This window comes from Comamonas sp. DB36, from assembly GCF_057914905.1.
Window position 1 is genome coordinate 3,714,572 of sequence record NZ_CP196631.1, and the last position, 112,722, is coordinate 3,827,293.

Below are 112,722 nucleotides of genomic sequence, written 5' to 3' on the forward strand. Positions count from 1 at the left end.
TGGTCAGCAGCTGGATAGACGACGGCACGGTGGTGCGGCTGGAAGGCGAGAAGCGCCAGGATGCGCGCGCGCGCCAGCGGCTCGCCACGGAAGTGCTCGGGCCGCTGCCGCGCGTGGGCCACCCCGGCTCGTATTTCGTCTGGCTGCCGCTGGCCGAGGAAGTGCGCGCCGACCGCGTGGCCGTGGCGCTGATGCGCGAGCAGGTATCGGTATCGACGGCGCAGCCGTTCGCGACATCGACCCATGTGCCGCATGCGATCCGGCTCGCGCTGGGCTCGGTCGCGCCCGACGCGCTGCGGCTGGCGCTGGCCAAGGTGCGCCGCGCCATCGAGCAGCACACCGACTGTTGAACGCCGGCGCGGGGCCATTGCTGCCAAGGTGCACGCACTGCCGGCTGCAGCCCGCACAATGCCCGCTGTCGCCCGCGGCATCCCCCCCGTTCTTCCCTGTTGCCTGACCATGCGCCTGTTTGCCGCCTTTCCCGCCTTTTTCCGCGACAACTATCCATCCGCCGAACGCCTGGGCGTGCCCGTGGCGCGCTGGCGCGCCAGCCTTTACCGCACGGTGTTCGAGACCAACACGCAGATGGGCAGGTCGTTCGAGCGCTATCTGACGCTGGCCATCGTGCTGAGCCTGGGCGTAGTGATCGCGCACAGCATTCCCGAGATCTCCCAGGGCTGGCGGCTGACGGCGCTGCGCGCGCTCGAGTGGCTGTTCACGCTGGCGTTCACCGTGGAATACGCGCTGCGGCTGATCTCGGTGCGCAAGCCCTGGCGCTACGCGCTGAGCTTCTACGGCATCGTCGATCTGCTGGCCATCGTTCCAGCCTATCTCGCGATCTTCTTTCCCGACGCGCAATTCCTTGCCGTGGTGCGCGCTCTGCGTCTGGTGCGAACCTTCCACATCTTTCCCGTGCTGCGCGGCTTTCTCGACGAATACCTGATGCTGGGCCGGGCGCTGCAGGCCAGCGCGCGCAAGATCTTCGTGTTCCTCAGCGTGGTCGCGGTGCTGGTGTTCATCACGGGTACCTTGATGTTCGTGATCGAAGGGCCCGAACATGGCTTCACCAGCGTGCCCATGGGCATCTACTGGGCGATCTCCACCGTGACCACCGTGGGCTATGGCGACGTCACGCCAGCAACCTCGCTGGGCAGGTTCTTCGCTTCGGTGATGATGTTGCTGGGCTGGGGCATCCTGGCCGTGCCCACGGGCATTGTCGGCGCCGAGATCGCACGCAGTCCGCGCGCCAGCGGAACGCGCGCGCGCATGAAAGGCGTCGAATGCCAGGCCTGCGGCGAGAACCGGCATGAGGAAGATGCGCGCTTTTGCCGCCGCTGCGGCACGCGGCTGCAGCCTGCCATGGCACCCGCAGGGCAGGCGCAACCGGCTCCTCACGGCCACGCGCCAGCGACTGCCGAAGCGGACAGCACCTGCAGGCTGTAGGCCCGGCGCGCAAGCCCAAGCCGGCAGCCTGCGACATGGACCCGCGCCCCGTTGACAGGGGCCGGTGGCAGCCCACTACAATCGCTTCACTGCGCGTTTGCGCACGCCACCATTTCACCAATGCAGAGGGAGTTTTGACATGTCCAGCAATTCCGACGACGACAGCCAACAGCGGTTCGCGCTGGGCCTTGTGTTTGCCCTGATCGCCCTGATCGTCTCGACCGTGATCGGCACCGTGGTCTACCAGCGCGTGCTCAAGGCCCCTTCCGCGGCAAGCGGCGCGGTCGTACCAGCCGTGCTGGTCGTCGAAGAAGCGCTGGTGCGCGTCGACAACGGCGTGGTCAAGTTCTACTTCGCCACGGGCAAGGCCGATGTCGCCATCGGTGGCAATGTCGCGCTGGCCGACGTGGTGCGCGGCGTGACGAACGGCAAGCGCGCGCGCATTTCGGGCTTCCATGATGCGACCGGCGATGCCGCCGTGAATGCCGAACTGGCCAAGCAGCGCGCCCTCGCCGTGCAGGCTACGCTGCTCACGCTGGGCGTGGACCAGAACATGATCGAGCTGAGCAAGCCCGAAGAGACCCTGGCCGGCGGCAGCAATGCCGAGGCGCGCCGCGTTGAAGTGATTCTGATCGACTGACCGGTCTCTTCCACCCAGCAGCCAACCGGCAGCCTGCAAGGGCTTGCCGGTTTTTTTGTGCCCGCAGCAGGACCGGGAAAGCCCTGCGATGGCGGCGATGGAACTGCGTGCAGGTGCCAGTTACCAATGGACGCAAAGCTAGGAATTCACACAACGCAACGCCTATAGGCAACCCAGGAGCAAGACTCATGAGCAGTGTTTCAGGTGGGCCGCTTCCGACTCTGGTCGATCTTTCACCCGCATCCACGGCGTCCTTCAAGCCCTTCAGTGCATTGGCCAAAGTGGCCGAGAAAATCGCGCACGGTCTAGGCAGCATTTTCAAACGCATGGGCTCGCAGCCGGCATCGTTTGGCCCGCAGTTCGGCGTGCGTTTTGCCAGCCAGGCGGCGCCAGGCACGACGCTCAACGGATACCGCGTGCTCGGCGACAAGGCCAAGGGCGTCGAGCCCGGATTCACCGCGCTCAAGGACTGGCAAGCCGACGATGATGCCCACCTAAGACAGCCCGGCCATGCGCTGCATGGCGCCGCCAGGCAGTGGGTCGTGGAGCAGATGCGCGCCGGCGTGGGCCCCCATTGCCCGGCTCTGGCACAGACAGTGCACGCGGCGGTGGAGCTGCTCGCGCACGAAGGCGCTGGGGATGCCGCGCGCGCTGACATGCTCAAGACCATGCAGGACCCGCAAAAAGGCAGGCTCCACTTCATCATGTGCACCGACCGCCAGCTGGTCAACGAGATCGCCGAGCACGCGCTCACGCTGCTGGTGGAGAACGACAGTCCCATCGAAACAGCGCATGTGCATGACGCGCTCAAGCAGCACCTGATGGAAACACAGCCGAAGTTCACCGAAAAGCACTACATCAAGCTGGACTACTACGAGGCCAACAAATCGCTGACCGGCAACTACACCATCCCCTACGCCAAGACCAAGACAATCGGGTACTTCCCCGTCGTGAGCAACCTGCTGCACAAGCTGGGCAAATCCATTTCGCCGCGTGAAATCAATCAAGGCGCGGTCAACGAGAAGCTGGCAAACGACCTGATGGGCGTGCTGGGCATGAAGACCCAGACGCTGGATCTGGTCAAGGCCACCTATGCCGACGGCACTCCCAAGCTGATGCTCGACAGCACGCACATCCAGGGCTTCAACGATTTCGACGGCAAAAAGGATGCCGCCAAGGGCAGCATCTACATCAAGGACGGGGTACTGGTGAAGAACAGCCGGCTGCCCACGGATTCGCCCGGCGAGTTCAACGGCCCGCCGCAGCTGCATACCGGCATCGAGGAACTGGGCGACAAGAAAGTGATGATGCTGCTGCTTGCCGATCGCGACGCCCTGGGCAGCAATGGCGGCAACAAGGGGTATGTGGCCAACCAGTTCTTCGCCATAGACCCCGGCCATGCGCTTGAAGAAAAGTTGCTGAGCAAGCGTGGCGATGTCAAGAGCGATCTGTCCTTTGACCCGGCCTCGGCAGCGGGACCCAGGGACTACAAGAACTTCAGCATCTTCGACCAGTCGACCTTTGCCCAGAAGATGGAAGGCGTGCGCAAGCTGCAGCAACTCCAGGGGCGCGACAGCGCATTGTTTGACGAATACGCCAAGCAATACGGCCCGGAGAACGGCAGCGAGGCGCTGGACTTTCGTGACCAGTTGCTCGCGACCCAGGCGCAGTACATTGGCCGCAGAAACGACATACTGCAGACCTTCTCCAGCCGCCTGGCGGTCGACAACTACGCGTTTGGCGCGCAGGTCGACAACGACCCCGCGCTCAAGCGCAACTACCGCGACCAGACGCTCAACCTGCTTGACGGCCTGGAGAAGCTCACGTCGACCACCGTGGGCCGCGCCGACGGCAAGAAGGACGGCGTTCGCCTGAACATCCCGCAGGTGCGCAAGCCCGCAGACCGCAAGGCATGGGATGTGCGCCAAAACGGCGACAACATCGTCTTCAGCTTCCATGGAAAGCCTGCGGAAGCCAGGAAGATGCTGGAGACGCTCAGGGATTTCTGCCGCCAGACCAGCGTCCAGTCGTTGCCGGACTTCGCGACCGACGGCGCCGGCGCCATCACGCTGAGCGTGCCCAGGGACCAGATACTGCAGGCGCAGTCAGCCCTGGACTACAGCCGGATCATGCAATACAAGCACGGCTGATCGCCGCCCTTCACTTTCTCATTGGAAGCCTTCATGAACGCCGTCGCATCCTCGCAGCCCTACTCGCCCCAACAGGTCCTGGCCCAGGCCTTCGACCTGGAGCCGGCGCTGCTTTTCAGTGAAACCGGCCAGGGCCAGATACAGCTCGACGGCGCCTTGCTGCATCTGCAGCTCTATCAGGAAAATGCCAACGTGCTGCTGCTGATGGCCGACCTGGGACAGCTGCCGGCCAACGACCGGCGCGTCATTTACCAGCAGATGCTGGTCGCCAACAGCGGCTGGAGCGCGCTGGCCGGCGGTGCGCTATGCACCAATGAGAGCGGCGAGCGCGCGCTGCTGCGGCTGCGGCTCGATCTGAACACGCTTGACAGCGAAAAGCTGACCCATTGGCTCACGGCCTTTGTGACCGCGGCCGAGCATTGGGCCGCGCAACTGGGGGCTGCCTCGCCGGTCCCCGATCAGCACGCAGGCGCCATCACGGCGTCGCCGCAGAGCGTCGCCTTCCTCCACCCCATCCATCTGGCCTGAGCCGCGCAAGAACATGCCCACTCTCGATTTTCCAGGATTGGTACAACGCTACTGTCAGTCCGTGCGCCTGCCTTCGCCTGTGCTCGACAATGGCGCACTGTGCGTGATCGAGCCCGAAGACAGCAGCGCCGTGATTCTTGCCTGGGACGAGGAGCGCGACGATGTCGTGATCATCGTCCCGCTGGACACCCGGTCCGCCGAACTCGACAGGCAACAAGCCCATGACATTCTTTGTGCGGCTTTCGTCGGGCAGAACCTGCGCGGCGCGGCCGTGGGCATAGACCCGACGACGGGCGTGCTGACGCTGTGGCGCCGGCTGGCTGGCGAAGCCGCGAGCCTGTCGCGGCTGACGCTGGATATCCGCAACACCGTCGAAGTGGCGCAGGAACTGCGGCGCTGAAAGCGCTGCGCTCAGAGCTGGAAGCCGACGGTGCGCACCATGCCTTCGAAGATATCGCGCGGCCACGACGGCCGGCGCAGCACATAGGGATCGGCGCCGGCGAGCAGCGCCTCGTGCCAATCCTGCAGCCACTGCACTTCGGCCCGGCCGTAAAACGCGGTCATGGCCTCGTAGTTGAGGAACAGGCTGCGCGCGTCGAGGTTGAGCGAGCCGCTGAGCGCCCATTCGCCATCGACCAGCACGCATTTGGCGTGCAGCATGCCGGGCAGCAGATGGATTTCGGCGCCGGCCTGAGCAAGCTGGCGCAAGGCGCGCTCGCGCGCCCAGTCGGCGAGGCGGTGGTTGGAACGCCGCGGCAGCAGCAGACGCAGGCGCACGCCGCGCCGGCAGGCCAGCGTCCAGGCAGCGAGCAACGCATCATCGGGAACGAAATACGGCGTCACCGCGACGATGCTTTCGCGCGCCTGGAACGCCGCGGACAGCAGCAGCGCGTGCAGCGTGTCGTCGGCATGATCGGGGCCGCTGGGAATCCACTGCGTCCAGGACTGGCCCGGCGCGGGCGCGAGCGCCGCGGGCCGCACCACCGCGGGCGCGCGGTGCTTCTTGCGGTGGATGCGCCCCGGCGCGGCGCGCCAGTCGGCGTCGAACTGCGCCAGCGCCTGGGCCGCAAGCGGGCCTTCGACGACAAAGCCCAGGTCTATCCAGGGCGGCGCGCCGTTCTTGCCGATGAAGTATTCGTCGGCAAGATTGCGCCCGCCGCTCCACAGCAGCCGGGCATCGGCAACCACGAGCTTGCGGTGGTTGCGCAGATTGAGCCGGCCGTAGAGCGGGTTGTGCAGCAGCGGCATGAAGCGCCGCACGGCAATGCCCATGCCGCGCCAGTCGCGCAGCAGCGTGCGCGGCGTCTGCAGGCTGCCGATGGCGTCGATCAGCACGCGCACCCGCACGCCGCGCGCGACGCAGCGCTGCAGGGCCTGGGCCACCTGCTCGCCCGTGGTGTCGGCGGCCAGCACATAGGTGCTGAGCACCAGTTGATCCTGTGCGCTGTCTATCGTCGCGAGCAAGGCCGCGAGCGCCTCTTCGCCGCTCGACTGGAACTGCACACGCGTGTTGCGCATGGCTTCGGGCAGGTCGAGCGCACGCAGCAGGCGGGCCACCCATTCGGGCGGCGCCGTGCCCGCGTCTTCCACGCCATCGCCCAGATAGCCCTGGTCGCCCCAGGTCTGCGGCGCCGGCAGCGCCGCCGGTTGGCGCTGGACGGGGCGCAGGAACTTGCGGCTGCCTATCAGCAGGAACAGCGGCAGCGCGCCGTAGGGAAAGGCGATCATGGCCACGACCCAGGCCAGCGCGGCCGAAGGGTGGCGGCGCTGCTGGCCTATGCGCGTGGCCACCATGTAGACCAGCAGGCTCGCGATGACCACGATGCTGTGGCCCAGGCCCGAAAGCAGCGCCAGCGTGGTCAGGTGAAAGGTCAGCAGGTTCATGCCCCCAGCATAGCGGCTGTCGCCTTGCGGGCGCTGCGTGCCGGCCCTACGGCGGCCCCGCCGCGGCGTGGGCCAGCGCGAACGGGCCCAGCCAGGGCTGCCGTGCATCGACCACGGTGGCGGGCCGCGCGGCCCTGGCCAGCAGCCACCAGCGGGTCTCGTTATGCGGGCCCTGCTCTATGCCGTCCTGCAGCACCGCGAGCCCGTGCAGCGTGGCCGCGAGCGCCGGCCCCAGGCAGGCCAGCGCCTGATCGTGCGCCGCCGCGACGGCCTGGGCCGCGGCGCCGGCCGAGGTGCTAGGCTGCAGGGCCAGATGCGGCAGATGCTGGCGCAACCAGGGAGCGGCCTCCTGCAAGGCCACGGGGTGGGCGCAGACCGCCTGCAGCTGTGCCAGCGCGACACCGGGGCGCGCCATCAGGCTGTAGCCCAGCTGCAGCCGGCATTCGCCCACGACCTGCAGCACGGGGCCAGGCAGCTGGCGCCAGGTCTCTTCAAGCAGCGCCAGCACTAGCGGCAGATAAGGCGTGGCGCCGACCAGGCGCGTGCTCACGGGCAGGCAGACCGCATCGACCGAGCCGCGCGCCAGCGCCTGCAGGGCTTGGTCTGCAGCCATGGCCTGCATTGCGGGTCCGGGCTGCAACTGCGCAGTATCGCGCCACTGCAGACAGGCCTGATGGGTCCAGGTACCGGCCGGCCCAAGATAGGCCAGGCGCCGGCCGGGCGCGCGCAGCGCATCGGGCCAGCGCGAGTAGACGCCGGGCGCGCAGCCCGGTTTCATGCGGGCAGCAGCGCCAGCACTTTCTCGGGCGGACGGCACAGCGCCGCGCCGCGCGGCGTGACGACGATGGGCCGGTTGAGCAGCACCGGGTGGGCGGCAACCGCGGCAATCAACTGGGCATCGGTGACCGCGGGTGCCTCGAGCTGCAGTTCGGCGTGGACCGTCTCCTTGCTGCGCAGCAGATCGCGCACCGGCATCTGCAGTTGCGCGATCAGCGCCGTCAGCGCGGCGGCATCGAGCGGCTGGGCGATGTAGTCGACGATGGTCGGCTCTATGCCGCGCTCGCGTAGCAGCGCCAGCGCACCGCGCGAATTGCTGCAGCGGCTGTTGTGGTAGATCGTGACCGGGAAATCCGTGGCGGGGGAAGAAGGGTTCTGGCTCATGGCACCAGTTTACCCAGCGCCCGTCACTTCGAACGCAGCGTGCGGCTCAGCATGATCACCGGCACCAGCCCCACGGCGACCAGCGCCAGCGAGGGCAGCGCGGCTTCGCCCAGGCGCTCGTCGCGCGCGAGCTGGTAGGCGACCACGGCCAGGGTGTCGCTGTTGAACGGCCGCAGCACCATGGTCGCGGGCAGCTCCTTCATCACGTCGACAAACACCAGCAGCGCCGCCGCGGCCGTGGAGCGCTTGAGCAGCGGCCAGTGCACGCGCGCCATCAGGCCCCAGCTGCCCGTGCCCAGCATGCGCGCCGAATCATCGAAGCTCACGGGAATGCGCGCATAGCCGCTTTGCATGGACTGCAGCGCGACCGCGCAAAAGCGCACCAGATACGCCCAGACAATGCCCGTGGCCGTAGCCGTGATCAGCGATGCCAGGCCCCAGTCGGGCGCGGCCGCCTGCAGCCAGCCCACGGGCAGCAGCAGGCCGACGACAATCACCGCGCCGGGCACGGCATAGCCCAGGCTGGCAAGCTGCACCACGCCACGCGTGAGCGCGTCGGGGCGGCGGCGCACGGCAAAGGCCAGCGCCAGCGCGATCGCCACGGCCAGCACCGCGGTGATGCCGCCCAGGCGCACGCTGTTCCAGGCCCAATCGAGAAAACGCGACCAGGGCAGCACCGACCAGTCGGCCGCCAGCGGGCGCAGCATGAAGAACACCGGCGCGACAAAGCCCATCAGCACCGGCAGCAGGCAGACCAGCCAGGCGATGGCGGCATGCGTGCCGCGCAGGCGCATAGGCTGGGCTTCGGCCGAGCCCGCGCGGCCCACGCCGTTGGTCACGAAACGCATGCGCCGCTGGGCGCGCACTTCGACCTGCAGCAGCACAACCACCAGCACCAGCAGGAAGGTGGCGAGCTGGGCCGCGGCAATGCGGTTGTCCATCGACAGCCAGGCCTTGTAGATGCCGGTGGTGAAGGTCTGAATGCCGAAATAGCTCGCGACGCCGAAATCGGCCAGGGTTTCCATCAGCACCAGCGCCACGCCTGCGGCCACGGCCGGACGCGCCAGCGGCAGCGCCACCGTGAGAATGCGCCGGCGCAGCGGCGCGCCCAGCAGGCGCGCGGCTTCCATCAGGTGCGCGGCGCGCTCGCCCAGCGCGGTGCGCGCCAGCAGATAGACATAGGGATAGAGCGAGAAGATGAACACCCAGACCGCGCCGCCCAGGCTGCGCACTTCGGGCAGCAGCCGGCCTTCGAGGCCGTAGGTTTCGCGCAACCAGACCTGCAGCGGGCCGCTGAACTGCAGGAAATCGGTATAGGCATAGGCAGTGACGTAGGCCGGCATGGCCAGCGGCAGCAGCAGCAGCCATTCGAGCGTGCGCCGGCCGCGGAAATCAAACAGCGTGACCATGGCCGCGGCCACGGTGCCGACCACGGCCGCGCCCAGCGCCACCATCAGGCCCAGCCAGACCGTGGTCCAGACATAGCCGGGCAGCACGGTGGACGCCATTTCGCGCAGGATGGGACCGGCCTGGGTGTCGGTGCCGCCCCAGGGCAGCCAGGCGGCGAACACCGCGAGCACGGGTAAGGTGAGCAGCAGCGCCAGCAGGATCAGGGGCAGGGAGCGGAAGGCAAGAGTGATGCGGCGCAAGATATAGCTCGGCTGGGGGAGGGAGGCACGGGAGCTGCGGCGTCGGCCAGGGCCTTTCGCGCAAATGCGAATTCTAAGCATTTGCACCGCCCTACAATCAAGGAATGTTTCTCAAGGTCTCCCAACTCGGGGTGCGCTATGCCGGCCGCCCGCAGGCCGCCGTCCAAGGCGTTTCATTGAACCTGAACGCCGGTGACATCGGCGTGCTGATCGGCCCCTCGGGCTGCGGCAAGACCACCTTGCTGCGCGCCGTGGCCGGGCTCGAGCCCGTGAGCAGCGGTGAAATCCGCCTGCAGGACCAGATCGTCAGCAGCGCCACGGTCTCGCTGCCGCCCGAACAGCGGCGCATAGGCATGGTGTTCCAGGACTACGCGCTGTTCCCCCATCTGAGCGTGGGCGCGAACGTGGCCTTTGGCATCCACACGCTGCGCAAGAGCGAGCAGGCGCAGCGCGTTGCCGAAGTGCTGACGCTGGTGGGCCTAGAAGGCAGCGCCGCGCGCTTTCCCCACGAGCTGTCGGGCGGACAGCAGCAGCGCGTCGCGCTGGCGCGCGCGCTCGCGCCGCGCCCGCAGCTGATGCTGCTCGACGAACCGTTTTCCAACCTCGATGTCGACCTGCGCGAACGCCTGGCGCACGAAGTGCGCGCCATTCTGAAAGCTGCGGGCGCGACCGCGCTGTTCGTGACCCACGACCAGCTCGAGGCCTTTGCCATCGGCGACGTGATCGGCGTGATGAACCACGGCGAGCTGCACCAATGGGACGACGCCTATACGCTGTACCACCGGCCCGCGACGCGCTTTGTCGCCGATTTCATAGGCCACGGCGTGTTTCTGCCAGCGCGCCTGGTGATGCGCGAGAACGGCGTGGTCGCCCAGACCCCGCTGGGCGAACTCAGCGACATGGCCGAATGCCCGCTTCCCGCAAGCTACCCCGATGGCGAATGCGACGTGCTGCTGCGCGCCGACGACGTGGTGCATGTCGACGACGCCCCGGTCAAGGCGCAGATCGTGCGCAAGTCATTCCGCGGCTCGGAATTCCTCTACACCATGCGCCTGGCCAGCGGCCAGACCGTGATGGCCCATGTTCCCAGCCACCACAACCATGAGATCGGCGAATGGGTGGGAATGGCGCTGGCGATGGAACATGTGGTGGCGTTCCCCAGGGAAAAGTAGCGCCTGTCTGAGGGCAGGCCGTTCATCCTTCGACAGGCTCAGGACGAACGGGAGACCATCCCGTTCGCCCTGAGCTTCTATGGTTTTCGTCAAGCGTTTACCGCCATCCGTGAACCATCGAAGCAGCTTTTCTGCTTGAACAGCGCGAACGCTACACGCAGCAGTTTTCGAGCAAGCACGATCAGCGCAGCTGTCGTGCTCAATCCCTTTTTGCGCTGAGCCTCATACAACCCGCTCCAAGTCTTGGTTCGCGCAGCTGACATCGCGGCTGCAAACAGCAGGCGCCGGATCTCCGGCCAACCCCGCTTGGACAGCCGCCTTTGGCCCATCTTCTTGCCCGAATCATTCGGGCGTGGGTCCAGTCCGGTGAATGCAACCACTGCATCCGAACTACGTTCTTGCATACGCCCGAACAGCATCACAAGCAGCGATCCGCAGACCAGACCCAGTCCTGGTACAGAGGTAATGTGTTCGAATGCCTGTTGGCTGGGTGGGTCCATCTTGATGGCCGCAGCAAGTTTCGCATCGACGCGCTCGATGGCTTGCTTCAACGCCTGAAGCACCGGGGCATCCAAGCTCTTGAGCATCTTGCTGTGGCTGCCCGCTTGCGTCAGCGCGCTGCGCTGACGCACCAAGGTTGCGCGGTGGCCAATGAGTTCACGCACTTCTTCTTGGGTCTGTGTGGGCGGCTGCCATTGGCGCAGTTGCTCATGCTCACGGCAAACGTAGCGCGCCAGCATAAGGGCATCAATGCGGTCGGTCTTGCCGCGCTGGCCCACAGACTGCGCATAGCGGCGCGCGTCCAGCGGGTTGAGCACATAAACGCTCAGGCCTGCTGCATGTGCAGCCTGTGCCAGCGCCTGGTGATAGCGGCCTGTCGATTCAAGCCCTATCGCGCATCCACAAGGCAGTGCGCGCAGCAACTGGGCTATACCTTTGGCGGTGTTGTCGAATCGCTGCACACGAGTCTGTCCCTGAATGGCGACGTCCAAATGCGCGCTTGCCACATCCACACCAACAAAATTAGTAGCTTGTTGGATCTTCATCGCTCAAAATACGAGTGCCGGGGTGGACCCTGCTGTCGGCGTGAGCTTGCAAGAATTGGCGATCGAGACTGCAAATGCAGGTGACGTCGCCAGGTTCCTTATCGACGCTCGGCGCAGGGATGGGGTAATGACTCAAGAAGTCGGTCCGTTGGGTCTAAAGCAACGGCCGATGCCTGTCGATGTCCCTCCATCCCGGCTCCTCGCCCTTTCTTGAAGTTTGGTTGATGGAGACCAAACCATACAAGCTTGTCGAAGGGCAAAACGGAGAACCCCATGGGCTTCTGGGTCTACATCCTGCGCTGCCACGACGGCAGTTATTACACCGGGCATACCGATGCGCTGGAGCGGCGGATTGCGGAGCACGCTTCCGGCGCTTTCACTGGTTGCTACACCTTCCAACGACGGCCCGTAGAGTTGGTCTTTGCGCAGGAAGTTGCCACGCGGGAAGAAGCGCTTGCGGCCGAACTGCAGATCAAGGGCTGGAGCCGTCGCAAGAAGGAAGCGATGATCCGGGGAGATTGGGCCGAGGTTTCGAGGCTGGGACGTTCATCCTTCGATCCTTCGGCAGGCTCAGGACTCAGGACGAACGAGGATTGAACACCCTGCTCTATTTAAGATTTTCAACCTTCTCCACCCCGTTCGCCCTGAGCCTGTCGAAGGGCGTTTCAGGGCGCAGCCTGCTACAGGCAAACCCTGAACAAGACCTACTTCCGCCCCAGCAACTTATCCAGAAACTGCTGAGCCCGCTCGCTCTGCGGATTGGAAAAGAACGCATCCGGCTGCGCCTGCTCGATGATCTGCCCCTGGTCCATGAACACCACGCGGTCGGCGACCGAGCGCGCGAATTCCATTTCGTGGGTCACGCAGACCATGGTGATACCCTGGCCCGCGAGTTCGACCATGACGTCCAGCACCTCGTGCACCATCTCCGGGTCCAGCGCCGAGGTGGGCTCGTCGAACAGCAGGATCTGCGGCGCAAGGCACAGCGCGCGCGCTATCGCCACGCGCTGCTGCTGGCCGCCCGAGAGCTGCTGCGGAAACTTGTGCGCCTGCTCGGCAATGTGCACGCGCTCGAGCTGGGCCAGCGCCTGGGCTTCGGCCTCGGCGCGCGGCAGCTTGCCGACATTGCGCGGCGCCAGCGTCAAATTGTCGAGCACGCTCAGGTGCGGGAACAGATTGAACTGCTGGAACACCATGCCCACGCTGCGGCGCACCTGCTGCACTGCGCGCAGGTCTTCGCGGCCCTCGACGGCCAGCGCCACGCCGCCCACCGACAGGCTGCCTTCCTGGAAAGGCTCGAGCGCGTTGATGCAGCGAATCAGCGTCGACTTGCCCGAGCCCGAAGGGCCGCAGACCACGAGGCGCTCGCCGCGCGCGATCTCCAGATCGATGTCGCGCAGCACATGGAAGTCGCGCCCGAACCATTTGTTCAGGCGCTCGAAGCGGACCATGGGAGTGTCTGGCATGCAGCTTTTCTTTCAACGGGCCAGGCCGCGTGCATGCCGCTGCTCGACCCAGAGGCTGTAGCGTGACATGGCCGCGCAGACCACAAAATAGATGGCGGTGATGAACAGGTAGCCCTCCACCATGAACGGGCGCCACTCGGGGTCGCCGCTGAGCGCCAGGCCCAGCGATCCGGTCAGCTCGTAGAGGCTCACGATGGTGATCAGCGAGCTGTCCTTGAAGATAGAGATGAAGCTGTTCATCAGCCCCGGCACCACGGCGCCCAGCGCCTGGGGCAGCACCACCAGGCGCTGCGTCTGCCACCACGACAGGCCTATGCTGTTCGCAGCCTCAAGCTGGCCCAGGGGAACCGACTGAAGACCGGCGCGCACGGTCTCGGCCAGATACGCCGCGGCAAACAGCGCTATGCCCAGCAGCACGCGCACCAGCACGTCGGGCGTAGCGCCCACGGGTAGGAACAGCGGGAACAGAAAGCTCGCCATGAACAGCACCGAGATCAGCGGCACGCCGCGCACCAGCTCGATGAACAGCGCGCACAGGCCGCGTATCGCGGGCATGCGCGAGCGCCGGCCCAGAGCCAGCAGCACCGCGAGCGGACAGGCCAGCACGATGGACAGCGTGGTCAGCATCAGCGTCAGCGGCAGACCGCCCCAGCGCTCGGTGGGCACTTCGGCCAGGCCGGCGACGCCGCCGCGCATCAGCGCGAAGAACACTGCCCAGACCAGCACCCAGGCCAGCACCAGCCAGCGCGTCCAGAAACGCCGCATGCCGCTGGCAATCACCAGCGCCAGCAGCAGGCCGGTGGCCAGCACCGGGCGCCATTGCTCTTCGAGCGGGTAGCGGCCCAGCAGGATCAGTCGGTGCTTCTCGGTGATCACGCCCCAGCAGGCGCCCATGCCGCGCGCGGCCTGGCAGGCGTCGGCATCGGCCTGCCAGACGGCGCGCCACAGCAGCCAGTCGAGCGCGCCGGGCAGCGCCCACAGCGCCCAGGCGAGCAGCGCCAGCGTGGTCAGCGTGCTGACCCAGCTGCCGAACAGTTCGCGCCGCACCCAGGCGCGCAAGCCGCCTGAACGGGGAGGAGCGGGCCGGGCAGGAATCGTTTCGCGGGGCTGCATGCTCATGGCTCCTGGCGCGCGAGATCGCGCTGGTCGAGCCGTCCCATCAGCAGCGCGGTGGCCAGCGACAGCGTGAGGTAGACCAGCATCACGATGGCAATGCACTCGAGCGCGCGGCCGGTCTGGTTGAGGCTGGTGTTGGCAATCGACACCAGATCGGGGTAGCCCACGGCCACGGCCAGCGAGGAATTCTTTGTCAGGTTCAGATACTGGTTGGTCAGCGGCGGCGCCATCACGCGCAGCGCCTGCGGGCCGGTGACCAGGCGCAGCGTCTGCCAGCGGCTCAGTGCAATGCTTTGCGCGGCTTCGATCTGGCCGCGCGGCACGGCGGCAATGCCGGCGCGCACCACTTCGGCAATGAAGGCCGCGGTGTAGAACGTCAGGCCCGCGAGCACCGCGAGAAATTCGGGCGACAGCGCCGCGCCGCCGTCGATGGCAAAGCCGTCGATGACGGGAACGCTCCAGTGCCAGCCATCCGCGCCGTGCACGGGAAAAGGCAGCACCAGCCCCGACTTGCTGAGGAACACCGATTGGCCCCAGGTCCAGGCTTCGGTGGTGTCGGGCAGGTATTCGACCAGCAGCAGATACCACACCAGCAGCTGCACCAGCAGCGGAACGTTGCGAAACAGCTCGACATAGCCGCGGCACAGCGCGCGCACCGGCAGGTTGCGCGAGAAGCGCCCCACCCCGACCAGCGCGCCCAGCAGCGTGCTGAGCACGATGCCCGCGAGCGCCACGCGCAGCGTGTTGAGCAGGCCGACGACAAACGCGCGCAGGTAGGTGTCGGTGGACTCGAACGCAATCGGCTGTTCGCCTATGTCGAAGCCCGCGGTCTGGCGCAGAAAATCCCAGCCGCTGCGTATGCCGCGCGCGGCCATGTTGGCCTGGGTGTTGTAGACCAGCCAGCCGAGCAGCGCCACGACGCCCAGCAGCGCCAGCAGCTGCCAGACCCGCGCGCGCGTCGCGGGGTGGTGCCAGGACCAGCCCGGGCGCGCGCGCGCCGGCGCGCGCCGCGCGGGAATCAAGGCTGCCGGGCGCGGTTCGCTCATCGCACCGGCAGGGCGTACATCAGGCCGCCGTCGGTCCAGAGCTTGTTCTTGCCCCGGGCCAGGCCGACCGGCGTCTTCTCGCCGACGTTGCGCTCATAGATCTCGCCGTAGTTGCCCACGGCCTTGATCGCGCGCACCAGCCATTCCTTGTCCAGGCCCAGCAGCTTGCCCGTGTCCTCGGTCTTGCCCAGCAGGCGGCCAATGGTCGGGTCGGTGGTATCAAGCTTGAGCTTGTCGACGTTCGCCTGGGTGATGCCGTTTTCCTCGGCCTCGACCAGACCGTGCACGACCCAGCGCACCACGGCCAGCCACTCGTCGTCGCCGCGGCGCACCAGCGGGCCCAGCGGCTCCTTGGAGATCAGGTCGGTGAGGATCACATGCTCTTTCGAGTCCTTGGCTTCCTTGGCGCGCACCGAGGCCAGGCCCGAGGCATCGGTCGTATAGGCCTGGCAGCGGCCCGCGAAATAGGCGGCGTTGGCGGCGTCGAACTTGTCGAACACCACGGGCTTGAGGTTGAGCTTGTGGATGCGCGAGAAGTCGGTCATGTTCTTCTCGGAGGTGGTTCCGGCCTGCACGCAGACCGTAGCGCCCTTGAGCTGCTTGGCGCTTGTTACCTTGGTCTTGGCCGGCACCATGAAGCCCTGGCCGTCGTAGAACACCACGGCGGTGAACGCCAGGCCCATGGATGCGTCGCGCGTCAGCGTGACCGAGGTGTTGCGCGACAGCACATCGACTTCACCCGACTGCAGTGCGGTGAAGCGCTGCTGCGAGACCAGCGGCACCCACTTGACCTTGCCCGCATCGCCCAGCAGCGCCGCGGCGATCGCCTTGCCCACGTCCACGTCGAGACCGCTCCACTGGCCCTTGCTGTCGGCGGCCGAGAAGCCCGGCACGCCGCTGCTGATGCCAATGCTGATCTGGTCGCGCTGCTTGATGGTGTCTAGCGTCTTGCCCGCATGGGCCGTGGTCGCCGCGGCCAGCGCCAGGGCCAGCAGGGATAAACGGGAAATTTTCATGGATGCACCTGTAGCTGTGATGTGAAAAAGCGCTGCGTGCAGCGTAACGCAAGCGCTGCGTTCTGCGCGGGACTTCAGGCCTGTAGGTTATCGCGGATTTCCGCGACCCCTATGCGCGAAAAACGACTAAGCGCGCCGGAGACGGTCGACTTCGGCCTGCAAGTCGCGTGCCCAGGTGCGGCGGTCGCGGCCGTCGGCGGTCTGGGCCTGGCCGTAGCCTACACGCGCAATGATCGCCGGCGCGCTGAGCGTGCGCCAGACCGAAGTCCACAGCGGCGTATCGCCCGCGTAGATCGGCGCTTCGCTGTCCTCGCCCGTCGCCGGGTCGATGAAGCGCAGCCCCAGCGGCTGCACGGGCGCGCCCGACTGCAGCGCGGCTTCGATCAGATTGGCGCGAAACGGCAGCAGTTCGCGGCCTTCGCCGGTCGTGCCTTCGGGGAACACCGCCAGCACATCGCGCTGCGCCAGCGCCTGGGCCATGACGTTGACCATGCGCAGCGTGTCGCGGCGCGAGTTGCGATCGATGTAGAGCGTTCCGGCGGCGCGCGCCAGCGTGCCCAGCACGGGCCAGGAGGCGACATCGGCCTTGGAGATGAAGCGGCAGTGGCGCGCGGCGTGCAGCACGGGAATGTCCAGCCACGACAGGTGATTGGCGACCAGCAGCACCGGCCCGCCCACCGGCGGCGTGCCATGCACCTGCAACTCGACGCCCACGCGCGGCAGCAGGCCGCGCGCCCAGGCCTGGACATGGGCGTTGCGCTGCTCCACCGACAGGCGCGGAAAGCGCGTGAAGATGACCCACAGCCCATGCAGCAGATGGCCTGCGAGGCGCAGCAGGCGCGCGCCGGCGCGGCCGCGCCGCGCCCAGCCGGACTCAGCCACGCTCGAAGGCAATGCGCCCCGCGACCAGCGTGCAGCGCACGCGCGCCGGCAGTTCGTAGCCGCCAAACGGCGTGCACTTGCCCTGGCTCACCAGCGCTGCGGGCGTGACTTCCCAATGCGCGTCCGGATCGACGATGCACAGGTCGGCGGCGCCGCCCACCTGCAGCTGGCCGATCTGCTCCCTGAGCTCGCCCAGCGCCGTGCCCAGCACGCGCGCGGGCGCGGCGGTGATCACTTCAATGGCGCGCGCCAGCGGCACTTGCTGCGCCTGCGACCACTTGACGGCCAGCGACAGCAGCAGCTCGACGCCGGTGGCGCCGGGTTCGGCTTCGGCAAACGGCAGCACCTTGGCGTCGTCATCGACGGGCGTGTGATCGGACACCAGCGCGTCTATCGTGCCGTCGGCCAGCGCGGCCGACAGCGCGTCGCGGTCGCGCTGCTGGCGCAGCGGCGGGTTCAGGCGCGCGCTGCTGTCGAAGTAGCCGATGTCGGTATCGGTCAGGTGCAGCGAATTGATGCTGACGTCGGCGGTGACGCTCAGGCCTTCGGCCTTGGCGCGGCGCACCAGCTCGACGCCCGCGGCGCTCGACAGCCGGCACAGGTGAACGCGCGCCGCCGTGCCGCGTATCAGCTCGAAGATCGTGTGCAGCGCAATCGTCTCGGCCGACACCGGCACGCCCGACAGGCCCATGCGCGTGGCCAGCGGGCCGCTGGCCGCCACGCCCTTGCCCAGGTGCATTTCCTGCGGGCGCAGCCACACGGTGTAGCCATAGGTCGCAGCGTACTGCAGCGCGCGCTGCAGGGTCTGGGTGCTGGCCAGCGGCACGTCGGCCTGGCCGAAGCCCACGCAGCCCGACTCGGTCAGCTCGTTCATCTCGGTCAGCACTTCGCCGGCCAGGCCACGCGTGAGCGCGCCCAGCGGGAACAGCCGCGACTGGTGCAGCTTCTCGGCGCGGAACTTGAGCATTTCCACCAGGCCCTGCTCGTCAAGCACGGGGTCGGTGTCGGGCGGGCAGACCAGGCTGGTCACGCCGCCGGCAACGCTGGCCGCCATCTCGCTTTGCAGCATGCCTTCGTGTTCGTGGCCGGGCTCGCGCAGGCGCACGGCCAGATCGACCAGGCCGGGCAGCACCCAGCAGCCCTTGGCGTCAATCACGCGATCGGGCGCGAAGCCCGCGGGCTGGGCGCCGATGGCGGCGATGCTGCCGGCGTCGACCGCGATGTCGCAGACCTGGTCAAAGCCCCGGGCCGGGTCGATGACGCGGCCGTTCTGGATCAGTAGTTTCATACTTCACACCCAATGCCCCGTCCGGTCACGGACGGCTAGCAAAAATTTCAAGTCAAAAATTGATGGCCTATGAAACTGGCGCTCGCCAGCACGGGGACACCGAGGAAGGGCCGCCCCGCACCGAAGGTGTCGTCCCCCTCCACCGAAGGATGAGAGGGGGAAGCGGGGGCCGGCCATCCGGCGCAGCCGCTCAGGGGGTGCTTCAAGCCTCATTGCCGGCAACGATGGACATCACGGCCATGCGCACGGCAATGCCGAACGAGACCTGCGACAGGATCACGGCCTGCGGGCCGTCGACCACTTCGGAGTCGATCTCGACGCCGCGGTTGATAGGTCCGGGGTGCATCACGATGGCATCGGGCTTGGCCAGGCGCAGCTTCTCGGCCGTGAGACCGAAGGCCTTGAAATATTCCTGGCTCGAGGGCAGCAGCGCGCCGGTCATGCGTTCGTTCTGCAGGCGCAGCATGATGATCACGTCGGCGTCGCGAATGCCTTCTTCCAGCGTGTGGAACACGCGCACGCCCATCAGCGACAGGTCGGAAGGCACGAGCGTGCGCGGACCGACCACGCGCACTTCGGCCGCGCCCAGCGTGGTGAGCGCATGGATGTCGGAGCGCGCCACGCGCGAGTGCAGCACGTCGCCCACAATGGCCACGCGCAGGTTGGAGAAGTCCTTCTTGTAGTGCCGGATGGTGTACATGTCCAGCAGCCCCTGCGTGGGGTGGGCATGGCGGCCGTCGCCGGCGTTGACCACATGCACGTGGGGGGCCACATGCTGGGCCACGAGGTAAGGCGCGCCCGACTCGCCGTGGCGCACGACAAAGATGTCGGCGGCCATGGCCGACAGGTTGGCAATGGTGTCGAGCAGCGACTCGCCCTTGCTCGCCGAGCTGCGCGCGATGTCCAGATTGAACACGTCGGCCGACAGCCGCTTGGCGGCGATCTCGAACGTGGTGCGCGTGCGCGTGCTGTTCTCGAAGAACAGGTTGAACACGCTCTTGCCGCGCAGCAGCGGCACCTTCTTGACTTCGCGGTCGTTGACGCTGACGAAGTTGGCCGCGGTGTCGAGGATATGCGTCAGGATGTCCTTGGACAGGCCTTCGGTCGACAGCAGGTGAATCAGCTCACCGTTCTTGTTGAGCTGGGGATTGCGCTTGTACAACACGGTCAGGCCTCTTGGATGCGGAAATGGAAGCGTCCCTGGTCGTCGCGCGCCAGCGCCAGCGCCTGGGCCGGCGGCAGCGCGATGCGCGCCGCGGCGAAGTCGGCCTGGATGGGCAGCTCGCGGCCGCCGCGGTCGACCAGCACGGCCAGGCGCACGCAGTCGGGCCGGCCGTAGTCATAGAGTTCGTTGAGCACGGCGCGTATGGTGCGGCCCGTGTAGAGCACGTCGTCGAGCACCAGGATGTCGGCGCCGTTGACGTCGAAGTCGATCTGCGTCTGGGCGCTGGTGGCCATGCCGCGCTGCGCGAAGTCGTCGCGGTGCAGCGCCGACGACAGCACGCTGGGCGTGCCGGGCAGGTTCAGGTCCTTGTGCAGGCGCTCGACCAGCCAGGCGCCGCCCGAAGTGATGCCCGCCAGGCGCGTCGACGCTCCCATGAGGCTGCGCACGCCGCGCAGCAGTTCACGGTACAGCGCCTCGGCGTCGAGCACCAGGCTGCCGCTGCCGGCGCCGCCGGCGATGGGATCGTTCATGGAAGACTCCTCAGAAACTGTTCAAGAATGATGCAGGCCGACGCGGCGTCGGCATCGCGCGCACCGCCCGAAATGGCTTCGGTGGTGCTGTAGCGCTCGTCGACTTCGAACACCTGCAGGCCGAAGCGTCCGCGCAGCTGGCGGCCGAACTTGAGCGCGCGCGCGGTGTTCTCGTGCGCCGCGCCGTCGGGGTGGTAAGGCACGCCTATGACCAGCGCGTCGGGCTCGAATTCCTTGATGCGCGCCGCGACCTGCAGCATGCGGGCATCCGCGCCTTCGGCCTTGATCGTCGCCTGCGGAGTCGTCAGCCCCATCATGCGGCTGCCAGTGGCCACGCCCGTGCGCTTGGTGCCGAAGTCAAAGGCCAGAAAGCTCTGGAAATGCGTGGGCACGACCACGGCGGCGCGCAGCGGCGCATCCGTGGAGGCGCGCGCGGGCGACGGTGCCGCAGGCACCGTGTCGGGAGAATCGCTCATGCGTGCCCCACTTCCGGGGACAGCGACCAGGCCTGCAGGCCCAGAAGGCCCAGGGCACGGTCGTAGCGCTCGGCGACGGGCGCCTCGAAAATCAGCGCCACGTCGGCGCCCACCGTGAGCCAGGTGTTTTCGGACAGCTCGGATTCAAGCTGACCCTCGCCCCACGAGGCATAGCCCAGCGAGACGAACACCCGGCGCGGGCCGGCGCCGTTGGACAGCGCTTCGAGCACATCCTTGGAGGTCGTCATTTCGAGACCTCCGGGAATGGTCATGGTCGAGGCGTAAATGGACTCGTCGGACGGAATGCTGCCTTCGGCCGTGAAGGCCTCGTGCAGCACGAAGCCACGGTCGGTCTGCACCGGGCCGCCCCGGTACACCATGTCGGTGCGCAGGTCTTCGCGTCCGAGGGAAAGATCGATCTTGTCGAGCAGGCCTTCAAGGCTCAATGGCATGGGCTTGTTGATGATCAAGCCCAGAGCGCCACGCTCACTGTGCTCGCACAGGTACACCACGCTGCGCGAAAAAGACTCATCTTCGACGCCGGGCATGGCAATCAGAAAATGGTGCGTCAAGTTGATAGGCGCAGAATCAGCGGGCATTCCTAGATTTTAACGGTGATCCATGGCACTTTCGGGACCTGTGGGCTTGGTCTGGTTGCGACGCGACCTGCGCACGCGCGACCACGCCGCCCTTTTTCATGCATTGCGCGGCTGCGCGCAGGTGCATTGCGTCTTTCTTTTCGACGACGCCATCCTCGCGCCGCTGGCGCGCGCCGACCGGCGCGTCGAGTTCATCCACGACAGCCTGGCCTGTGTCGATGTCCAGCTGCGCACGCTCGCCGGCCAGGCCGACGCCGGTCTGATCGTGCGCCAGGGCCTGGCCGAAGAGGAAATTCCGCGCCTGGCGCAGCAGCTGGGCGCCACGGCGGTGTTCGCCAACCACGATGACGAGCCCCAGTCGCTGGCGCGCGACGCGCGCGTGCGCGCTGCGTTGCAATCGGCAGGTGTGGCGCTGCACACCTACAAGGACCATGTGATCTTCGAGCGCGACGAAGTGCTGACGCTTGCGGGCGCGCCGTTCAGCGTGTTCACGCCCTACAAGAACGCCTGGCTGCGCAAGCTCAACGCTTTTTATCTGTCGTCCTACCCGGTGGAGCGCTATGCCGCCCACCTCGCGCCCCGGCCCGCGCAATATCGCCACCTGCCCACGCTCGCCGAGACAGGCTTCGAGCCCACCAATCTGCACCAGCTGGCACTGCCCACGGGCAGCGTCGGCGCGGACCAGCTGCTCGCCGACTTCGTGCCGCGCCTGGCGCAATACGGCGACACGCGCGATTTCCCGGCCGTCAAGGGCCCGAGCTATCTGAGCGTGCACCTGCGCTTTGGCACCGTGTCGATACGCGAACTGGCGCGCCTGGCCTGGACCGAATCGTCGCAGCACCAGAGCCCGGGCGCGGCCGTGTGGCTCAGCGAACTGGTGTGGCGCGACTTCTATCACCAAATCCTGGCCCATCATCCGCGCGTGGTGACCCAGGCTTTCAAGCCGGCCTACGACGCCATTGTCTGGGAAAGCGGCGCCGAGGCCGAACGCCTGTTTGCCGCCTGGTGCGAAGGCCGCACCGGCTACCCGCTGGTCGACGCGGCCATGGCCCAGATCAACCAGACCGGCTACATGCACAACCGGCTGCGCATGGTCGTAGCCAGCTTTCTGGTCAAGGACCTGGGCATCGACTGGCGCTGGGGCGAGCAGTACTTCGCCGAGCAGCTCAATGATTTCGATCTCGCGGCGAACAATGGCGGCTGGCAATGGGCGGCCTCCACGGGCTGCGACGCCCAGCCCTACTTCCGCATCTTCAACCCCATCAGCCAGAGCGAGAAGTTCGATGCCGCGGGCCGCTTCATCCGCCGCTATCTGCCGCAGCTCGCCGCCCTGCCCGACAAGCTGATACACGCGCCGTGGAAGGCCGGGCCGCTGGAGCTGGCGGCGGCAGGTGTGTCGCTGGTCGATGCAGGCGAAGCGCTGGGCGCTTCAAGCTATCCGCGCCCCATCGTGGACCATGCCGAGGCAAGGGATCGCACGCTGGCGCGGTTTTCCGTGGTCAAAGGGGCCGTGGACTCTCAATAAACAGCGGCGCCGGCTCAGCACGAACGCTTGGTCCGTTCGGGCTGAGCCTGTCGAAGCCCCGGTATTCAGCCGTTCACTCCGCGCCAATCACTTACGCAACCGACGTGGTATGAGCCATCGCCAACGCAGCGTAATGCTGCACCAGGCTCAGCAGTTCCTCATCCGAATACGGCTTGCCCAGATAGTGGTTGACGCCGATCTGCTGCGCATGTTCGCGGTGCTTTTGCGCAATGCGTGACGTGATCATGATGATGGGCAGATCGTGCAGCCGCGCATCGGCGCGGATGTTGCGCGCCAGATCGAAGCCGTCCATGCGCGGCATTTCGATGTCGGACAGCACCACAGCCGGGCGCGCGCCCTGCAGTTTTTCAAGGGCCTGCAGGCCGTCGGATGCGACCTCGACACGATAGCCTTCGCGCTGCAGCAGGCGCTGGGTCACGCGGCGCACGGTGATCGAATCGTCGACCACCAGCACCAGCGGCACCTCGCCCGCGCCCGCGGCCTGCGGCTGCACCGTCGCCACGCCATCGCCATCGCCGTCGGCCAGCGGCTGCGGCGCCCGCGCGGGCTGGCGGCGCAGCTGCTCGCGCACCCGCTCGCCATACACGGTGGCCAGCGCCACCGGGTTGTAGATCAGCACCACCGCGCCCGAGGCCAGCACCGACATGCCGGTCAGACCCGGCAGACGCGCGAGCTGCGGGCCCAGAGGCTTGACCACGAGTTCCTGATTGCCCAGCACTTCATCCACATGCAATGCGAGCCGCTGGGCCGCGCTGCGGAAGATCACCACGGCGCGCGTCTTGCCCACGTCTTCGAGGCTTTGCGGCGACGACTGCCACAGCGCTCCGCCCCAGAAGAACGGCAGCGTTTCGCCGCTGGCAGCGTCTTCAAGCTGACCACTGCGGTAGGCCTGCTCCAGCGGCGCCAAAGGCACGCGGCGCACGATTTCCACCAGGTTGGCGGGAACGCCCACGGCGAACTGGCCCACGCGCAGCATCACCACCTGCGTCACCGCCGTGGTCAGCGGCAGCACCAGGCCGAACGAGGAGCCCGCGCCCGGCGTGCTGTGGGTCTCGATGCGCCCGCCCAGCGCGTTGACTTCGGAGCGCACCACGTCCATGCCTATGCCGCGCCCCGACACGCCCGTGACTTCGCTCGCCGTCGTGAAGCCCGGCTGGAAGATCAGCTGGCCGGCCTGTTCGGCCGTGATGTCGGCATCTTCGGCCACGAGGCCGCGCGCCACGGCCACGGCCTGGATGCGCTTGAGGTCCAGGCCCGCGCCATCGTCGTCGAAACGCACGCGCACATCGTTGCCTTCGTGCTGCAGCGTCACGCTGATAGTGCCGATCGCATCCTTGCCCTGCGCCTGGCGCTGCGCGGGCAGCTCGATGCCATGGGCCACGCAGTTGCGCAGCAGGTGTTCGAAGGCCGGCACCATGCGGTCGAGCACGCCGCGGTCCATCTCAATCGTGCCGCCGACGACGTTGAGCCGCACCTGCTTGCCCATTTCCTTGGACGTCTGGCGCACCACGGCGTAAAGGCGTTCGGAAATCGCGTCGAATTCCACCATGCGCGTGCGCAGCAGGTCGCGCTGCAGATCGCGCGCCTGGCGGCCCTGGGCGACCAGGTCGTCTTCGGCCGCGGCCAGATCGCGCTGCAGATTGCGCTGCACCGTGGCCACATCGTTGACCGACTCGGCCATCATGCGCGTGAGTTCCTGCACGCGCGTGAAGCGGTCGAACTCCAGCGGATCGAAGCCCGCGGCGGAGTCCTTGGACAGCGCCAGCCGCGACTGCATCTGCGTCTCGGCCTGGACTTCGATGTCACGCAGCTGCTGGCGCAGGCGCTCCAGGTTGCCGTTGAGGTCGTAAAGCGAGGCGCGCGCCTGCACCAGGCGCGCATCGATACGCGAGCGTGCAATCAGCACTTCGCCCGACTGGTTGATCAGCCGGTCGAGCAGCTGGCCGCGCACGCGCACCGACTGCTGCGAGGCCGAGCGTGCGGCCGTGAGCGGAACGATAGGCGTGAAGGTCGGCGCGCGCAGGCCTTCAATGCGTTCACGCGCCGGCTCGGGCGTCTCGGCCGCAGCGACAGGCGCCGCGGCGATGTCGTCGCCGAGCGCGCGCAATGCCGCGAAATGGCCGTTGAGGATGTCGAAGCTGCCCAGCAGCGGTTCGATCTGCGCGGCCTGCGCTTCCTGCGCGTCTATGTGTTCAATCGCCGACTCGAGCCGGTGGGTGATTTCGCCCAGGCGCATCGCGCCCGCCAGGCGCGCACTGCCCTTGAGCGTGTGCAGCGCGCGCAGGCTGGCATTGCGCGCTTCGAGGCGCTGCGGATGCGCGGCCCAGTCGCGCAGCGCCGTGCCCAGCACCGGCAGCAGTTCGGCCGCCTCTTCCTCGAAGATAGGGAACAGGTCGGGATCGAGCGCGTCCAGCACTTCGATGTCGTCATCGATGGCGCTGTCCAGGGCCATGGCCGGCTGCAGCACGGGTTCGGCCGCAGATTCGGGTTCGGCCGCAGATTCGCGTTCGAGTTCGGCTGCACATTCGGGTTCGGCCGCCTGCGGTGCATCAATCGCGGGCGCGGCGTCGGCGCTCAGCTCCTGGGCCCAGATCGCATCTTCGGCGTCGAGTCCCTGGGCGATGGCGCCCTCGCCCACGGCGCTGCCGATCTCGCTGTCGAGCACCTGCTGCAGCGCCTCTTCCACGGAGGCCAACGGCGTCTTGAGAAAACCCGCGGCGAACTGGTGCAGCAGGCGGCGGATCTCGTTGGCCGCGGCCAGGAACACCGCCAGATGCTGGGCATCGCCGAAGCCCTGGGGCCTGACATGCATCAGCGCATGCTCGAGCGCGCGCGACAGCCGCGACAGGTCCTTGAAGCCCACGGTCGCGGAACTGCCGGCCAGCGAATGCGCCCAGCCCACGGCTTCCTCGGGCTGGGGCCGGTGGGCTTCGAGCGCCCATTCCTGCAGCGCCACATCGAGGCGGCGCGACCATTCGTCGGCTTCGTTCAGATAGACGTTGTACAGCGGCAGATGGATGCGCAGGCCGTCGATCACCTTGACGTTGTCGTCCACGGGCTCGGCCGGCTCGGACAGCGCTTGCGGCGATGCTGCGGCCTCGACTTCGGCTTCACCCTGTGCCGCGATCTCGACCTCGGGTTCGGGTTCGATGACCGGCTCGGCTGGCGGTACGTCCACCGCATCCTGCGCGCGCGTGGCGTCGGTCGCAGGCGCCTCGGGCGCCCAGTTCCAGCCTTCGTCCAGCGGCTCGGCCGCGGCGGCCGGCGCCTGCGCGGGCTCGGGCGTGGGTTCGGGCAGCGCCTCCTCTATCTGGGTATCGTCCCAGCCGGGCGTGTCGTCCAGCCACTCGTTGCCGGTCTCGGCCGCGGGCTCAGGCTCGGCCGCGGGCTCGACGCTCTCGACGGGCTGCGCCGCCACCTCGGCGGCGGGCTCAGGCTCGGGCTGCGGCGCTTCGACGGGCGCGGCATCGGGCAATTGCTCGCTCGCCTGGAGCGCGGATTCAAATGCGGCAAAGTCGATTTCCTCGACCTCGCCCGGCAGATCGGGCTGCGGCGCGGTGCCGGTTTCTATGCCGGCGTCCGTTTCCTGCGCTGCGGGCAGCAATTCTTCGGCCACGGGCTCCGGCTGGCGACGCCGCAGCGACGGCTGCAGCGCCACGGGCGCGCGCTGGCCTTCGAGGCGCATCGCGTCGGCCGCGGCGCGAAACGGCGTCGCCGACCATTCCTGGTCCTGGCCATCGGCAATCGCCTGGGTCCAGGCCGAAAATGCGTGCAGGGCCTCACGCGCCAGCGACTGCCAGGCGGCGGGCATGGGCTTTTGTTCGCCCAGCCAGGCGTTGAGCATCTGCTCCATGGCCCAGCCGGCTTCGCCGAACTCGTCGAGTCCGACCATGCGCGCGCTGCCCTTGAGCGTGTGGAACACGCGGCGCAGGCTGGTCTGCGCATTCCATTGCGCGGCGTCGCCCTTGAGCGCATCGAGGTCTTCCAGGCCCTGGCGCACGACGTCACGCGCCTCCTCGAGGAAGATTCCGCGCAGTTCCTCGTCTGTGTCTTCTTCGGCCACGCTCAGCGGCGCGGCCGCAGCGGCCGCAGCGGCCGCAGCGGGCGCCATGGGCGCAGGTTCAGGCTCGGCAAGGGCCGGCGCTTCGACCGGCGGCGGCTGGACCGCGACCGGCGCCGGCGCCGGCGGCGCGGCGACCGGCAGCACGGGCGGCAAGGGCTGGGGAGCGCGCGCTTCGACGCGCTGCGTGCGCTCTTCGGGCGCATCGGTCGCGCGCACGCGGTTGCGGCCCATGATGATGCGCAGCTCGCCCGACGGCTCGTCGTAGATGAACAGTTTGCGCGCCAGGTTGCGCTGGTAGCTGAGCATGTCGATCAGAAAGCCCAGCGCGCCGAGATTGTTGCCCAGCCGTGCAAACACCTGCGGCTGATCCGCCGCGGGAATCTCGTCGCGCATCAGCTGCTCGACGGTATCGCGCATGCGCACCACGGCCAGGCAGGCCTGCTCCAGCCCCAGCACCGACAGCACGCCGCGCATCTGCGCCATATGCTGGGCTGCCTTGGCCAGCACCTCTACCTGGGCCGGCTGGCGGAAGAACTGGTCGAGCAGATGCTCGGCCTCGGCCAGCGTGGCGCGCAGTTCGCCGACCACGCTGCCCATGGTCTGGCCGTCGCTGACATGGCGGTAGAGGTCTTCCATCCAGGGCTCTAGCGGCTGCGACTCCATGCCCTGGCGCGCTTCGTCCAGGCGCTGGGCGAGCCGGCCCGAATGCGCGGCCATCGACTCGTCGGCGAGTTCGGGCGAGGCCAGCGCGGCCTGCAGATAAAGAATGGCGGTCGCGACTTCGAGCGCCAGCGCGGGCGCGGGCGGCTCGCCGCTGCGCGCCATCCATTCGATCACGCGCTGCAGCGCGCGCGCCAGCCCGGTGCTGTCGGGGTAGAGCTTGTTGAGCGAATCGCAGACCTGGCCGAACTGCTCGACCACGGGCTTGATCTTGCTGCGGTCGCCGCCGGCCAGCGCCGACCAGCAGTCGGTCGCCGCGGCGACGCGCTTGCGCGCCTGCGCCAGCAGCGCGGGATCGAAGCGGCCGAAGCGGGCCCGCTCGTAGTCGATGCGGGGGTGGCGCGCCAGACCAAAGGACTCGCGCACCGCGCGCAGCACGGGCGCCTGGACGCTGGCGTCGGCCGGCTCGGCCGCCTGGGCGCAGAAGAACAGCAGGTCCTGCGTCAGTCGCTCGGGCAGGCGGTTGTCGCCCTTGGCCATGGCCGCGTACTGCATCAGCACGCGCGAGGCGGCGCGCTTGGCGTAGAGGTCGGGCTTGACCAGGCCCTGGGCAAAGGCATCGAAGAAGCCCGCGGCGATCTTCCAGAACGTGCGCGCGCCGGACTCGGTCTGCGCGGCGACAAAGCCCAGGCAGGTCGCGCGCAGCTGGGCCGCGGCCGCCGGATTGCCGGTCTTGACCAGCGCCAGCACGCCGGCATCAAGCAGCGCCCGCGCCTGCGGCCCATAGGCCAGGGACTGGGGGCTTTCGGGCAGCACGGGCTCGCGCATGCGCCGCTCGGCAGGCCACAGATCGGCCGGATGCACCTTGTCGTTGCCGGCCAGCGCCTGCGCCGCGCGGTATTGCGGAAACAGCGCGACCGCGGGCACGGCCCGGCCGGCGAGCAGCGTATCGAGGTATTCGAGCAAGGCGAAGCTGGCGTTCTCCAGCGTGCTGGCCGCTTCGGCCGTGCAGCGCTGGGGGTCCTGCTCCAGCCGCAGCACTGCGGCTTCCATCGCATGCACCAGACGCGCGGCGGCGCGCAGGTCCACCATCTCCAGCGCGCCGCCGACCTGGTGCAGCGCCTGCTGCACGGCCAGCGTGTCGAGCGCGGCCTGACCTCCCTCGGGAGCGAGTTCGGCCTCGCGCGCGAAGCGCGCCAGCAACTTGGCCGCGCCTTCCAGCGATTTGCGCAGCTCGTCGATGACCCATGCCAGGGGTCCGAGATCCTGCTCGCCCTGCGCAGCATCGGCCGAGTTTTTCTCGGCGGCGTGGGGAAGGAAGGCGTCAGTGGAAGACATGCGGAACTCCGCGGCGGACTAACGCCGGTGTAGGAAAGGGGAAACGCCTCAGGCGATCTTGAAGCGGGCGACCGACTGACGCAGCTCCTCGGCCATGTGCGACAGTTCGCGCACCTGTTGGGCCGTACTGCGCGTGCCTTCGCCGGTCTGCTCGGTCACCGCGAAAATATGCTGGATATTGTCTGCCACGCCGTTGGCCAGATCGGCTTCGCGCGAAGTCGATTGCGAGATCTGCTCGATCAGCTCGGCCAGGCGGCGCGACACGCTGTCGATCTCGGTCAGCGCCGTACCGGCGGTATCGGACAGCTGCGCGCCCTGCACCACGCCCTGGGTCGAGCGTTCCATGGCCGCGACCGCATCCTGGGTATCGGTCTGAATCGCCTTCACCAGCACCGAGATCTGCCGCGTCGCGTCGGCCGAGCGTTCGGCCAGGCGCTGCACTTCCTCGGCCACGACCGAGAAGCCGCGGCCGGCTTCGCCGGCCGATGCGGCCTGGATGGCGGCGTTGAGCGCCAGCACGTTGGTCTGCTCGGTAATGTCGGAAATCAGTTCGGTGATTTCACCGATCTCCTGCGACGACTCGCCCAGGCGCTTGATGCGCTTGGAGGTGTCCTGGATCTGGTCACGGATGGAGTTCATGCCGCCGATGGTGTTCTGCACCGCCTTCAGGCCTTCGTCCGCGGCCTGCAGCGACTGGCGCGCCACCGCGGCCGATTCCTGGGCCTGGGCCGACACCTGGTTGATGCGGGTCGCCATGTCGAGCACCGAGCGGCCGGTTTCGCGGATCTCGCGCAGCTGTTCGGTCGATGCCGCGAGCAGTTCGGTCGAGGTGCTGTCCACCTGGGCCGTGGTCTGGGCCACGCGCGTCGCGGTGTTCTGCACGCTGCCCACCAGCAGTCGCAGTTCTTCCACGGTGTAGTTCACCGAGTCGGCAATCGCGCCCGTGATGTCTTCGGTCACGGTGGCTTCCTGCGTCAGGTCGCCTTCGGCCACCGACTGCAGCTCGTTCATGAGCCGCAAAATGGCCGCTTGGTTGGCGTCGTTGACGCGCTTGGCTTCGTGCTCCTGGCGGCGCGCATCGCGCTGCTGCTGTTCGGCCGCGCCCTGGCGGCTGCGGCTGTCGAGCAGCTGCACGCGCGAGATGCCCACGCCGCACAGCAGCACGAACAGGCCCACCAGGCCCAGCAGCGCGAACTGGCCCGCGCCCAGGCCTGCCGTGGAACGCAGCTGCACCTGCAGCGCCTCGAGGCCGCGGCGCAGCGCTTCGCTGTCGTTGTTGATCGTCGTCTGGCCTTCGCGCGCGGCCACCAGGCCTTGCAGGTTGCCCAGAATGGCGCTGGCGTCGGTACGCGTCTTTTCGTACAGCTCGATCAGCGCCTGCAGCTGTTCACGCGTCTGCGCGTCGCGCGTCGCGGGCAGGCGCAGCTCGCTGCTGCCGTTGAGCAGGCTCTCGGCGATTTCGCGGAACGAGGCCAGATCCTTGCCCAGCAGGAACACGGCTTCGGGGCTCACGCCTTCGGTGGTCTGGAATTCGTTGGCCGACTTGCCTATGCGCTGGGTCAGCATCACCAGCTGGCCGGCGGCCGAAATCTCGGCCGGCGAAGCGCCCTGCTGCAGCTTGAGCGAAGCAATCGTTTCGGCGATTTCAAGCAGCTCGGACGACTGGCGGTTCACCGCGCGCAGCGCGTCACCGACCTGCATCAGCACCTGGCGCTGGGCCATCACCTGCTTGGCGCTGTTTTCGGCACGCTCCATCAACGGCGTGATGTCCTTGAGCGAATCGGCGTACTCGGAGCCCAGCGGCTGCACGCCCAGCGCGTCATCGCCGCTGGAGAGCGCGCGCACGCTGCGCGCCAGCACGTCGGCGCTTTCCTGCAGCGCGTCGAACGCCTGGCTGTTGCCGGTCATCGCCTGCGAGGCCGACTTGGCCAGCCGCTGCGACTGCATCAGCGCCTGGCCGTTGGCGGCCAGCTGCTGGGCCGAACGCTCGGCCTGTTGCAGCACCCAGCCGGCCATCAACGCCAGCACGGTCACACCGACCGCGAGCATGATCAGCAGGCGGCGCTGCTGCTGCGCCGCGGGCGCGCGGCCCAGCAGCGGCAGCGCTACCTGCTCTTCATTGAGCTGCTGCTCCTCGTCGGTGTAAGCCGAGAGACCACTGTCACCGTAGAGGCTGGCCGGCGCCTCGCGCGCGGGTTCCTGCGCCAGGCCCGCGTCAGGCTGATCGCTCAGCCCTTCGCCGCTGCCGGCGGAACGGCGCTGAAACATTTTTCCAATTTTCTGGGCAAAAGACATGACACAGCCTCACAGGGGAAAACTCAGGCACGGATATGGAGAAATTCAGGGTCTTGCGCGAGGCTTTGCAGATCGATTTCCTGCCAGGAATCGCCGGCCTCGTCGAAGTAGGTCGCGCCCCAGTAGCCTGGAGCGTCGAGCGGGGCATCCTGCATGCCCGTGAAATTCTGCGCGCCGCGCAGGCCCAGCAGGCGGTCCACGAGCAGCGCCGCATGCACTTCGAGCGCCGGATTGAACGCCAGCAGGCTCGCATCGGCCAGCGTCATTTCGTTGCGCGCCACGGCCTTGCCCTGCAGGCCGGGAAAATCGACCACGGCGACCAGCGTGCCGCGCAGGTTGGCCACGCCCATCAGCCAGGGCTGGGTGTAGGGCACGCGCAGCACGCCCGACCAGGGAAAGATCTCGCCCGCATGCGCGAGCGGCATCAGATAGCGGCTGCCGCCTGCCTCGACCGCCAGCCAGCTGGCCGCAGCCACGCCTTCGCTGCGTGCCGCCTGGAGGCGCGCGGCCAGCCGCGCATGCAATTGTCTCAATGCTTCACGATTGGCCATGGGGCAGCGCCGCTCAGCCCAGCGCGTCGATCTTGGCCTGCAGCTCTGCCGGGTCCACGGGTTTGGTGATGTAGGCGCGCGCGCCCTGGCGCAGACCCCAGACCTTGTCGGTTTCCTGGCTCTTGCTGGTGCACATGATGATGGGCACGTCGGCATATTGCGGGTCGCGCGTGATCGCCCGCGTGAGCTGGAAGCCGTTCTGTCCCGGCATCACCACGTCCATCAGGATCAGGTCGGGTTTTTCCTCGGCAAGGCTGCGAAAGGCCTCTTCGGCGTTTTCCGCGCAGCGCACCTGCATGCCTTTTTTCTGCAGCAGATCGGTCAGAAACATCAGCTCGGTCTTCGAGTCATCAACGACCAGCACCTTCTGAACAGCCATCACATCGCTCCTTGGGAAATCTTGCCGAATTGCCGCACGGCTTGCAGCAACTGGTCTTTGGTAAAAGGTTTGGTCAGGTATTCCTGACAGCCGACCATGCGGCCGCGGGCCTTGTCGAACACGCCATCCTTGGAAGAAAGCATCACCACCGGCGTATCGGCATAGCGCGCATTGCGCTTGATGATTGCGCAGGTCTGGTAGCCGTCGAGCTTGGGCATCAGGATGTCGCAGAAGATCAGCTGCGGCTGGTGGTCGTTGACCTTGGCCAAGGCGTCATAGCCGTCGTCGGCGAGCAGCACTTCATAGCCACCCTGGCGCAAGAAAATTTCGGCACTGCGCCGTATGGTGTTGCTGTCGTCCACCACAAGCACCTTCAAAGGTGCGTCCGCTGTCGTTGTCACTTGAGAGCCTCCCAGTCAAACCACGGCACAGGTGCACCCTGCGCTCAAATTTCAACCATCTCGAAGTCTTCCTTGCGGGCAGCGCATTCCGGACAGGTCCAGTTCATCGGAACGTCCTCCCAGCGGGTTTGCGCTGGAATGCCATGTTCCGGACAGCCGAGCTCTTCGTGGTACAGCCAGCCGCAGATCAAACACATCCAAGTCTTAGGGTTCGTCACAGCTTAAAGGGCCTTCACATAGAATGCAACGATTGTATCCAGTCATCACCCTGACATTCCCAGGCATTGGCGCAGGGGCAAACTAAGGCCCATCATGGCAACAACTCCCACCCCACCCACCGCCCTGGGCGCACCCGCGCCCGAAGACTTCGACGTCGCGCAGCCGGTGTGCGTGCTGGTCTTCAACGCCAGCGACCCCAGCGGCGCGGGAGGCCTGACGGCCGACATCACCACCATCGCTTCGGTCGGCGGCCACCCGCTGGGCGTGGTCACCGGCACCTATGTGCGCGACACCAGCCGCATTTTCGAGCATTACGCGTTTGCCGACGACTGCGTCGACGAACAGGCGCGCACGGTGCTCGAGGACCTGCCGGTGCGCGCGATCAAGGTCGGCTTCGCGGGCAGCCCCGAGAACCTGGCCGTGATCGCCGAGATCTCCTCCGACTATCCCGATCTGCCCATCATCAGCTACATGCCCGAGCTGTCCTGGTGGCGCGACGACCTGCTCGATCAATACCTGGACGCGTTCCGCGAACTGGTGCTGCCGCAGACTTCGGTGTTGGTCGGAAACCACAGCACGCTGTGGCGCTGGCTGCTGCCCGACTGGGACGCGAGCCGCAGCCCGAGCGCGCGCGACCTGGCGATGGCGGCCGACGAGCTGGGCGTGCCCTATGTGCTGGTCACCGGCATTCCGCTGCCCGAGCAGTTTCTCGACAACGTTCTGACCACGCAGCACGCCGTGCTCGCCAGCCACCGCTTCGAGATGTTCGACGGCTCGTTCAGCGGCGCGGGCGACACCTTGTCGGCCGCGCTCACGGCGCTGGTCGCCAGCGGCAACGACCTGATCAGCGCTACGCAGGAAGCGCTCGAATACCTGGACCACAGCCTGGACAACGGTTTCCGCCCGGGCATGGGCCATTTCCTGCCCGATCGCATGTTCTGGGCCCAGCCCGAGGACGACGAACTCGATGCCGAGGCCGAAATCGAGGAAGCGGCGCCCCAGCCCGCGACCCCGCTGGGCCGCTCGGTGAATGAACCACTGCCCCTCGAGGGCTTTGTGATGCCTCCCCATGACACAAAACACTGACCTGAATCTTCCCCTGTTCGAACGCGCCAAGGCCGTGATCCCCGGCGGCGTCAATTCGCCGGTGCGCGCCTTCAATGCCGTGGGCGGCACGCCGCGCTTCGTGCAGCGCGCCCAGGGCGCCTATTTCTGGGACGCCAACGGCCAGCGGTTCGTCGACTACATCGGCTCCTGGGGCCCGATGATCCTGGGCCATGGCCACGCCGAGGTGCTGGCCGCCGTGCAGGAAGCCGCGCTTGACGGCTTCAGCTTCGGCGCGCCGACCGAACGCGAAGTCACGCTCGCCGAAAAGCTCATCGCGCTGCTGCCGTCGATGGAAATGGTGCGCCTGGTCAGCTCGGGAACCGAGGCGACGATGAGCGCCATGCGCCTGGCGCGCGGCTTCACGGGCCGCAAGAAGATCATCAAGTTCAACGGCTGCTACCACGGCCACTCCGATGCGCTGCTGGTCAAGGCCGGCTCGGGCCTGGCGACGTTCGGCAATGCGACCAGCGCCGGCGTCACGCCCGAAGCCGTGCAGGACACGCTGGTGCTCGAGTACAACGACATCGCCCAGCTCGAAGAAGCTTTCCAGCTCTACGGCGAGCAGCTGGCCTGCGTGATGATAGAGCCGATTGCCGGCAACATGAACTTCGTGCGCGCCAGCGTAGAGTTCACGCGCCGCATCCGCGAGCTGTGCACGCAGCACGGCGCGCTGCTGGTCTACGACGAAGTGATGACCGGTTTCCGCGTGGCCCTGGGCTGCGCGCAAAGCGTCTACGCCAGGGATATTGCGGGCTTTGCACCCGACATCACGGTGCTGGGCAAGGTGATTGGCGGCGGCATGCCGATGGCGGCCTTCGGCGCGCGCCGCGAAATCATGGCCAAGCTCTCGCCGCTGGGCCCGGTCTACCAGGCCGGCACGCTGTCGGGCAACCCGATTGCCACGGCCTGCGGCCTCAAGACCCTCGAGCTGATCAGCCAGCCGGGCTTCCATGAACAGCTGCACCTGCGCACCGGCCGCCTGATCACGGGCCTCACGCAAGCCGCGCACGAAGCCGGTCTGCCGTTCTGCGGCGACCATGAAGGCGGGCTGTTCGGCTTCTTCTTCCTGCCCGAACTGCCCACGACCTACGCCGAAGTGATGCGCACCGACGGCCAGCGCTTCAACAAGTTCTACCACGGCATGCTGGAGCGCGGCCACTACTTCGCGCCCGCGCTCTACGAAGCCGGCTTCGTGAGCGCCGCGCATACCGACGCGGACATCGACAGCACCATCGAGGCCGCGCGCGCGGTGTTCAAGACGCTGTAAGCGCTGCGCCCCATGAAAAAGCCCCGCAGGTTTTGGCCTGCGGGGCTTTTTTCGTTCAGGGCGCCGGGTCCGGCTGCTCCAGCACCCAGGCCGCCATGGCCTGGGCCTGCGCCACGCTGATGCCCGGCTGGCGCGGCATCAGCTTGCGCCCCCAGACGCCCGCGCTGCCTTCGCGGATCTTGCGCTCCAGGTATGCATGCGCGTCGGGCCGGCTGCGGTAGCGCTGGGCAATCTGCGCAAAGCCCGGTCCCACATGGGTCTGCTGCATGCCGTGGCAGCGCAGGCAGAACTGGCTTTGCACCAGCGCCCAGCCTTCGCTGGCCGCGGGCAGCGCAGCCGGTTTCTCAGCGAGCGCTGCGGGCGCGGCCGGTGGCGGCTTGCGGCTGACCAGGCTTTGCCAGGCCAGCCAGGCAAACAGCGCCGGCACCATGGCGACGGCCACGCCCAGCCACACCCGGCGCCAGCGCCTGGAGGCAGGGGAAGGCGGCTGCACCATAGCGCGTCAGATCAATGACGGAAGTGGCGCACGCCCGTGAAGACCATGGCCACGCCGCGCTCGTTGGCGGCGTCAATGACTTCCTGGTCGCGCATCGAGCCGCCGGGCTGGGCCACGCAGGTCGCGCCTGCATCCACCACCACGTCGAGTCCGTCGCGGAACGGGAAGAACGCGTCGCTCGCAACCACGGTGTGCTGCAGCGACAGCTTGGCGGCCTCGGCCTTGATCGAGGCAATGCGCGCCGAGTCGAGGCGGCTCATCTGGCCCGCGCCCACGCCCATGGTCATGCCGTTCTTGCAGAACACGATGGCATTGCTCTTGACGTACTTGGCGACCTTCCAGGCGAACAGCAGGTCCTGCAGTTCTTCCTGGGTGGGCTGCTTGACGGTCACGATCTTGAGATCGGCCAGTTGCAGTTCATGGTTGTCGGCGGTCTGCAGCAGCATGCCCGAGCCCACGCGCTTGGTCTCGATCACGTTGCGCACCTGGTTGTAGTCGGCCGGCAGAGCGATCTTCATCAGGCGCACATTGACCTTGGACTTGAACACTTCCAGCGCTTCGGGCGTGAAGTCGGGCGCCATCAGCACTTCGGTGAACTGCTTGGCGACGGCCTGGGCCGCGGCCAGATCGACCGTGCGGTTGAAGGCGATGATGCCGCCGAAGGCGCTGGTGGGGTCGGTCTGGAAGGCCTTGGCATAGGCGTCATGCGCATTGCCGGCCACGGCCACGCCGCAGGGGTTGGCGTGCTTGACGATCACGCAGGCCGGGGCTTCGAAGCTCTTGACGCACTCCCAGGCGGCGTCGGCGTCGGCGATGTTGTTGTACGACAGTTCCTTGCCCTGCAGCTGCACACCCGTGGCCAGCGAGCCGGCAGCGGGTGCGAGGTCGCGGTACCAGGCGGCCTGCTGGTGGCTGTTCTCGCCGTAGCGCAGGTCCTGCACCTTGATGAACTGGCTGTTGGCCTGGCCGGGGAACGTGGCGCGCGTGGGCACATATTCCTCGGACAGCTTGTCTTCCTCGAAATTCACGCTCGACAGGTAATCGCTGATCGCGCCGTCGTACTGGGCGATGCGGTTGAACGCGGCGACCGACAGTTCGAAGCGCAGCTTGTGCGACAGCTTGCCTGCGGCCTGCAGTTCGGCCAGCACGGCCGGGTATTGCGAGGCATCGGTCAGCACGCCGACATCGGCCCAGTTCTTTGCGGCGGAACGCACCATGGCCGGGCCGCCGATGTCGATGTTCTCGATCGCGTCGGCCAGCGTGCAGCCGGGCTTGGCGACGGTGGCTTCGAACGGGTACAGGTTCACGACCAGCAGGTCGATGGTGTCAATGCCGTGTTCCTTGAGCGCCGCCATGTGGGCGGGCACATCGCGGCGCGCGAGCAGGCCGCCGTGGACCTTGGGATGCAGGGTCTTGACGCGGCCGTCGAGCATTTCCGGAAACGCGGTGACTTCGGCCACTTCGGTCACGGGCAGGCCCTTGTCGGCGAGCAGCTTGGCGGTGCCGCCGGTCGACAGCAGGCGCACGCCCATGGCATGCAGGGCCTGGGCGAATTCAACGATGCCGGTCTTGTCGGAGACGGAAAGAAGTGCGGTGAGGGACATGGTGGGATATTTTCAAAAGGAAACAGGGGAAGGCAGGCACGGGCGGGCCGCCTTCGAAGGAGGTTGCGCGGCTCAGAGCAATTGGTGCTCGACGAGCTTCTTGCGCAAGGTGTTGCGGTTCAGGCCCAGCCATTCGGCGGCGCGGGACTGGTTGTGGTCGGCCTGGCTCATCACCACTTCGAGCAGCGGCTTCTCGACGACGCGCAGCAGCATGTCATACATGCCGTTGGGCGCTTCGCCATCCAGGTCGCGGAAATAGCTCTCGAGGCTGTCGCGCACGGTTTGTTCTATGTTCTGGTTGCTCATGCAGTCTGTCCTGCGGATTCTTCCTGAAGCTGGGCCTGGTCGTACGCAGCCGCTGCCGGCAGCCGGTCCATCTGCGTGGCCAGTTGCTCCAGGTAGTCGGCCACGGCCTGCCATTGCACGCCGCAGTCTTCGATGGTGTTGATATGTTGGCGCAAGGCCTCCCCCCCGGGCAGGCTGCGCAGGTACCAGGCGATGTGCTTGCGCGCGCTGCGCACGCCCGTGCCTTCGCCGTAGAGGCTGTAGTGGTCCTGCAGATGGTCGAGCAGCAGGCGGCGCAGCTCGACCACCAGCGGCGGCGCCATGTGCTCGCCGGTTGCCAGGAAATGGCCGATCTCGCGAAAGATCCAGGGCCGGCCCTGGGCCGCGCGGCCGACCATGATCGCATCGGCGCCGGTATAGGCCAGCACATCGCGCGCCTTCTCGGGCGAGGTGATGTCGCCGTTGGCGACCACGGGCACGCGCACCGCGGCCTTCACCGCGGCAATCGTGTCGTACTCGGCAAAGCCTTTGTAGCCCTGCTCGCGCGTGCGTCCGTGCACGGTGAGCATCTGTATGCCCACGCCTTCGAATGCACGCGCCAGCACTTCGGCGTTCCTGTGGTCGTCGCTCCAGCCGGTGCGCATTTTCAGCGTCACCGGCACGTTGGCCGGGGCGCAGGCCTCGACCACGGCCTGGGCGATCTCCACGGCGAGCTTCTCGTTTTGCATCAGCGCCGAGCCGGCCCACTTGTTGCAGACCTTCTTGGCCGGGCAGCCCATGTTGATGTCGATGATCTGCGCGCCGCGGTCCACGTTGTAACGCGCAGCATCGGCCATCATCTCGGCATCGGTGCCCGCGATCTGCACCGCGATGGGACCGGGCTCGCCGTCATGGTTGGCGCGGCGCGAGGTCTTGAGGCTGTTCCACAGGTCCTTGCGCGACGTCACCATTTCGCTGACCGCATAGCCTGCGCCCAGCGCCTTGCACAGCTGACGGAAAGGCCGATCCGTCACCCCGGCCATCGGGGCGACAAACAAGCGGTTTTCCAGCGGAATATGACCAATGCGCAGCGCAGCCATCGACGAAGGTGGGTTGGGAAAGGGAGGCGGGAAAAAGAGGCGAGATTGTATCTGCTTAATTTTTCAGCACAAAGAATGCGGTTGAAAGCCACCGGAGCCGCATCAACTACCCCGCACGCCCGCCGCCAGCGCGGCGCGGCTTGCGCTACGGCGCTGCCTGTAGCCCATCTTTGGAGTTCGGCGAACAGCGCCTTGCTTCGTTTTCCCAGCGGTTTTTGTAGTCCGGGATGCCGACTTTCCTGCCACGGCGCGTACGGCACAGGGCGCGTCGCAAGCGTGCCCCATAATTCGGCGGACAGTAAACAGAAGTAACTTAAAGAGGCTACTGTGAGTACAAGCTATAACAATTTTGCACTGCTTTTGCAGGGCGATTCTTCGGCAGTTTTGGATGGCTGGATGGCAGCCGCAGGGGCCGCAAGCGCCTCGCCCAAGGCGCGCGCTGAAGCCAGTGCAATTTTGACCACGCTGCTGCCGGCAATCGAGTCGAATCAGACGCATGGCTCGGGCGCGGCTGCCTGGCAACCGGTGAAAGCGGCCCTGGAAAATCTGTCCGCTTCGCGTGCGGCCCAGGGCACCACGGCCGGCAACACCAGCGCTTTCGTTCTGGCGCTGAAGCAGCCGATTTTTGTCGCGCTGCAAAAACAGCTGCCCTCCGACACCCTGGCATTGGTGCAGGCCATTTCGGCGGTTTCGTCGCTGGTCGACACGATGGCGCAATGGACCATGGATGCCTACCAGCGCTCGCGCGAGCAGCTGATTTCACGCCAGCAGGAAGAGCTGCTCGAGCTGTCCACGCCCGTGATCAAGCTGTGGGACGGCGTGCTGGCCGTGCCCATGATAGGCACACTGGACTCCAACCGCACCCAGCTGGTGATGGAGGCGCTGCTGCAGCGCATCGTCGACACCGAATCGACGCTGGCCATCATCGACATCACCGGTGTTCCCACGGTCGATACCCTGGTCGCCCAGCATCTGCTCAAGACCGTCACGGCGATTCGCCTCATGGGCGCGGACTGCATCATCAGCGGCATTCGCCCGCAGATCGCCCAGACCATCGTCCATCTGGGGATAGACCTCCAGTCCGTGACCTCCAAGGCCACGCTCGCCGACGCACTCGCGCTGGCGCTCAAGCGCAACGGCTATACCTTCACCAAGACAAAATAGGTTCGAGGCCATGTACCGCATCCCAATCTTGCGCATGGGGCGATCGTTGCTCGTTACCATCCAGATCGACATGGAAGACCAGACGGCGATGGCGTTGCAGGACGACCTGGCCGAGCAGATTTCAAAGACCGGTGCCAACGGCGTGCTGATCGACATCTCCGCGCTGGAGATCGTCGACTCGTTTGTCGGCCGCATGCTGGCCGGCATCTCGGGCATAGGGCAGATACTCGATGCCACGACGGTCGTGGTCGGCATGCAGCCCGCCGTGGCGATCACCCTGGTGGAACTCGGTCTGTCGCTGGACGGCGTGAAGACGGCCCTCAATGTCACCCGTGGACTGGCGCTTCTCGAAGCGTCCGCCGAGGGAGACGCTCTTGTCGAATGACACCCAGGGCGTCGAGCCATTACGCAACGAAGCCGACATCGTGACCTGTCGCCAGGCGGTCCGCAAGCTGGTCGTCCAGCTCAAGTTCTCCCTGGTCGATCAGACCAAGATGATCACCGCGGCCAGCGAGCTGTCGCGCAACACCGTGGTGTATGGCGGCGGCGGCGAGATGGAGTGGGAGCTGGTGACCGACATGCTCAAACAGGGATTGCGTCTGCGCTTCAAGGACCAGGGGCCGGGCATTCCCGATCTGGGACTGGCGCTCAAGGATGGCTGGACCTCGGGCAAGGGCATGGGCCTGGGCCTGTCCGGCAGCAAACGACTGGTGCATGAATTTGAAATCGAATCGACCGTTGGTGTGGGCACCTGCGTCAGCGTGACCCGGTGGAAGTAGTTCAGGGCGCGAGCCACGTCGCATTTGCGATGGACGATCCGAGTTGCGTGGGCGAGGCGCGCCGGCATGTCGCGGCGATCTGCCGTGAGTTAGGCATGGACGAGGTGCGCAGCGGCCAGGCCGCGATCATCGTCAACGAACTGGGCAGCAACCTCTGCAAGCATGCGCGCCAGGGCCAGTTGTGGATCGCCGCGCGCAAAGGGCAAGCACCGGAGATCGAGATTCTCTCGGTCGACGACGGCCCTGGCATACGCGATCTGTCACAGGCCATGCGCGATGGTTTTTCCACGGCCGGCTCGCCGGGCACGGGCCTGGGCGCGGTGCAGCGGCTGGCGACCGATTTCGACGTCCATTCCGAAGTCGGCAAGGGCACCGTCATCCTGGCGCGCCTGCGAACCGCAGCGGCCAGGACGGGCGCATTCAAATGGGGCGTGGTGGCCCTGCCGGCGCCGGGTGAGACCGTGTGCGGCGACAGTTGGGGCGTGGCGTTCGACGGGCACCGCGCCGCCATGCTGGTGGCCGACGGACTGGGTCACGGAGAGCATGCGGCCGAGGCATCCATGGCGGCGGTCGATCTGTTTGCCAAGCAACCGTTTGCCGGCCTGAAGGAGGCGCTGGAAGAAGCCCATGTCATCTTGCGCATGAGCCGCGGCGCGGCGGTGACGCGCGCGCAGCTCGATGCCGAGACCAACAGCCTGCTGGCGGCGGGCGCGGGCAATGTGGCGATGCGCATCGTCAGCGGAGTGTTCAATCGCTCCGTGCTCGCGCAAAATGGCACGGTGGGCGTGCAGATGCGACGCGTGGAGGAAACAAGAATGGACTGGCCGGCGCATGCGCTGGTAGTGTGTCACAGCGACGGCCTGCAATCACGCTGGCCGCCGCAAGCCATCACAGCACTCATAGGACGGGACCCCACCCTGGCGGCTGCCGTCCTGGTCCGGGACTACGGTCGCGGGCGGGACGACGTCACCGTTCTGGTGATGCGTCGAGACGACTAGGAAACCCCATGAACGACGTGACCGGACTTGACCCTGATACCACCAGCGAGCGCAGCGATGACCTGGCGGGGGCGCTGGCCGCCGCCGAGTCGGAGCTGGTCGCCTTGCGCTCCGAACTGGAGGAGACCAACCGCGGCGTGCTCGCGCTCTATGCAGAACTCGATTCCCAGGCGGACCATCTGCGCCAGGCAACCGAACTCAAGAGCCGTTTCCTCGCCTATATGAGCCATGAGTTCAGAACGCCCATAGGCGCGATCCAGAGCATTGCGCGCATTCTCCAGGACCGTGTCGACGGGCCGCTGACCGACGAGCAGGCCAAGCAGGTGGGCTTCATCCAGACCACTTCGGCCGAGTTCGCGGACATGGTCAACGACCTGCTGGACCTGGCCAAGCTCGAGGCCGGGCGCATCGAGGTGTCGCCCGCGTGGTTCGAGATGGTGGACGTTTTTTCGGCGCTGCGCGGCATGTTCAAGCCCATCGCGGTCAATCCGGAAGTGACCTTGATCTTCGAGGAACCCGTGGACGTGCCCAAGCTGTTCTCGGACGACCGCAAGCTGGCGCAGATCCTGCGCAACTTCATCAGCAATGCCCTGAAATTCACGCTGCGCGGCGAGATCCGTGTGAGCGCCACGCGCGTCGGCGAAGACTCGGTACAGTTTGCGGTGTCAGACACCGGCATAGGCATTGCCTCCCAGTTCCATCACGCGATTTTCCAGGACTACACGCAGATCGACTCGCCCATCCAGAAGCGCCTGCGCGGCACCGGCCTGGGGCTGTCGCTGAGCAAGCGCCTGGCCCAATTGCTGGGCGGCGACGTGGCCGTCCAAAGCGAATCACAGAAGGGATCGACGTTCTACGTCACCATTCCCATCACTTTGGCGCTGCAACCCGCCACGCCAGCGGATCAGCATACTTCCCCCTAAGCCATATGCAGCCCACCTCCGCCAGGCTCAATGTCAGCATAGACCGGTCCCTGCACACCGTGCTGGTCGTCGACGACAATCCCGTCACCTGCTATGCGACCTCGCGCTCGCTGCGCGCCGCAGGCTTTCGCACGATTGAAGCCGATACCGGGCAAAGCGCGCTCGACCTGTCGCTGGGCGACATCTCCGCCGTTGTTCTCGACGTGCATCTGCCCGATATCGGCGGCTTCGAAGTCTGCCGCGAAATCCGCGAGCGCGAGACCACGCGCTCGCTGCCCATCGTTCATCTGTCGGCCGCGTTCATCGCGGACACCGACAAGGTGGCCGGCCTGGACGCGGGCGCGGACGCCTACCTGACCCACCCCGCCGAGCCCGCCATGCTGGTCGCGACCATACAGGCCCTGGTGCGCGCGCGGCTCGCCGAGCAGAGAGTGCATCAGAGCGAAGCCAAATTCCGCTCCATCTACGAACAGGCGCAAAGCGGCATCGCCCTGATCGACGACCTGGGCCAGTTCGTCGACGCCAACCCCGCCATGCTGGAAATGATGGGGCGCAGCGCCAAGGAGGTGCTGGGCCGCGCGGTGGCTGAATTCTCCGCGCCCGGGCATGAGGCACACATCCAGCACATCATCACGGCACGCAATGCCCAATCGCTGTGGCGCGAGGAAGTGGTTTTCCTGGACGCCGACGGCAAGCTGCTGCATCTCGAATGGAGCATGGCGGCCGGGGTGGGAAGCGAGCTGCGCGTCGCCGCGGTGTCGAACGTCTCCAATCGCATAGCGCTCGAACAGGAACGCGAGCTGCTGCTGGAAAGGGAACAGGCGGCGCGCGCCGCGGCCGAACGCTACAGCCGCTCCAAGGACGACTTCGTCGCCGTGCTTTCGCACGAGCTCAGAAACCCGCTGAGCGCCATCATGATGAACGTGCACCAGTTGCTGCGCCGCTCCCCGCCCGAGGAGTTCGCCAAGAGCCTGGATGCGATCAAGCGCAACGCCAGCACGCAGGCGCGCATCATCAGCGATATTCTGGATGTCTCCAGAATCAACTCCGGCAAGCTGGCGCTGGAGCGCGAATGGATAGAGCCCGGCACGCTCATTTCGTCGTCGCTGGATTCGCTCAAGGCATTCATGGAGGCCAAGCATCTGACGCTGAGCCTCGACATCCCCAACAACAGCATCAAGGCATTCCTCGATCCGGCGCGGTTCCAGCAGATCTTCTGGAACATCCTGAACAACGCCATCAAGTTCTCCAACGAAGGCGGGACGCTGGAAGTCATTCTGTCGACCAGAGACAGCCAGCTGCTGCTGACGGTGCGCGATCACGGCAAAGGCATAGAGCCGCTGTTTCTCGACCGCATTTTCGAGAAATTCACCCAGGTGGCGACGCCTGGAAGCCGGTCCGCGGGCGGCCTGGGCCTGGGCCTGTCCATCGTGAAGCACCTGGTCGACCTGCACGGCGGCGAGATATCGATCACCAGCGCGGGACTGGGACTGGGCACCAGCGTCAGCATCACCCTGCCCCAAGGTCTGGTCGGGGATGAACCGTCACCGGGCAACGATGCAGGCGCCATGTCGGGCGGGGCCGAGGATCTGCTGGGCATGCGCATTCTGGTGGTCGAAGACGACAGGGAAGCCGCGGACCTGCTGGTGCTGATTCTCCAGGAGCGCGGCGCGACGGTCTCGATGGCCGGCGACTACGAGACGGCTGTCGCCGCGCTCAAGGCGCAAGTCATCGACATGCTGGTCAGCGACATCGGCCTGCCCGGCAAGGACGGCTACGATCTCATTCGGTATGTGCGCGCCTCGCAGGACGCCTATGCCGGCGTGCCGGCGATTGCGCTCACGGCTTTCGGCCGTGAAACCGACAGGCAGCTGGCCATGGACGCAGGATTCAACTTCCACCTGGCCAAGCCGCTGCAGCCGCAAAAGCTGCTCGACGCCATCAAAGCGCAGAGCGCCGGCAAGGCGCGCGCCAGCGCGCCCTGAAGCCGGCGCGCGCCAGCTACGGCGCGCTGGGGGATAGAGCGCTTTCTATGCGGCACAACGCGGCTTCGAGCTCCTCGGGCTCCACGCTCTTGAGCAAGGACCGCACGTTGGGGCCTATCGTGGCCAGGCCATGCAGCATCTCATAGCCTGAGAACAACAGCACATGCCGCTGCGCGTCATGCCGCAGCCAGTGCTTCGCCAAATCGGTGCCGGACATGCCGGGCAGACTGACATCGGTGATGAGCACATCGAAGCGCGCACAGTCTTCCAAGGCGAGCGCGGCTTCGGCATGCGGCAGGGAAACGATTTCGCGATGCCCGGCTTCCATCACCGCAGCGACACCCTCACGGATGTCTTCGTCATCTTCAACGTACAGGTACGAAATCACGCTGCGGCACTCAGAAAGCGGAAAAGCTGCATTGGGCACATAGGACTTTCCATAGACCCGCATTTTCTCCGAATTGAAGCCCTTCACTGATAAATATTGTCAGCTGGCCTGCAGGTCGCTGCGCCCGCAGGCTGCAGCCGCTAGCCTGGCCGCTGCCTGGCCGCTGCCTGGCCGCTGCCTGGCCGCTGCCTGGCCGCGGCCAGGTTCGGCGACTCAGCGGGGCACGAATGCCCACCATCTGTCAGGCACGGCACGCAGGCCTTCGCGGCCCATGAGCGTGCGCAGCCAGGCGCGGTTGTACAGCACGTCGGGCGACAGCGCATCGTCTGGCGGCTGCACCAGGGCCGCGGCGCGCACGCGCTGCGCGCGGCCAGACGCGGCCTGGGGCGCGGCACTTCCCATGTCGAGCAGTTCGCCATCGGCCAGCGGTCCGCGCACGGTCTTGGCGGCGCGCACGCCATCGACGACCAGCACCGCGACCGCGAGCACCTGCCGATCGGCTGCGGCCTGCGCGCTCGATGCAAGCTGCGGGCAGCCGAGCACGCGCAGCGCCATGCCGTCGCGTGCCAGCGTGGCGTGCACCGCCTGCAGATGCGCGCGCTGGCCGGCCAGACCCCGGCACTCGGTCTGCGACAGCACCGAAGCGATCTGCGCCGTAGCCGCAGACTCGCCCTGCCCGGCCACGCCCTGGGGGGGCAGCGCCGCGCAACCGGCCAGCCCCAGGGCCAGCACGCCCACGCCACTGCAGACCCAGCTGCAGCCCCTCGCCCTGTCCATTTCTTGTTCTCCAGGCATAGCGCAACACCTCTCTTTGTTTCGTCAAGTAACCACCTTAACCGTGCTCGGCACAAAGACAAGCCAGTCCAGGCCTACACTTGCGTCACATGGAAATCTGGTTGCATCAGTTGTTGGAATGGTTGTCGCTGCCGCAGTTCGGGCTGAGCACGGTATTCCTCGTCGCCCTGATCTCGGCGACCTTGCTGCCGCTGGGCTCCGAGCCTGCGGTCGCGGGGCTGCTGCATCTCAACCCCGATCTGTTCTGGCAGGCGATTCTTGTCGCCACGGCCGGCAACACGCTGGGCGGGGCGATCAGCTGGTGGATGGGGCTGGGAGCGCACAAGGCCTGGCATGCGGCCAGGCAGCGCCGTCTGATCGATGGCGGGCCGCGCACCGGCAAGGCCGCGCGCCAGCCTTCGCGCCATGAGCGCAAGGCGCGCATCTGGCTGCGCCGCTTCGGCGCCAAGGCCTGTCTGCTGAGCTGGCTGCCGCTGGTCGGCGACCCGCTGTGCGCGGTCGCGGGCTGGCTGCGTCTGCCGTTCTGGCCATGCCTGCTCTACATGGCCATTGGCAAGTTCTTCCGCTACCTGCTGATGACCAGCGCCATCATCTGGATCTGGCCGACCTGAGCTCGGTCACAGATCCTTGCGAATCAGCGCGCCGGTAAACAGCACCGGCCCCGTGGGTCCGGTTTCGCTGGGCACGCCGCCCTTGGGCTCCAGGCTGATGGCCAGCGTGGGCACGGCCTGCACCTGGGCTTCGCGCGCCGGCAACTGCTCGATCCGCCCCTGGCCCAGCACGCCCAGCGAGCGCGGCGCGCCCTGGGGCGGCAAGGCCCAAAGTTGCAGCGATCGGTCCGCATCTTCGCGAAAGCCGCCGACGCGCTGCAGCACCAGACGGTTCTGGCGCGCATCGAAGGTCACCAGCATCGACGGGTCCTGCTTGCCATCGGCAAGCACGGCCACATACTGGATCTGCGGCGTGGCCTGCGCTATCTGCAGCTGGCTTTGCAACTGCGCCAGCTGCTGGGCCGTGGTCTGGCGCAGTCCCTGGTGCGACCACAGGCCCACGGCAACGGCGGCCACCGTGGCAAACGCACCGGCCCAGGCCGCATTGCGCCACCAGGAGAGCCGGCGTTCGGGCACGGCCCGCGTGCGCGCAGCGCGCGCCTTTTCGGCCTGCAGCAGATTGTCGATGCGCGTCCAGACCGCGGCATCGGGCTGCACCGGCGCCTGCACTTCGGACAGCGCAGACCAGCGCTCCTGCCACAGCAAGGCCGTGGCACGCACCTGCGCATTTTCACGCGCCAGTTGTTCGAAGCGCCGGCGCGCGCCGCCACGCAATGTGCCCAGCGCATGGGCTGCGGCAAGGCGGTCGAGCAATTCAGTGTTCTGTATCAGATTCATGGTCAGCGCTCCTCGCGCTCATACATGCCGCGCCATGCATTTGCGCAATTGCTCCAGGCTGCGGCGCACCCAGGTCTTGACGGTGCCCAGCGGCAGTTTCAGCTGGCTGGCCAGCTCGCTGTGGCTCAGGTCGCGCAGATAGGCCAGGCTCACCACCTCGCGCTGGGCCTGCTCCAGCCGCTGCATGCACTGGTGCAGCACCAGCGCCTGCTCGCTGGCCTGCGCCAGCTGCATCGGGCCGAGCGCGTCGCTGGCCGGCAGAAAACCTTCGGCATCGTCGAGCGAGACACTGACATGCATGCGCTCGGCGCGGCGCCGGCGCAGAAAGTCCAGCGCGCGGCTGCGCACCACCAGTCCCATCCAGGCCAGCGGCGGGCTCAGCGAAGCGCGGTAACTTCCGGCATTGCGCCAGATGCCCAGGAAGCTCTCCTGCAGCACATCCTCGGCCCATTCCTTGTTGCCGAGAATGCGCAATGCCAGCCCGTAAAGGCGGGCGGCACTGTGCTCATAGAGCTGCTTGAGCGCAGCTTCCTCTTGCACGGCAATGCGGTCCAGAAGGTCCATCAGTTCGCTGTCCGGTGTATTGGCGCTCATCCACACATTGTGCGTAGAAGTGCCGGTTTGCAGACGCGCTGTTGGTTTGCTGCCAACCCAGGAAATCGTGTCTTGCATACTTGGCTATACGCAGGCAATAAGCCATTGGATTCAGCAACGATGGCGACCGGGCCATGACGGCCCTTCGACGGCGGCTTCTGTCAGTCCGCCTTGAGCCCTATGCTCTTGACCAGTTCGCCGAAGCGCTCGGCCTCGACCGCGTGGTGGTCTATGAACTGCTTGCGCGTCATCACCGCCGGCGTTGCGCCCAGGCCGGCAACGATGTCGCGCACATTTTTCTGCTCCATCGCCTTGGCAATGCCGTCGCGCACCTTGTTGACGACCACGTCGGGCACGCCCGTGGGCGCGTAGATGCCGAACAGCGTGTCGGCGTCAAAGCCCGGCAGGCCGCTTTCGGCGAGCGTGGGGACATTGGGGTACTGGGGCGAGCGCTGCGGGCTGCCCACGGCCAGCAGGCGCAGCTTGCCGGCATCGACATGCTTGAGGCCCGGACCCGGATCGAACCAGTACTGCAGCTGGCCGCTGATCACATCGTTGAGCGCGGGCGCCGCGCCGCGGTAGGGTGCATGCACCGCATCGACCTTGGCCATGCGCTTGAACATCTCGCCCGCGAGATGCGGCGAGCTGCCCTGCCCCGGCGAGCCGTAGCTGACCTTGCCCGGATTGGCCTTGAGGTACTGGATGAACTCGGCGACGTTCTTGGCCGGCACATCGGGGTGGGTCTCGAGGTAGACATGCACGCGCGCCACCGCCGCGATGGGCGTCAGATCGCGCGCCGGGTCGAAGGCCAGCTTTTCGTAGATCATCGGATTGATCGTGATCGCGCCGCCGGAGCTGAGCAGCAACGTATAGCCGTCCTTGGCCGCGCGCACGGTCTCGGCGATGCCGATGTTGCCGCCCGCGCCGGGCTTGTTCTCGATGATCACGGGCTGGCCCAGCGTCTTGGACAGCTGGGGCAGGATGGCGCGCGCCAGCACGTCGGCCGCGCCGCCGGGCGCGAAATTGACGACCAGGCGCACGGGCTTCTCGGGCCAGTTCTGGGCCGCGGCGGGCAGCGCAAAGCTGCCCAGCGCGGCCACGGCGAGCGCCGAAAAGGCCTTGAGGCCCTGGCGACGCGTGGCATGGGAATGGAATGTCATGATGTCTTGTCTCCTTGTGAATTTCTTGTTGTTGCGCGCCGCTGGCCGCGCGCCGCTAGCCGCGCGCCGCTAGCTGCGCGCCCCCCGGCTCAGGCCACTTCGACTTCGACGAGCATGGGGCGCGGCGCGGCGATCGCCGCCTCGAGCACGGCGCGCAGCTGCAGCGCATCTTCGACATGCACGCCGTCGCAGCCCTGGGCCCTGGCCAGGCCCACGAAATCGATGTCGGGCAGCTCCGTGCCCTCGACCTTCTCGCCGTCGCGGTAGCCGAACACCTTGGCGAATTCCTGCAGCGCCGCGTAGCGCCGGTTCTTGAGGATCACAAAGGTGATCGGCAGGCGCAGCTGGGCCGCGCTCCACAGCGCCTGGATGGCGTACATGCTCGAGCCGTCGCCGATCACGGCAATGACTTTCTTCGCCGGCTCGGCCAGCGCCACGCCCACGCCCGCGGGCATGCTGTGGCCCAGGCCGCCGCTGCACATGGTGTAGAAAGTGCCGGAATGGAAGATAGGCAGATGGGCCTGGATGGTCGAGCGCGAACTCGGCGCCTCCTCGACGATGATGCTGCGCGGATCGCGCACCTCGGCCAGCGTCTGCATCGCCCAGGCGACCGACATGCGCTGGCCGGCTGCGGGTGGCTGGGCGCGCGGCGCGGCAGCACGCCTTGCGGGCGCCGCGCGCGGGGCCGGCGCGGGGCGCGTGAGCAGCTCCTGCACGCCCAGGCGGATATTGCCTATGGCCGCCGTGCCCACCGGGGCCCAGGCGGCAATTGCCGGGTCCTCGATCAGCTGGTACAACGCCGCGCCTTGCGGAATGTGCGGGCCCTGGCCTTCGACATGGTAGGTGAAGGTCGCCGCGCCGACGGCAAACACCACGTCGTGGCCGCCGAGCAGCTGCACGATGCGCTCGCGCATCGCGGGCAGGAAGCCGGCAAACAGCGGATGGTCCTCGGGAAAGCTGCAGCGCCCCGACATCGGCGCGACATAGACGCGCGCCTGGTGGCGTTCGGCCAGGGCGACAACCGCGTCCCAGGCCGCGCCGCGGTCCACGGCCGCGCCCACGACCAGCGCGGGCGCGCGCGCGCCGTCGAGCGCCGCGCCTATCATGTCGAGCACGCGCGGGTCGGGCCGGCTTTCAAAGCCGACTTCGCGCACCGCGATGGGCTCGGCCGGGTGGTCCCAGTCATCGGCGGGAATCGACACCAGCACCGGGCCACACGGCTCCTGCATGGCGATGTAGTAGGCGCGCGCCAGCGCCTGCGGCACGTCCTCGGCACGCGCCGGCTCGCAGCTCCATTTCACATAGGGCTTGGGCAGTTCGGCCGCCTGACTCGAATGCAGGAACGGGTCGAACTGCAGGATGGAGCGCGCCTGCTGGCCCGCGGTGATCACCATGGGCGTGCGGTTCTTGAACGCAGTGAAGATGTTGGCCATCGCATGGCCCACGCCAGCGGCCGAATGCAGATTCACGAAGCTGGCGCGGCGCGTGGCCTGGGCATAGCCGTCGGCCATGCCGACGACCACGGCCTCCTGCAGGCCCAGCACATAGGAGAAGTCCTCGGGGTAGTCGCGAAACAGCGGCAGCTCGGTCGAGCCCGGGTTGCCGAAGATGCGCGTCATGCCGAGCTGGCGCAGCAGGTCGATCACCGCGTGGCGCACGGTGAAGGAGCTGGGATCGGGGGCGGAATTCTGGGGGGTTGTCTCTTGCATTTCGGTTCCTTGGCGTACAGCGCATCGTGCCCGCGGTCATAATTTCCAGCAACTGCATAAACCATCTAAGAGATATTCATCCCATGGATATAAACCGGCTGGACCTGAACCTGCTGCGCGTGTTCGATGCGGTCTACCGCCACCGCAGCGTGAGCCATGCGGCCGAGGAGCTGGGCCTGTCGCAGCCTGCCGCGAGCCAGGCCGTCACACGGCTGCGGCTGCTGCTGGGCAATGCGCTGTTCGAGCGCGTGCATGGCGGCGTGCGCCCCACGCCGCGCGCCGAGCGCCTGGCGCTGGTGGTGCGCGAGGCGCTGGCCGCGCTCGAAGTCGGCCTGGGCGAAGCCCAGGACTTCGATCCGCGCGCCGCGCAGCAGGTGTTTCGCATACATCTGAGCGATATCGGCGAAGCCCGCTTCCTGCCCGCGCTGATGGCGGCGCTGCGCGCGCGCGCGCCGGGCATACGCATAGAGACGCTGCCCCTGCCCATGGACGCCATCGCCGATGCACTGGACCGCGGCACGCTGGACGCGGCCATAGGCTTTCTGCCCGGCGTGCTGAGCACCGAGCGCAGCGTGCTGCTGCAGGACCACTACTGCGTGCTGCTGCGCAGCGGCCACGCGCTGCTGCAAAAAGGCCAGAACGCGCGTCTAGGCATCAAGGCGCTGCGCCAGCTCGAGTTCGTCGCCGTGCGCTCGCACTCGGAGACGCTGCGCATCCTGCAGGCGCTCGAACTCACGCACCGCATCCGGCTGTCGGCGGCCCACTTCCTGGCCGTGCCGTCGATCGTGAGCCAGACCGATCTGGCCGTGATCATGCCGCACGAGATCGCCGCGGGCTTCGTGCGCGGCGGCGGCTATGCGGTGGTCGACGCGGGCTTGCCCGACCACCGCTTCGAGGTCTCGCTGCACTGGAGCCGGCGCTTTTCCCAGGAGCCGGCCAAGGTCTGGCTGCGCGCCTGCATCGAGGAGCTGTTCAGCCAGCCGCAGCGCGCCATGCCGCGCACCTGACGCCGCCTGTCAAAGCATCCCGGCGCTGCTGGTGCGGCGGGGCTTGCGCAGGGCCTTGTCCGCATACATGGCCCCATCCGCTGCGGCCAGGGCCTCCTCCATGGAGTCGTACGCCAGGCGGAGCGCAGACCCGACGGAGGCGCGGATCTCGGCCTGCGCCAGTGCTTGCCTGAGCCGCTCCTCCATCTGCAGCGCTTCGCGCTTCGATATGTTGGGAACCAGAACCGCGAATTCATCGCCACCGATGCGCGCCACCACGTCCTTGCCGCGGAACTGGCTGCGAATCAAAGTGCCGGCGGCACGCAGATGGGCATCGCCGGCCTCATGCCCGCCAGAATCATTGATCAGCTTGAGATCGTCGAGATCGATCATGATGATCGCCGAGTTCTGAGTGATTCTATGCAGTGCATTTTCCTGATCGTGGAGCGCCCATTCCCAACCACGGCGATTGGCAAGCCCCGTGAGCAAATCAGTCTCGGCAACATACTTCAGGCGTTCGGCCTCGCGGCGCGAGTCTTCCGCGTCCGCATAGCTGATCTGCAAGGTGCTCAGCGCCCGGGCCACAGTGCAGACCAGGAATTTCTGCGCGTAGGTCAATGGCTGCTGCGGGCTGGGATCAAGGGCGCACAGGGTCCCCGACAACTCGCCGTTTTCCTTCCACAGGGGCAGGCCGATGTAGGCGCCGATCGGCAATCCCACCTGTTGGTTGATGGGCGCGGCCTGGTAGACGCCAATCTTCTGGGCATCCTCGGCGAAGAAGGGCCCGTCACCCCGCACCATATGCTTGCAATAAGTATCGCTCCACGAAAAAAGCTTGCCGCGCTTGGCTCCATAACTGTTGTCGAGGCTGTGCACCACGACCCAGTCATCATCCTCGAGCGTCGTCACCATCCATAGAGCAAACGGTATGTGCTCCTTCAGGCATTGCAGCAGTTCCCTGTGAGCCTCCTCTATGCTTTCGAAGGCACTGGCATTGCAAAGCGACAGGAGTTCATCGTCTCTTGTTTTTTCATCCATCATTTTCTGCCGATTTCAATTCATGTTTTAACAAAACCAACAAAATCCAAGCATGAAAGCGGGCGTGAAAACAGATAGCCCTGGAAACTCCTGCATCTGCTGTCCAGCAGGAATTGATGCTGGGCCAAAGTCTCCACGCCTTCGGCAATCACATCCAAGCCCAGGCTCTCCCCTAACGATATGATGGTGCGCACAATCGAAGCGTCGCCGCTGTCAGTCATCAAATCCCGCACAAATGACTGATCGATCTTCAACTGATCCAAGGGCAGACGCTTGAGGTAATTCAAGGAAGAATACCCAGTTCCAAAGTCATCGAGGGAAAAATAAACTCCAATGGATTTCAGCAATCGCATTTTCTCAGCAATGCTGTCGACATCCTGAGCCAAAATACTTTCCGTCAGCTCCAACTCAAGCAACTCAGGATTTATCCCCGTTGAATGGATGATGGAAAGCAGATTTCCCACAAAATCCGGATGGTGAAACTGTTTCGCACTGACGTTGACCGCCAGCCTGAGTGTTGACAAATCAGGGTCGGTTTTCCAGGCCGACAAGGTGTCACACGCTTTGCGCAAAACCCATTGTCCCAGTTGAAAAATAAATCCGCTGCCTTCCGCCATCTCGATGAACTGCGATGGCGGAATCGGGCCCCTTTCGGCATGGGTCCAGCGGCACAGAACCTCGGCACCCATGACCTTGCCTGTCACTCCCACCTGGGGCTGATAAAGCACATGAAACTCATTTCCAGCAAGTCCTGCGCGCATATCCTGCACCAGACCCACGCGCTCCGCCATGACTTTCTGCAGCTCCCTGTCGAAAAACCTGTATCCATTGCGTCCATCGCTTTTTGCGTGGTACATCGCGGAATCTGCACCGCTGATTATTTCATCCAGGGATTTCTGGCCTCCATCAAAGACCGCGATACCTATGCTCGCTGAAATCCTATGCTCCCTGAGATCAACAGCAATCGGCATCGATATCTGCGCCAATATTTCCTGGCAGATTTTTTCCGCGCCGGCTCTGGCCAGCGCGAGAAACTCTCCCAAGCCTGTCAGGATGACAATCAATTCGTCGCCGCCGAACCTGGCCAGGATATGGGGATCACCCACCACGCTCCTGATTCGGCAAGCGGCCTGCCGCAATATCTCGTCACCACATTGATGACCCCACTGGTCATTCACAGACTTGAATTTATCAAGATCTATCATCAGCACGGCGCCGAAAACCTGCTGTATACCGGTCTCGTCGAGTATCTTTTGCGCCGACGCCAGGAAATTCCGCCTGTTGGGAAGCCCGGTCAAAATGTCGAAATACGCCAGATGCTGGGCCTGCTGCTCCGCGCGCGTGCGCTCAGTGACATCTCTGGACAGAACGATGAATCGGGCCGCGGCATCATTGAAAGTCTGCTTTCTTGCAATCGAAAGCTCGAAGGTGCGAGTGTCATCGCCCAGCGGGATTTCAAGACGACTGCCGGTGCTTCTGCCCGAAGCATTTGCCTCGCGTATGGAGCGATGCACGACCTCTGCGGCCGCGGGAGGAAGAATGTCCCATACCGTGCGGTTCAGCATCTGATCCGCCGGCATGATGAAACCGGCTTTGTTGCTGGCGCGCAGTTCGAGATAGCGGGCATCCAGGTCCATTTCAAACAGCAGATCCGGGATGGCGTCCAGTGTGCCGTTCAAGTCTTCAGTCACCTCCCGCATGCTGGCGGTCATCTGCAGTGCCAAGGCCTCGGCGCGATTGCGCGATGTCAATATCAAAAAGACGATGTACCCCAGGGAGATGCTCAGCAGTGCGCCGATGGCGGCAATCCAGTGATGCGTTGCCGTATGCTGTGCCCCTACGTAGTTCGTCGTCGGGTCTATCCTGAAGTGCCATTTCCTGCCGCCAAATTGCAGATAGTCCGAACTGGAGAATTCGGAATCGACAATTCGCGTTGCATCAATCGTCGCGCCATCCAGGAATCCATGCAGTAAGACCTCCCTGCCCCCGGCTTCCTTTTCAAAGAACACCAGTTGCAAGCCTGGCGGCAGGCTCGCCGCGATTGGCTGGAGAACATCGGCCAGGCGAAAAGGAACATCCACCCAGCCGCTCAGCGCTTTTGGGGCTTCAGGCGCTCCTGGCGCCTCCAACCGGCTCAGCCCCCTGTAAACCGCCAGATACAGCACAAATCCCGCGACCGGCGCGGCGGACGCATCTTGCACCAGCGATATCTTCTCGGACGCGACCAGATCGCCGGTCTCGCCCGCCAGTTCCGCTGCAGCGCGCGCGCGTTCCACAGTGAAGATATCGAAACCTATGGAATTCCTGTTGGCTTCCAGCGGCTCCATGAACATGATGGGCGCATGGGTGCGCAGCACACCGGCAGAAGCTGCCTCATACATCTGCGGCGGTGCGCGAAACAGCGGCATGGCACTGTTTTGCGCATTGCGGCCGGAGCGCAGTTTTGCGAAACCCACACCCTGCAGGCCCGGGGAAATCGCCTGCAGGTTCAGCGAGCGCACAAATGCACGGAACTCGCTCGCAGTGACCTCCTGCGATGCGTCAAGAAAGCCTTTGACGCTGCGGGTGATCAGATCAAATCCATTGAACTGATTGCTCAGCAGGGATTTCACATTGCCCACCTCGAAGGCTATCTCCGAGCGCACTTCCTGCTCCACGAGCTGATTCCTTGAAATCCAGTAGCTCACGGGGATGCACATGGCCAGCAAGGCGGTGATCGCTGCAATCGCCAATGCCTTGGCATTGGCCATGGAATCGACCTCGGGCATCACTTGTGAACGCAACTGCGAGGGGATGGATGCGCAGGGCTTCACTGATGGACCCTTCGTGACAAATATTTCTGAATCGCGCTGGCGCAGCCCTAGTGTTCCGAGTGCAGTGGCATCGTAAGCCAAACCCCAGAACTTGAATTCCTCGTTTGGAAATTTTGCGCAACTATCGATTCGCGGAGAAGATTCCTTTTGGCGGCGGCAGGCAAGACTCGATCGGCGACTGCGCGTGGCAGGCCTCACGGCGCCGGGCGCGCCGCCAGCCGGCGCTGCAGCCAGCGCATCAGCGCGCCCAGCACCGGCAGCTTGGCGTAAAGCTCTTGCGCCGCATCCCAGTAGTCGCGATGCAGGTCCACGCTGCCATCGGCCGCGAAGTGCAGATGGGTCGCGCCGCGTATGCACATCTGCGCACCGCCGGCGCGCTCGAACAGGAACTCCCAGGTCAGAAAGGCCTGGTCGCCTTCGCTCACGGCCTGGTCCACGATGAAGCGCGGCGCCTTGACGGTCGCGAACATATGTTCGAACACGCAGCCTATCGCGGCCCGGCCCTGGACTTCGTTGAACGGGTCCTTGAAGCGCGCCAGCGGGCTGTAGAGCGCGAGCAGCGCGGGCACGGTCTCGGCGCGCAGCGCTTCATAGGCCAGCACCACGGCAGCCAGTCGGGGGTCGGAGGAAAACGTGGGCATGGGATCAGGCTCCGGTGGTGCGGCGCACGGCGGCGAAGTACCAGGCATCTGGCAGGCAGCGCAGCAGCCGCACCCAGGCGGTGAAGCGGCGCGGAAAATTCATCTCGAAACGCCCGCGCGCCCAGCCCTGCAGCATGCGCGCGGCGGCCTCGTCGGCGCTGATGAGGCCGGGCATGGGAAAAGCGTTCTGCGCGGTCAGCGGCGTCTCGACAAATCCCGGGTTGACGATGGACACGCCTATGCCGCGCGGCTGCAGATCGAGATAGAGGTTTTCGGCCAGATTGTTGAGCGCGGCCTTGGTCGGCCCGTAGGCCAGCGACATCGGCAGGCCGCGGTAGCCGGCCACGCTGCCGACCAGGCTCAGATGGCCCTGGCCTGCGGCCAGCAGCTGCGGCAGCACGGCGTCCAGCAGATGCAGCACGCCGCCGTAATTCACGGCCAGATGCTGCTGCATCTCGGCCAGATCGAAGGCCGTCGCGCTCTGCGCACGGTAGTGGCCGGCGCAATACAGCAGCAGCGCCAGCCCCTGTCTCTGGCCGACCAGCGAGCGCACCTGCGCGGCCGCGGCATGCATGGCCTGCAGATCACCCACGTCCAGCGGCAGCGCGACGCAACCCGGGTGGCTGGCGACGAAATCCGCGAGCGCGGGCGCCTGGCGGGCCGAGACGATCACGCGCGCGCCTTCGCTGTACAGCGCCGAGGCCGTGGCGCGGCCTATGCCAGAAGACGCGCCTATGACCCAGACCCAGCGGCCGGTCCAGTCGCGCAGGGGCGCGTTGAGAGGGGCTCCGAAGAAAGGCATGGTGGTCAGTCCTTGGGCGGCTTGTCGAACGCCAGCGTGATGTCGCCCAGGTGCAGGCCGAACTTGGTCATGGCGGTGCGATTGAGCAGCACGCGCGCGTCCATGCGGTACATCCAGTCGTCGAGCTCGACGTTCCACACGCGGCCATCGACGGGCAGGGCCAGCGTGTACTTCCAGTGGAAGGCATTTCCCGCGCTCTGGCCCACGGCCTCGCCGATCACATCGTCGGCGCGCCCGGTATAGCGGCCGTCACCCAGGTGCTTGAGATGCCACACGCGGCGCTGCGTCGTGCCGTCGCTGTAGACGAAATGCTCGTCGAGCGTGCCGTTGTCGCCGTCCCAGCGGCCGCTCATCTGCACCGAAAAGCGCTTGACCACCTTGCCCGAGCGATCGGTGAACATGCCCTGCGCCGTGAGCGGGCCGCTGAAATACTCGCGCAGGTCCAGCACGGGCGTTTCCTGCGCATAGTCCTTGACTTCGGGGCCGGCGCAGCCCGCGAGCAGCGCCGACAAGGCCAGGCCCAGGGCCGCGCGCCGCGGCAGCGCAAATGTGGATGGCTTCATGTCGTGTATCTCCAGGTGGGGTTGTGGCGTTCGGCGAACCAGAGCGCCAGCGCGGCGCCCAGCTTCAACAGGCAAGGCAGGCCCGCGTAGAGCCAGGCCAGGGCCTGAAGCGCGGCGGCGTCGGTGCTGCCGCTGCGGTAGCCGGCCCACGACAGCAATGGCAGCGCCAGGCCTGCGGCCAGCGCAAGATTCAGTTTGGTGGCGCAGGTCCACCAGCCCAGATAGCGGCCTGCGTCGCGCCCGCCCGCGCCCGCCTGGTGGATCACGCCGGTCAGCAGCGCGGCCGGCAAGGCCAGGTCCGCGCCCAACGCCAGCCCGCTGGCCACGCAGATCACGGCGAACAGCGCGCCATCGCCCGCGCCCAGCCAGGGCGTGCCGACGAAGGCCAGAACGCTCAGGCCCATGCCCGCGCGCCAGCTTGGCGCCAGGCCCCAGCGCGCGACCGCGCGCACCCACAGCGGCAGCCCCAGCGCCGCGGCGCCAAAGTAGCCCAGCAGGAACAGCGGCTGCCACTGCGGCGCCTGCAATCGGTCGGCGACAAAGAACGGCAGCAGCGTCGCGGGAATCGCGCTGGCCACGCCGTTGAGCATGAACACCAGCATCAGCCAGCGAAAGTCCGCATTCGCCCAGGGCGAGCTGCGCGAGAAGTCGGCCGATGGCGACGCCTGCGCGACTGCCGCCACCTGCACGCGGCGCAGACTCCAGAGCCCGAGCAGCAGGCCCAGCGCCAGCAGCGCGCTGGTCGCGTCAAAGCCCAGCCACAGCGGCAGCGCGCTGGCGAGCAGCACGCCGACCAGCGTCGCGCCTTCGCGCCAGGCCGTGACGCGCGCGCGCCAGGCCGGCGCCCCGCCCCAACGCGTGCCCCAGGCCTGATGCAATATGCAGACCGCGCTATACGCCAGCGTGGTCAGCAGCAGCGCACCCGCGAGCCAGGCCAGCATCGCCGTCTCGCTGCCCTGGGGCGGATGCCACAGCGCGGCAAAGCCCAGCGCCAGCAGCATGCAGGCCAGCGTCGCGGCCCACCAGGCATGGAGCTGGCCGCGCGCGAACAGCCGATCGGCCAGGCGCCCCAGCGCGGGATCGATCAGCGCATCGAGCGCGCGCGTGGCCAGCAGCACGCCGCCCAGCGCCGCGAGCGGCGCGCCGGCGACGCTGGCGTAATGGTGCGGCAGGTTCACGTAGAGCGGCAGCGACACGAAGGCCAGCGGCGCGGCCAGCGCGCCATAGGCCAGGCCCGTGCGCCAAGGCAGTTGCGGGGAGACGTGAACGGCGGTGGCCATGGCAGCAGCCCAGCCTCAGTCCGCAAGCCCGAGCAGCGACTTGCGCAGCGCGGGCGCCGACGTCTGCTCGGCGAGCCAGATGCCGAAGAACAGCCGCGCGTACTCGGCATCGCGGACCTGTGCCGTCTGGCGCGCATTGTGGAAGAAGCGCACGCCGCCCTGGCCGTCGCTCAGCCCCAGCAGCCGGTCCTGCGCCGCCACATCGGGAAAAGCCTGGGTCATCAGCGCGAGCCATTGCCGCGCCTGCTCCTCGCTGAACGCGCCTATGCGGCGCATTTCGGCGACCGAACGTTCGGCGATCGCCAGGCCTTCGAGCTTGCGGTCATAGAGCAGCTCGAGCGCGATGGGCTGGCGCGCATACTGCGCGGGCACGAAGCCCGGGCCGGACCACAGGCGCGCCTCATAGACGCGCAGGCCGAAGAAGCGCAGCACGCCCGTGCCGACAAGGCGGGCATCGGGAAGATCGGTGCGCAGTTCCTCGGGCCGGACGGGAGCAGCGGGGACGGTAAGAGGCATGGCAAGAAGAGGTGCGGCGAGAACGCCACCGCCTTGCTGCAGCAGCGTGCGTCGCGTGGGACGGCCGGCAGTCATGGCAGGGGCTTTCTCAGGGTGAATTGGATGACATCGGTATTGCCGGTGTCGAACGCGGCTTCGCAGTAGGCCAGGTAAAACGTCCAGATGCGCGCGAAACGCTCATCGAAGTCGAGGCCCTGCAGTTCGCCGCGATGCGCGCTGAACGCCTCGCGCCAGCGGCGCAGTGTCTCCGCATAGTCGCGTCCGAACGCCAGCCGCTGCTCGACGACAAAGCCCGCGCGTTGCGCCTGGGCTTCGAACGCCGAGGCGCTGGGCAGCATGCCGCCGGGAAAGATGTACTGCTGGATGAAGTCCGTCGAATTCAGATAGCGCTCGAACAGATCGTCGCGGATGGTGATGGTCTGTATGCAGGCATGGCCGCCGGGCTTGAGGCAGGCGTGCAGCATGTCGAAATAGCCGGCCCAATACTCATGGCCCACGGCCTCGAACATCTCGATCGACACGATCGCATCGAACGGCGCGCTGCGGTACTGCGCCGGCAGATCGCGGTAGTCCTGGTAGTGCAGCGCGGCCCGGCCCTCGAGCTCGGGCGCGCGCACTCTTTGCTGGCCCCACAGCAGCTGCTCCTTCGACAGCGTGACGCCCGTGACCTGGGCGCCGAATTCGCCGGCCGCGACTTCGGCCAGCGCGCCCCAGCCGCAGCCGACTTCGAGCAGCCGCGCGCCCGGCTGCACGCGCGCTTCGCGCAGCGCGCGCCGCACCTTGGCAAGCTGCGCGGCCTGCAGGTCCACGCCCTGCGGGTCGCGGCCTTCGAACCAGGCCGCGCTGTAGTTCATGCTCGGGTCCAGCCACAGCTGGTAGAAATCGTTGCCCAGATCGTAGTGGGCATGGATGTTCTTTTCGCTGCCGGCGCGCGTATTGCGCCGCAGCAGGTGGCGCAGGCGATAGGCCAGCCGGCCCCACCAGCTGCCGTAGACCATGGCCTCGATGTGCGCGCGGTTGGCGATGCACAGCCGCAGCAGCGCCGCCAGGTCGGGCGTATCCCATTCGCCATCGATGTAGCCTTCGGCCAGGCCGATGTCGCCCGATTTCCAGACGCGATCGAACATGCGCAGATCGCGCACATTGAGCTGGGCGCGCGGCATCTCGCCATCGGCGCCCGTGCCCGGATGCTGCGGCAGGCGCAGCACATGGTTGCCCGGCAGATGCAGTTCGAGCTGGCCTACGGGCAGACGTTCGAGCAGGCGCAGCACGCGCTCTGTGGTGGCCGTCGCACGGCGGGGGGCGGCCGCGACCGCGTTGGGGGCAGTGGTGGTGTTCATCGCGATATGAAGTGTTCGGGGGCCGCGGGTTTGGAAATGAAAGGCAGACGCTTGCGCCACAGGCGCAGCGCCTGCCAGTGGATACGGGCCATGACGCCCAGCGTCATCAAAGGCGTGCCGAAGAACGCGCGCCGCAGGCTCGCGGCGTCCAGCGTGTGCAGCGTTCCGGCGACGCTGGTCTGCAGCAGCGGGCCGATGTCGTCATGCAGATCGACGCAGGCGCGCGTGCGCGCCGGCTGGCCGGCGGCGGCGCCCGAGCGCTCGAAGCGAAAGCGGTAGTGGCCCTCGATGCGGCAGAACGGCGAGACATGAAAGACCTTGCGCGCCGTCTGCTCCAGCCCCCAGTCGAGTTCGTCGCCGGCGAGCAGATAGGCATGGCGCTCGCCGAAGGTGTTGTTGACTTCGGCCAGCACCGCCGCCAGCGAGCCGTCGGCGCGGTGCGCATACCAGAAGCTCACGGGCTTGAACACATAGCCCAGCACGCGCGGAAAAGTGTGCAGCCAGACTTCGCCATCGGCGTCGGCAATGCCTTCGCTGTGCAGCATGGCGTCGAACCAGGCAAGCGCGTCGTCACCGCCTTCGCCATGGTCGCAATCATGAAAGCTCATCAGCGCGCGGTGGTTGCGTGCCAGCGCCGCGCAGGGCGCGTCGCGCAGGCTGCGCAGCGGCAGCAGCAGGAAGTAGCTGGGATAACGGAACGCATGCGCGACCGGCCGCAGGCGCCGGTGCCAGACATGGCCCATGCCGATCAGCGGCCGTGCGGGGGTGGGGTTCATAGCGCCTCCTGCGAGACGCGCAGCGGCATGCGGCGCAGCGCCTGCATCACGCCCTGGGCCGCGTCCAGGCCGGAGCGCAGGCCGTCCTCGTGGAAGCCATAGCCTGTCCATGCGCCGCAGAACCAGGTGCGGCGCTGGCCTTGCAGCGCTGCGATCGTGCCCTGGGCCTGGATCGCGGCCAGGTCGAACACCGGATGGCTGTATTCGATGCGTTGATGGATCTGGCTTTCATCGATCGGCCGCGAAGGGTTCAGCGAGACGATCACCGGCTGCTGCCAGGGCAGTGGCTGCAGGCGGTTGAGCAGATAGTGCAGGCAGACCTGGGCCTGGTGCGCATCGGCGCCCGCGGCGCGCTCGTAGTTCCACGCCGCCCAGGCCGCGCGCCGCTGCGGCAGCACCTGGGTGTCGGTGTGCAGCACCGCGACATTGGGCTGGTAGCGGATCGCGCCCAGCACCGCCGCTTCAAGCGGCGTCGCATCGGCGCCGAGCAGCCTCAGCGCCTGGTCGCTGTGGCAGGCCAGCACGACCGCGTCGAAAGCTTCAGTGCCCTGCGCGGTCTGCAGCTGCACGCCGGCATCGCTGCGGCGCAGGCCCAGCACCGGGCTGTGCAGGCGCGCCTGGTGCGGGCCCGGGGCCTGCAAGCGCGCGACCATGCGGCGCACATATTCGCGCGAGCCGCCGCGCACGGTGTACCACTGCGGCCGGTCCGTGACCTGCAGCAGGCCATGGTTGTGGCAAAAGCGCACCAGCGTCGCTATCGGAAACTGCAGCATCTGCTCGGTGGGACAGGACCAGATGCTGCCGATCATGGGCAGCAGATAGTCTTCGCGGAACGCCTTGCCGAAGCCATGGGTGTAGAGGAAATCCGCAATCGGGCTTTGCAGTTCGTGTTCGACCTGGCGGCGCGCGAGATCGGTGGTGATGCGGTTGAAGCGCAGGATTTCCGACAGCATTCCCCAGAACCGCGGCCGCAGCAGGTTGCGCCGCTGGGCGAACACCGCGTTGAGCGATGTCCCGCTCCATTCGAGGCCGCTGCGGCCTGGTGCATCCAGGCATTGCACCGACAAAGACATCTCGGACGCCGCGCTTTCCACGCCCAACTCGGCGAACAGCGCCGTGAGCAAGGGGTAGGTGCGCTGGTTGTAGACCAGAAAGCCCGTGTCCACGCCATGCTGCAGGCCTTCGAGCGTCAGGTCCACGGTGTTCGCATGGCCGCCGAAATGGCTGCCGGCCTCGAACAGCGTGACCTGGTGGCCCGCATGCTGGTCGGCGAGCCGCCATGCGGCAGACAGGCCGGCGATGCCGGATCCGATGACAGCGATGCGGTGCATGGTGGATTCCCCTGATGTACTTGAAAGATCAATTACTGAACTCATGAGTTCACAATATATCCGTTAAGTCTCCACTTTGCACTATAAAGTTTTCGGCTTGCGGGTTTCGCTCTAGAATCAGGCCATGGAAACCCGTTCATCGATCAAAGAGCAAATCCAGCGCCTGCGCCAGGAAGCCATAGTCACCGCCGTCAACCGCCTGCTGGCCAGCAAGGGCTATGACGCCATGACCGTGGATGAGGTCGCGGCCGAAGCCGGCATGGCCAAGGCCAGCCTCTACAAGCTGTTCACATCGAAGGAAGAACTGGCGGGTGCGGCCATGGTCGGCGTGCTCGACCGCGCGCTGGCCTTTGTCGACGGCCTGCGCGCCCAGGCGGCCGAAGCCGCGCAGACCGACCAGCCTTTGTCGCCCGTGGACCAGTTGCGCGCGGTCATACGCTGGGCCATGCAGACCCAGCTCGAAGGCGAGATGCCGTCCCTGCCCGCGCAGAACTCGAGTCTGAGCGCTTCGCTTCAGTCGAACGATGCCTATATGGACCGGCTGATCGCGCTGAGCAACCGCCTGAGCATCTGGATCGCCGAAGCCCAGACCAGCGGCCAGCTCAACGCCCAGCTGCCATCCGAGCTGGTGCTCTACACGCTGTTCGCGCGCGCCTGCGACCCCGTCGTGGCCCTGCTCAAGGAGTCGGGCCAGTACACCAATGCGCAGATCCTCGACTGGGTCACGCAGACCACGTTCCAGGGCCTGGGCAACGGCCCGCAGGCGCCGCTTCCAGCCTGAGCGCCTGCGCGCGCATGCGGCGCCGGACGACGGCGCCGCGGCCCGATGTTCCGCAAGATCGTGCTCGATCCCTGTTGGAACTAAAAGGCAAAGATGGCGACGCTGACCTATGTCGACGAGCAGACCGAAGGCTGGCGCCGCGTGCGCAGCGGCAAGGGCTTTTCCTACCGGGCGGCCGACGGCAGCCTGATACGCGATGCCGAACAGCTCGCACGCATTCGCCAGCTGGCGATTCCCCCGGCCTATACCGATGTCTGGATCTGCCCCGATCCCCTGGGCCATCTGCAGGCCACGGGCCGCGACGCGCGCGGGCGCAAGCAGTATCGCTACCACGCGCTATGGCAGGAGCAGCAAAAGCAGGCCAAGTTCGAGCGCATGCTGCGCTTCGGCCGCGCGCTGCCCCGGATACGCCGCGCGGTGGAACGCGACCTCGCGGCGCGCCGCCCCGGCCTCGAAGTCGTGGCCGCGACCGTGGTGCGGCTGCTCGACCGAACCGGCATGCGCATAGGCAACGACGAATACTCCGAGCAGAACGGATCGTATGGCCTGACCACGCTCAGGAACCGCCACGCCAAGGCCAGCGCCACCCAACTGCAACTGCACTTCAAGGGCAAGAGCGGCGTGATGCAGCAGGTGTCCATCGCCGACCGGCGCGTGGCGCGCATCGTGCAGCGCTGCCAGGAACTGCCGGGTCAGCGGCTGTTCCAGTTCCTCGACGAACACGATGAGCTGCAGCATCTGCGTTCGGACCATGTGAACGACTACCTGCGCACGCTGTGCGGCGAAGACTTCACGGCCAAGGATTTCCGCACCTGGCATGCCAGCGTCTGCGCGATGGAGCTGGCGCTGGCCGCGCGCTGCGCCGGCCAGGAACAGGCGCAGCTGAGCGCGAGCGCGATCAACGACATCGTCAAGCAGGTCGCGCAGCGCCTGGGCAATACCAGCAGCGTATGCCGCAAGTTCTACATCCATCCCGAAGTACTGAACTTCTGCGAACGCCAGGCGGCGGACGCAGGACATGCGGCGCGCAAGAAGCTGGGAATGAGCCCGGCCGAATGCGCGCTGCTGCAGCTGCTCGATGCCTGCGAACCGGCCAAGCCGAGAAAGCCGGCCGCGCGGCGCTCAAAGCCCAGGCCTGGCACGCGGTGACAGACGGCTTTTCGTCCTATGGCGTAGGCGGGCAGCAAACGCTAGGCTGGAATTCCAAGCAGACGGCGGAGAACGCAGTGCGCCCACATGGGCCGCATCCGCCCCCAACCAGAGGAGCAACGCAATGGATCCCACAGAACACCGCGCCTACGGCGTGTTCAAGCCCATAGGCCACATGGTGGTTTCGTTTCCCGATGCGGCCAGCGCCGACGACGGCCAGGCGGCGCTCACGGCCCTGGGAACGGAACCCGCCGACATCCACCGCTACAGCGCCGCGCAGATGCTCGCGCAGTGCGATGAAGACATCGCCAGGGCCAGCCCTGCAGCCTCCGTCGGCCAGGAGCTCAATCTGGTCAAGGCCAACCGTGAACTCGCCGCCCAGGGCTTCCACTTCATCGTGGTGCGGGTCGACAACGATGACGTGGCACGCCGTGCCGCCGATGCCTTGCATGCCCAGGGCGCCGAGCGCGCCCAGCTCTACGGCCGCTTCATCATCGAGGAAATGATCACGCGCGCCGCCGATCTGCCCCAGGTCAAGGAATCGCCCGACACCGGGCTCGATCCGCAAACGCCTTCGGGCGAGGAAAAGGAAAGGGCGCAGATGCGCCCTCCTGAATCCACGCCCTGATGCGGCGCAACGGTGGCTCCCGCTCTGCGGGCGCCGCCGTTGCGCGCGGCGTCGTTACGCGTTGTCGGCGCGGCGCGCGGCGTCGCGCAGTTCGCGGATCTGCAGATGGTTGCGCTTGGCGCCTTCGTACTGGCGCTGCACCACCACGCGCACGTCGGCGGGCAGGTCTTCCTCCAGCGCCTTGCGGTAGCGTTCCAGCGCCTTGTCTTCGCCGCGTTCGGCTTCTTCCAGCATGTTGAGGTCGCTGTAGCCGGCGAGCGTTCCCTTCACGGCGACCCAGCCGCGATGCGCGGCGCCGGCGAGCGTGCCGCCATCTGGCGTGGAGCGGCCGCCAAGCTGGCCGACGACACTGCGCAGTTCTTCCGCGGCCAGGCGACAGTCCTGGGCACGCGACAGGAAGGTCTGCTTGAGACTGCCGGTACGTGCATGTTCCGCGCTGCTGGTGAAGCCGAATTCGCCGTCCTTGCAGTTTTCTATCAGGTCGTTCAAGGTCTCGATGACTTGCTTGTTGTCCATGGTGCGGTTTCCTGGTTGATTGACGAAACGGCCCGCTTCGCTGGGCGGGCCTGGTTCGCGGCCTATGCCTTGGCCGCGACGAGGATGTCGCGGGGAAACCTTATTTGACGGCCTTGCCGAATACCCTGGAGTCGGTCTAGCGCCCATCTGGGGCGCGTCCTGGGCCTACAGGGCGCGGCTCTCAGAAGCGATGGTGGAGCGCGAGTTCCCAGCGCCGCCCTTCCCCCGCAAACCATTGCGTGCCGGTGTAGTAGGCGGTCGTGAAGAACGGCCGGTCGAAGACATTGAAGCCGCGCAGCGTCAGCTTGGTTGCCGCACCCGCCTGCCATTGCAGCGCCAGGTCGGCCGTGGTGTAGGCCGGCAGCGTCAGACGGTTGGCGCTGTCCGCGTGGCGCCTGCCGACATGGCGCAGGCCGCCGGACAGCGTCCAGTCGGGCCGCGGCGTCCAGCCGACCCAGACGTTGGCGACGCGTTCAGGGACATCGACGGGCACATTGCCGTTGCGCGACACCGCGGCTCCGCCGGCGAATTCGCTGAAATCGTCGTAGCGCGCCTGCAGCAGTGCGACATTCGCCTCGACCCGCAGCGCGGCTGCGGCCTGCAGCGCCAGCGTGGCTTCCACGCCCCGCGACGAGCGCCGGCCGACCTGGCGGCGCAGCGACGGGTTGCCGGGGTCGCGCGTCAGCAGGTTGTTCTTGCGGATCGCATACGCGGCCAGCGTCGCGTCGCCCCGGCCTTGCCAGAACGACTGCTTGATGCCGACTTCGAGCTGCCGCCCCCTGGAGACATCGAAACGCGCATTGTCCGCAGACAGCATCAGCAGGCCGCTGACCGGATCGGCGGCGGCGCTGGCCTGCGCGTAGAGCGCGACATCGGGGTGCAGTTCGTAGACCGTTCCCAGGCGCCAGCCGCTGTGCGCGTAGCGGCGATCGAAAACCGGCGTGCCGGCCACAAGGTCATGGCGCGCGAGCCGCGCATGGTCGAAGCGCGCTGCCGCGGCCAGCGACAAGCGCTGCGTCAAGGCGATCCTTTCTTCGGCGAACAGCGCGTACTGCCGCGCCTGGTTGCGGTCGCGCGGGATGAAAGGCTGCTCGCTGAAGTAATGGCCGGGATCGGGGTACCAGGGATCGACTGGTGCCGCGCTGCCCGAATAGCTGTTGTGGCTGTACCGCAAGGCCGCGCGGTTGACATCGAAGCCCAGCGAAAGCTGGTGGTCGCGCCCGAACAGCTTTCCCGTGAACGCGACATCCGTGGTGTTGCCGGTCTGCGTCTGCGCATGGCCGATCTCGGTGTTGTCGGGGCGGTCGATCAGACGCGTTGCGGCATTGAATGCATAGGTCTCGGCATTGCGCCAGTGGCGCTCGCTGGTGATGTGGTACAGCGTGCTGCGCACGGCGACATCGCTGCTCGCTGCCCATTGCGCGCTCAGCTGCGTCCAGCGGTCGTGCAGGCGGATGTCGCTGTCCTCGACGTTGTAGTTGCGCCGGTGCCGCGCGCGCGGCTGCACGCCATCGATCAGCGGCACGCCGAAGTAGCGCGCCGGCGCCTGCCGGCCTTGCGCCAGCGCGAGCTGCAGCTGCAGATCGCGCGTCGCATCCCAGCGCAGCGCGGCCGTCGCCGTGGCGTTGCGCAGCTCGCCGCGCTCCACCCAGCCCTGCGATCGATCGGCGCTCAGATCGAGCCGGTACGACCATTGCGCGTCTATCGCGCCGCCGCTGCCCAGCGCCAGCGCGCGCCGGCCCGCGCTGCCCGCCGAGGCCTGGACCTCGCTGCGCACCGGAGCGCGCGTCGGCTTCTTGGGAATCACATTGACGACGCCGCCGATGGCGCCGTCGCCATGCACCACCGACGCCGGCCCGCGCAGCACTTCGATGCGGTCTATGGACCAGGTGTCGAACGGAAAGCTCACCCCCACGCCACCATATTGGCGCCTGCCGTCATACAGCCGCAGCACCGCCGTCGTGTCGGTGAAGCCGCGCGCCGAAAGGCTCGCGCTGTTGCCCGCATGGCCCAGGCTGGTGATGCCCGCAGCGCGCGTGATCGCCTCGCGCAGCGTGCTGTCGCCGCGCGATTCAAGCTGGGCGCGGGTGATCACTTCGACGCTCGCCGGAGTCTCGCGCACACTGAGATCAAGGCGGCTGCCGGTGGCCGTGGCGCGCTCCAGCGGACCCGCGCCGCCCGCGCGGACCGTGATGGTCTCGAGCTCGGCGGCAGGCTGCGCGCCGCAGGGCAGCGCGGCCAGCGCCAGCGCAAGAACGGCCAGCCGGGGCCTGAAACGACCAGCGAGTAAAAAGGCATCAATCATAGTTTTTTATTATTGCAAAACTTGATTGATAGTCAAATCCATACTCTAACGACAACAGCCACGAGGCGGCCGTGTCTTTCGCAACTCGGGATAATCGCGCCATGCAAGCCCTGCGCATTTCCTCAGCCCTGCTACGCCTTGTCATGGCGTGCTATCTGCTGGTGCTGGGAATCGCCGCTGCCGCGCCGGTCTTTCATCCGCAGCGCATGGAAGTCGTCTGCAGCGCCGCTGGCGCGATGAAGATGGTGGCGCTGGACCACGAGGCCGGCGAGCACACGCTGGACTGCTCGCTGTGCCTCGCGCCATCGCTGCCCGTGCCCGAGTTCTGCAGTGCGGTGCCGGTGCACCAGCCGCTGGCGCATGCGCTGACGCCGCTGGTCGCCGCGCATATCGCGGGCCGCAGCGGCGCGCGCTTTCCGCCGCGCGGCCCGCCCGCCATCGGCTGATCCGGCCCTGCCCCGTCTCCCGGCGCAGTCCTTTGCGCGCGCCATGCCCACCAGCATATGGCCGCGCTCTTTCCCGATTTCGCGCACGCACCGCTGACACCCAGGCCGCGCAGTGCGCGCCGATGGACACGAGATTCCCATGACGACTTCCGTCCCCGAAACCCGCGCTCGGCGCGCTTCTCCCGACCTCTACCGCGCGGTCTGGCGCTGGCATTTCTACGCCGGTCTGCTGGTGCTGCCGTTCCTGATCTGGCTGGCGATCACCGGCGGCCTCTATGTGTTCAAGAACGAGATCGACGGCTTCTTTCACCAGCGGCTGCTCACGGTGAACGCGGCCGCGACGCCCGCGCGTGCGCCCACGCAACTTGCGGCCGCGGCGCTGGCCGCGCACCCGGGAGCGCTGATCAAATACACCCCGCCGGCCGCGGCCACGCGCAGCGCTGAAGCATTGATCGCGACCCCGGGCGGAGAGCGGCTCGCGGTCTTCGTCGACCCTTACCGCGGCGAAGTGCTGGGCGCGCTGCCCGATGGCGGCAGCGTCGCCTGGACCATTCGCAAGCTGCACAGCCTCAAGTACTTCGGCAAGGTCGCGCGCGGCGCGATCGAGATTGCCGCGGGCTGGGCCATCCTGCTGGTGCTGACCGGCATCTACCTGTGGTGGCCGCGCGGGCAAAAAGGCGGTGTGGTCACGGTGCGCGCCACGCCCGCCAAGCGGGTTTTCTGGCGCGATCTGCATGCGGTCACGGGCCTGGGCGTGGGCGGCATGCTGCTGTTCCTCGCGGTCACGGGAATGCCCTGGTCGGTGCTGTGGGGCAATCAGATCAACCAATGGGCCAACGGCAGCAACTTCGGCTATCCGGCGGGCGTGCGCGTGCAGGTGCCGATGTCCGAACTGCGCCTGGCCGACGGCCAGACCACGGCCTGGTCGCTGCAGCAGGCACGCCTGCCCGAGTCGGGCCATGAAGGCCATGAGGGCCATGAAGACCACGACGGTCATTCGGGCCATGACGGCCACGAAGGGCATTCCGCGCACGCGGGCCATGTGCCGGCCGATGTGCCGCCGCAGCCCGCGGCATGGACGCTGGACCAGGCCGTCGCGGCCTTCGATCGCCTGGGCCTGGCGCCGGGCTACGCCGTGCAGCTGCCCAAGGGCGCGCAAGGCGTCTATTCGGGCTCGGTCTATCCCGCGGATCTGGCGCAGCAGCGCGTGGTGCATCTGGACCAGTACAGCGGCCGGCCGCTGCTCGACATGCGCTACGCGGACTACGGCCCCATGGGCCGGGCGCTGGAATGGGGCATCAATGTCCACCTGGGCATGGAATGGGGCGTGTTCAACCAGGCGCTGTTGGTCGTGACCTGCCTGGCCATCGTGCTGCTGTGCGTCAGCGCGGCCGTGATGTGGTGGAAGCGCCGGCCCGCGGGCGGCCTGGGCGTTCCGCCCGCAGCCGCGAACCGCAAGCTGCAGGCCGGCGTCTTCGCGCTGCTGCTGGTGGGCGGCGCGGTCTTCCCGCTGGTTGGCGCGTCGATGCTGGTGATGGCCGCACTGGACTATCTGGCGTTTGCGCGCCGCCCGGCGCAGGCCTGAGCCCGCCCCCGGCCCGCCCTAGGGCGCCAGCGCATGGACCACCAGCCGCAGATGGCGGTCTTCATCGACGGTCAGCGAAGTGTGCTCATACGCCTGGCGCCGGCCGTCGATCAGCAGTTCGCGCATGCCAGTGCACGGCGCGTGCACCTCGTTGCGGTGCCACCATTGCTTGAAGGTCGGTGAGACCCGGGCAAGCTCATCGACCAGTTCATGGATATCGGCCTCCTGCGTCGCGCGCGCGAAGTCGCGGCGAAAGCTCGACAGCATCTGCTGCGCCTGCGGCTCCCAGTCGGCAAAGCGCGCATGCAGCAGCGGATCGGTGAACAGCAGCCACAGCAGATTGCGCCGCTCGGGCGCATGCGCGCCGAAGCCGAACAGTTCGTCGGCAGCGGTGTTGAAGACCAGCACATCCCAGCGCAGATTGAGCACATAGGCCGCATGCGGCGCGAGGTCGTGCATCAGCCGGCGCACCAGCGGCGGCACCACGCACCAGGTCTTGCCGGGCTCGGCCGGCGGCCGCGCATGCGCGAGCAGGAACAGATGGCGGCGCTCGGCGGCATCGAGCTTAAAGACGCGCGCCAGGCTGTCGAGAAACGCGGCCGACACGCCGATGTCGCGCCCCTGCTCGAGCCAGGTGTACCAGGTCAGGCCCACGCCCGCGAGCGCCGCGACTTCCTCGCGCCGCAGTCCCGGCGTACGCCGCCGCCCGCCGCTGGGCAGACCGGCATCGGCAGGCGACAGCCGCTCGCGGCGCGCGCGCAAGAAGGCGGCAAGCTCGTGGCGCGTGCGCTCCAGGGTACGAATGGCCATCGCATTGCTTTCAGTAACAGCATAAACGGTTAAATTGTAATTGGTTGGAATGAATCACAGAATGCGCCCTCACCCACCGAATGCGCTGCATGAAATCCTGTTCCGTCTCTTCCAACCCGCCCTGGCGCGGCCTGGCCGTGCTGCTGCTCGCCGGCTTTGTCACCATCTTCGATCTGTTTGTCGTCAACGTCGCCATTCCGAGCATGCAGGCCGGACTCGCGGTGAGCTTTGCGCAGATCGGCTTCATCGTTGCGGGCTATGAACTCGCTTTCGGCGTGCTGCTGATCACGGGCGGGCGGCTGGGCGACCGCTTCGGGCGCCGCCGGCTGTTCGTGCTGGGCATGGCGGGGTTCACCTTTGCGTCCCTGCTGTGCGGACTCGCCCCCGACGCGAATGCCTTGATCGCCGCGCGCGTGCTGCAGGGGCTCGCTGCCGCACTGCTGTTTCCCCAGGTCTATGCCTCGATACGCGTGCACTTCGACGGCGACGCCGGCCGGCGCGCGTTCGGCCTGCTGGGCATGACGCTGGGCCTGGCCGCGATCGCCGGCCAGGTGTTCGGCGGCTGGCTGGTGCACGCCGACCTGTGGGGCCTGGGCTGGCGCACGATCTTTCTGATCAATGTGCCCATAGGCCTGGGCGCGATCGCCGCGGCACGCCACATTCCCGAGTCACGCGCGCCCGAGCGCCCCGCGCTCGACGGCCGCGGCGTGCTGCTGGTGAGCGGCGGACTGGCCAGTCTGCTGGTGCCGCTGATCGAAGGGCCGGCGCAAGGCTGGCCCGCCTGGAGCCTCTGGACTCTGGCCGCGGCCGTGCTGCTGCTCGCGGCCTTCCACCGCCAGCAACGCCAGCGCCAGTCCGGGGGGCAGTTGCCGCTGGTCGACATGCGGCTGCTCGGCCAGCGCCGCTTCGCGCTGGGCGCGCTGCTGGTGCTGCTGGTCTACTCGACATCGAGTTCGTTCTTTCTGGGCTTCGCGCTGCTGCTGCAGTCGGGCCTGGGGCTGGACCCGTTCATGGCGGGCAGCATCTTCGCGCCCTGCAGCCTGGGCTTTGCCTGCGCCTCGCTGGCCGCACCGCGCCTGGTCGCACGCTGGGGCGCGCGCGCCATCGTCGCCGGCGCCGTGGCGTATGCGCTGTCGACAGGCCTGCTGATCGCCCAGGTCGCAGTCGCGGGTGCGGCGCTGGCGCCGGTGCAGCTGATTCCCTTGCTGATCGTGGTCGGCGCCGGCCAGGGGCTGATCATGACGCCGCTGCTGAATCTGGTGCTGGCCTTGGTGCCCGCTGCCCAGGCCGGCATGGCTTCGGGCGTGATCGCGACGCTGCAGCAGATCGGCGCCGCGCTGGGCGTGGCCGTGGTCGGCATGCTGTTCGGCGCAGCGCTCGCGGCGGATGCCGGCGCTGCGGGCCAGGCCGCGCGCTACAGCGCGGCGTTTGTCGCGGGAATGGGCTACAACTTCGGCGCGGCGCTCGCAGTCTGCGTGCTGCTTTGGCTATTGGCTGCGGCCCGGCCGGCGCGCTGAATCAGCGCAGAACATTGGCGCTGAGACAGTCGATGAACGCGCGCAGCTTGGGAGAGAGATCGCGGCTCGCGGGCCACAGAATCCACATCACGCCGCTGTCGCCGCTGCAGTCGTCGAGCACCGTCTGCAGCCGGCCCGCGCGCAGGTGCGGCGCGGCAATGAAATCGGGCAGGCAGGCAATGCCCTGGCCGTGCAAAGCCAGGTGGATGCGCATTTCAACGCTGTTGCAGACCAGCGACTGCGGCAGCTCGGGCAGGGCTTCATCGGGTGCGGGCGGCAGCGGCCAGGCCTCGAGCCGGCCCGTGCTGGGATAGCGGTAATGCAGGCAGATATGCGACTGCAGCTCGGCCGGGCTTTGCGGCCGGCCATGCGCGGCAAAGTAGTCGGGCGAGCCGACCAGCACGCGGCGGAAACTGCCCAGGCGGCGGCGCTTGAGGCCGGAGTCGGCAAGCACGCCGGTGCGCACCACGGCATCGAAGCCGTCGCCGATCACGTCGACCATGCGGTCGGAAAAATCCAGGTCCAGTTCCACCGCGGGATAGCGGCGCATGAACTCGGCGATCACGGGCTCGAACAGTCCGCTGTGCCGCGGCAGGCTCACGCGCAGCTTGCCGCGCGGCGCGGCGCTGGCCTGGGTCATCTCGAGTTCCGCGGCCTCGACTTCGCACAGGATGCGGCGGCAGCGCTCGAGGAATTTCTCGCCTTCGGCCGTCAGCGCCAGCGTGCGCGTGCTGCGGTGAAACAGGCGCACGCCCAGCCGCTCTTCGAGCCGCGCCACGGCCTTGCCCACGGCCGAAGGCGAAACCCCCAGATCGCGCGCCACGGCCGAAAAGCCCAGGCGTTCGGCGACGCGCACAAAGATACCGATGCTGCCCAGGTTTTCCATCATGACATTGCTCTATTCAAGACATCCATGTCCTAAGTATTCGGAAATGTAGCCGGTTTTTCTTTTACCCATGCACGCCTAACCTACGGCCCTCTCCTGCTGCAGCGCCTGCGCGCTGCCTGCAATCCCTGCAAATTCTCTGGCGAAACTTCTTCATGTCTTCGATTTTTTCCCCTGCAGCCCTGCGCTGGCTGCAGCTGCTGGCCGCCTGCCTCACCGCCCTGCTGATCCCGCTGTGCTTCACGGGCCCGGCCGTGGTGCTGCCCGCGATCAGCCACGAACTGGGCGGCAGCTCCGCGCAACTGGCCTGGATCATGAACGGCTACATCCTGAGCTATGGCGGCGCGATGATGGTCGCCGGCAGCCTGACCGATCTCCATGGACGGCGGCGCATCTGGCTGATCAGCCTGGCCTGGTTCTGCCTGTGCACCTTCGCCATTCCCTTCGCGCCCAGCGTGCTGTGGATCGATCTGCTGCGCCTGCTGCAGGGTCTGGGCGGCGCCGCGGCCTTCGCCGCCGCCATGTCCTCGCTCGCGCCGCTGTTCGAAGGCCGGGCGCGGGCCCGCGCTTTCAGCCTGCTGGGCACGACGTTCGGCCTGGGCCTGGCGTTCGGCCCGCTGATCTCGGGCTGGCTGGTGGAAATCAGCAGCTGGCAAGGCGTGTTCCACGCGACCGGCGTGGTCGGCGTGCTCGGCTGGCTGCTGGTCGCGGCCAGCGCTTCGCGCGATCTCCCCGCGGCCCGGGGCGGGCTCGACTGGCCCGGCGCGATCAGCTTCACGCTGGCGCTGGGACTGTTCACCTACGGCATGCTGCTGGTGCCCGAACAAGGCTGGGGCGATGCCACGGTCATTGCCTGCCTGCTGGCCAGCGCCGCGATGTTCGCCGCGTTCGCGGCGATTGAAAAGCGCGCCGCGCGCCCCATGCTCGAACTGGATTTTCTGCGCGACCCCGGCGTGCTGGGCGTGCAGGCACTGGCCGCGTCGCCGGCCTTTCTGTTCATCGTGCTGATCGTGCTGCTGCCCAGCCGTTTCATAGGCATAGACGGCTACGGCGCGCTGCAGGCCGGACAGATGATGGTCTGGCTCGCGGCGCCGCTGCTGGTCGTGCCCTTCGCCGCCGCGCTGCTCACGCGCTGGTTTGCGCCGGGCACGCTGTCGGGCGCGGGCCTGCTGCTGGTCGGCGCGGGGCTGGCCTGGCTGGCCCAGGCGTTCGGCCAGGGCACAGGCGCGGCACTGCACGCGCCGCTGCTGCTGATAGGCGTGGGCATAGGCCTGCCCTGGGGATTGATGGATGGTCTCGCGGTGAGCGGCGTCGCGCCCGAGCGCGTGGGCATGGCGACGGGGCTGTTCAACACCGTGCGCGTGAGCGCCGACGGCGTGGCGATCGCCGTGGTCAGCGCGCTGCTCGCCGGGCTGATACAGCAGCGGCTGGCCGCGCAGATCGGCGCATCGGTCCCGCCCCAGGCCCTGCTCGAGGCATCGGGGCGCGCGGCGCTGGGCGAGCTGCAGGCGGGCGCGGCGCTGCTGGGCCCGCAGGCCGCGCTGCTGGCGCAAAGCTATGCCCAAACCTTCATCCAGGTGCTGCAGCTGCTCGCGGGTCTGGCCGTGCTGACGGCCGCCGCCGTGGTCTTCCTGCTGCGCCGCCCGCAGAGCGCGGCGGACGCGATCAGTGCGCGAATCGCTTCAGGATCAGCGTCGCATTGACGCCGCCGAAACCAAAGCCGTTGAGCATCGCGTGCTCTATGGCCTGGGGCCTGGCCTGGCCCATGACCAGGTCCAGGCCTTCGGCCAGGGGATCGGGGTTCTCGAGGTTGAGCACCGGAGGAACGATCTGGTCGCGCAAGGCGAGCACCGTGAAGATCGCGGCCGCGCCGCCAGCCGCGCCCAGCATGTGGCCCAGCGCCGATTTCGTCGCCGTGATCGAAGGGCCCCGGCCCGTGCCGAACACCTTGCGAATGGCTGCGAGCTCGCCCTTGTCGCCCACGGGCGTGGACGTCGCATGGGCATTCAGGTGCTGGATGTCGCCGGGCTGCAGCCCGGACTGGCGCAATGCGGCCAGCATGGAACGCGCCGCGCCCGAGCCGTCTTCAGGGCCCGAAGTCACATGGTAGGCATCGGCCGATGTGCCATAGCCCACGACTTCGGCCAAAGGCGTCGCGCCGCGCGCCAACGCATGTTCGAGCGATTCGAGCACCAGCAGGCCCGCGCCCTCGGCCATCACGAAGCCGTCGCGCGCCGCATCGAACGGCCGCGACGCCGTTGCCGGGTTGTCGGCGCCCGAATTCGACAGCGCCTTGGCCGCGGCAAAGCTGCCCAGGGCCACGCGATCGATGGTGGCTTCGCTGCCGCCGCACAAGGCCATGTCGGCTTCGTCGCTGCGTATCAGCCGCGCCGCATCGCCCATGGCCTGGATGCTCGCGGCGCAGGCCGTGACCGGCGCGCCTATCGGGCCTTGCAACTGGTGGCGTATCGATACCTGGCCGGCGGCGAGATTCGCGAGAAATGCCGGCACCGTGAACGGCGACAGCCGCTGCGGCCCCTTGCCGTCGGTGGTGCGCACGGCGTCGACGATGGTGCCGAAGCCGCCCACGCCCGAGCCTATGATGGTCGCGGCGCGCTCCTTTTGCGCCGCCGTGGCATCCTGCCACTGCGCATGCGCGAGCGCCTGGTCGGCCGCGCCCAGCGCGAACGCCGTGAAGCGGTCGAGCCGGCGCAGTTCCTTGGCAGAAATCACGGCTTCGGGATTCCAGCCCGCCTCGGGGTCTTCATCGAGCCCCGGCACACGTCCCGCGACGGCCGCGCCCGTGCCGGCGCTGATCGCGGGATCGAGCGCGCGCAGGCCCGACTGCCCGGCAAGCAGCCGCTGCCAGGCCAGCTCCACATTGGCGCCCAAAGGAGAAACCAGCCCCAAACCGGTGATTACGACACGTCGACCCATACAACACCTTTCACGCGCCCGGCCCATGTCATCCCGGGCCAGGCTCTATTGATGATGACGATCATCATAATTTATTTTTGATGATGGTTATCATCTAAGCCATGAAGGTCAGCAAAACCCAAGCCGCAGAAAACCGCGCAGGCATAGTCGACGCCGCTGCCCGTCTGTACCGCGAAAAAGGGCTCAGCGGCGTCGGCGTCGCGGAGATCACGCGCGATGCCGGTCTCACGCATGGCGGCCTGTACCGGCATTTCGCATCCAAGGACGCGCTCGCGCGCGAAGCCTGCCTGCGCGCTTTCGAGTGGACCATCACGCCGCTCGACGGCCTCGAGCAGGATGGCAACGCGCCCGCGACCGCCAAGCTCCAGGCCATGGTCGACAGCTACCTTTCGGTCAATCACCGCGACCATCCCGGCGAAGGCTGCCCCGCGGCCGCGCTCGCCACCGACGCAGCGCGCGCCGGCCCGGAAATGTCCGAAGTGTTTGCCCAGGGCGTGGAGCGCAATATCCAGCGCTTCATGCGCGTGCTCGAAGGCGAGCCTGCGGAAAAGCGCGCCCAGACCGTCGTCATGCTCAGCAGCATGGTGGGCGCGCTGGCGCTGGCGCGCGCGACCGCGGCGGGCAATCCCGCGCTGTCCGCGGAAATCCTGCGTACCTTGCGCGAGCGGCTGGTGCCCGGCGCGCAGGATGTCGATGGCCTGCCCGAGTGAGGCGTTTTGCCCCTGAAGACGACGCAGTCGTCCAGCGCGGGCCTCCAAGGGTAATCCCCAGGCAAATGTAAACTTGCGAATAGCCCGTGGCGCGTTGCGCCCCGGGTGTCCCTTTCTGCCTTATCGCCCGCATCTGATACCGGTTCCGCGCGGCCGGAGCCTCTCGTATTTCCCGCACATGAACAGTCCCGTCACAACCCTTTCGCCAAGCGTGACCGCCGTGGCCGGCAGCGCCGATCGCTCGTTTCTCAAGGCCCTGCTTGCGCTGGGCGTGGGCGGCTTCAGCATAGGCACGGGCGAATTCGTCATCATGGGACTGCTGCCCGATGCCGCGCAGGACCTGAGCGTCTCCATTCCGACCGCAGGCCACCTGATCAGCGCCTATGCCATGGGCGTGGTGATAGGCGCGCCGGTGCTCGCGGTGCTGGGCGCGCGCATGCCGCGCCGCCAGTTGCTGATGGCGCTGATGCTGCTCTACGCGATCGGCAATTTCGCCAGCGCCGTGGTGCCGGGCTATGCCAACATGGTGCTGATGCGCTTTTTCAGCGGTCTGCCGCACGGCACCTACTTCGGCGTCGCGGCGCTGGTCGCCGCGCATCTGGCGCCGCCCGGGCGGCGCGCCCAGGCCGTGGGCTATGTGATGCTGGGACTGACCATTGCCACGCTGGTCGGCGTGCCGCTGGCCGCGGGCCTGGGCCAGTGGCTGGGCTGGCGCGCGGCGTTTGCCCTGGTCGGTGCGATCGCGGTGCTCGCGGTGGCCCTGGTCTGGCGCTGGATTCCCGCCCTGCCCGCGCCCGCCGACGCCAGCCCCTGGCGCGAACTCGGCGCGCTGCGCAGCAAGCAGGTATGGCTCACGCTGGGCATTGCGGCGATAGGCTTCGGCGGCATGTTCTCGGTGTTCAGCTACGTCAAGCCCACGCTGATGAATCTTGCGGGCCTGCCCGAGCAGGGCGTGCCTTTCGTTCTGGCGCTGTTCGGCGTGGGCATGGTGGCCGGCAATCTGGTCGGCTCGCGCCTCGCCGACAAGGCGCTGATGCCCACCATTGGCGGCATGCTGGCCTGGTCGGGCGCGGTGCTGCTGCTGTTCTGCTTCACTTCCCACCATCTGTGGCTGGGCTCGTTCAATGTGCTGCTCGTGGGCACGGCCGTTGCCTTGGGCCCGGCCCTGCAGATCCGGCTGATGGATGTCGCAGGCGAGGCCCAGACCCTGGCCGCGGCGCTCAACCACTCGGCGTTCAATCTCGCCAACGCGCTGGGCGCCTGGCTGGGCGGCATCACCATCTCGCTGGGCCTGGGCTGGGAATCGACGGGCTGGGTCGGCATGCTGCTGGCGCTGGGTGGCCTGGTGATCTTCGGCTTTGCGTGCGCCGACAAGAAGCGCCACGGCTGAAGCGGCAGGGCCTCAGACCCAGAAAAGCCGCTGCAGCATCCACAGATTGAGCGAGACCACCACGGCGGCGCAGCCCCACAGCGCAATCGACATCCTGCGCCCGAAGCACAGCTCGCCCAGCACCTTGCGGCGCGTGGTGAACAGCAGCAGCGGCACGATGGCGAACGGCAACTGCAGGCTCAGCACCACCTGGCTGAAAACCAGCAAGGCACTCGCGCCCGCGCTGCCATACCAGGCCGTGGCAATCACCGCGGGAACGATGGCGATCAGCCGCGTCAGCAGCGCGCGCCAGGCGGGCGACAGCCGTATCTGCAGAAAGCCTTCCATCACGATCTGCCCGGCCAGGGTGCCCGTGACCGAGGAGCTCAGGCCCGAGGCCAGCAGCGCCACGCCGAACACCGCGCTGGCCATGCCCACACCCAGCAGCGGCGACAGCAGGTGATAGGCCTCTGAAAGCTCGGTCACCGGCGCCTGGCCGGGGCGGTTGAATGCGCCCGCGGCCACGACCAGGATGGCGGCGTTGACGAACAGCGCCAGCCCCAGGGCGACGGTGGAATCGAGCGTCGCGTAGCGTATCGCCTGGCGCGTGCCGGCAAGGCTCTTGTCGTGCGCGCGCGTCTGCACGATGGCCGAATGCAGATAGAGGTTGTGCGGCATCACGGTGGCGCCGAATATGCCCACGGCCAGATACAGCATCTCTGGATTGGTGACGATTTCCGCGCGCGGCACGAAGCCCGCGAGCACGCTGGCCAGCGGTGGATGCAGCCACACCAGCTGCGCCGCAAAGCACAGGCCTATCAGCGCCACCAGGCCTATCACCACCGACTCGAGGCAGCGAAAGCCGCGGCTTTGCAGCGCCAGGATCAGCATCACATCGACCACGGTGATGCACACGCCCGCGATCAGTGGCAGGCCGAACAGCAGGTTCAGGCCTATGGCCATGCCCAGCACTTCGGCCAGGTTGCAGGCCACGATCGCGATCTCGCAGAAGAACCACAGCAGCAGATTGATGCGCGGCGAGAACTGCTCCCTGCAGGCCTGGGCCAGATCGCGGCCGCTGGCCAGTCCCAGCCGCACGGCCGCGGCCTGGAACAGCATGGCCATCAGATTGGAAGCGAAGATCACCGCCAGCAGCGCGTAGCCGAACTGCGAGCCGCCCGCGATAGAAGTGGCCCAGTTGCCCGGGTCCATGTAGCCCACGGCCACCATGTAGCCCGGCCCGGCGAAGGCCAGCGCGCGCCTGGCGTTGAGCGTTGCGCCCGCGCCGCGCGGCACCGGCACGCTGCGGTGCACCTGCGGCAGGCTGGCAAAGACCGGGGCATCCCGGCCCGGGGAAATGTTGGCGCCGCGCTCCATGGCGGCGTCTGCGCAGGCAACGGTATCCATGGCCGGCTGCGCTTATTGCGGACCCAGGCTGCGCGCTGCGGGCGAAGACGCGGGCGCGTGCTGGGCGCCCGAAGCCAGCGCAATCATGTCCATGGTAAGAATGCTTGCACCGGCCAGCATGATCAGGCCGCCCACGCAGCGGCGGGCAATGGTGACGGGCCGCAACCGCCTTGACGCCGGCTTGTGTGACGAAGGGCTGAAAGAGAAAGCCATGGAAAACTCCTTTTCTACCAACACTTGTGCCTACCCATGGTCCGCCCGCAGGCGGACCGCCACGGCCATCAGGCGTAGGCGCTGCTCATCACCAGCGAACCATTGACACCTGCAGGGAAGAACCCGCCCTTGGACGCCGCGTCCTTGTTCAGGTAGACGATGTTCAGCACATCGCCCGGCGAGCGGCTGTAGGCGATGCCGTTGGCGTCGAGCGGCACGATGTTGGACGTCGTCGCATCGCCCGTGATGCCCTGGTCCACATCGGTGGAGCCGTCGAGGCTGTCGCGCGCATTGGAAATGGCACCCGCCGCATCGCGCAATGCGGGCGTTGCCAGCCCCTTGGCGTACAGCACGGTGCGCACCAGACCCGCGTGATAAGCCTCGGCCGCCAGGATGCCGGCCGCAGCTTCAAGGTAGGTCTTGTTGGTGATCAGCGGCGCCGCGCCCTTGTAGGCCGTCACGCCCACGTCCTCGAAGATGAACGCGCCCAGCAGGAAGTTCTCATCGCTCGCATAGGGATCGAAGGCCACGCCCGGCCCGACCAGGCCCGCGGCGCGCGCCGCCACGGAGAACGCGCCGTTCGGGTCCGTGCCGCCGATGTCGATGCGCGGCTGGGCCACGGCCGCCGCGCCCAGCGCCTTGCGCAGAAACTCCACATGGGCCAGTTCGTCCTGGGCGATTTCCTTGGCGTACTGGGCCACCACCGGATCACGGAAGGACACGGCCCGCCCGCCCACGACCGCGCCTTGCGTGCCCACGCCGCCTTGCAGATTGGCGGGCAGGCCGGTGCCGAACACCGCGTAGTAATAGAACTGCGACTCCAGATACTCCAGGTTGAGCGCGAAGTTCAGGATCTCTTCATCGGTGGGCCCCGAGGCCTGGGCAATGGCATCACCACCGCCGCCGCCGCAGGCGGTCAATATCGCGCCGCCCGCCATGCCGACGGCCATGCCACCGGTCTTTCTGAAGAAATGGCGCCGATCTTCGAGCTTCTGCGCGCGTTTTTGCAAGACACCTATCAACACTGATTCGTCGGACATGGAAATTCCTCTCGATTCGCGTCGAACGCGAGTACCAACGTGAGAGTGCGCCTTCGGCTGAGAGCACACGGTGTGGCAAGAAATGTCCGCATCGAAGAGGTTCACACCTGTCCGGAAAGAAGCCGGCATCCCTTGCTGCTACTGGATACGCAGCAAGCAAGGAGATTGGATTCACCTATTTTGAAAAATATTCAGCGCGTACCGGATTTCCGGGCGTTGCCGGCACGCCGCGTGATTTTCCGAAAAATTCTTGAATCCAGGCCGCGGGGTCGCTGCGTATTCATTTCAGCCGAATCGATTTGGCTGTTCATTCAACTCAAGGAGCCTTCCATGACATCGACCCAAACCACCCGCAAGATCGCCTCGTTCAGTCTCGCCCTCGTGATGTCAGCAGCGTCCGTCGCCGCCATGGCGGATGTGATGGTCGGCGGCGCGCCCATGCTCGCCTCCAAGGACATCATCGACAACGCGGTCAACTCCAAGGACCACACGACCCTGGTGGCCGCGGTCAAGGCCGCAGGCCTGGTCGATACGCTCAAGAGCCCCGGCCCGTTCACCGTGTTTGCTCCCACCAACGCCGCCTTCGACGCCCTGCCTGCCGGCACCGTCGACACCCTGCTCAAGCCAGAGAACAAGCCTGCGCTCACCAACATCCTGACCTACCATGTGGTGGCCGGCAAATGGGATGCCGCAGCGCTGTCCAAGATGATCAAGGACGGCAAGGGCATGGCCAGCATCAAGACCGTCAGCGGCGGCACGCTGGTGGCCAAGTCGAATGGCTCGAAGATCATGCTCAGCGATGAAAAGGGCGGCATGGCGACGGTGACGATCGCCGATGTCTACCAGTCCAACGGCGTGATCCATGTGATCGACAAGGTGCTGCTGCCCAAGTAAGTCCACGAAAGCAAGAAACCCTGCAAATCAATGACTTGCAGGGTTTCTTGAGGCCCCATGCAAGCGCATGAGGTAACTGCGGGCAGTCGCCCTATTCAAACTTGTCCCACAAGGCCTTCTTGAACCAGGCGGGCATTTCATCGGATTTCATTTCAATTTCCACGCCGTCCGTGACTTCCGCTACCCAAAGACGATCGGAGTCCGAGTTGTCGAAGATGTAGGCCCTGTCCGCATGCATCACTGCTTGCGACAGCAATTCCAGGGAGCGCACATACCGGCTGCGAATCTTGTCCTCTGCCACGGGATGCCCACCAGTCTGCACGCGATAGCTCACACGCGCCACATTGATGTCGGGGTCTTCCGTTGCCACGAAATACAGGTAGGTGCGGTAGCCCGCCTGCTGCGCCTTTCGCAAAAACGCCACCTTGTCTGGCGAGGACATGACCGTCTCGAATGTGAAAGATATCCGCGCCCCCAACAGCTTGTGGCGAATGAAGTCGGCGAGCACCGAGGCCCAGTAGGAATTGACGGCCACGGTGCCAAACACGACCCGGCTGTCCAGCAGCTCTTTCCCGAGCCGTTGGGCCCGGCAAACATCCGCAGCCGTGGAACCGCCGCACTCATGCCTGGCGCGCTCTAACCCGCTTCTCGCCCACGCGCACTTCAGTCGGCTTGGCTATGTTGCGAATGACACGCACCGAGCCTTCTGCCGTGGTTTCAATCAACTGCCCCTTGCGTGCCTCGATCACCTTGCCGCTGGTAGTCAGCGCTTGCAGGTACGCCAGCTTGACCGCATTGCCGGCCAGCTCGGGAATACGGGCCTCCATGCGCTGCATGGACTCTTCACTCATTCGAGTGTGGTTCATCGTTGTCCCCCATGATTCCGTGCTGTTCACACCGGGCCAATTTCGTGAGTCCGCACAGGAAAATCCTCACCTATGGTAGCGAGAACGGAGTAGGCCCATGAGACAAGCCACTTGCTCCCGCCCCTTCAGCGCGGCAATCTTGGCCAGGCTCCTGCGCCGCCCTGAATGCCGCCTTGGTTCGTCATCCCCCTGTGCATTCAAGCTGCCGCCCTATACGCGCACATCAGCGCGCAACAAAAAAGCCCCGTAAACCTTTGATTTACGGGGCTTTCGACACCTTATGCAAGCGCATGAGGCAACAGTCCGAACTCAGACGTTGAACAGGAAGTTCAGCACGTCGCCGTCCTTGACCACATATTCCTTGCCTTCGGCGCGCATCTTGCCCGCGTCCTTGGCGCCCTGCTCGCCCTTGTAGGCGATGAAGTCGTCAAAGGCAATGGTCTGGGCGCGGATGAAGCCGCGCTCGAAGTCGCCGTGGATCACGCCCGCGGCCTGGGGTGCGGTGGCACCGACGGGAACGGTCCAGGCGCGCACTTCCTTCACACCGGCGGTGAAGTAGGTCTGCAGGCCCAGCAGGCGGAAGCCCGCGCGGATCAGGCGGTTCAGGCCGGGTTCGTCCTGGCCCATTTCGGCGAGGAACATGTCGCGATCCTCATCGCTCATTTCCGACATCTCGGCTTCCATCTTGGCGCAGATGGCGACCACGGGCGCGCCCTGGGCGGCCGCGTATTCCTTGAGGCGGTCGAGCAACGGATTGTTCTCGAAGCCGTCATCGCTGACGTTGCCGACAAACATCGCGGGCTTGGCGGTGATCAGGCAGAACTGCTTGAGCAGCGGCGCATCTTCCTTGGAGACCGGCACCACGCGCGCGGGCTTGCCTTCGTTGAGTGCGGCCAGGATGGGAGTGAGCAGCGACACCAGCTTGGCGGCGTCCTTGTCGTTGCCCGACTTCGCAGCCTTGCTGTGGCGGTTGAGCGCCTTCTCCACCGTTGCCATGTCGGCCAGGCACAGTTCGGTCTGGATGACTTCGATGTCGGAGATAGGGTCGACACGGCCGGCCACGTGGATCACGTTGTCGTCCTCGAAGCAGCGCACCACGTTGACGATGGCGTCGGTTTCGCGGATGTGGGCCAGGAACTGGTTGCCCAGGCCTTCACCCTTGCTCGCGCCCGCGACCAGGCCGGCGATGTCGACGAACTCGACGATGGCCGGAACGATGCGCTCGGGGCTGATGATCTCGGCAAGCTGGTTGAGCCGCGGATCGGGCACTTCGACCACGCCGGTATTCGGCTCGATGGTGCAGAAGGGGTAGTTTTCGGCCGCAATGCCGGCCTTGGTCAGTGCATTGAAGAGGGTGGACTTGCCCACATTGGGCAGGCCCACGATGCCGCATTTCAGGCTCATGGCAGGGCTTTCTGGAAATCTTGGGACAAACCCGGTATTTTAAGGGCTTGGCGCATATCCCTGCCAGCCATGCCTTGCGGGCATGGCCGGCCACGGGGCCGCACTCAGAATGCGTGCGACATTCCCACACCGAAAGCGGTGCGCGATTCCACATGCGCATCGCGCTTGTTTCCAAGGCTTGCGTACAGCGTGGTGCGCTTGGACAGCGCGTAATCGGCGCCCACCGAGACGAAGCGGTTGGTGTCCTGGTTCAGTCGCTGGTGGCCGAAACCGGCCTTGAGCGTGGTCGCGCCCATCTGGTAGGTGCCGCCCAGCGTGGTCGCGCGCGACTCGCTGACATTGGCCGCATTGCGGCTGAAGTCGTGGGCCAGCATCACGGCCGCGCTGCCGAAGCGGTACTTGCCGGCGAGAAAGGCGTTCTTGTCGCCCAGGCTGTTGCGCTCGAGCGCGGCCATCGCGGCCACGGCCTGGCGGTCATATTCCACCACCACCGAATAGGGCCGCCCGGTCGCGCACAGCGCGGTCTGGCGCTCGGGCGAAGCGCTCAGGCGCAGCGTGAAACCGGCGATCTGGGGCGAATCGTAGAAGATGCCGTTGTTGATGCGGCCGTACTCGGCCGTGCCGTTGTTGCCGAACGGATCGCTGGGCGTGAGCGCATGCCACTGGTACCAGGCGGGCGAGGCGATGCGGTTGAAGTTGGCCCAGGGATCGAACTTCCAGTCCTGGGCCCACATTGCCGTCAACGCCCGGCCCACGCGCACCGTGCCCCAGTTGCCCTGCAGGCCCACGGTGGATTCGTCGTGCCAGAACGGCTTGACGCCCGCGCCTTCGGTGTTGCCGGTATCGAGTTCAAGGCGCGTGCCGAGGCGAAACACGGCTTTGAGGCCGCCGCCCAGATCTTCGAATCCCGAGATCGCCACATTGCTGCGCTGTATCGTGCCCAGTTGATTGACGCCGTCGAAGCCGCGATAGACGCCGGCGTCGAGCAGCCCGTTGATCGATACCGAGGATTGCGCCCAGGCGGGCACGGTGGCCGCAAGGGTGCCAAGGACTGCACAGGCCAGAAGCCGGGGTGGGTTGCAGCGCATGATGAATTCTCCTTTGGTGTTCGCTGGACGGATCGCAGTCCGGTCCGTTTGCAAAGGCGCAAAGCTAGCGCTCCACTGGACCGTGTCGGCGTCTGATCAGCGAATGGAATGGAGGCAGGTGCCTCGGTGATGGCCGGGCCTGCGCGTCTTGCGCGCATTGCCCGCCGGCAGAAAACTGCGGGCAGCACATCCTGCGGGGGCCTTGCGGGAAGGGCCATGGCAGGTGCGAACGCCGCCGCATCGAGAGCGCCGCGCAGGGGATTGGAATGAAGGACGGTATGTCCAGTTCCGGCCCTGGCGGCCCTGGCGGCCCTGGTCGCAGAGACGCTGCCCGCAAGATGGAACTCCAGCGGGCATCGTCTTCCACGGACATTCTATGCACAACATTCCATGCCCAGGCCCGGCAAAAACCCCGCCATGCCGTCAACAGCGGTTCACGGGAACGTTCTGCGCCCAGACCTATCTATACAAGCCATGGCTCCCATTTTTCCCATTATTTGCGGCGCGCATTCTGCGCCGGGCACCGAGGAATACACAGCCTCCTACAATCCCCAACATGGCGCAAACCTTTGACATCTGTATTCGTGGGGCCGGCATCGTCGGCCGCACCCTGGCCCTGTTGCTCGCCCGTGAACGCCTGCGCGTCGCGCTGGTCGCGTCGCCTACGCCGCCCGCGGGCCACCATGACGTGCGCGCCTATGCGCTGAACGCGGCCTCGCGCCAGCTGCTCGATTCGCTGCGCAGCTGGCCCGACGCCCAGCACGCGACGGCCGTGCGGCATATGGAAGTGCATGGCGACCTCGACGGCAATGTGCATTTCGATGCCCAGGCCCAGGACGTCGATGCGCTGGCCTGGATCGTCGACGTGCCGGCGCTGGAAACCCGGCTGGGCGAAGCCGTGCGCTACCAGCCGCTGGTCGAAGTCGTCGACGCGCCCGTGGCCGCGCCGCTCACGGCCGTCTGCGAAGGCCGGGCCAGCCGCACGCGCGCCGAGTTCGGTGTCGAGTTTTCCGTCGTGCCCTATGGCCAGCATGCGATTGCCACGCGCCTGCATTGCGAGCTGCCGCACGGCGAAAGCGCGCGCCAGTGGCTGGCGCCCGAAGGCATTCTCGCGCTGCTGCCGCTGGACGGCCCGCAAGGCCAGACCGTGGCCGTGGTCTGGTCCATAGACCAGGAAAACGTCGACACCTGGATGAACGCCAGCCCCGAGGCATTCACGCAGCGGCTCGAAGACATCAGCCAGGGCGCGCTGGGCCGGCTCACGCTGGCCAGCGAGCGCCTGAACTGGCCGCTGCAGCAGGCCATGGCCGACCGCTGGAGCGGTGCGTCGCCAGACGGCCGCAGCTGGGTGCTGGTCGGCGACGCCGCGCATAACGTCCACCCGCTGGCCGGCCAGGGTCTCAACCTGGGCCTGGGCGATGCCCAGGCGCTGGCGCGCGTGCTGCAGCAGCGCGACGCCTGGCGCAGCACGGGCGACAACCGCCTGCTGCGCCGCTACGAGCGCGAGCGCAAGGCCGCGCTCGCTCCCATGGGACTGGCCATGGACGGCCTGCAGCAGCTGTTCACGCGCCGCGAGGCGCCGTTGCAGGCGCTGCGCAACTGGGGCATGAAAGGCTTCGAACACAGCGGCCCGATCAAGGCCTGGATGGCGCGCCAGGCCATGGGACTCGGGGCCTGAGGGCGCGACGCAGGCACAGGCCTGCAGCGCCCTGCCTCTCAATGACTACGGAATACTTGCTATGAAACTGATTTTTTCCCTGCTGGCCTCTGCTCTTTTGTCCGTCGGCATGACGGCCCAGGCCCAGGACGCCGGCCTGCGCAAGACGCTGACCGAGCGCATTCCCCAGCTCGACAAGATCGAGGAAGTGCGGCCCACGCCCATGGCCGGGCTGTTCGAAGTGCGCATAGGCACCGACCTGTTCTACACGGATGCCAAGGGCAACTACCTGATCCAGGGCGAACTGATAGACACCAAGGCGCGGCGCAACCTGACCGAGGACCGCATCAACCAGCTGACGTCGGTCGACTTCGCAGCGCTGCCGCTCAAGGATGCGTTCACCATCGTGCGCGGCAACGGCGCGCGCAAGATGGCGGTGTTCGAAGACCCGAACTGCGGCTACTGCAAGCGCTTCGAACGCGACCTGCAGAAAGTCGACAACGTCACCATCCACTTGTTCCTCTACCCCATCCTGAGCCCCGATTCGGCCGAGAAATCGCGCAACATCTGGTGCGCCAAGGACAAGGTACAGGCCTGGCATGACCTGATGCTGCGCGACAAGGCCACGCCGCCGGCGAGCTGCGACACCGCGGCGCTGCAGCGCAATCTGGCGTTCGGCCGCAAGTACAAGATCACCGGCACGCCGACGCTGATCTTCGCCAACAACGCGCGCGTGCCGGGCGCGATCAGCGCCGCCGACGTCGAAAAGCACCTCTCGGCCCAATGATCGCCGGGCGCGCGAGCGCCCAGCGCCTTTTCTCCCCGCGGCTCCGGGCACGGCATTGCATGCGTCCAGGGGCCCTGCCCCTAACCATCACGCCATGCCCACCAAGCACCCTGCCGCCCCCGCCACCCTTCCTGCCGACGTTCACTATCACGTCAGCGCGCAGGACCTGCACGCCCATCTGTTCGCGATCGAGCTGCGCGTGCAGGCCCCGACCGCGCAGCAGCAGGTCGCGCTGCCGGTCTGGATTCCGGGCAGCTATCTGGTGCGCGAGTTCGCCAAGAACCTGCAAGGCCTGCAGGCAACGCAGGCGGGCGAAGCCGTCGCCGTGCGCCAGCTCGACAAGCAGCGCTGGCAGATCGACTGCGCGGCCAGCGTGCCGCTGACGCTGAGCTATCAGGTCTGCGCCTATGACAACTCGGTGCGCACCGCCTGGCTCGATGCGCAGCGCGGCTTCTTCAACGGCACCAGCCTGTGCCTGCGCGTGATCGGCCAGGAAGACACGCCGCACAGCCTCGAAGTCGCGGCCACGGCCGCGACCGCCAGTTGGTCGATTGCCACCGGGCTCACGCCGGCGCGCGTCGACGCCCAGGGCTTTGGCCTGTACCGTGCGGGCAACTACGACGAGCTGGTCGACTGCCCTGTGGAGATGGGCAGCTTCTGGAGCGGTTTCTTCGAGGCCGGCGGCGTGCGCCACCAGTTTGTCGTTGCCGGCGCGGCCGAATCCTTCGACCATGAACGGCTGCTCGAAGACAGCCGCAAGATCTGCGCAGCCGCGATCGCCTTCTGGCAAGGCGCGCCGCACAGCCGCTATGTGTTCATGCTCAATGTCGTCAACGACGGCTATGGCGGGCTCGAACACCGCAACTCCACGGCGCTGATCTGCAACCGCCGCGACCTGCCGCGCGTGGGCGACAGCAAGACCAGCGACGGCTACACCACGCTGCTGGGCCTGATCAGCCACGAATACTTCCACACCTGGAACGTCAAGCGCCTGCGTCCCGACGCGTTCGCGCGCTATGACTACGATCGCGAGAACTACACCGAGCTGCTGTGGTTCTTCGAAGGCTTCACCAGCTATTACGACGATCTGCTGCTGCTGCGCGCGGGCCTGATCGACGAGGCGCGCTACCTCAAGCTGATCACCAAGACCATCAACCAGGTGCTGCAGACGCCGGGGCGCGCGGTGCAAAGCGTCGCGCAGTCGAGCTTCGACGCCTGGGTCAAGTACTACCGCCAGGACGAGAACACGGCCAACAGCACCGTGAGCTACTACACCAAGGGCGCGCTGGTTGCGCTGTGCCTGGACCTGAGCCTGCGCCGCGACGACCGCAGCACGCTGGACGCCGTGATGCGCGCGCTGTGGCAGCGCTGCGACGCGGGGCCTATGAGCGAAGCCGACGTGCTGGCCGTGTTCGAGCAGCTCGCGGGCCGCAGCTTTGCACCCGAACTGGCGCAATGGGTGCATGGCACGCAGGACCTGCCGCTGGCCGAACTGCTGGCCGTGCACGGCGTGCGCCTGCAGGCCGAGCCGCCCCAGCCCGCGCAGCGCCTGGGCCTGCGCGTGCAGGAGAACCACAGCGTGCAGATCAAGGCCGTGCTGCGCGGCGGCCTGGCCGAGCGCGCGGGTTTCATGGCCGGCGACGAATGGCTGGGAATCGAACTGGAAAGCGGCGCGGCCTGGCGCATTGCCAAGCTCGAGGACCTGGCGTTCTACGCCGGCCAGGCGAGCGCGCTCAAGGCGCTGATTGCGCGCGACCAGCAGTTGCTGCGCCTGCCGCTGACGCTCAGCGAGGCCGATGCGCCGGTGGCCAATATCGGCCTGGCGATCACCGACAACGTGCTCGCGCGCCGCTGGCTGCGCGACGAGCCGGCCATCACCGACGAAGTGCTGCCCTGAGCCGGCCGCAAGGCGACGAAACGGTGACAGCCCCCCTGCCCGGCCTTGGGTATAGTGGCAATACAACTACTACCGGAGATATTCCCTTGGCCTACGAAATGCTGGAAGTTCGCACCGAAGCCGACAAAGTCGGCGTCATCACCCTCAACCGCCCCAAGCAGCTCAATGCCTTGAACGAACAGCTCATGACCGAGCTGGGCGCGGCGCTGCAGGCGTTCGATGCCGACGGCAACATCGGCTGCGTCATCATCACCGGCAGCGAAAAGGCGTTTGCCGCGGGCGCCGACATCGGCGCGATGGCAAAGTACAGCTTTGTCGATGCCTATAAGGGCGACTACATCACGCGCAACTGGGAAACCATTCGCAGCATACGCAAGCCGGTGATCGCGGCGGTGTCGGGCTTTGCGCTGGGCGGCGGCTGCGAGCTGGCGATGATGTGCGACTTCATCATCGCCGCCGACAACGCGAAGTTTGGCCAGCCTGAAATCAAGCTGGGCGTGATCCCCGGCGCGGGCGGCACGCAGCGCCTGCCGCGCGCCGTGGGCAAGGCCAAGGCCATGGACCTGGCGCTGACCGGCCGCATGATGGACGCGACCGAAGCCGAGCGCGCGGGGCTGGTCAGCCGCGTCGTGGCGCTCGACAAGCTCATGGACGAAGCCCTGGGTGCGGCGCTGCAGATCAGCAACTTCTCGCAGATCGCGGTGATGGCGGCCAAGGAATCGGTCAACCGCGCATTCGAAGGCAGCCTCAGCGACGGCGTGATGTTCGAGCGCCGGCTGTTCCACGCGCTGTTCGCCACCCAGGACCAGAAGGAAGGCATGGATGCGTTCGTGAACAAGCGCCCGGCCAACTTCACGCATCAGTGACGCGGAAGATTTTTGCAAGAAAAACACATTGAATGGCTTGAGTCCGCGATTTTTTGCATATAATTGCTGGCTTCGGTCGTATAGCTCAGTCGGTTAGAGCGCAGCATTCATAATGCTGATGTCGCAGGTTCGAGTCCCGCTACGACCACCAAACAGGAAACCGCAGTGCTTGCAAAAGCACTGCGGTTTTTTCTTTGCAGCAATGAAATTTTTCCAGCGGCGTTTCGGCTTACGGATGAAAAATTCCAACATGGCTGCAAAGGAAATTTCTTACTATATAATTTCGGGTTATCGGTCGTATAGCTCAGTCGGTTAGAGCGCAGCATTCATAATGCTGATGTCGCAGGTTCGAGTCCCGCTACGACCACCAAATTCAAGCCCCAAGCGCGCAAGCGCTTGGGGCTTTCGCTTTTCCGAGGCTGCACTCGGCCCCTGCCCTTTCAGCTCACACGGTCTGGTCGGCGTGCGTGAGCTGCCAGATCTCCACAACCTCTGCGACAAGAGCGACTGCCGCACCATTGGCGGGTGCGGCAATACGTATTTCTTTGTTACGCACTGCATCCAAACGCGTGCCTCCCGGGTAGTGGACAGGTCGGCACCAAATCGCAACCAACAAAGTGCATGACATTTCCTCCACTTCAAGGACATGCAAATGAATCGGTTCCAGATCTTTCGCCCGGTAGCGGTCATGTCGGCTGTTTTCGCTTTGGCTGCCTGCGGCGGCAACGGTGATGCGGATGCACCGGACCAACCGTCGGTCACCTTGGGCAACACCATCGCCGTCACCGCCTCCGGCCGTGTCATCAGCTTCAACCGTACCGATCCTGGCGCGCTGTCCAGCAACATCGCGCTTTCCGGCTTGGCGACGGGTGAAACCCTGGTCGGGTTCGATGTGCGTCCGGCCGACGGCCTGATCTACGCGGTCAGCTCGAACAGCCGCATCTATACGCTGGACGCCAAGACCGGTGCGCTGACGTTCAAGTCGGCGCTCAGCACCCCGCTCGCGGGCAGCCAGTTCGGCGTCGACTTCAACCCGGTCGCGGACCGGCTGCGTCTGGTCAGCAATACGGGACAGAACCTGCGCGTGGATGTGACCACGGGCACGGCCACCGTCGACGGCCCCATCAATGGCGTGGCCGGCGCGATCATCACGGCTTCGGCGTACACCAACTCGTTCGCCGGCGCGACGACCACACAGCTCTACAACCTCGATGCGGCCGGAACCTTGTATCTGCAGGACCCGCCCAACAACGGCACGCTGGCAAACCCCGTGGTGCAGAAGGTCGCGTTCTCGGTCAGCAACGGTTTCGACATCGATGCGCGCAGCAACCAGGCCTATGCGGCGCTGTCGGTGAACGGCAGTGCGCAGCTCTATACGATTGCGCTCAGCGGCACCGACGGCGCGAAACGCGTGGGCACGATCGGCAGCGGCGAAGCGCTGCTGGGCCTCACGCTCATGCAGCCCTCGGCGGCCGTGGTCTACGCCCTCGATGATGCCGGCCAGCTCAGAAGCTTCTCGCCGGCCACGCCCGGCACGCTGTCGGCGCCCGTAAGGATCTCGGGCCTCGCGGCGGGCGAAAACGTTCTGGGAATCGACTTCCGCCCGGCCAACGCACGCCTCTATGCGCTGACCGGCAACGGCCGCCTGCTGACCGTCGATCCGGCGACCGGCACCGCGACAGCAGTAGCCAACCTGAGCGCCGACGCGGCCGATACCACCGCGCCTTATGCGGGCTTGCGCGGCAGCAGCTTCGTCGTCGATTTCAACCCCGTGGCCGACCGCCTGCGCGTGATCAGCAACCTGGGCCAGAGCCTGCGCATCAACGTCGACACCGGCGCGACCACGACCGACGGCGACATCAACCGCTCCACGCCCGCCGTGGTCGCGGCCGGCGCCTATACGAACAGCTTTGCCGGCACCACGGCCACCGATCTCTACGACATCGACAGCGCCCAGAACGTGCTGGCCAAGCAGATGCCGCCCAACGACGGCACGCTGGTGAACGTCGGCGCGCTGAATCTGAGCGTCAACGGCGCGGGATCGCTGGACATCGCGGGCGGTGCCAACGGCCTGGTGCTGGCCGCGCTGCGCACCTCACCCCTGGGGCCGTTCAGCCTCTATACCGTCGCGTTGACGACGGGTGCGGCCACGCTGTACGGCAACACCAGCGGCGATGCCACGCGCTCGTATATCGGCGGCGCAGCGGGCCCGGTGGTGCGCGACATCGCGATTCGCTATTGAGAGCGAATCCGCGCTTCTGACGCGACGCGCTCCACGCCTTGTCTCCCAAGGCGGCGTGGGCCGTCGCGCTGCGTTATGGCAAGTTCCGCATAACGAAGCGTGAAAAGCTTCGTTGGGTAAATCGGCAGGCAAATCTAGCATCGTCAGGCTATCGCTGAGCCACCGCTTCCCGGTGGACCGCAGTGAACCCATCACCTGCCGCTGGATTCCCATGCCACATACCCAAGCCCCCAAAGCTGACCTCGACACGCGCGTGCGCGTGGCTGTCGATGTCGGCGGAACGTTCACCGATGTCGTGCTGCTGCGCGGCGCGACCAAGCACACCGTCAAGGTGCTGACCACGCCCCAGGCGCCCGAGCGCGCCGTGCTGGCGGGCGTGGAGGAAATCCTGCGCCTCGCGGGCCTCGCCTGGCCACAGGTCGAGCTGCTGATCCTGGGCACGACGCTGGCCACCAATGCGCTGATCGAGCGCAAGGGCGCCAAGACCGCGCTGATCACCACCGAAGGCTTTCGCGATCTGGTGGAGATCGGCCTCGAGGACCGCTTCGCGCAATACGATGTCTTTCTGGAAAAGCCCGCGCCGCTGGTGCCGCGCCACTGGCGCCATGGCGTCGTGGAACGCGTCAACGCCGCGGGCCAGGCGCTGACCGCGCTCGACGAAGACCAGGTCGTGGCGCTGGCGCGCCAGCTCGTGGCCGACGGCATTGAAAGCGTGGCCGTGTGCTTTCTGCACGGCTATGCGAATCCGCTGCATGAACGCCGCGTGCGCGCCCTGCTGGCCCAGCATGCGCCCGAACTCTGGGTGTCGCTGGCCTCCGATGTCTGCCCCGAGATCCGCGAATACGAGCGCCTGTCGACGGTCTCGGCCAACGCCTATGTGCAGCCGCTGGTCGCCGGCTATCTGCGCCGGCTGCAGCAGGGCCTGAAGGAGCGCGGCCTGCAGTCCGAGCCATTCCTCATGACTTCGGGCGGCGCGCTGACCACACTGCAAAGCGGCATAGACGAGCCCGTGCGCCTGGTCGAGTCGGGCCCCGCGGGCGGCGCGGTGCTGGCGCGCCAGGTGGCCGAGCAGATAGGCGCGAAGCGCGCGCTGTCGTTCGACATGGGCGGCACCACGGCCAAGATCTGCTTCATCGACGACTACCAGCCGCAGATCAGCCGCAGCTTCGAGTTCGGCCGCGTGCACCGCCATCTCAAGGGCTCGGGCCTGCCGATACGCATTCCCGTGATCGAGATGGTGGAGATAGGCGCGGGCGGCGGCTCGATTGCGCGCGTCAACCACCTGGGCGTGGTGCAGGTGGGCCCCGACAGCGCGGGCTCCAGCCCCGGCCCCGCGGCCTATGGCCTGGGCGGCGCGCTGCCCACGGTCACCGACGCGCATGCGGCGCTGGGCCATGTCGATCCCGCGCGTTTTGCCGTCGGCAAGGTGCAGCTCGACCCCGAACTGGCGCGCGCCGCGCTGGCCAGCGGCCTGGGCGCGCAGACCGGCCTCGCGCCCGAACCCGCGGCCCAGGCCGTGGTCGACATCGTCACCGAGAACATGGCCAATGCGGCGCGCGTGCATGCCTCCGAACTCGGCAAGGCCGCCGATGAAAGCACGCTGATCGCTTTCGGCGGCGCCGCGCCGCTGCATGCCGCGCTGCTGGCGCGCAAGCTGGGCATTGCGCGCCTGGTCGTGCCCAACTCGGCGGGCGTGGGCTCGGCGCTGGGCTTTCTCTGGGCGCCGGTCGCCTATCAGACGGTGCGCAGCCTGCACCAGCGGCTGGACCGCATCGATCACACGGCGGTGCAGCGCCTGCTGAGCGAACTCACCGAGACCGCCGACGCCATCGTGCTGCGCGCCGCGCCCGGCGAGGTGCTGGTGCGCCAGCGCCAGGTGTTCATGCGCTACGCGGGCCAGGGCCACGAGATTGCCGTGCCCCTGCCCGAAGGGCGGTTCGATGCCGCGGCCAGCGCCGCGCTGCACCAGCGCTTCGAGCAGCGCTACGCCGAACTCTACGGCCGCAGCCTGCCGCATATCGCGGCCGAAGCCGTGAGCTGGTCGGTGGCCGTGCAGGCCGGCGAACATGCGGCGCCCGCGCCCGACTTCATTCCCGCCGACCGCGCCGCCGCGGTTGCCACCCAAAGCCGCCAGGTCTATGACGCCGAGAACGGCGACTGGCAGGCCGTTCCGGTCTATGAGCGCCATCTGCTGCAGCCAGGGCAATGGCTTGCCGGGCCGGCGCTGATTGTGGAAGACGAAACCACTACCCATGTGATCACGGGATTCGAAGTGCGCGTGAGCCAGCTCGGCGCGCTGATTCTCGACGACACCCTGCAGCTCGCGCCCAGCACGCTGGAACATGAAGAGGCGGTGACCGCATGAGCGCCACGCCACAACGCCACGCCACACGTCAAGCGATACGCCAGCAGCTGATCTGGAGCCGCCTGCTGGCCGTGGTCGAGGAGCAGGCCCAGGCGCTGATACGCACCGCCTTCGGTACCTCGACGCGCGAGGCCGGCGATCTGTCGGCCGGCGTGTTCCTGCCCGACGGCCGCATGATTGCCCAGGCCGTGACCGGCACGCCCGGCCATGTGAATTCCATGGCCGACTCGGTGCTGCATTTCCTGCGCGCCTACCCCGCCGCGACCATGCGCGACGGCGATGTGTTCATCACCAACGACCCGTGGAAAGGCACGGGCCATCTCTATGACGTGGTCATGGTCACGCCGGTGTTCCACCTCGGAAAAATCGTCGCGCTGTTTGCCTCTACCGTGCATGTGGTCGACATCGGCGGCCTGGGCGCGGGGCCCGACGGCCTGGAGATCTACCATGAAGGCCTGTTCCTGCCGCTGCTGCACTTCGTGCGCGCCGGCGTGCTGGAGGAGTCCATCCTGGCCATCGTGCGCGCCAATGTGCGCGAGCCCGAGCAGGTCGAGGGCGATCTGCATGCGCTGGTCGCGTGCAACGCCGTGGGCGCGCGCCGGCTGCAGCAGCTGCTGCGCGAGTTCGCGCTCGACGACCTGCAGGCCCAGGGCGACTACATTGTCGAGCGCTCGGCGCGCGCCATGCGCGAAGCGCTGCGCGACTGGCCCAAGGGCACCTGGCACAACCACATGACGGTCGACGGCTACGACACGCCGCTGGAACTGCACGCGGCCGTGACCATAGACGACGACGGCGTGCGCGTCGACTTCAGCGGCACCTCGGGCACGGTGGCGCGCGGTATCAACGTGCCCAAGGCCTATACCGATGCCTACACCTCGTTCGGCATACGCTGCCTGATAGGCTCCGACGTGCCCAACAACTCGGGCTCGCTGGCCGCGATCCAGGTGAGCGCGCCCGAGGGCTCCATCGTCAACGCGCTGCCGCCCGCGGCCGTCACCGCGCGCTCGGCAATAGGCCAGATGCTGCCCGATCTGGTGTTTGGCGCGCTGCGCCAGGCCCGGCCCGACCGCGTGCCGGCCGAAGGCGCGTCGGCGCTGTGGAACATCCACCTGGTCGGCGGCCGGCCGTTTCCGGGCGGGCCCAACGAGGCGCTGGCCCAGGCGCGGCGCTTTTCCATCACCAGCTTCACCACGGGCGGCACGGGCGCGCGCCCGGGCCAGGACGGCCTGTCGGCCACGGCCTATCCCAGCGGCGTGCGCAACGTCTCGCTGGAGATCCTGGAAACCCAGGCGCCGCTGCTGTTCCGGCGCAAGGAATACCGCGCCAACTCGGGCGGCGTCGGCGCGCAGCGCGGCGGCCTGGGCCAGACGATTGCCGTGGAGAACGCCGACGGCGCGCCCATGGTGCTGGCCGCGAGCTGGGACCGCGTGCGCTTCGCGCCGCGCGGCGCGCTTGGCGGCGGCGACGGCGCCAGGGGCCGGGCCTGGCTGCAGCACGCGGGCACGCCGCTGCGCGGCAAGGGCCGACAACTGATTCCCGCGGGCGAGGTGCTGATCGTCGAGACGCCCGGCGGCGCGGGCCTGGGCAATCCGCGTGAACGCGCGCCCGCGCGCCTGGCGCAGGATCTGCGGGCCGGACTGGTCACGCCCGAGAACGCGGCGCCCTACGCGGCGGCCACGGAGGTCTCGGCATGAGCGCGACCCAAGTCATACGCCAGCAGTTGGCATGGAACCGGCTGCTGTCGGTGGTCGAGGAACAGGCGCAGACGCTGATACGCACGGCGTTCGGCACGCCCACGCGCGAGGCCGGCGATCTGTCGGCCGGCGTGTTCCTGCCCGACGGCCGCATGGTCGCCCAGGCCGTGACCGGCACGCCCGGCCATGTGAATGCCATGGCCGAGTCGGTCAGGCATTTCCTGCATGCGTTTCCCCTGGACACCATGCGCGCCGGCGATGTGTTCCTGACCAACGACCCGTGGAAAGGCACGGGCCATCTGTTTGACATGACCATGGTCACGCCGGTGTTCCGCGCGGGCCGCGCCGTGGCGCTGTTTGCGGCCACGGTGCATGTGGTCGACATCGGCGGCATAGGCTCCAGCCCCGACGGCCTGGAGATCTACCACGAAGGCCTGTTCCTGCCCATATTGCGCTTCATCCGCGCCGGCCGGGTCGACCCCGCGGTGCTGGCCATCATTCACGCCAATGTGCGCGATCCGGCCCAGGTCGAAGGCGATCTGTTTGCGCTGGTGGCCTGCAACGAAGTCGGCAGCCGGCGGCTGCTGACGCTGATGCAGGAGTTCGCGCTCGATGACCTCGACGCCCTGGGCGACTACATCATCGGCCAGTCGGCGCGCGCCATGCGCAACGCGCTGGCCGACTGGCCCAAGGGGACCTGGCACAACACGCTGGTCGCCGATGGCTACGACGCGCCCATCACGCTCACGGCCAGGGTCACGATCTCGGACGACGGCATCGACGTGGACTTCGCCGGCACCTCGGGCACCGTGGCGCGCGGCATCAACGTGCCCAAGGCCTATACCGATGCCTATACCTCGTTTGGCGTGCGCTGCCTGGTGGGCGCCGACGTGCCCAACAACGCCGGCTCGCTGGCGCCGATTCGCGTGCAGGCGCCCGCAGGCTGCATTCTCAACGCGCTGCACCCGGCAGCGGTCACCGCGCGCCATGTCGTCGGCCAGCTGCTGCCCGACGTGGTGTTTGGCGCGCTGCGCCAGGCCAGGCCCGATCTCGTGCCCGCCGAAGGCGCGTCGTCGCTGTGGAACCTGCAGCTGGTCGGCGGCGAAGGCCTGGCCGGTGCCAGCGCCGAAGACAACGCCGCGCTGAGCCATGGCCCGCGCTTCAACATCATCAGTTTTTCGACCGGCGGCACGGGCGCGCGCCCGGGCCAGGACGGGCTTTCGGTCACGGCCTACCCCAGCGGCGTGCGCAATGTGTCGCTGGAAATTCTCGAGACCCAGGCACCCGTGGTCTTCGAGCGCAAGGAATTGCGCCAGGACTCGGGCGGCGCCGGCGCGTCGCGCGGCGGCCTGGGCCAGGTGATCGAGGTGCGCCATGCCGACCCGGCCGCAGCGCTGCTGATTGCCGCGGCTTTCGACCGCGTGCACCACCCGGCGCGCGGCGCGCTCGGCGGCCTGGACGGCGCGCCCGGCCAGCTGCAGCTGGCCTCGGGCGCGACGCTGCAGCCCAAGGGCCGCCAGGTCGTGCCCGCGGGCGACCGGTTGATAGTCGCCACGCCCGGCGGCGGCGGACTGGGACGGCCTGCGCAGCGACCGCTGGCGCGCATCGAGCAGGACCTGCGCCACGGCCTGATCTCCCCCGAGGGCGCCGCAGTCTATGCCGCTGGCCCCGCCAGGCCCTGAATGCCTGCCGACTTTCTTTTTCCCGCGCTCCCAATAAAAGCCATGAAACTCTTGTTCACGTCCCATTCCCGTTCCCTTCTGGCCACAGCCCTGCTGTCCATAGGCCTGGCCAGCCACGCGGCGCCGCCCGATCACTCGGGTTCGCTGACGCTGCTGCTGCCCACCGAGCCCACGGCGCTGGTCACCGTGAGCAATGTCGCCACGCCCATTCTGAGCGTCAGCGCCAAGGTCACCGAAGGCCTGCTCAAGTACGACTACGGCGTCAATCCCCAGCCCCAGCTGGCAACGAAATGGAGCATCAGCCCCGACGGCCTGACCTATACCTTCAATCTGCGCCAGGGCGTCAAATGGCATGACGGCCGCGAGTTCACTTCGGCCGATGTCGCGTTCTCCATCGATCTGCTGAAGAAAATCCACCCGCGCGGACGCAACACCTTTGCCAACGTCAACGCCATCGACACGCCCGACAAGCACACGGCCATCATCCGCCTGTCCAGGCCCGCGCCGTATCTGATACGCGCGCTGGTGGCCACCGAGACGCCCATCGTTCCCAAACATCTCTACGACGGCACGCAGGCCCAGTCCAATCCCCACAACAACGCCCCGGTGGGCACCGGCCCGTTCAAGTTCAAGGAATGGGTGCGCGGCAGCCATATCGTCTATGAACGCAATGCCGATTACTGGGACAAGCCCAAGCCCTACATCGACCAGCTGATCGTGCGCTTTGTCGGCGACCCGGCCGCGGCGGCCGTGGCCTTCGAGACCGGCAGCGTCGATCTGGGCTACCGCACGCCCGTGCCGCTGTCCGATCTGGAGCGCCTCAAGAAGATTCCTGCGCTGCGCTTCGAGACCAAGGGCAACAGCTATTCGCACAACGTCACGCGGCTGGAGTTCAACCTCGACAACGCCTACTTCAAGAACGACAAGGTGCGCCAGGCCGTGGCCCACGCGCTGGACCGCAGCGTGATCGTCAAGGTCGTGAACTACGGCTACGGCAAGGTCAGCTATTCGCCCATCGCTCCCGGCCTCACGGCCTACCACGACCCCGCGCCCTCGCCCTATGCCTACGATCTGAAGAAGGCCAATGCGCTGCTCGACGAGGCCGGCTATCCGCGCAAGGCCGGCGGCGTGCGCTTCGAGCTGCCGCTGGACTTCAACCCGATCAGCGCCGAAGGCTCGCGCCTGCCCGACTACATCCGCACCGCGCTGGCGCGCATTGGCATTGCGGTGACGGTGCGCGCCCAGGACCCTAGCGCCTTCATCAAGCGCATCTACACCGACCGCGACTTCGCCTTCACCACCAACGGCGCGAGCAACCTGTTCGACCCGACGGTGGGCGTGCAGCGGCTGTACTGGTCGAAGAACTTCATCAAGGGCGTGCCCTTCTCCAACGGCACGCACTACAACAACCCCGCGGTCGACAAGCTGCTCGAAGACGCGGCCGTCGAAAACGATGTCGCCAAGCGCAAGAAGCTGTTCAAGGACTTCCAGGACACCGTGGCGCGCGACGTGCCCGATCTCAACCTCTACCAGCCCGAGTTCATCACCATCGCCAACCAGCGCGTGCACGACCACTCGCTGACGGCCGATGGGGTGGAATCGAATCTGGCGGATGTGTGGGTCGAGCCCAAGAAGTAAATACCGGCCCTTCGACAAGCTCAGGGCGAACGGGGGGAGGCGCCCTTCGACAAGCTCAGGGCGAACGTGGGCTGGCCCTTCGACAAGCTTGTATGGTTTGGTCTCCATCAACCAAACTTCAAGAAAGGGCGAGGAGCCGGGATGGAGGGACATCGACAGGCATCGGCCGTTGCTTTAGACCCAACGGACCGACTTCTTGAGTCATTACCCCATCCCTGCGCCGAGCGTCGATAAGGAACCTGGCGACGTCACCTGCATTTGCAGTCTCGATCGCCAATTCTTGCAAGCTCACGCCGACAGCAGGGTCCACCCCGGCACTCGTATTTTGAGCGATGAAGATCCAACAAGCTACTAATTTTGTTGGTGTGGATGTGGCAAGCGCGCATTTGGACGTCGCCATTCAGGGACAGACTCGTGTGCAGCGATTCGACAACACCGCCAAAGGTATAGCCCAGTTGCTGCGCGCACTGCCTTGTGGATGCGCGATAGGGCTTGAATCGACAGGCCGCTATCACCAGGCGCTGGCACAGGCTGCACATGCAGCAGGCCTGAGCGTTTATGTGCTCAACCCGCTGGACGCGCGCCGCTATGCGCAGTCTGTGGGCCAGCGCGGCAAGACCGACCGCATTGATGCCCTTATGCTGGCGCGCTACGTTTGCCGTGAGCATGAGCAACTGCGCCAATGGCAGCCGCCCACACAGACCCAAGAAGAAGTGCGTGAACTCATTGGCCACCGCGCAACCTTGGTGCGTCAGCGCAGCGCGCTGACGCAAGCGGGCAGCCACAGCAAGATGCTCAAGAGCTTGGATGCCCCGGTGCTTCAGGCGTTGAAGCAAGCCATCGAGCGCGTCGATGCGAAACTTGCTGCGGCCATCAAGATGGACCCACCCAGCCAACAGGCATTCGAACACATTACCTCTGTACCAGGACTGGGTCTGGTCTGCGGATCGCTGCTTGTGATGCTGTTCGGGCGTATGCAAGAACGTAGTTCGGATGCAGTGGTTGCATTCACCGGACTGGACCCACGCCCGAATGATTCGGGCAAGAAGATGGGCCAAAGGCGGCTGTCCAAGCGGGGTTGGCCGGAGATCCGGCGCCTGCTGTTTGCAGCCGCGATGTCAGCTGCGCGAACCAAGACTTGGAGCGGGTTGTATGAGGCTCAGCGCAAAAAGGGATTGAGCACGACAGCTGCGCTGATCGTGCTTGCTCGAAAACTGCTGCGTGTAGCGTTCGCGCTGTTCAAGCAGAAAAGCTGCTTCGATGGTTCACGGATGGCGGTAAACGCTTGACGAAAACCATAGAACCTCAGGGCGAACGGGGAGCTGGCCCTTGGCCAGGCTCAGGGCGAAGGGGGGCTGGCCCTTCGACAAACTCAGGGAGGACGCGGAGGGCCCTTAGCCAGGTTCAGGGCGAACGGTCAAAATCCGTTCGGGCTGAGTCCTGAGCCCGTCGAAGGATTGAAGCCCCGGTATTCAGGCATTCCGGGACATCGCCTCGCCAAGACTTGGCGCACGGCCATGCGCCAAGCCCGCGCCTCGCCGGTACGCATGAAACAAATCCGTCATGAAAACGAAATATGCAAAAAGTAACATTTGCACACATCGTTCCCTGCGTACTGTTTCATGCCCGAAATCACTGAGTATCTAAGCGACTTCCGGCCCCGTTATCGCCAGCCCAGCGCGGCCGATCTCTGCATCGAAGTGCCGAGCATGACGCCCGATGAGACGAACGAAAAAGTCATGGAGGTCTTCGGCCGCCACCGCGATCTGGTGAGCCTTCCCGTAGTCGAAGGCAACCAGCCCATAGGGCTGATCAACCGCAACATCTTCCTGTCGCAGATGAGCAAGCAGTTCCGCCAGGAGCTGTATGGCAAGAAGAGCTGCATTGCCTTCATGGACAAGGAGCCGCTGATTGTCGATGCCGCGCTGGACATCGATGCGCTGACGCTCAAGACCGTCGAGTACGGCGAGAAGGCGCTGTCGGACGGCTTCATCATCACGCGCGCCGGCGCATTTGCCGGCACCGGCAACGGCCTGCAGCTGATGCGCGCAGTCGCCGAAATGCAGGCCTCGCGCAACCGCCAGATCATGCACAGCATCGAGTACGCAAGCGTGATCCAGCGCTCGACGCTGCGCAGCTCGCTGGACGCCATGGCGCGTGCCTGCCCCGACGCCCATCTGGTCTGGGAGCCGCGCGACATCGTGGGCGGCGATTTCTACCAGTTCTGCACCGACGCCGACGGCTGGTTCGCCACGGTGGCCGACTGCACGGGACATGGCGTGCCCGGTGCATTCATGACCTTGATTGCCTCGACCAGCCTCAACCAGGCCATAGAGCAGAACGGTCCCCGGGACCCGGCAAGCCTGCTGGGCCATGTGAACCGCAGCATCAAGCAGATGCTGGGCCAGGTGAACGGCCAGGACGGCACGCCTGGCTCCGACGACGGTATGGACGCAGCCTGCTTCTGGTTTGAGCCGGCAAGCGGGCGATTGATCTTCGCCAGCGCCCGGCTGACCATGTTCGTGCTGCGACCCGGCGCCGACAGCGTGGAGATGCTCGACGGCCAGCGCAAGGGCGTGGGCTATGTGGACAGCGACTTCGACTACGTCTGGCACAACCAGGAAGTGATGCTTTGCCCGGGCAGCCTGGTCTTCGTGAGCACCGACGGTCTAATAGACCAGATCGGCGGGCCGCGCGGCATCGCGCTGGGAAAGCGCCGCGTGCGGGAGCTGCTGCTCGAACAAAGAGAAAAAACGCCCGCCCAGGTCAATGCGGCCGTGCTCGACGCGCTGCGGCTGTGGCAGGGCGAGCACCACCGGCGCGACGACCTGACCTTCTTTTGCTTTCGTGCCTGAAAGATTGCCCCTCTATGCCCTCCCGCATGTTTGCCGACAAATACGGCTCCTTCTTCAACCTGGCGCGCCAGCACCAGGTCATCTTCTACTACGTGGGCTACTTCTCGCAGCACATCGTGGCCGCCATGGCCGACGCGGTGAAGCTGCAGCTCGAAGTCGCGGGCGTGGCCCCGGCCACGCGCCGCAAGCTGTTCTCGTCGTTTGTCGAGATGGCGCAGAACATCATCCATTACTCGGCCGACTCGCTCACGCCCGCGAGCCAGAACAACGGCGAGCTGCGCCACGGCTCGGTGTGCATACGCCGCGAGGACGACGGCAGCTTTCTGCTGCTGTGTGCCAACCCCATAGAACCGCTGATCGCCGAGGATCTGCGCGTGAAGCTGGGCGCGCTGCGCAACATGACGCTCGACGAGATCAAGCAGGCCTACCGCCAGACGCTGCGCGAGGAGACGCCCGAAGGCAGCAAAGGCGCGGGCATGGGATTCCTGACCCTGGCCCGCGACGCACGCCAGCCGCTGGAATTCGACTTCGACACGCAGCATGAGTCTGGCGATTCGCCGGTCTTCTATTTGAAGGCGGCGATCTGAGCCCCGACGGGCTCGTCAACGAATCGAGATTACGCATGGAAAACCTCTACATCGCTCCCACGCCCAGCTCTCCCGAAGTGGACTTCCAGTTCGATGCCCGCACCCTGAGCCTGCGCGGCGAGTCCTATCCCGAGAATGCCGCGGCGTTCTATGGCGACATCATCGCGCGGCTCAAGGAATTCCTGGGCGCGCAAAGCGGCATCACGCTGGAAGTGAACATCGCGCTGGCCTACTTCAACAGTTCGAGCACGAAAATGCTTTTCAACCTGATCGAGGCGCTGAGCAACGCCGCCGAAGACGGCAATGCGGTGCGGCTCAACTGGTTCCACGACGAGGAGGACGACACCATCCTCGAGTTCGGCCAGGAGCTCAGCGAGGATTTCCCGGCGCTCGCCTTCGTCACCCGCGCCATCGAGGCCTCCTGAATGCAAGCCCTGCCGGTGCACGATCTTTTCGCCGCCGAGAACCAGGCGCTGCTGGCCGCGAAGGCCGCTCACTCGGCATCGGCATCGGCGCCGAATGGGCAGGCGCTGGGCGATCTGATCACGGCCTTCGAACGGCTGCTGCGCGAAACCCGCAGGCTGGTGCGCCGCAGCGACAAGGCCGAGCTGGAAATGAACCAGCTGAACATGCGGCTGCAGGATCTGGCGGCCGAGCTCGAGCACCGCGCCAACCACGATCCGCTGACCGGCGTGCTCAACCGGGCAGCGATCATCGACCTGGTGAATCGCCAGTTCGGGCGCCATGACCTCGCGCTGATCGTTCTGGACATCGATCATTTCAAGCGCATCAACGACAGCTTCGGCCATCCCATGGGCGACAAGGTCATTCTCGGTGTCGTGGCCTGCCTGCAGGCCGTGGTGCCGGCCGCGGCACAGGTGGGCCGCGTGGGCGGCGAGGAGTTCACGGTCGTGCTGCCCCGGCACGATGGCCTCGAATCGGAGCGCGTCGCGCAGGCACTGCGGCGTGCAATCGAAAGCCACGCCTTCGATCTGCCCGACGGCAGCGGCGTCACAGCCAGCTTCGGCGTCTGCTGGGCACCCGCGGGCGGCGATTTCGACACCGCCTACGGCCTTGCGGACGAAGCACTGTTCATCGCCAAGCGTGCCGGTCGCAATCAGGTCAGGCTCACGACGTCCTCTTCGCACCCTGCCGAGCATGTGGTGTAACCCTGGACCGGGAGTGCTGGATACCAGCTTGTCCTTCCTGCGCGCCACGCCGCTGCCGCAGCCGGGTCCGGGCCTGACATGGCGGGTGCTGGTCGTGGACAACGACCCCGATGTGCATGCCGCCACCTGCACCGCGCTCGAAGGCCAGATGCTGTTCGAGCGCCCGCTGGTGTTCATACATGCGTTCTCGGGGGACGAGGCACGCCGCCTGCTGCTGCGCGAGCATGACCTCGCCATGGTGCTGATCGACGTGGTGTCCGAGCGGGCCAGCGCGGGACTCGAACTGGTGGATTTCATCCGCCACAGCGCGGGCCTGAAAAACACGCGCATCGTGCTGCGCACCGGCCAGCCGGGCCAGGTGCCCGATCTGGAAACGCTGCTGCGCTACGACATCAACGACTACCGCACCAAGGCGGAACTCACCCGCGACCGACTGCTGGCCATGGTGGTCACCGCCGTGCGTTCGTACAAGCAGCTGTGCACTGTGCACGCCAGCGCCTACCACGACCCGCTGGTCGACCTTCCCAATCGCTCGCACTTCATCGACAAGGTCAACGAGTGCGAGCTGCGGGGCACGGATGACTACATCCTGGCGCTGCTCGACATCGACGATTTCAGCGCGACCAACGACATGATGGGCCACCATTTCGGCGACCGCCTGCTGGAGAAAGTCGCGCGCCGCCTCGAGGACTCGCTGCCGCCCGGCGTGCTGCTGGCGCGGCTGGGCGCGGACACGTTCGCGGTGCTGGGCGCGGTGCAGCAGGTGCAGCCGCGGCGGCTGCTGGAGTGCGTGCGCCAGCCCCTGCATATCGACGGCGTGCCGCACAAGGTGTCGCTCACCTGCGGCTACGTGTTCCTGCCCCAGCAGCCCCAGCCCGGCGCCGATCTGATCAAGGACGCGACCATTGCGCTCAAGCGCGCCAAGCGCGACCATCGCGGCCAGCACCTGCAATATGCCCAGCAGATGGGCACCGAGGCGCGCGCGCGCGCCGTGCTGCTGTCCAAGCTCAGGGAAGCCATTGAGAAGCAGCAGCTGTTCCTCGTATACCAGCCGCAGCTCAATCTGGCCACGCAGCAGCTGATAGGACTCGAAGCGCTGCTGCGCTGGCGCACCGAAGACAACCGCTTCATTCCACCCGATCAGTTCATTCCGGTCGCCGAACATTCGGGCCTGATACTGGCTCTGGGCCAATGGGTGCTGGCGACCGCCTGCGCGACCATGCGCGAGCTGCTGGACACGGGACTGGCGCCGCTGCGCATGGCGGTCAACGTCTCGACGGTGCAGCTGCGCGACCCGGGCTTCTTCGGCCTGGTCTGCGCGGCGCTCGCGGCCAACGGTCTGCAGGGGTGCCATCTCGAACTCGAGATCACCGAGTCGGTCGCCGCGCTGCCGACCAAGCTGCTGGACGCCACGCTGTGCGCCTTGCGCGCCGAAGGCATTTCGATCGCCATCGATGACTTCGGCACCGGCTACTCATCGCTGAGCTATCTCGAGCGCCTGCCGCTGGACCGCATCAAGATCGACCGTTCGTTCACGCGCCAGCTGGGCGATCCGCATGGCGCGCGCATCGCCGAAATGGTCGCAGACCTGGGTCACAAGCTGGGACTGGCGGTGCTTGCCGAGGGCATTGAAGATGCCGGCGCCTGGCAGGCGCTGCTGGCCATGGGCTACCAGGAGGGCCAGGGCTATCACATCGCCAGGCCCATGGACAAGACGGCCCTGGTCCAGTGGCTGGGGCGCCACCCCGAGCGCCTGCGCGCGGCCTGAGGCCTGCAGCGGCCCCGCCTCAGGCGGCCAGCCGGTGCTGCGCGCCCGGCACCGCAGCAATCAGGCTGCGCGTGTAGGCATGCTGCGGCCGCTGCCAGATGTCCGCGTGGCTGCCGGTCTCGACAATCTTGCCCTGATGCATCACCAGTACCCTATCGGCGAAATAGCGCACCACCGACAGGTCGTGCGAAATGAACAGGTACGACAGGCCGAAGTCCTCCTTGAGCTCGACCAGCAGGTTCAGGATCTGCGCCTGCACCGACACGTCAAGCGCCGACACCGGCTCGTCCAGCACCACCAGGGAAGGCCGCACGATCAGCGCGCGCGCAATGCCTATGCGCTGGCGCTGGCCGCCCGAGAACTCGTTGGCATAGCGCGCCGCGGCGTCGGCCGGCAGGCCCACGCGATCGAGAATGCGCGCGATGCGCTGGCGGCGTTCGTCGCGCTGCGCCACGCCATGCACCACCAGCACGCTGTCGAGAATGTCGAACACGCTGCGCCGCGGATTGAGCGAAGCGTACGGGTCCTGGAACACCATCTGTATGCGCCGGCGCCAGGGCTTGAGCGCGCTGCCGGCAAGCGGCGCGATGTCGGTGCCGTCCAGCACGATGCGCCCGCGGCTGGGATCGACCAGGCGCAGCAGCGTGCGCGACAGCGTCGACTTGCCGCAGCCCGACTCGCCCACCAGGCCCAGGGTCTCGCCGGGCGCGATGTCGAAGGAAACGCCGTCGACGGCGCGCACCACCCCGCCCTGGCGCGTCGCGTACGCGGTATGCAGATCCTGCACCGACAGCAGCGGCGCCGTGGCCGCGGCCACCGGCCTTCTCGCGGGCGTGGCCGTAGGCAGGTGCAGCATGAAGTCGCGCGCCTGCGTCGCGGCATCGGTGCGCACGCGGATCTCGGGCAGGCGTTCGGCCGTGTAGTGCAGCGCGCGGCCGCCGTGCAGCGAGGCGCCCAGCAGGCCGCGCGTATAGGCATGTGCGGGCCGCGCAAAGAGTTCGGCCGTCGCGGCCTGCTCGACCTTCTCGCCCGCATACATCACGGCCACGCGGTCGGCCCATTGCGCGACCAGGCCCAGGTCATGGGTGATCAGCAGCAGGCCCATGTCGAACTCGCGGCGCAGGCCGTCGAGCAGCTCGAGAATCTGCGCCTGCACCGTCACGTCGAGCGCCGTCGTCGGTTCGTCGGCGACCAGCAGGCGCGGCCTGCAGGCCATCGCCATGGCAATCATCACGCGCTGGCGCTGGCCGCCCGAAAGGTGGTGGGGGAAGTCGTCGAGCCGGCGCTGGGGCTCGGGAATGCGCACCAGATCAAGCAGCTCGGCGGCGCGCTGGCGCGCCGCGGCGGCCGTCAGGTGCTCGTGCTGGCGCAGCGTCTCGATGATCTGCGCGCCAATCGTATGCACGGGATTGAGCGAAGTCATGGGCTCCTGGAAGACCATGGAGATATCGCGACCGCGCAGCGCGCGCAGTTCGGCCGGCGGCATGGCGACTATGTCACGGCCGTCGAACAGTATGCGCCCCTTGAGCGTTGCGCCCGGCGCGAGCAGCCGCAGGATGGCCAGCGCCGTGGTCGACTTGCCGCAGCCCGACTCGCCGACCAGTGCCAGCGTTTCACCGCGCTGGATTTGCAGGTCCAGGCCGCGCACCGCCTGTATGGGGCCGCGCGCACCGCGAAACGCGATGTCGAGGCCGCGGATGTCGAGCAGCGGGGCGGCGTCAGTGTTCAGATCAAGAGCCATGTCAGCGTCCGCGCAGTCGGGGGTTGAGGGCGTCGTTCAGGCCTTCGCCCACGAGATTGAGAGCCAGCACCGTCAGCACGATGGCCGCGCCCGGCAGCGCGCACAGATACCAGGAGGTGCGCAGCAGCTCGCGGCCTTCGCCAATCATGCTGCCCCAGCTCACGGTGTTGGGGTCGCCCATGCCCAGAAAGGACAGCGCCGACTCGATCAGGATGGCGCTGGCCACCAGCACCGAGGTGGTCACGATGACCGGCGGCAGCGCGTTGGGCAGCATCTCCTGCAGCATGATGCGCAGGTGGCCGAAGCCCTGGCTGCGCGCGGCCAGCACGAACTCCATTTCACGCAGCGTGCGGAACTCGGCGCGCACCAGGCGCGCAATCACCGGCCACGACGCCAGGCCTATGGCCAGCACGATCACCATCACCGAAGGCTGGCCTATGGCCACCACCACGATCACGAACAGAAACGACGGCATGGTCTGGACCAGCTCGGTCACGCGCACCAGCACATCGTCGACCCGGCCGCCGAAGTAGCCCGCAGTCGCGCCGACAACGACGCCTATCGCCAGGCTCAGCACCGCGGCGACCACGCCCACCGACAGCGACATGCGCGCGCCATGCGCTATGCCGGCCAGCACGTCGCGGCCCATGGAATCGCTGCCCAGGGGAAACGCCGGGTCCTGGCCGGGCCACAGCAGCGGCGTGGCCACCATGTCGAGCGGATCGCCGGGAAACAGCCACGGCGCGGCCAGCGCCATGGCCAGCACCAGCAGCAGGAACAGCACGCCGCCGACGGCAGCGGCATTGCGCACGAAGACCTGCAGCGCGGCCTGGCCGCCGGCGCCGGCCGACAGCCCGCGCAGCCGGCGCCACAGGACATGCAGCGCGAGCAGCCCGGGGCCGGTGCGCGTTGCGGGATAGGGAGTGGACATGGAAAGCAGTCTCGGAGGGAAAAATGGAGGGCGGGCTCAGCGCAGTTGAATGCGCGGGTCCAGCCAGGCATGCAGCAGATCGACCAGCATGTTGGCCAGGATCACCAGCAGCGACGACAGCAGCAGGATGCCCAGCAGCACGGTGTAGTCGCGCGCCATCACCGATTCGAACGCCAGCCGGCCCAGGCCGGGCCAGCTGAACACCGTCTCGACGACCACCGCGCCGCCCAGCAGCGTGCCGAAGTGCATTCCCGCGACCGTGGTGACGGGAATCAGCGCGTTGCGCAGCACATGGCGAAAGCTCACGCGCAGCGGGTGCAGGCCCTTGGCGACGGCGGTGCGCACGAAGTCCTGGCGGCTGACTTCCAGCATGGAGGCGCGCGTGAGCCGCGAGAAGATCGCCACATAGAAGCCCGACATCGCCAGCGCAGGCAGCACCAGATGGCGCAGCCGGTCGAGCACGCTGTCCCAGCCCGTGAGGTGGGTGCCAATGCTCGCGCTGCCGCCCGTGGGCAGCCAGCCCAGGTGCACGGAAAACAGCACCACGCTCATCAGGCCCAGCCAGAAGCTGGGCGTCGAATACAGCAGCAGCGCCAGCACCGACAGCACGCGGTCCGGCCAGCGGCCCACGCGGCTGGCCATGATGCTGCCCAGCAGCAGGCCCACGGCCAGCGCCGCGCCCAGCGCGGCCAGCATCAGCAGCAAGGTGTTGGGCAGGCGCGCGCCAATCAGTTCGGTGACCGGCATGTTGTAGCGCGGCGAAGTGCCCAGGCTGAAATGCGCGAGATTGTTCAGATAGGCGCCCAGCTGCTGCAGCACCGGCAGGTCAAGGCCGAAATGGCTGCGCATCTGCGCCATGCTCTCGGCCGTCGCCGAGCCCGATTCGGCGGCGATCACATCGGCCGCGTCGCCGGGCACCAGCTGCAGCAGGCAGAAGTTGAGAACGACCACGCCGATCACGGTGGGCACGGCCTGCCACAGCGTGCGCCGCAGGACCCGGCCGGCTTTGAGAAGATTCATGAGGATCAATGCAATGGAGAAGGAGAAGCGCCCACCAGCATAGAAGCGCGCCCCCGGCGCGCGCAACGAACGAAAGCGAGTAAGCAAAATCGGTTTTCGCCCCAGGTCCGACCCGGCACGATCGTCGCTAGCATTCCGTCCATGCAACGTTTCACCATTTCGCTCCAGGACAGCCTGGCCCAGGAATTCGACGCCTTGATGGCGCGCACCGGCCACAGCAACCGCTCCGAGGCCATACGCGATCTGCTGCTCACGCATCTGGGGCGCCAGCGCGAAGCCACGCAGGCCATGGGACCCTGCGTCGCCAATCTCTCCTATGTCTACGACCACCATGAGCGTGAACTCGCCGAGCGCCTGGCGCGGCTGCAGCATGCCCACCACCATCTGACGATTGCCACCACCCATGTGCATCTGGACCATTCGCGCTGCCTGGAGACCGTGATGCTCAAGGGCCCGGCCGAACAGGTGCGGCAGTTCGCCAACCAGCTGATGGCCGAGCGCGGCGTACACCATGGGCAGCTGAACGTGGTCATGGGCCAGGTCGGGGCAGACACGCACCACCATCATCACGATTGACACCCAGTCGCACCACAAAGGTGCGCACAACCGCTGCGCCACTTGGTATGAAGTTTGCTGAAAACTTCATACATGTTGAACTCCACCGCCCTTTTCCCTTCCCGTCCTCACCCAACGGCAGCGCGCCTGGTGGCTGCTGCTTTCCTGACCCTGGGCCTGCCCTTGGCTGCGGCCGCGCAGGAAAGCGTGCTCGCGCCTGTCACCGTCAAGGGCCAGGCGCTGCAGGCCGGCCGCGCGGCCTACTCGGTGCCCACGCTGGGAAGCGAGGAGATCAAGCAAGCCGCGCTGTCCGAAGTCGAGGCCTTGTGGCGCCAGGTGCCGGGAATGCATGTCAACGACTACCAGCTGAGCGGCGTCGCCAACAGCGTGGTGCTGCGCGGGTTCTCGGGCGGCGGCCATGGCGGCGACATCGCCGCGACGCTGGACGGCATCTCCCTCAACGAGGCGATGTCGCATGCCGACGGCTATTTCGATCTCAACGTGGTCGTGCCGCTGGAACTCGAGGAAGTCGCCGTGCACCAGGGTCCGGTCTCGGTGCTGCAGGGCAACTTCAATCGCGCGGGCCTGATCGAGCTGCGCACGCGCCGCAGCGGCGAATACCGCGATGTCGCGCTGCAGGCCGCAAGCCACGGCGCGCTTGACGCCCAGGCCGCGCTGGGCCTGCGCATCGATGCTGCGAGCCAGCTGTTCCTGGCCGCCCAGCACGCGCGCGGCGACGGCGCGCGGCCCGATTCGGGCAACCAGCGCAGCACGCTGAGCGCGCGCTGGCAGCACCAGCTCGGCGGCGGCCTGCGCATCGCGCTGTCTGGCCGGCTGCATGCGGCCGAAGGCGACTCGCCCGGCTACCTGGGCTATGCGCAGTGGCTTGCCGATCCCCAGGGCAAGGACGTGCGCGTACAGGGCGACGGTTCGCAAAAACACTTCAGGACGCTGCGCCTGGACATCAACTACGAGCTGGGCCAGGACACGCACCTGCTGGCCTATGTCTATGGCACTTCGCAGGACTTCGTGCGCTGGTTCACGCGCCCCAAGGCCGGCAACTGGGTGCAGCGCGAGGAGCGCTATGACCGCAGCGTTGCCGGCACGGGCCTGAACCTCAGTGGTGCTACGCGTTCGGCGCAATGGACGCTGGGCCTGGAAGCGCTGCGTGAGTCGACCGACTACGGCTACTGGGATGACCTGCAGGACCGGCGGCGCTCCGCGCCCGCGATCAACAACCGCGAGGCGGCGCTCAACAACGTCGCGGCCTTTGGCCAGCTCGACTGGAAGCTTCACCCCCTGTTCACGCCCAGCCTGGGCCTGCGCCATGACCGCTTCACGGGCGATTGCACGCGCCTGGGCGCCGAAACCGGCAGCGAAACCTGCACGCGCATGCAGCGTGTGGCGCATACCAGCCCCAAGCTGGGATTCAGTTCGCTGGTGAGCGAGCAGCTGACGCTGCGCGCGAGCTGGAGCGAAGGCTTTGCGCTGCCCGGCAACTTCGCCAAGTACGCGCTGGGCGCGGCCCAGCTCGACCCCAATGTGTTTCGCCAGACCGAGCTGGGCCTGCAGTGGCGCGCCAGCCGCCAGCTGTGGCTGGACCTGGCGCTGTACCGCATGGCGTCAAGCCAGGAGATACGCAACCTCGCGCCCGGCATCTACGAGAACTTCGGCCAGACCCTGCGCCGCGGCGCCGAGCTGCAGGCGGTCTGGACGCCCGCCAGGTCCGTCGAGCTGCGCTGGAACTACGGCCGCGCGCAGTCGCGCGTGACCCAGAACGCCAACGCCGCGCTTGTGGGCCGCCAGGTCGCGGCCGTGCCGAGCTACACCAGCACGCTGCAGGCGCGCTGGCAGATGCACCCTGACTGGGCGCTGCAGGGCGCGCTGCGCCATGTGGGCCGCATGGCCGTGGATGCCGCCAACAGCGTCTGGAGCCCGGCCTACCACGTGGCCGACCTGGGCCTGCAATACCGCCTGCCCGCGGCGCTGGGCCTGCAGGACGGCACGCTGCGCCTGATGGTGCGCAACCTCGCCGACAAGCCCCATGCCTCGAGCATGTCCGTGATCGGCGGCGAGCGCCTGGTCGCACCCGGCGCTCCACGCACCGTGCTGCTCGGTCTGCAATTTTCCCTCTGAACCACCATGCCTACCTTGCCATCCCTTGTCCGCAGCGCGCTGTGCAGCGCCGCCGTTCTCGC

103 protein-coding genes and 2 tRNA genes (2 of these 105 only partly in view) are annotated in these 112,722 nt (G+C 66.8%); 49 read left to right on the plus strand and 56 right to left on the minus strand.

Going from position 1 to position 112,722, the window contains the following annotated elements; all coding sequences use genetic code 11:
- From ACSVDO_RS17420 to ACSVDO_RS17445, 6 genes are all read left to right on the plus strand, one after another.
- Positions 1-350 carry the final stretch of an aminotransferase-like domain-containing protein gene (locus ACSVDO_RS17420; protein WP_489593669.1) on the plus strand. Its footprint begins 988 nt before the window's first position, so 350 of the gene's 1,338 nt are visible here — the last part of the coding sequence; its start codon lies beyond the left edge, outside the window; the stop codon is at positions 348-350.
- A gap of 109 nt (positions 351-459) precedes the next feature.
- Positions 460-1,443, plus strand: coding sequence for an ion transporter (locus ACSVDO_RS17425; RefSeq protein WP_489593670.1), 984 nt, complete (start codon positions 460-462; stop codon positions 1,441-1,443).
- A gap of 139 nt (positions 1,444-1,582) precedes the next feature.
- Positions 1,583-2,083 (plus strand): OmpA family protein, encoded by a 501-nt coding sequence (locus ACSVDO_RS17430; protein WP_332534836.1) that lies wholly within the window; start codon positions 1,583-1,585, stop codon positions 2,081-2,083.
- 188 nt (positions 2,084-2,271) lie between these two features.
- Entirely contained in the window at positions 2,272-4,233 is a 1,962-nt protein-coding gene (locus ACSVDO_RS17435) for a hypothetical protein (protein ID WP_489593672.1), read from the plus strand.
- A gap of 33 nt (positions 4,234-4,266) precedes the next feature.
- Positions 4,267-4,761: a type III secretion system chaperone gene (locus tag ACSVDO_RS17440; protein WP_489593674.1), complete on the plus strand. Its 495-nt coding sequence runs from the start codon at positions 4,267-4,269 to the stop codon at positions 4,759-4,761.
- A gap of 13 nt (positions 4,762-4,774) precedes the next feature.
- On the plus strand, positions 4,775-5,161 hold the full coding sequence (locus ACSVDO_RS17445; protein WP_489593676.1) for a type III secretion system chaperone: 387 nt from the start codon (positions 4,775-4,777) through the stop codon (positions 5,159-5,161).
- 11 nt (positions 5,162-5,172) lie between these two features.
- Here the strand turns inward: ACSVDO_RS17445 and ACSVDO_RS17450 are convergent, their stop codons facing one another.
- From ACSVDO_RS17450 to ACSVDO_RS17465, 4 genes are read right to left on the minus strand one after another with little or no spacing between them, the layout of a single operon-like run.
- Positions 5,173-6,645, minus strand: a complete 1,473-nt coding sequence (locus ACSVDO_RS17450) for a phospholipase D-like domain-containing protein (protein ID WP_332534844.1) — start codon at positions 6,643-6,645, stop codon at positions 5,173-5,175.
- A 46-nt stretch (positions 6,646-6,691) separates the two neighbouring features.
- Positions 6,692-7,423 carry a prephenate dehydratase domain-containing protein gene (locus ACSVDO_RS17455; RefSeq protein ID WP_489593678.1) on the minus strand — a complete coding sequence of 244 codons (732 nt, stop codon included), beginning with the start codon at positions 7,421-7,423 and terminating at the stop codon, positions 6,692-6,694.
- The gene (gene arsC / locus ACSVDO_RS17460; protein ID WP_489593680.1) at positions 7,420-7,806 is read right to left on the minus strand and encodes an arsenate reductase (glutaredoxin); all 387 of its coding nucleotides are present in this window, start codon (positions 7,804-7,806) and stop codon (positions 7,420-7,422) included. Before arsC ends, ACSVDO_RS17455 begins: the two co-directional genes overlap by 4 nt.
- 23 nt (positions 7,807-7,829) lie before the next feature.
- The gene (locus ACSVDO_RS17465; RefSeq protein WP_442881584.1) at positions 7,830-9,458 is read right to left on the minus strand and encodes an ABC transporter permease; all 1,629 of its coding nucleotides are present in this window, start codon (positions 9,456-9,458) and stop codon (positions 7,830-7,832) included.
- 101 nt (positions 9,459-9,559) lie between these two features.
- Between ACSVDO_RS17465 and ACSVDO_RS17470 the strand changes: the two genes are divergently transcribed.
- Positions 9,560-10,627 carry an ABC transporter ATP-binding protein gene (locus ACSVDO_RS17470; protein WP_489593682.1) on the plus strand — a complete coding sequence of 356 codons (1,068 nt, stop codon included), beginning with the start codon at positions 9,560-9,562 and terminating at the stop codon, positions 10,625-10,627.
- A gap of 89 nt (positions 10,628-10,716) precedes the next feature.
- Here ACSVDO_RS17470 and ACSVDO_RS17475 read toward each other — a convergent pair whose 3' ends face one another.
- Positions 10,717-11,673 carry an IS110 family RNA-guided transposase gene (locus ACSVDO_RS17475; RefSeq protein ID WP_489593684.1) on the minus strand — a complete coding sequence of 319 codons (957 nt, stop codon included), beginning with the start codon at positions 11,671-11,673 and terminating at the stop codon, positions 10,717-10,719.
- A 273-nt stretch (positions 11,674-11,946) separates the two neighbouring features.
- Between ACSVDO_RS17475 and ACSVDO_RS17480 the strand changes: the two genes are divergently transcribed.
- Positions 11,947-12,270: a GIY-YIG nuclease family protein gene (locus ACSVDO_RS17480; RefSeq protein WP_489593686.1), complete on the plus strand. Its 324-nt coding sequence runs from the start codon at positions 11,947-11,949 to the stop codon at positions 12,268-12,270.
- Between the two features lie 107 nt (positions 12,271-12,377).
- Here ACSVDO_RS17480 and ACSVDO_RS17485 read toward each other — a convergent pair whose 3' ends face one another.
- The 10 genes from ACSVDO_RS17485 to ACSVDO_RS17530 all read right to left on the minus strand — a co-directional run bounded on the left by ACSVDO_RS17485 (position 12,378) and on the right by ACSVDO_RS17530 (position 21,257).
- Complete coding sequence (locus ACSVDO_RS17485) at positions 12,378-13,139, minus strand: amino acid ABC transporter ATP-binding protein (RefSeq protein WP_489593687.1); 762 nt, start codon at positions 13,137-13,139, stop codon at positions 12,378-12,380.
- Between the two features lie 12 nt (positions 13,140-13,151).
- On the minus strand, positions 13,152-14,258 hold the full coding sequence (locus ACSVDO_RS17490; protein ID WP_489593689.1) for an amino acid ABC transporter permease: 1,107 nt from the start codon (positions 14,256-14,258) through the stop codon (positions 13,152-13,154).
- Complete coding sequence (locus tag ACSVDO_RS17495; protein ID WP_332534859.1) at positions 14,255-15,301, minus strand: amino acid ABC transporter permease; 1,047 nt, start codon at positions 15,299-15,301, stop codon at positions 14,255-14,257. Before ACSVDO_RS17495 ends, ACSVDO_RS17490 begins: the two co-directional genes overlap by 4 nt.
- Positions 15,298-16,317 (minus strand): amino acid ABC transporter substrate-binding protein, encoded by a 1,020-nt coding sequence (locus tag ACSVDO_RS17500; RefSeq protein WP_332547625.1) that lies wholly within the window; start codon positions 16,315-16,317, stop codon positions 15,298-15,300. The genes ACSVDO_RS17495 and ACSVDO_RS17500 overlap by 4 nt, the downstream gene beginning before the upstream one ends.
- Positions 16,318-16,443: 126 nt before the next feature.
- The gene (locus ACSVDO_RS17505; RefSeq protein WP_489593692.1) at positions 16,444-17,199 is read right to left on the minus strand and encodes a lysophospholipid acyltransferase family protein; all 756 of its coding nucleotides are present in this window, start codon (positions 17,197-17,199) and stop codon (positions 16,444-16,446) included.
- Positions 17,192-18,487: a dihydroorotase gene (locus ACSVDO_RS17510; protein ID WP_332547623.1), complete on the minus strand. Its 1,296-nt coding sequence runs from the start codon at positions 18,485-18,487 to the stop codon at positions 17,192-17,194. Before ACSVDO_RS17510 ends, ACSVDO_RS17505 begins: the two co-directional genes overlap by 8 nt.
- Positions 18,488-18,689: 202 nt before the next feature.
- Entirely contained in the window at positions 18,690-19,652 is a 963-nt protein-coding gene (locus ACSVDO_RS17515; protein WP_332534864.1) for an aspartate carbamoyltransferase catalytic subunit, read from the minus strand.
- A gap of 2 nt (positions 19,653-19,654) precedes the next feature.
- On the minus strand, positions 19,655-20,182 hold the full coding sequence (gene pyrR / locus ACSVDO_RS17520) for a bifunctional pyr operon transcriptional regulator/uracil phosphoribosyltransferase PyrR (protein ID WP_332534866.1): 528 nt from the start codon (positions 20,180-20,182) through the stop codon (positions 19,655-19,657).
- Complete coding sequence (ruvX, locus tag ACSVDO_RS17525; protein WP_489593695.1) at positions 20,179-20,658, minus strand: Holliday junction resolvase RuvX; 480 nt, start codon at positions 20,656-20,658, stop codon at positions 20,179-20,181. The genes pyrR and ruvX overlap by 4 nt, the downstream gene beginning before the upstream one ends.
- Positions 20,655-21,257 (minus strand): YqgE/AlgH family protein, encoded by a 603-nt coding sequence (locus ACSVDO_RS17530; protein WP_332534869.1) that lies wholly within the window; start codon positions 21,255-21,257, stop codon positions 20,655-20,657. The genes ruvX and ACSVDO_RS17530 overlap by 4 nt, the downstream gene beginning before the upstream one ends.
- 22 nt (positions 21,258-21,279) lie before the next feature.
- Between ACSVDO_RS17530 and ACSVDO_RS17535 the strand changes: the two genes are divergently transcribed.
- Positions 21,280-22,782, plus strand: a complete 1,503-nt coding sequence (locus ACSVDO_RS17535; protein ID WP_332534870.1) for a cryptochrome/photolyase family protein — start codon at positions 21,280-21,282, stop codon at positions 22,780-22,782.
- Positions 22,783-22,873: 91 nt separating this feature from the next.
- Here ACSVDO_RS17535 and ACSVDO_RS17540 read toward each other — a convergent pair whose 3' ends face one another.
- From ACSVDO_RS17540 to ACSVDO_RS17565, 6 genes are read right to left on the minus strand one after another with little or no spacing between them, the layout of a single operon-like run.
- Positions 22,874-28,864 (minus strand): hybrid sensor histidine kinase/response regulator, encoded by a 5,991-nt coding sequence (locus ACSVDO_RS17540; RefSeq protein ID WP_489593697.1) that lies wholly within the window; start codon positions 28,862-28,864, stop codon positions 22,874-22,876.
- A gap of 48 nt (positions 28,865-28,912) precedes the next feature.
- Complete coding sequence (locus ACSVDO_RS17545; RefSeq protein WP_332534874.1) at positions 28,913-31,159, minus strand: methyl-accepting chemotaxis protein; 2,247 nt, start codon at positions 31,157-31,159, stop codon at positions 28,913-28,915.
- Positions 31,160-31,182: 23 nt separating this feature from the next.
- Positions 31,183-31,710, minus strand: a complete 528-nt coding sequence (locus ACSVDO_RS17550) for a chemotaxis protein CheW (RefSeq protein ID WP_332534876.1) — start codon at positions 31,708-31,710, stop codon at positions 31,183-31,185.
- Positions 31,711-31,723: 13 nt separating this feature from the next.
- Complete coding sequence (locus ACSVDO_RS17555) at positions 31,724-32,089, minus strand: response regulator (RefSeq protein WP_332534878.1); 366 nt, start codon at positions 32,087-32,089, stop codon at positions 31,724-31,726.
- Entirely contained in the window at positions 32,089-32,490 is a 402-nt protein-coding gene (locus tag ACSVDO_RS17560) for a response regulator (RefSeq protein ID WP_332534879.1), read from the minus strand. Before ACSVDO_RS17560 ends, ACSVDO_RS17555 begins: the two co-directional genes overlap by 1 nt.
- Positions 32,491-32,534: 44 nt before the next feature.
- Positions 32,535-32,687 (minus strand): rubredoxin, encoded by a 153-nt coding sequence (locus tag ACSVDO_RS17565; RefSeq protein ID WP_159911299.1) that lies wholly within the window; start codon positions 32,685-32,687, stop codon positions 32,535-32,537.
- 115 nt (positions 32,688-32,802) lie between these two features.
- Between ACSVDO_RS17565 and thiD the strand changes: the two genes are divergently transcribed.
- Together thiD and hemL are read left to right on the plus strand one after the other, a co-directional pair.
- Positions 32,803-33,795: a bifunctional hydroxymethylpyrimidine kinase/phosphomethylpyrimidine kinase gene (gene thiD / locus ACSVDO_RS17570; RefSeq protein WP_332534880.1), complete on the plus strand. Its 993-nt coding sequence runs from the start codon at positions 32,803-32,805 to the stop codon at positions 33,793-33,795.
- Complete coding sequence (gene hemL / locus ACSVDO_RS17575) at positions 33,779-35,083, plus strand: glutamate-1-semialdehyde 2,1-aminomutase (RefSeq protein WP_332534882.1); 1,305 nt, start codon at positions 33,779-33,781, stop codon at positions 35,081-35,083. The genes thiD and hemL overlap by 17 nt, the downstream gene beginning before the upstream one ends.
- A gap of 55 nt (positions 35,084-35,138) precedes the next feature.
- Here the strand turns inward: hemL and ACSVDO_RS17580 are convergent, their stop codons facing one another.
- From ACSVDO_RS17580 to dusB, 4 genes are all read right to left on the minus strand, one after another.
- Positions 35,139-35,579 (minus strand): c-type cytochrome, encoded by a 441-nt coding sequence (locus ACSVDO_RS17580; protein ID WP_489593703.1) that lies wholly within the window; start codon positions 35,577-35,579, stop codon positions 35,139-35,141.
- A gap of 11 nt (positions 35,580-35,590) precedes the next feature.
- Positions 35,591-37,183: a bifunctional phosphoribosylaminoimidazolecarboxamide formyltransferase/IMP cyclohydrolase gene (gene purH / locus ACSVDO_RS17585; RefSeq protein WP_332534885.1), complete on the minus strand. Its 1,593-nt coding sequence runs from the start codon at positions 37,181-37,183 to the stop codon at positions 35,591-35,593.
- A 72-nt stretch (positions 37,184-37,255) separates the two neighbouring features.
- Positions 37,256-37,489 carry a Fis family transcriptional regulator gene (locus ACSVDO_RS17590; protein ID WP_175502886.1) on the minus strand — a complete coding sequence of 78 codons (234 nt, stop codon included), beginning with the start codon at positions 37,487-37,489 and terminating at the stop codon, positions 37,256-37,258.
- Positions 37,486-38,547, minus strand: coding sequence for a tRNA dihydrouridine synthase DusB (gene dusB, locus ACSVDO_RS17595; RefSeq protein WP_332534887.1), 1,062 nt, complete (start codon positions 38,545-38,547; stop codon positions 37,486-37,488). The genes ACSVDO_RS17590 and dusB overlap by 4 nt, the downstream gene beginning before the upstream one ends.
- Before the next feature lie 327 nt (positions 38,548-38,874).
- Between dusB and ACSVDO_RS17600 the strand changes: the two genes are divergently transcribed.
- From ACSVDO_RS17600 to ACSVDO_RS17625, 6 genes are read left to right on the plus strand one after another with little or no spacing between them, the layout of a single operon-like run.
- Positions 38,875-39,711 (plus strand): STAS domain-containing protein, encoded by an 837-nt coding sequence (locus ACSVDO_RS17600; RefSeq protein WP_489593705.1) that lies wholly within the window; start codon positions 38,875-38,877, stop codon positions 39,709-39,711.
- A 10-nt stretch (positions 39,712-39,721) separates the two neighbouring features.
- Positions 39,722-40,096: an STAS domain-containing protein gene (locus ACSVDO_RS17605; RefSeq protein ID WP_332534889.1), complete on the plus strand. Its 375-nt coding sequence runs from the start codon at positions 39,722-39,724 to the stop codon at positions 40,094-40,096.
- Entirely contained in the window at positions 40,086-40,490 is a 405-nt protein-coding gene (locus tag ACSVDO_RS17610; protein ID WP_332534891.1) for an anti-sigma regulatory factor, read from the plus strand. The genes ACSVDO_RS17605 and ACSVDO_RS17610 overlap by 11 nt, the downstream gene beginning before the upstream one ends.
- Positions 40,491-40,519: 29 nt before the next feature.
- On the plus strand, positions 40,520-41,488 hold the full coding sequence (locus ACSVDO_RS17615) for an ATP-binding SpoIIE family protein phosphatase (RefSeq protein WP_489593707.1): 969 nt from the start codon (positions 40,520-40,522) through the stop codon (positions 41,486-41,488).
- Between the two features lie 8 nt (positions 41,489-41,496).
- Positions 41,497-42,411: a sensor histidine kinase gene (locus ACSVDO_RS17620; RefSeq protein ID WP_332534894.1), complete on the plus strand. Its 915-nt coding sequence runs from the start codon at positions 41,497-41,499 to the stop codon at positions 42,409-42,411.
- Positions 42,412-42,416: 5 nt separating this feature from the next.
- Positions 42,417-44,396 (plus strand): hybrid sensor histidine kinase/response regulator, encoded by a 1,980-nt coding sequence (locus ACSVDO_RS17625; RefSeq protein ID WP_332534895.1) that lies wholly within the window; start codon positions 42,417-42,419, stop codon positions 44,394-44,396.
- A gap of 16 nt (positions 44,397-44,412) precedes the next feature.
- Here the strand turns inward: ACSVDO_RS17625 and ACSVDO_RS17630 are convergent, their stop codons facing one another.
- Positions 44,413-44,871, minus strand: coding sequence for a response regulator (locus ACSVDO_RS17630; RefSeq protein WP_489593710.1), 459 nt, complete (start codon positions 44,869-44,871; stop codon positions 44,413-44,415).
- A gap of 126 nt (positions 44,872-44,997) precedes the next feature.
- Positions 44,998-45,561 (minus strand): hypothetical protein, encoded by a 564-nt coding sequence (locus tag ACSVDO_RS17635; RefSeq protein ID WP_489593712.1) that lies wholly within the window; start codon positions 45,559-45,561, stop codon positions 44,998-45,000.
- A gap of 119 nt (positions 45,562-45,680) precedes the next feature.
- Between ACSVDO_RS17635 and ACSVDO_RS17640 the strand changes: the two genes are divergently transcribed.
- Entirely contained in the window at positions 45,681-46,190 is a 510-nt protein-coding gene (locus ACSVDO_RS17640; protein ID WP_332534901.1) for a YqaA family protein, read from the plus strand.
- Positions 46,191-46,196: 6 nt separating this feature from the next.
- On the opposite strand, the gene ACSVDO_RS17645 is transcribed toward ACSVDO_RS17640, so the two are convergent.
- The 4 genes from ACSVDO_RS17645 to mdlC all read right to left on the minus strand — a co-directional run bounded on the left by ACSVDO_RS17645 (position 46,197) and on the right by mdlC (position 50,430).
- On the minus strand, positions 46,197-46,967 hold the full coding sequence (locus ACSVDO_RS17645) for an anti-sigma factor (RefSeq protein WP_489593714.1): 771 nt from the start codon (positions 46,965-46,967) through the stop codon (positions 46,197-46,199).
- An 18-nt stretch (positions 46,968-46,985) separates the two neighbouring features.
- Complete coding sequence (locus tag ACSVDO_RS17650; RefSeq protein ID WP_332534905.1) at positions 46,986-47,561, minus strand: RNA polymerase sigma factor; 576 nt, start codon at positions 47,559-47,561, stop codon at positions 46,986-46,988.
- A 161-nt stretch (positions 47,562-47,722) separates the two neighbouring features.
- Positions 47,723-48,721 (minus strand): Bug family tripartite tricarboxylate transporter substrate binding protein, encoded by a 999-nt coding sequence (locus ACSVDO_RS17655; RefSeq protein WP_332534907.1) that lies wholly within the window; start codon positions 48,719-48,721, stop codon positions 47,723-47,725.
- 89 nt (positions 48,722-48,810) lie between these two features.
- Positions 48,811-50,430, minus strand: coding sequence for a benzoylformate decarboxylase (gene mdlC / locus ACSVDO_RS17660; protein ID WP_489593717.1), 1,620 nt, complete (start codon positions 50,428-50,430; stop codon positions 48,811-48,813).
- 83 nt (positions 50,431-50,513) lie between these two features.
- Between mdlC and ACSVDO_RS17665 the strand changes: the two genes are divergently transcribed.
- A complete protein-coding gene (locus tag ACSVDO_RS17665; protein ID WP_332534910.1) occupies positions 50,514-51,437 on the plus strand; it encodes a LysR family transcriptional regulator in 924 nt (307 codons plus the stop codon).
- Positions 51,438-51,446: 9 nt separating this feature from the next.
- Here the strand turns inward: ACSVDO_RS17665 and ACSVDO_RS17670 are convergent, their stop codons facing one another.
- The 10 genes from ACSVDO_RS17670 to ACSVDO_RS17715 form a co-directional block, all read right to left on the minus strand.
- Complete coding sequence (locus ACSVDO_RS17670; protein WP_489593719.1) at positions 51,447-52,457, minus strand: sensor domain-containing diguanylate cyclase; 1,011 nt, start codon at positions 52,455-52,457, stop codon at positions 51,447-51,449.
- Between the two features lie 17 nt (positions 52,458-52,474).
- Positions 52,475-55,204 carry a bifunctional diguanylate cyclase/phosphodiesterase gene (locus tag ACSVDO_RS17675; RefSeq protein WP_489593721.1) on the minus strand — a complete coding sequence of 910 codons (2,730 nt, stop codon included), beginning with the start codon at positions 55,202-55,204 and terminating at the stop codon, positions 52,475-52,477.
- 257 nt (positions 55,205-55,461) lie between these two features.
- Positions 55,462-55,908: a nuclear transport factor 2 family protein gene (locus tag ACSVDO_RS17680; RefSeq protein ID WP_332534915.1), complete on the minus strand. Its 447-nt coding sequence runs from the start codon at positions 55,906-55,908 to the stop codon at positions 55,462-55,464.
- 4 nt (positions 55,909-55,912) lie between these two features.
- Positions 55,913-56,710, minus strand: a complete 798-nt coding sequence (locus tag ACSVDO_RS17685) for an SDR family NAD(P)-dependent oxidoreductase (protein WP_489593723.1) — start codon at positions 56,708-56,710, stop codon at positions 55,913-55,915.
- 5 nt (positions 56,711-56,715) lie between these two features.
- Complete coding sequence (locus ACSVDO_RS17690) at positions 56,716-57,273, minus strand: DUF3833 domain-containing protein (RefSeq protein ID WP_489593724.1); 558 nt, start codon at positions 57,271-57,273, stop codon at positions 56,716-56,718.
- The gene (locus ACSVDO_RS17695) at positions 57,270-58,553 is read right to left on the minus strand and encodes an MFS transporter (RefSeq protein ID WP_489593725.1); all 1,284 of its coding nucleotides are present in this window, start codon (positions 58,551-58,553) and stop codon (positions 57,270-57,272) included. The genes ACSVDO_RS17690 and ACSVDO_RS17695 overlap by 4 nt, the downstream gene beginning before the upstream one ends.
- Positions 58,554-58,568: 15 nt before the next feature.
- Entirely contained in the window at positions 58,569-59,144 is a 576-nt protein-coding gene (locus ACSVDO_RS17700) for a chalcone isomerase family protein (protein ID WP_489593727.1), read from the minus strand.
- The gene (locus tag ACSVDO_RS17705; RefSeq protein WP_332534923.1) at positions 59,141-60,409 is read right to left on the minus strand and encodes a cyclopropane-fatty-acyl-phospholipid synthase family protein; all 1,269 of its coding nucleotides are present in this window, start codon (positions 60,407-60,409) and stop codon (positions 59,141-59,143) included. The genes ACSVDO_RS17700 and ACSVDO_RS17705 overlap by 4 nt, the downstream gene beginning before the upstream one ends.
- Entirely contained in the window at positions 60,406-61,185 is a 780-nt protein-coding gene (locus ACSVDO_RS17710) for a DUF1365 domain-containing protein (RefSeq protein ID WP_489593729.1), read from the minus strand. The genes ACSVDO_RS17705 and ACSVDO_RS17710 overlap by 4 nt, the downstream gene beginning before the upstream one ends.
- A complete protein-coding gene (locus tag ACSVDO_RS17715) occupies positions 61,182-62,516 on the minus strand; it encodes an NAD(P)/FAD-dependent oxidoreductase (RefSeq protein ID WP_489593731.1) in 1,335 nt (444 codons plus the stop codon). The genes ACSVDO_RS17710 and ACSVDO_RS17715 overlap by 4 nt, the downstream gene beginning before the upstream one ends.
- A 124-nt stretch (positions 62,517-62,640) precedes the next feature.
- On the opposite strand from ACSVDO_RS17715, the gene ACSVDO_RS17720 reads away from it, so the two are divergent.
- The 3 genes from ACSVDO_RS17720 to ACSVDO_RS17730 all read left to right on the plus strand — a co-directional run bounded on the left by ACSVDO_RS17720 (position 62,641) and on the right by ACSVDO_RS17730 (position 65,074).
- On the plus strand, positions 62,641-63,297 hold the full coding sequence (locus tag ACSVDO_RS17720; protein WP_332534929.1) for a TetR/AcrR family transcriptional regulator: 657 nt from the start codon (positions 62,641-62,643) through the stop codon (positions 63,295-63,297).
- Positions 63,298-63,390: 93 nt separating this feature from the next.
- Complete coding sequence (locus tag ACSVDO_RS17725) at positions 63,391-64,446, plus strand: DNA topoisomerase IB (RefSeq protein ID WP_489593734.1); 1,056 nt, start codon at positions 63,391-63,393, stop codon at positions 64,444-64,446.
- Between the two features lie 124 nt (positions 64,447-64,570).
- The gene (locus ACSVDO_RS17730; protein ID WP_489593736.1) at positions 64,571-65,074 is read left to right on the plus strand and encodes a hypothetical protein; all 504 of its coding nucleotides are present in this window, start codon (positions 64,571-64,573) and stop codon (positions 65,072-65,074) included.
- A 54-nt stretch (positions 65,075-65,128) separates the two neighbouring features.
- Here ACSVDO_RS17730 and ACSVDO_RS17735 read toward each other — a convergent pair whose 3' ends face one another.
- Entirely contained in the window at positions 65,129-65,590 is a 462-nt protein-coding gene (locus ACSVDO_RS17735; protein ID WP_489593738.1) for a PA2169 family four-helix-bundle protein, read from the minus strand.
- Between the two features lie 181 nt (positions 65,591-65,771).
- Positions 65,772-67,895, minus strand: coding sequence for a TonB-dependent receptor (locus tag ACSVDO_RS17740; protein WP_489593740.1), 2,124 nt, complete (start codon positions 67,893-67,895; stop codon positions 65,772-65,774).
- Positions 67,896-67,996: 101 nt separating this feature from the next.
- Between ACSVDO_RS17740 and ACSVDO_RS17745 the strand changes: the two genes are divergently transcribed.
- Together ACSVDO_RS17745 and ACSVDO_RS17750 are read left to right on the plus strand one after the other, a co-directional pair.
- Positions 67,997-68,341: a DUF2946 domain-containing protein gene (locus tag ACSVDO_RS17745; RefSeq protein ID WP_332547609.1), complete on the plus strand. Its 345-nt coding sequence runs from the start codon at positions 67,997-67,999 to the stop codon at positions 68,339-68,341.
- 139 nt (positions 68,342-68,480) lie between these two features.
- Positions 68,481-69,926 (plus strand): PepSY-associated TM helix domain-containing protein, encoded by a 1,446-nt coding sequence (locus tag ACSVDO_RS17750; protein WP_489593742.1) that lies wholly within the window; start codon positions 68,481-68,483, stop codon positions 69,924-69,926.
- Positions 69,927-69,944: 18 nt separating this feature from the next.
- Here the strand turns inward: ACSVDO_RS17750 and ACSVDO_RS17755 are convergent, their stop codons facing one another.
- Positions 69,945-70,736, minus strand: coding sequence for a helix-turn-helix transcriptional regulator (locus ACSVDO_RS17755; RefSeq protein WP_332539397.1), 792 nt, complete (start codon positions 70,734-70,736; stop codon positions 69,945-69,947).
- Between the two features lie 89 nt (positions 70,737-70,825).
- On the opposite strand from ACSVDO_RS17755, the gene ACSVDO_RS17760 reads away from it, so the two are divergent.
- The gene (locus ACSVDO_RS17760) at positions 70,826-72,253 is read left to right on the plus strand and encodes an MFS transporter (RefSeq protein ID WP_489593744.1); all 1,428 of its coding nucleotides are present in this window, start codon (positions 70,826-70,828) and stop codon (positions 72,251-72,253) included.
- Position 72,254: 1 nt separating this feature from the next.
- Here the strand turns inward: ACSVDO_RS17760 and ACSVDO_RS17765 are convergent, their stop codons facing one another.
- The gene (locus ACSVDO_RS17765; protein ID WP_332539400.1) at positions 72,255-73,139 is read right to left on the minus strand and encodes a LysR family transcriptional regulator; all 885 of its coding nucleotides are present in this window, start codon (positions 73,137-73,139) and stop codon (positions 72,255-72,257) included.
- A 155-nt stretch (positions 73,140-73,294) separates the two neighbouring features.
- On the opposite strand from ACSVDO_RS17765, the gene ACSVDO_RS17770 reads away from it, so the two are divergent.
- Positions 73,295-74,842, plus strand: a complete 1,548-nt coding sequence (locus ACSVDO_RS17770) for an MFS transporter (protein WP_489593746.1) — start codon at positions 73,295-73,297, stop codon at positions 74,840-74,842.
- Here ACSVDO_RS17770 and fabF read toward each other — a convergent pair.
- Entirely contained in the window at positions 74,805-76,076 is a 1,272-nt protein-coding gene (fabF, locus tag ACSVDO_RS17775; RefSeq protein WP_489593748.1) for a beta-ketoacyl-ACP synthase II, read from the minus strand. The genes ACSVDO_RS17770 and fabF overlap by 38 nt on opposite strands.
- A 101-nt stretch (positions 76,077-76,177) precedes the next feature.
- On the opposite strand from fabF, the gene ACSVDO_RS17780 reads away from it, so the two are divergent.
- Together ACSVDO_RS17780 and ACSVDO_RS17785 are read left to right on the plus strand one after the other, a co-directional pair.
- The gene (locus ACSVDO_RS17780) at positions 76,178-76,786 is read left to right on the plus strand and encodes a TetR/AcrR family transcriptional regulator (RefSeq protein ID WP_489593749.1); all 609 of its coding nucleotides are present in this window, start codon (positions 76,178-76,180) and stop codon (positions 76,784-76,786) included.
- A gap of 178 nt (positions 76,787-76,964) precedes the next feature.
- On the plus strand, positions 76,965-78,176 hold the full coding sequence (locus ACSVDO_RS17785; protein ID WP_489593751.1) for an MFS transporter: 1,212 nt from the start codon (positions 76,965-76,967) through the stop codon (positions 78,174-78,176).
- 12 nt (positions 78,177-78,188) lie between these two features.
- On the opposite strand, the gene ACSVDO_RS17790 is transcribed toward ACSVDO_RS17785, so the two are convergent.
- From ACSVDO_RS17790 to ACSVDO_RS17800, 3 genes are all read right to left on the minus strand, one after another.
- Positions 78,189-79,562 (minus strand): Nramp family divalent metal transporter, encoded by a 1,374-nt coding sequence (locus ACSVDO_RS17790; protein ID WP_489593753.1) that lies wholly within the window; start codon positions 79,560-79,562, stop codon positions 78,189-78,191.
- A 12-nt stretch (positions 79,563-79,574) separates the two neighbouring features.
- Complete coding sequence (locus ACSVDO_RS17795; RefSeq protein WP_332547857.1) at positions 79,575-79,775, minus strand: hypothetical protein; 201 nt, start codon at positions 79,773-79,775, stop codon at positions 79,575-79,577.
- 68 nt (positions 79,776-79,843) lie between these two features.
- The gene (locus tag ACSVDO_RS17800; protein WP_489593755.1) at positions 79,844-80,815 is read right to left on the minus strand and encodes a ferritin-like domain-containing protein; all 972 of its coding nucleotides are present in this window, start codon (positions 80,813-80,815) and stop codon (positions 79,844-79,846) included.
- A gap of 330 nt (positions 80,816-81,145) precedes the next feature.
- Here ACSVDO_RS17800 and ACSVDO_RS17805 point away from each other — a divergent pair, with 330 nt between their 5' ends.
- Positions 81,146-81,709: a fasciclin domain-containing protein gene (locus ACSVDO_RS17805; RefSeq protein WP_332539385.1), complete on the plus strand. Its 564-nt coding sequence runs from the start codon at positions 81,146-81,148 to the stop codon at positions 81,707-81,709.
- Between the two features lie 91 nt (positions 81,710-81,800).
- Here the strand turns inward: ACSVDO_RS17805 and ACSVDO_RS17810 are convergent, their stop codons facing one another.
- The 4 genes from ACSVDO_RS17810 to ACSVDO_RS17825 form a co-directional block, all read right to left on the minus strand.
- Entirely contained in the window at positions 81,801-82,256 is a 456-nt protein-coding gene (locus ACSVDO_RS17810) for an ATPase (protein ID WP_489593757.1), read from the minus strand.
- Positions 82,257-82,329: 73 nt separating this feature from the next.
- Complete coding sequence (locus ACSVDO_RS17815) at positions 82,330-82,560, minus strand: hypothetical protein (protein WP_489593758.1); 231 nt, start codon at positions 82,558-82,560, stop codon at positions 82,330-82,332.
- A gap of 324 nt (positions 82,561-82,884) precedes the next feature.
- Positions 82,885-83,979, minus strand: coding sequence for a redox-regulated ATPase YchF (ychF, locus tag ACSVDO_RS17820; RefSeq protein WP_332539824.1), 1,095 nt, complete (start codon positions 83,977-83,979; stop codon positions 82,885-82,887).
- Positions 83,980-84,083: 104 nt separating this feature from the next.
- Positions 84,084-85,067 (minus strand): porin, encoded by a 984-nt coding sequence (locus ACSVDO_RS17825; protein ID WP_489593760.1) that lies wholly within the window; start codon positions 85,065-85,067, stop codon positions 84,084-84,086.
- Positions 85,068-85,623: 556 nt separating this feature from the next.
- On the opposite strand from ACSVDO_RS17825, the gene ACSVDO_RS17830 reads away from it, so the two are divergent.
- From ACSVDO_RS17830 to ACSVDO_RS17910, 17 genes are all read left to right on the plus strand, one after another.
- Complete coding sequence (locus tag ACSVDO_RS17830) at positions 85,624-86,745, plus strand: FAD-dependent monooxygenase (RefSeq protein ID WP_489593761.1); 1,122 nt, start codon at positions 85,624-85,626, stop codon at positions 86,743-86,745.
- Between the two features lie 61 nt (positions 86,746-86,806).
- The gene (locus tag ACSVDO_RS17835) at positions 86,807-87,511 is read left to right on the plus strand and encodes a DsbC family protein (protein ID WP_332539821.1); all 705 of its coding nucleotides are present in this window, start codon (positions 86,807-86,809) and stop codon (positions 87,509-87,511) included.
- Positions 87,512-87,605: 94 nt separating this feature from the next.
- Positions 87,606-89,408, plus strand: a complete 1,803-nt coding sequence (locus ACSVDO_RS17840) for a M61 family metallopeptidase (RefSeq protein WP_489593762.1) — start codon at positions 87,606-87,608, stop codon at positions 89,406-89,408.
- An 86-nt stretch (positions 89,409-89,494) separates the two neighbouring features.
- On the plus strand, positions 89,495-90,274 hold the full coding sequence (locus tag ACSVDO_RS17845; protein WP_332539818.1) for an enoyl-CoA hydratase: 780 nt from the start codon (positions 89,495-89,497) through the stop codon (positions 90,272-90,274).
- A 74-nt stretch (positions 90,275-90,348) separates the two neighbouring features.
- A tRNA-Met gene (locus ACSVDO_RS17850) sits at positions 90,349-90,425 on the plus strand.
- Between the two features lie 142 nt (positions 90,426-90,567).
- Positions 90,568-90,644 (plus strand) — tRNA-Met (locus ACSVDO_RS17855).
- 282 nt (positions 90,645-90,926) lie between these two features.
- A complete protein-coding gene (locus tag ACSVDO_RS17860) occupies positions 90,927-92,516 on the plus strand; it encodes a DUF4394 domain-containing protein (RefSeq protein ID WP_489593764.1) in 1,590 nt (529 codons plus the stop codon).
- 211 nt (positions 92,517-92,727) lie between these two features.
- Positions 92,728-94,881, plus strand: coding sequence for a hydantoinase/oxoprolinase family protein (locus ACSVDO_RS17865; RefSeq protein WP_489593766.1), 2,154 nt, complete (start codon positions 92,728-92,730; stop codon positions 94,879-94,881).
- Positions 94,878-96,578, plus strand: coding sequence for a hydantoinase B/oxoprolinase family protein (locus tag ACSVDO_RS17870; RefSeq protein ID WP_489593768.1), 1,701 nt, complete (start codon positions 94,878-94,880; stop codon positions 96,576-96,578). Before ACSVDO_RS17865 ends, ACSVDO_RS17870 begins: the two co-directional genes overlap by 4 nt.
- Positions 96,575-98,260 carry a hydantoinase B/oxoprolinase family protein gene (locus ACSVDO_RS17875; RefSeq protein ID WP_489593770.1) on the plus strand — a complete coding sequence of 562 codons (1,686 nt, stop codon included), beginning with the start codon at positions 96,575-96,577 and terminating at the stop codon, positions 98,258-98,260. Before ACSVDO_RS17870 ends, ACSVDO_RS17875 begins: the two co-directional genes overlap by 4 nt.
- A 42-nt stretch (positions 98,261-98,302) precedes the next feature.
- Positions 98,303-99,898 carry an ABC transporter substrate-binding protein gene (locus ACSVDO_RS17880; RefSeq protein ID WP_489593772.1) on the plus strand — a complete coding sequence of 532 codons (1,596 nt, stop codon included), beginning with the start codon at positions 98,303-98,305 and terminating at the stop codon, positions 99,896-99,898.
- 332 nt (positions 99,899-100,230) lie between these two features.
- Positions 100,231-101,187 carry an IS110 family RNA-guided transposase gene (locus ACSVDO_RS17885; RefSeq protein ID WP_489593684.1) on the plus strand — a complete coding sequence of 319 codons (957 nt, stop codon included), beginning with the start codon at positions 100,231-100,233 and terminating at the stop codon, positions 101,185-101,187.
- A gap of 333 nt (positions 101,188-101,520) precedes the next feature.
- Positions 101,521-102,753, plus strand: a complete 1,233-nt coding sequence (locus ACSVDO_RS17890; RefSeq protein ID WP_489593774.1) for a SpoIIE family protein phosphatase — start codon at positions 101,521-101,523, stop codon at positions 102,751-102,753.
- 14 nt (positions 102,754-102,767) lie between these two features.
- Complete coding sequence (locus ACSVDO_RS17895; RefSeq protein WP_489593776.1) at positions 102,768-103,340, plus strand: SiaB family protein kinase; 573 nt, start codon at positions 102,768-102,770, stop codon at positions 103,338-103,340.
- A 35-nt stretch (positions 103,341-103,375) separates the two neighbouring features.
- Positions 103,376-103,765 (plus strand): DUF1987 domain-containing protein, encoded by a 390-nt coding sequence (locus ACSVDO_RS17900; RefSeq protein ID WP_332537563.1) that lies wholly within the window; start codon positions 103,376-103,378, stop codon positions 103,763-103,765.
- Positions 103,766-104,509, plus strand: a complete 744-nt coding sequence (locus ACSVDO_RS17905; RefSeq protein WP_332537562.1) for a GGDEF domain-containing protein — start codon at positions 103,766-103,768, stop codon at positions 104,507-104,509. It abuts the gene before it with no gap.
- A 148-nt stretch (positions 104,510-104,657) separates the two neighbouring features.
- The gene (locus ACSVDO_RS17910) at positions 104,658-106,277 is read left to right on the plus strand and encodes a putative bifunctional diguanylate cyclase/phosphodiesterase (protein WP_489596431.1); all 1,620 of its coding nucleotides are present in this window, start codon (positions 104,658-104,660) and stop codon (positions 106,275-106,277) included.
- A gap of 19 nt (positions 106,278-106,296) precedes the next feature.
- Here ACSVDO_RS17910 and ACSVDO_RS17915 read toward each other — a convergent pair whose 3' ends face one another.
- Genes ACSVDO_RS17915 through ACSVDO_RS17925 form a run of 3 tightly spaced genes read right to left on the minus strand, consistent with a single transcriptional unit; the run spans position 106,297 to position 109,969 of the window.
- A complete protein-coding gene (locus ACSVDO_RS17915) occupies positions 106,297-108,018 on the minus strand; it encodes an ABC transporter ATP-binding protein (RefSeq protein WP_489593778.1) in 1,722 nt (573 codons plus the stop codon).
- A gap of 1 nt (position 108,019) precedes the next feature.
- Entirely contained in the window at positions 108,020-108,949 is a 930-nt protein-coding gene (locus ACSVDO_RS17920) for an ABC transporter permease (RefSeq protein ID WP_489593780.1), read from the minus strand.
- A gap of 36 nt (positions 108,950-108,985) precedes the next feature.
- Complete coding sequence (locus ACSVDO_RS17925; protein WP_489593781.1) at positions 108,986-109,969, minus strand: ABC transporter permease; 984 nt, start codon at positions 109,967-109,969, stop codon at positions 108,986-108,988.
- Between the two features lie 141 nt (positions 109,970-110,110).
- Between ACSVDO_RS17925 and nikR the strand changes: the two genes are divergently transcribed.
- The 3 genes from nikR to ACSVDO_RS17940 form a co-directional block, all read left to right on the plus strand.
- Positions 110,111-110,545, plus strand: coding sequence for a nickel-responsive transcriptional regulator NikR (gene nikR, locus ACSVDO_RS17930; protein ID WP_489593783.1), 435 nt, complete (start codon positions 110,111-110,113; stop codon positions 110,543-110,545).
- A gap of 129 nt (positions 110,546-110,674) precedes the next feature.
- Positions 110,675-112,660 carry a TonB-dependent receptor gene (locus tag ACSVDO_RS17935; protein ID WP_489593785.1) on the plus strand — a complete coding sequence of 662 codons (1,986 nt, stop codon included), beginning with the start codon at positions 110,675-110,677 and terminating at the stop codon, positions 112,658-112,660.
- Between the two features lie 6 nt (positions 112,661-112,666).
- Positions 112,667-112,722, plus strand: the start of a protein-coding gene (locus tag ACSVDO_RS17940; protein WP_489593787.1) for a DUF4198 domain-containing protein. 652 nt of this gene lie beyond the right edge of the window; the window shows 56 of its 708 coding nt (coding positions 1-56); its start codon is at positions 112,667-112,669; its stop codon lies beyond the right edge, outside the window.

Bases quoted from the DNA above. Each gene is read 5' to 3' on its own strand.
- ACSVDO_RS17425 (WP_489593670.1), top strand. From the start codon at position 460: ATGCGCCTGTTTGCCGCCTTTCCCGCCTTTTTCCGCGACAACTATCCA.
- ACSVDO_RS17430 (WP_332534836.1), top strand. From the start codon at position 1,583: ATGTCCAGCAATTCCGACGACGACAGCCAACAGCGGTTCGCGCTGGGC.
- ACSVDO_RS17435 (WP_489593672.1), top strand. From the start codon at position 2,272: ATGAGCAGTGTTTCAGGTGGGCCGCTTCCGACTCTGGTCGATCTTTCA.
- ACSVDO_RS17440 (WP_489593674.1), top strand. From the start codon at position 4,267: ATGAACGCCGTCGCATCCTCGCAGCCCTACTCGCCCCAACAGGTCCTG.
- ACSVDO_RS17445 (WP_489593676.1), top strand. From the start codon at position 4,775: ATGCCCACTCTCGATTTTCCAGGATTGGTACAACGCTACTGTCAGTCC.
- ACSVDO_RS17450 (WP_332534844.1), bottom strand. From the start codon at position 6,645: ATGAACCTGCTGACCTTTCACCTGACCACGCTGGCGCTGCTTTCGGGC.
- ACSVDO_RS17455 (WP_489593678.1), bottom strand. From the start codon at position 7,423: ATGAAACCGGGCTGCGCGCCCGGCGTCTACTCGCGCTGGCCCGATGCG.
- arsC (WP_489593680.1), bottom strand. From the start codon at position 7,806: ATGAGCCAGAACCCTTCTTCCCCCGCCACGGATTTCCCGGTCACGATC.
- ACSVDO_RS17470 (WP_489593682.1), top strand. From the start codon at position 9,560: ATGTTTCTCAAGGTCTCCCAACTCGGGGTGCGCTATGCCGGCCGCCCG.
- ACSVDO_RS17475 (WP_489593684.1), bottom strand. From the start codon at position 11,673: ATGAAGATCCAACAAGCTACTAATTTTGTTGGTGTGGATGTGGCAAGC.
- ACSVDO_RS17480 (WP_489593686.1), top strand. From the start codon at position 11,947: ATGGGCTTCTGGGTCTACATCCTGCGCTGCCACGACGGCAGTTATTAC.
- ACSVDO_RS17485 (WP_489593687.1), bottom strand. From the start codon at position 13,139: ATGCCAGACACTCCCATGGTCCGCTTCGAGCGCCTGAACAAATGGTTC.
- ACSVDO_RS17490 (WP_489593689.1), bottom strand. From the start codon at position 14,258: ATGAGCATGCAGCCCCGCGAAACGATTCCTGCCCGGCCCGCTCCTCCC.
- ACSVDO_RS17495 (WP_332534859.1), bottom strand. From the start codon at position 15,301: ATGAGCGAACCGCGCCCGGCAGCCTTGATTCCCGCGCGGCGCGCGCCG.
- ACSVDO_RS17500 (WP_332547625.1), bottom strand. From the start codon at position 16,317: ATGAAAATTTCCCGTTTATCCCTGCTGGCCCTGGCGCTGGCCGCGGCG.
- ACSVDO_RS17510 (WP_332547623.1), bottom strand. From the start codon at position 18,487: ATGAAACTACTGATCCAGAACGGCCGCGTCATCGACCCGGCCCGGGGC.
- pyrR (WP_332534866.1), bottom strand. From the start codon at position 20,182: ATGAACGATCCCATCGCCGGCGGCGCCGGCAGCGGCAGCCTGGTGCTC.
- ruvX (WP_489593695.1), bottom strand. From the start codon at position 20,658: ATGAGCGATTCTCCCGACACGGTGCCTGCGGCACCGTCGCCCGCGCGC.
- ACSVDO_RS17530 (WP_332534869.1), bottom strand. From the start codon at position 21,257: ATGCCCGCTGATTCTGCGCCTATCAACTTGACGCACCATTTTCTGATT.
- ACSVDO_RS17535 (WP_332534870.1), top strand. From the start codon at position 21,280: ATGGCACTTTCGGGACCTGTGGGCTTGGTCTGGTTGCGACGCGACCTG.
- ACSVDO_RS17540 (WP_489593697.1), bottom strand. From the start codon at position 28,864: ATGTCTTCCACTGACGCCTTCCTTCCCCACGCCGCCGAGAAAAACTCG.
- ACSVDO_RS17545 (WP_332534874.1), bottom strand. From the start codon at position 31,159: ATGTCTTTTGCCCAGAAAATTGGAAAAATGTTTCAGCGCCGTTCCGCC.
- ACSVDO_RS17550 (WP_332534876.1), bottom strand. From the start codon at position 31,710: ATGGCCAATCGTGAAGCATTGAGACAATTGCATGCGCGGCTGGCCGCG.
- ACSVDO_RS17555 (WP_332534878.1), bottom strand. From the start codon at position 32,089: ATGGCTGTTCAGAAGGTGCTGGTCGTTGATGACTCGAAGACCGAGCTG.
- ACSVDO_RS17565 (WP_159911299.1), bottom strand. From the start codon at position 32,687: ATGTGTTTGATCTGCGGCTGGCTGTACCACGAAGAGCTCGGCTGTCCG.
- thiD (WP_332534880.1), top strand. From the start codon at position 32,803: ATGGCAACAACTCCCACCCCACCCACCGCCCTGGGCGCACCCGCGCCC.
- hemL (WP_332534882.1), top strand. From the start codon at position 33,779: ATGACACAAAACACTGACCTGAATCTTCCCCTGTTCGAACGCGCCAAG.
- ACSVDO_RS17580 (WP_489593703.1), bottom strand. From the start codon at position 35,579: ATGGTGCAGCCGCCTTCCCCTGCCTCCAGGCGCTGGCGCCGGGTGTGG.
- purH (WP_332534885.1), bottom strand. From the start codon at position 37,183: ATGTCCCTCACCGCACTTCTTTCCGTCTCCGACAAGACCGGCATCGTT.
- ACSVDO_RS17590 (WP_175502886.1), bottom strand. From the start codon at position 37,489: ATGAGCAACCAGAACATAGAACAAACCGTGCGCGACAGCCTCGAGAGC.
- dusB (WP_332534887.1), bottom strand. From the start codon at position 38,547: ATGGCTGCGCTGCGCATTGGTCATATTCCGCTGGAAAACCGCTTGTTT.
- ACSVDO_RS17605 (WP_332534889.1), top strand. From the start codon at position 39,722: ATGTACCGCATCCCAATCTTGCGCATGGGGCGATCGTTGCTCGTTACC.
- ACSVDO_RS17615 (WP_489593707.1), top strand. From the start codon at position 40,520: ATGGACGATCCGAGTTGCGTGGGCGAGGCGCGCCGGCATGTCGCGGCG.
- ACSVDO_RS17620 (WP_332534894.1), top strand. From the start codon at position 41,497: ATGAACGACGTGACCGGACTTGACCCTGATACCACCAGCGAGCGCAGC.
- ACSVDO_RS17625 (WP_332534895.1), top strand. From the start codon at position 42,417: ATGCAGCCCACCTCCGCCAGGCTCAATGTCAGCATAGACCGGTCCCTG.
- ACSVDO_RS17635 (WP_489593712.1), bottom strand. From the start codon at position 45,561: ATGGACAGGGCGAGGGGCTGCAGCTGGGTCTGCAGTGGCGTGGGCGTG.
- ACSVDO_RS17645 (WP_489593714.1), bottom strand. From the start codon at position 46,967: ATGAATCTGATACAGAACACTGAATTGCTCGACCGCCTTGCCGCAGCC.
- ACSVDO_RS17650 (WP_332534905.1), bottom strand. From the start codon at position 47,561: ATGAGCGCCAATACACCGGACAGCGAACTGATGGACCTTCTGGACCGC.
- ACSVDO_RS17655 (WP_332534907.1), bottom strand. From the start codon at position 48,721: ATGACATTCCATTCCCATGCCACGCGTCGCCAGGGCCTCAAGGCCTTT.
- mdlC (WP_489593717.1), bottom strand. From the start codon at position 50,430: ATGCAAGAGACAACCCCCCAGAATTCCGCCCCCGATCCCAGCTCCTTC.
- ACSVDO_RS17665 (WP_332534910.1), top strand. From the start codon at position 50,514: ATGGATATAAACCGGCTGGACCTGAACCTGCTGCGCGTGTTCGATGCG.
- ACSVDO_RS17670 (WP_489593719.1), bottom strand. From the start codon at position 52,457: ATGATGGATGAAAAAACAAGAGACGATGAACTCCTGTCGCTTTGCAAT.
- ACSVDO_RS17675 (WP_489593721.1), bottom strand. From the start codon at position 55,204: ATGGCCAATGCCAAGGCATTGGCGATTGCAGCGATCACCGCCTTGCTG.
- ACSVDO_RS17680 (WP_332534915.1), bottom strand. From the start codon at position 55,908: ATGCCCACGTTTTCCTCCGACCCCCGACTGGCTGCCGTGGTGCTGGCC.
- ACSVDO_RS17685 (WP_489593723.1), bottom strand. From the start codon at position 56,710: ATGCCTTTCTTCGGAGCCCCTCTCAACGCGCCCCTGCGCGACTGGACC.
- ACSVDO_RS17690 (WP_489593724.1), bottom strand. From the start codon at position 57,273: ATGAAGCCATCCACATTTGCGCTGCCGCGGCGCGCGGCCCTGGGCCTG.
- ACSVDO_RS17695 (WP_489593725.1), bottom strand. From the start codon at position 58,553: ATGGCCACCGCCGTTCACGTCTCCCCGCAACTGCCTTGGCGCACGGGC.
- ACSVDO_RS17700 (WP_489593727.1), bottom strand. From the start codon at position 59,144: ATGACTGCCGGCCGTCCCACGCGACGCACGCTGCTGCAGCAAGGCGGT.
- ACSVDO_RS17705 (WP_332534923.1), bottom strand. From the start codon at position 60,409: ATGAACACCACCACTGCCCCCAACGCGGTCGCGGCCGCCCCCCGCCGT.
- ACSVDO_RS17710 (WP_489593729.1), bottom strand. From the start codon at position 61,185: ATGAACCCCACCCCCGCACGGCCGCTGATCGGCATGGGCCATGTCTGG.
- ACSVDO_RS17715 (WP_489593731.1), bottom strand. From the start codon at position 62,516: ATGCACCGCATCGCTGTCATCGGATCCGGCATCGCCGGCCTGTCTGCC.
- ACSVDO_RS17720 (WP_332534929.1), top strand. From the start codon at position 62,641: ATGGAAACCCGTTCATCGATCAAAGAGCAAATCCAGCGCCTGCGCCAG.
- ACSVDO_RS17725 (WP_489593734.1), top strand. From the start codon at position 63,391: ATGGCGACGCTGACCTATGTCGACGAGCAGACCGAAGGCTGGCGCCGC.
- ACSVDO_RS17730 (WP_489593736.1), top strand. From the start codon at position 64,571: ATGGATCCCACAGAACACCGCGCCTACGGCGTGTTCAAGCCCATAGGC.
- ACSVDO_RS17735 (WP_489593738.1), bottom strand. From the start codon at position 65,590: ATGGACAACAAGCAAGTCATCGAGACCTTGAACGACCTGATAGAAAAC.
- ACSVDO_RS17740 (WP_489593740.1), bottom strand. From the start codon at position 67,895: ATGATTGATGCCTTTTTACTCGCTGGTCGTTTCAGGCCCCGGCTGGCC.
- ACSVDO_RS17745 (WP_332547609.1), top strand. From the start codon at position 67,997: ATGCAAGCCCTGCGCATTTCCTCAGCCCTGCTACGCCTTGTCATGGCG.
- ACSVDO_RS17750 (WP_489593742.1), top strand. From the start codon at position 68,481: ATGACGACTTCCGTCCCCGAAACCCGCGCTCGGCGCGCTTCTCCCGAC.
- ACSVDO_RS17755 (WP_332539397.1), bottom strand. From the start codon at position 70,736: ATGGCCATTCGTACCCTGGAGCGCACGCGCCACGAGCTTGCCGCCTTC.
- ACSVDO_RS17760 (WP_489593744.1), top strand. From the start codon at position 70,826: ATGAAATCCTGTTCCGTCTCTTCCAACCCGCCCTGGCGCGGCCTGGCC.
- ACSVDO_RS17765 (WP_332539400.1), bottom strand. From the start codon at position 73,139: ATGGAAAACCTGGGCAGCATCGGTATCTTTGTGCGCGTCGCCGAACGC.
- ACSVDO_RS17770 (WP_489593746.1), top strand. From the start codon at position 73,295: ATGTCTTCGATTTTTTCCCCTGCAGCCCTGCGCTGGCTGCAGCTGCTG.
- fabF (WP_489593748.1), bottom strand. From the start codon at position 76,076: ATGGGTCGACGTGTCGTAATCACCGGTTTGGGGCTGGTTTCTCCTTTG.
- ACSVDO_RS17780 (WP_489593749.1), top strand. From the start codon at position 76,178: ATGAAGGTCAGCAAAACCCAAGCCGCAGAAAACCGCGCAGGCATAGTC.
- ACSVDO_RS17785 (WP_489593751.1), top strand. From the start codon at position 76,965: ATGAACAGTCCCGTCACAACCCTTTCGCCAAGCGTGACCGCCGTGGCC.
- ACSVDO_RS17790 (WP_489593753.1), bottom strand. From the start codon at position 79,562: ATGGATACCGTTGCCTGCGCAGACGCCGCCATGGAGCGCGGCGCCAAC.
- ACSVDO_RS17795 (WP_332547857.1), bottom strand. From the start codon at position 79,775: ATGGCTTTCTCTTTCAGCCCTTCGTCACACAAGCCGGCGTCAAGGCGG.
- ACSVDO_RS17800 (WP_489593755.1), bottom strand. From the start codon at position 80,815: ATGTCCGACGAATCAGTGTTGATAGGTGTCTTGCAAAAACGCGCGCAG.
- ACSVDO_RS17805 (WP_332539385.1), top strand. From the start codon at position 81,146: ATGACATCGACCCAAACCACCCGCAAGATCGCCTCGTTCAGTCTCGCC.
- ACSVDO_RS17815 (WP_489593758.1), bottom strand. From the start codon at position 82,560: ATGAGTGAAGAGTCCATGCAGCGCATGGAGGCCCGTATTCCCGAGCTG.
- ychF (WP_332539824.1), bottom strand. From the start codon at position 83,979: ATGAGCCTGAAATGCGGCATCGTGGGCCTGCCCAATGTGGGCAAGTCC.
- ACSVDO_RS17825 (WP_489593760.1), bottom strand. From the start codon at position 85,067: ATGCGCTGCAACCCACCCCGGCTTCTGGCCTGTGCAGTCCTTGGCACC.
- ACSVDO_RS17830 (WP_489593761.1), top strand. From the start codon at position 85,624: ATGGCGCAAACCTTTGACATCTGTATTCGTGGGGCCGGCATCGTCGGC.
- ACSVDO_RS17835 (WP_332539821.1), top strand. From the start codon at position 86,807: ATGAAACTGATTTTTTCCCTGCTGGCCTCTGCTCTTTTGTCCGTCGGC.
- ACSVDO_RS17840 (WP_489593762.1), top strand. From the start codon at position 87,606: ATGCCCACCAAGCACCCTGCCGCCCCCGCCACCCTTCCTGCCGACGTT.
- ACSVDO_RS17860 (WP_489593764.1), top strand. From the start codon at position 90,927: ATGAATCGGTTCCAGATCTTTCGCCCGGTAGCGGTCATGTCGGCTGTT.
- ACSVDO_RS17865 (WP_489593766.1), top strand. From the start codon at position 92,728: ATGCCACATACCCAAGCCCCCAAAGCTGACCTCGACACGCGCGTGCGC.
- ACSVDO_RS17870 (WP_489593768.1), top strand. From the start codon at position 94,878: ATGAGCGCCACGCCACAACGCCACGCCACACGTCAAGCGATACGCCAG.
- ACSVDO_RS17875 (WP_489593770.1), top strand. From the start codon at position 96,575: ATGAGCGCGACCCAAGTCATACGCCAGCAGTTGGCATGGAACCGGCTG.
- ACSVDO_RS17880 (WP_489593772.1), top strand. From the start codon at position 98,303: ATGAAACTCTTGTTCACGTCCCATTCCCGTTCCCTTCTGGCCACAGCC.
- ACSVDO_RS17885 (WP_489593684.1), top strand. From the start codon at position 100,231: ATGAAGATCCAACAAGCTACTAATTTTGTTGGTGTGGATGTGGCAAGC.
- ACSVDO_RS17890 (WP_489593774.1), top strand. From the start codon at position 101,521: ATGCCCGAAATCACTGAGTATCTAAGCGACTTCCGGCCCCGTTATCGC.
- ACSVDO_RS17895 (WP_489593776.1), top strand. From the start codon at position 102,768: ATGCCCTCCCGCATGTTTGCCGACAAATACGGCTCCTTCTTCAACCTG.
- ACSVDO_RS17900 (WP_332537563.1), top strand. From the start codon at position 103,376: ATGGAAAACCTCTACATCGCTCCCACGCCCAGCTCTCCCGAAGTGGAC.
- ACSVDO_RS17905 (WP_332537562.1), top strand. From the start codon at position 103,766: ATGCAAGCCCTGCCGGTGCACGATCTTTTCGCCGCCGAGAACCAGGCG.
- ACSVDO_RS17910 (WP_489596431.1), top strand. From the start codon at position 104,658: ATGCTGTTCGAGCGCCCGCTGGTGTTCATACATGCGTTCTCGGGGGAC.
- ACSVDO_RS17915 (WP_489593778.1), bottom strand. From the start codon at position 108,018: ATGGCTCTTGATCTGAACACTGACGCCGCCCCGCTGCTCGACATCCGC.
- ACSVDO_RS17920 (WP_489593780.1), bottom strand. From the start codon at position 108,949: ATGTCCACTCCCTATCCCGCAACGCGCACCGGCCCCGGGCTGCTCGCG.
- ACSVDO_RS17925 (WP_489593781.1), bottom strand. From the start codon at position 109,969: ATGAATCTTCTCAAAGCCGGCCGGGTCCTGCGGCGCACGCTGTGGCAG.
- nikR (WP_489593783.1), top strand. From the start codon at position 110,111: ATGCAACGTTTCACCATTTCGCTCCAGGACAGCCTGGCCCAGGAATTC.